Source organism: Aeromicrobium sp. PE09-221 (assembly GCF_002174305.1).
Taxonomy (GTDB): domain Bacteria; phylum Actinomycetota; class Actinomycetes; order Propionibacteriales; family Nocardioidaceae; genus Aeromicrobium.
This window is the reverse complement of sequence record NZ_MIJB01000024.1, coordinates 54,809-168,221: the sequence shown is the minus strand read 5'-3', so window position 1 is coordinate 168,221 and position 113,413 is coordinate 54,809. Positions and strand designations below refer to the sequence as shown.

At 67.7% G+C, this 113,413-nt stretch carries 110 protein-coding genes, 1 tRNA gene, 2 CRISPR repeat arrays and 1 riboswitch (2 of these 114 cut by a window edge); of the genes, 60 read left to right on the top strand and 51 right to left on the bottom strand.

Annotated features, from left to right (window positions below):
• Window positions 1–152: a CRISPR direct-repeat array (repeat unit 28 nt; unit sequence GTGCTCCCCGCACGAGCGGGGATGATCC); it reaches 791 nt to the left of the window's first position.
• Window positions 153–312: 160 nt separating this feature from the next.
• Together BHE97_RS13290 and BHE97_RS13285 are read right to left on the bottom strand one after the other, a co-directional pair.
• On the bottom strand, window positions 313–1,098 hold the full coding sequence (locus BHE97_RS13290) for a glycerophosphodiester phosphodiesterase family protein (RefSeq protein WP_087624522.1): 786 nt from the start codon (window positions 1,096–1,098) through the stop codon (window positions 313–315).
• A 79-nt stretch (window positions 1,099–1,177) separates the two neighbouring features.
• Window positions 1,178–1,903, bottom strand: coding sequence for a GAP family protein (locus tag BHE97_RS13285; protein ID WP_087624521.1), 726 nt, complete (start codon window positions 1,901–1,903; stop codon window positions 1,178–1,180).
• A 54-nt stretch (window positions 1,904–1,957) separates the two neighbouring features.
• Between BHE97_RS13285 and BHE97_RS13280 the strand changes: the two genes are divergently transcribed.
• Window positions 1,958–3,235: a histidine kinase gene (locus BHE97_RS13280; protein ID WP_170931418.1), complete on the top strand. Its 1,278-nt coding sequence runs from the start codon at window positions 1,958–1,960 to the stop codon at window positions 3,233–3,235.
• Complete coding sequence (locus BHE97_RS13275) at window positions 3,232–3,879, top strand: response regulator transcription factor (RefSeq protein ID WP_087624519.1); 648 nt, start codon at window positions 3,232–3,234, stop codon at window positions 3,877–3,879. Before BHE97_RS13280 ends, BHE97_RS13275 begins: the two co-directional genes overlap by 4 nt.
• A gap of 10 nt (window positions 3,880–3,889) precedes the next feature.
• Here BHE97_RS13275 and cas2e read toward each other — a convergent pair whose 3' ends face one another.
• Genes cas2e through cas3 form a run of 8 tightly spaced genes read right to left on the bottom strand, consistent with a single transcriptional unit; the run spans window position 3,890 to window position 12,605 of the window.
• Window positions 3,890–4,234, bottom strand: coding sequence for a type I-E CRISPR-associated endoribonuclease Cas2e (cas2e, locus tag BHE97_RS13270; protein ID WP_087624518.1), 345 nt, complete (start codon window positions 4,232–4,234; stop codon window positions 3,890–3,892).
• Window positions 4,231–5,187 carry a type I-E CRISPR-associated endonuclease Cas1e gene (gene cas1e, locus BHE97_RS13265; protein ID WP_087624517.1) on the bottom strand — a complete coding sequence of 319 codons (957 nt, stop codon included), beginning with the start codon at window positions 5,185–5,187 and terminating at the stop codon, window positions 4,231–4,233. Before cas1e ends, cas2e begins: the two co-directional genes overlap by 4 nt.
• 6 nt (window positions 5,188–5,193) lie before the next feature.
• Window positions 5,194–5,859 (bottom strand): type I-E CRISPR-associated protein Cas6/Cse3/CasE, encoded by a 666-nt coding sequence (gene cas6e / locus BHE97_RS13260; RefSeq protein WP_087624516.1) that lies wholly within the window; start codon window positions 5,857–5,859, stop codon window positions 5,194–5,196.
• On the bottom strand, window positions 5,860–6,552 hold the full coding sequence (gene cas5e, locus BHE97_RS13255; protein ID WP_087624515.1) for a type I-E CRISPR-associated protein Cas5/CasD: 693 nt from the start codon (window positions 6,550–6,552) through the stop codon (window positions 5,860–5,862).
• On the bottom strand, window positions 6,549–7,694 hold the full coding sequence (gene cas7e, locus BHE97_RS13250) for a type I-E CRISPR-associated protein Cas7/Cse4/CasC (RefSeq protein WP_087624514.1): 1,146 nt from the start codon (window positions 7,692–7,694) through the stop codon (window positions 6,549–6,551). Before cas7e ends, cas5e begins: the two co-directional genes overlap by 4 nt.
• Window positions 7,691–8,287: a type I-E CRISPR-associated protein Cse2/CasB gene (gene casB / locus BHE97_RS13245; RefSeq protein ID WP_087624513.1), complete on the bottom strand. Its 597-nt coding sequence runs from the start codon at window positions 8,285–8,287 to the stop codon at window positions 7,691–7,693. The genes cas7e and casB overlap by 4 nt, the downstream gene beginning before the upstream one ends.
• Window positions 8,284–9,849 carry a type I-E CRISPR-associated protein Cse1/CasA gene (gene casA, locus BHE97_RS13240; protein WP_087624512.1) on the bottom strand — a complete coding sequence of 522 codons (1,566 nt, stop codon included), beginning with the start codon at window positions 9,847–9,849 and terminating at the stop codon, window positions 8,284–8,286. Before casA ends, casB begins: the two co-directional genes overlap by 4 nt.
• Window positions 9,846–12,605 carry a CRISPR-associated helicase Cas3' gene (cas3, locus tag BHE97_RS13235; RefSeq protein ID WP_272896913.1) on the bottom strand — a complete coding sequence of 920 codons (2,760 nt, stop codon included), beginning with the start codon at window positions 12,603–12,605 and terminating at the stop codon, window positions 9,846–9,848. The genes casA and cas3 overlap by 4 nt, the downstream gene beginning before the upstream one ends.
• Before the next feature lie 480 nt (window positions 12,606–13,085).
• On the opposite strand from cas3, the gene lysS reads away from it, so the two are divergent.
• Window positions 13,086–14,543 carry a lysine--tRNA ligase gene (gene lysS / locus BHE97_RS13230; RefSeq protein ID WP_087624535.1) on the top strand — a complete coding sequence of 486 codons (1,458 nt, stop codon included), beginning with the start codon at window positions 13,086–13,088 and terminating at the stop codon, window positions 14,541–14,543.
• A gap of 78 nt (window positions 14,544–14,621) precedes the next feature.
• Window positions 14,622–17,158: a CRISPR direct-repeat array (repeat unit 28 nt; unit sequence GTGCTCCCCGCGCAAGCGGGGGTGATCC).
• Between the two features lie 65 nt (window positions 17,159–17,223).
• Here the strand turns inward: lysS and BHE97_RS13225 are convergent.
• From BHE97_RS13225 to BHE97_RS13205, 5 genes are all read right to left on the bottom strand, one after another.
• Window positions 17,224–17,529 (bottom strand): ribbon-helix-helix protein, CopG family, encoded by a 306-nt coding sequence (locus BHE97_RS13225; protein WP_170931416.1) that lies wholly within the window; start codon window positions 17,527–17,529, stop codon window positions 17,224–17,226.
• Window positions 17,530–17,875: 346 nt separating this feature from the next.
• A complete protein-coding gene (locus BHE97_RS13220) occupies window positions 17,876–18,118 on the bottom strand; it encodes a hypothetical protein (protein ID WP_170931415.1) in 243 nt (80 codons plus the stop codon).
• A gap of 359 nt (window positions 18,119–18,477) precedes the next feature.
• Window positions 18,478–19,983 (bottom strand): tripartite tricarboxylate transporter permease, encoded by a 1,506-nt coding sequence (locus tag BHE97_RS13215; protein WP_087624508.1) that lies wholly within the window; start codon window positions 19,981–19,983, stop codon window positions 18,478–18,480.
• A gap of 4 nt (window positions 19,984–19,987) precedes the next feature.
• Window positions 19,988–20,512 (bottom strand): tripartite tricarboxylate transporter TctB family protein, encoded by a 525-nt coding sequence (locus BHE97_RS13210; RefSeq protein ID WP_087624507.1) that lies wholly within the window; start codon window positions 20,510–20,512, stop codon window positions 19,988–19,990.
• The gene (locus tag BHE97_RS13205) at window positions 20,509–21,498 is read right to left on the bottom strand and encodes a tripartite tricarboxylate transporter substrate binding protein (protein WP_087624506.1); all 990 of its coding nucleotides are present in this window, start codon (window positions 21,496–21,498) and stop codon (window positions 20,509–20,511) included. Before BHE97_RS13205 ends, BHE97_RS13210 begins: the two co-directional genes overlap by 4 nt.
• Window positions 21,499–21,594: 96 nt before the next feature.
• Between BHE97_RS13205 and BHE97_RS13200 the strand changes: the two genes are divergently transcribed.
• The 3 genes from BHE97_RS13200 (at window position 21,595) to BHE97_RS13190 (ending at window position 25,623) form a co-directional block, all read left to right on the top strand.
• Complete coding sequence (locus BHE97_RS13200) at window positions 21,595–21,990, top strand: universal stress protein (protein ID WP_087624505.1); 396 nt, start codon at window positions 21,595–21,597, stop codon at window positions 21,988–21,990.
• The gene (locus BHE97_RS13195; RefSeq protein WP_087624504.1) at window positions 21,987–23,021 is read left to right on the top strand and encodes a hypothetical protein; all 1,035 of its coding nucleotides are present in this window, start codon (window positions 21,987–21,989) and stop codon (window positions 23,019–23,021) included. Before BHE97_RS13200 ends, BHE97_RS13195 begins: the two co-directional genes overlap by 4 nt.
• An 85-nt stretch (window positions 23,022–23,106) precedes the next feature.
• A complete protein-coding gene (locus BHE97_RS13190; protein WP_087624503.1) occupies window positions 23,107–25,623 on the top strand; it encodes an ATP-dependent Clp protease ATP-binding subunit in 2,517 nt (838 codons plus the stop codon).
• Window positions 25,624–25,681: 58 nt separating this feature from the next.
• Here BHE97_RS13190 and BHE97_RS13185 read toward each other — a convergent pair whose 3' ends face one another.
• Entirely contained in the window at window positions 25,682–26,566 is an 885-nt protein-coding gene (locus tag BHE97_RS13185; RefSeq protein ID WP_087624502.1) for an A/G-specific adenine glycosylase, read from the bottom strand.
• A gap of 46 nt (window positions 26,567–26,612) precedes the next feature.
• Between BHE97_RS13185 and BHE97_RS13180 the strand changes: the two genes are divergently transcribed.
• Window positions 26,613–27,353 carry a hypothetical protein gene (locus tag BHE97_RS13180; RefSeq protein ID WP_140400157.1) on the top strand — a complete coding sequence of 247 codons (741 nt, stop codon included), beginning with the start codon at window positions 26,613–26,615 and terminating at the stop codon, window positions 27,351–27,353.
• 18 nt (window positions 27,354–27,371) lie between these two features.
• Here the strand turns inward: BHE97_RS13180 and disA are convergent, their stop codons facing one another.
• From disA to BHE97_RS13160, 5 genes are all read right to left on the bottom strand, one after another.
• Complete coding sequence (gene disA / locus BHE97_RS13175) at window positions 27,372–28,439, bottom strand: DNA integrity scanning diadenylate cyclase DisA (protein WP_236757684.1); 1,068 nt, start codon at window positions 28,437–28,439, stop codon at window positions 27,372–27,374.
• An 81-nt stretch (window positions 28,440–28,520) separates the two neighbouring features.
• On the bottom strand, window positions 28,521–29,885 hold the full coding sequence (gene radA, locus BHE97_RS13170) for a DNA repair protein RadA (RefSeq protein WP_087624499.1): 1,365 nt from the start codon (window positions 29,883–29,885) through the stop codon (window positions 28,521–28,523).
• Between the two features lie 125 nt (window positions 29,886–30,010).
• A complete protein-coding gene (locus tag BHE97_RS20155) occupies window positions 30,011–30,157 on the bottom strand; it encodes a hypothetical protein (RefSeq protein ID WP_170931414.1) in 147 nt (48 codons plus the stop codon).
• 28 nt (window positions 30,158–30,185) lie between these two features.
• On the bottom strand, window positions 30,186–30,824 hold the full coding sequence (locus tag BHE97_RS13165; RefSeq protein WP_087624498.1) for a VOC family protein: 639 nt from the start codon (window positions 30,822–30,824) through the stop codon (window positions 30,186–30,188).
• A 195-nt stretch (window positions 30,825–31,019) separates the two neighbouring features.
• Complete coding sequence (locus BHE97_RS13160) at window positions 31,020–31,757, bottom strand: hypothetical protein (protein WP_087624497.1); 738 nt, start codon at window positions 31,755–31,757, stop codon at window positions 31,020–31,022.
• 91 nt (window positions 31,758–31,848) lie between these two features.
• Between BHE97_RS13160 and BHE97_RS13155 the strand changes: the two genes are divergently transcribed.
• From BHE97_RS13155 to BHE97_RS13145, 3 genes are all read left to right on the top strand, one after another.
• Window positions 31,849–32,760, top strand: coding sequence for a Ppx/GppA phosphatase family protein (locus BHE97_RS13155; RefSeq protein WP_087624496.1), 912 nt, complete (start codon window positions 31,849–31,851; stop codon window positions 32,758–32,760).
• Window positions 32,761–32,928: 168 nt separating this feature from the next.
• Window positions 32,929–36,222 (top strand): RHS repeat-associated core domain-containing protein, encoded by a 3,294-nt coding sequence (locus BHE97_RS13150; protein ID WP_087624495.1) that lies wholly within the window; start codon window positions 32,929–32,931, stop codon window positions 36,220–36,222.
• A gap of 265 nt (window positions 36,223–36,487) precedes the next feature.
• Window positions 36,488–37,618, top strand: a complete 1,131-nt coding sequence (locus BHE97_RS13145; RefSeq protein WP_087624494.1) for an HNH endonuclease signature motif containing protein — start codon at window positions 36,488–36,490, stop codon at window positions 37,616–37,618.
• A 1-nt stretch (window position 37,619) separates the two neighbouring features.
• On the opposite strand, the gene BHE97_RS13140 is transcribed toward BHE97_RS13145, so the two are convergent.
• Window positions 37,620–37,994 (bottom strand): META domain-containing protein, encoded by a 375-nt coding sequence (locus BHE97_RS13140; protein ID WP_201791438.1) that lies wholly within the window; start codon window positions 37,992–37,994, stop codon window positions 37,620–37,622.
• A 144-nt stretch (window positions 37,995–38,138) separates the two neighbouring features.
• Here BHE97_RS13140 and BHE97_RS13135 point away from each other — a divergent pair, with 144 nt between their 5' ends.
• From BHE97_RS13135 to BHE97_RS13100, 8 genes are all read left to right on the top strand, one after another.
• Entirely contained in the window at window positions 38,139–40,097 is a 1,959-nt protein-coding gene (locus BHE97_RS13135) for a S1 family peptidase (RefSeq protein WP_087624493.1), read from the top strand.
• 111 nt (window positions 40,098–40,208) lie between these two features.
• Window positions 40,209–41,009 (top strand): sugar phosphate isomerase/epimerase, encoded by an 801-nt coding sequence (locus BHE97_RS13130; RefSeq protein ID WP_087624492.1) that lies wholly within the window; start codon window positions 40,209–40,211, stop codon window positions 41,007–41,009.
• A gap of 117 nt (window positions 41,010–41,126) precedes the next feature.
• Window positions 41,127–41,945 carry a pyrroline-5-carboxylate reductase gene (proC, locus tag BHE97_RS13125; RefSeq protein WP_087624491.1) on the top strand — a complete coding sequence of 273 codons (819 nt, stop codon included), beginning with the start codon at window positions 41,127–41,129 and terminating at the stop codon, window positions 41,943–41,945.
• Complete coding sequence (locus tag BHE97_RS13120) at window positions 41,942–43,129, top strand: acetoin utilization protein AcuC (RefSeq protein WP_087624490.1); 1,188 nt, start codon at window positions 41,942–41,944, stop codon at window positions 43,127–43,129. Before proC ends, BHE97_RS13120 begins: the two co-directional genes overlap by 4 nt.
• A gap of 89 nt (window positions 43,130–43,218) precedes the next feature.
• Window positions 43,219–43,404 carry a helix-turn-helix domain-containing protein gene (locus BHE97_RS13115; protein WP_087624489.1) on the top strand — a complete coding sequence of 62 codons (186 nt, stop codon included), beginning with the start codon at window positions 43,219–43,221 and terminating at the stop codon, window positions 43,402–43,404.
• A 66-nt stretch (window positions 43,405–43,470) separates the two neighbouring features.
• Entirely contained in the window at window positions 43,471–43,572 is a 102-nt protein-coding gene (locus BHE97_RS13110; RefSeq protein WP_012359487.1) for an AURKAIP1/COX24 domain-containing protein, read from the top strand.
• A 12-nt stretch (window positions 43,573–43,584) separates the two neighbouring features.
• A complete protein-coding gene (locus BHE97_RS13105; protein ID WP_087624488.1) occupies window positions 43,585–44,559 on the top strand; it encodes an NAD-dependent epimerase/dehydratase family protein in 975 nt (324 codons plus the stop codon).
• Window positions 44,556–45,686 (top strand): lysophospholipid acyltransferase family protein, encoded by a 1,131-nt coding sequence (locus BHE97_RS13100; RefSeq protein WP_087624487.1) that lies wholly within the window; start codon window positions 44,556–44,558, stop codon window positions 45,684–45,686. Before BHE97_RS13105 ends, BHE97_RS13100 begins: the two co-directional genes overlap by 4 nt.
• Before the next feature lie 20 nt (window positions 45,687–45,706).
• On the opposite strand, the gene BHE97_RS13095 is transcribed toward BHE97_RS13100, so the two are convergent.
• The 3 genes from BHE97_RS13095 to BHE97_RS13085 are packed head-to-tail and all read right to left on the bottom strand — an operon-like array spanning window position 45,707 to window position 48,507.
• Window positions 45,707–46,822 (bottom strand): DUF5667 domain-containing protein, encoded by a 1,116-nt coding sequence (locus tag BHE97_RS13095; protein WP_087624486.1) that lies wholly within the window; start codon window positions 46,820–46,822, stop codon window positions 45,707–45,709.
• A 56-nt stretch (window positions 46,823–46,878) separates the two neighbouring features.
• Window positions 46,879–47,574, bottom strand: coding sequence for a sigma-70 family RNA polymerase sigma factor (locus tag BHE97_RS13090; RefSeq protein ID WP_087624485.1), 696 nt, complete (start codon window positions 47,572–47,574; stop codon window positions 46,879–46,881).
• 48 nt (window positions 47,575–47,622) lie between these two features.
• Entirely contained in the window at window positions 47,623–48,507 is an 885-nt protein-coding gene (locus tag BHE97_RS13085; RefSeq protein WP_087624484.1) for an HAD-IB family hydrolase, read from the bottom strand.
• A 52-nt stretch (window positions 48,508–48,559) separates the two neighbouring features.
• Between BHE97_RS13085 and BHE97_RS13080 the strand changes: the two genes are divergently transcribed.
• Both BHE97_RS13080 and BHE97_RS13075 read left to right on the top strand, forming a co-directional pair.
• Entirely contained in the window at window positions 48,560–50,095 is a 1,536-nt protein-coding gene (locus BHE97_RS13080; RefSeq protein WP_087624483.1) for an AMP-binding protein, read from the top strand.
• Window positions 50,096–50,115: 20 nt separating this feature from the next.
• Window positions 50,116–50,343 (top strand): glutaredoxin family protein, encoded by a 228-nt coding sequence (locus BHE97_RS13075; protein ID WP_087624482.1) that lies wholly within the window; start codon window positions 50,116–50,118, stop codon window positions 50,341–50,343.
• Between the two features lie 4 nt (window positions 50,344–50,347).
• On the opposite strand, the gene BHE97_RS13070 is transcribed toward BHE97_RS13075, so the two are convergent.
• Both BHE97_RS13070 and BHE97_RS13065 read right to left on the bottom strand, forming a co-directional pair.
• Complete coding sequence (locus BHE97_RS13070) at window positions 50,348–51,046, bottom strand: hypothetical protein (RefSeq protein WP_087624481.1); 699 nt, start codon at window positions 51,044–51,046, stop codon at window positions 50,348–50,350.
• Between the two features lie 26 nt (window positions 51,047–51,072).
• Window positions 51,073–52,413: a deoxyribodipyrimidine photo-lyase gene (locus BHE97_RS13065; RefSeq protein ID WP_087624480.1), complete on the bottom strand. Its 1,341-nt coding sequence runs from the start codon at window positions 52,411–52,413 to the stop codon at window positions 51,073–51,075.
• 75 nt (window positions 52,414–52,488) lie between these two features.
• On the opposite strand from BHE97_RS13065, the gene BHE97_RS13060 reads away from it, so the two are divergent.
• Window positions 52,489–53,178 carry a metal-dependent transcriptional regulator gene (locus BHE97_RS13060; protein WP_087624479.1) on the top strand — a complete coding sequence of 230 codons (690 nt, stop codon included), beginning with the start codon at window positions 52,489–52,491 and terminating at the stop codon, window positions 53,176–53,178.
• 13 nt (window positions 53,179–53,191) lie between these two features.
• Here BHE97_RS13060 and BHE97_RS13055 read toward each other — a convergent pair whose 3' ends face one another.
• The gene (locus BHE97_RS13055) at window positions 53,192–54,481 is read right to left on the bottom strand and encodes a cyclopropane-fatty-acyl-phospholipid synthase family protein (protein ID WP_201791437.1); all 1,290 of its coding nucleotides are present in this window, start codon (window positions 54,479–54,481) and stop codon (window positions 53,192–53,194) included.
• A gap of 65 nt (window positions 54,482–54,546) precedes the next feature.
• Between BHE97_RS13055 and BHE97_RS13050 the strand changes: the two genes are divergently transcribed.
• Window positions 54,547–55,044 (top strand): PGPGW domain-containing protein, encoded by a 498-nt coding sequence (locus BHE97_RS13050; protein WP_087624477.1) that lies wholly within the window; start codon window positions 54,547–54,549, stop codon window positions 55,042–55,044.
• On the opposite strand, the gene BHE97_RS13045 is transcribed toward BHE97_RS13050, so the two are convergent.
• Complete coding sequence (locus tag BHE97_RS13045) at window positions 54,987–55,979, bottom strand: DNA topoisomerase IB (protein WP_087624476.1); 993 nt, start codon at window positions 55,977–55,979, stop codon at window positions 54,987–54,989. The two genes, BHE97_RS13050 and BHE97_RS13045, sit on opposite strands and share 58 nt — an antisense overlap.
• 1 nt (window position 55,980) lies before the next feature.
• Window positions 55,981–57,069 carry an acyltransferase gene (locus tag BHE97_RS13040; protein ID WP_087624475.1) on the bottom strand — a complete coding sequence of 363 codons (1,089 nt, stop codon included), beginning with the start codon at window positions 57,067–57,069 and terminating at the stop codon, window positions 55,981–55,983.
• Window positions 57,070–57,132: 63 nt separating this feature from the next.
• A riboswitch (guanidine-III (ykkC-III) riboswitch) is annotated at window positions 57,133–57,195 on the top strand.
• A gap of 9 nt (window positions 57,196–57,204) precedes the next feature.
• Between BHE97_RS13040 and BHE97_RS13035 the strand changes: the two genes are divergently transcribed.
• The 3 genes from BHE97_RS13035 (at window position 57,205) to BHE97_RS13025 (ending at window position 59,790) form a co-directional block, all read left to right on the top strand.
• Window positions 57,205–57,525, top strand: coding sequence for an SMR family transporter (locus BHE97_RS13035; protein ID WP_087624474.1), 321 nt, complete (start codon window positions 57,205–57,207; stop codon window positions 57,523–57,525).
• Between the two features lie 142 nt (window positions 57,526–57,667).
• A complete protein-coding gene (locus BHE97_RS13030) occupies window positions 57,668–59,290 on the top strand; it encodes an MDR family MFS transporter (RefSeq protein ID WP_087624473.1) in 1,623 nt (540 codons plus the stop codon).
• A 2-nt stretch (window positions 59,291–59,292) separates the two neighbouring features.
• Entirely contained in the window at window positions 59,293–59,790 is a 498-nt protein-coding gene (locus tag BHE97_RS13025) for a MarR family transcriptional regulator (RefSeq protein ID WP_087624472.1), read from the top strand.
• Here the strand turns inward: BHE97_RS13025 and BHE97_RS13020 are convergent.
• The gene (locus tag BHE97_RS13020; protein ID WP_087624471.1) at window positions 59,741–60,676 is read right to left on the bottom strand and encodes a LysR family transcriptional regulator; all 936 of its coding nucleotides are present in this window, start codon (window positions 60,674–60,676) and stop codon (window positions 59,741–59,743) included. The genes BHE97_RS13025 and BHE97_RS13020 overlap by 50 nt on opposite strands.
• A gap of 146 nt (window positions 60,677–60,822) precedes the next feature.
• On the opposite strand from BHE97_RS13020, the gene BHE97_RS13015 reads away from it, so the two are divergent.
• The 6 genes from BHE97_RS13015 to BHE97_RS12990 are packed head-to-tail and all read left to right on the top strand — an operon-like array spanning window position 60,823 to window position 67,506.
• Window positions 60,823–62,046, top strand: coding sequence for a CoA transferase (locus BHE97_RS13015; RefSeq protein ID WP_087624470.1), 1,224 nt, complete (start codon window positions 60,823–60,825; stop codon window positions 62,044–62,046).
• Window positions 62,043–63,146: a zinc-binding dehydrogenase gene (locus tag BHE97_RS13010; RefSeq protein ID WP_087624469.1), complete on the top strand. Its 1,104-nt coding sequence runs from the start codon at window positions 62,043–62,045 to the stop codon at window positions 63,144–63,146. Before BHE97_RS13015 ends, BHE97_RS13010 begins: the two co-directional genes overlap by 4 nt.
• Before the next feature lie 17 nt (window positions 63,147–63,163).
• Window positions 63,164–64,666 (top strand): aldehyde dehydrogenase family protein, encoded by a 1,503-nt coding sequence (locus BHE97_RS13005; protein WP_087624468.1) that lies wholly within the window; start codon window positions 63,164–63,166, stop codon window positions 64,664–64,666.
• Between the two features lie 28 nt (window positions 64,667–64,694).
• Window positions 64,695–65,201, top strand: coding sequence for a hypothetical protein (locus BHE97_RS13000; protein WP_087624467.1), 507 nt, complete (start codon window positions 64,695–64,697; stop codon window positions 65,199–65,201).
• A complete protein-coding gene (locus BHE97_RS12995) occupies window positions 65,198–66,583 on the top strand; it encodes a tripartite tricarboxylate transporter permease (RefSeq protein ID WP_087624466.1) in 1,386 nt (461 codons plus the stop codon). Before BHE97_RS13000 ends, BHE97_RS12995 begins: the two co-directional genes overlap by 4 nt.
• The gene (locus tag BHE97_RS12990) at window positions 66,580–67,506 is read left to right on the top strand and encodes a hydroxymethylglutaryl-CoA lyase (RefSeq protein ID WP_087624465.1); all 927 of its coding nucleotides are present in this window, start codon (window positions 66,580–66,582) and stop codon (window positions 67,504–67,506) included. The genes BHE97_RS12995 and BHE97_RS12990 overlap by 4 nt, the downstream gene beginning before the upstream one ends.
• 13 nt (window positions 67,507–67,519) lie before the next feature.
• Here BHE97_RS12990 and BHE97_RS12985 read toward each other — a convergent pair whose 3' ends face one another.
• Window positions 67,520–67,981: a hypothetical protein gene (locus BHE97_RS12985; RefSeq protein ID WP_087624464.1), complete on the bottom strand. Its 462-nt coding sequence runs from the start codon at window positions 67,979–67,981 to the stop codon at window positions 67,520–67,522.
• Entirely contained in the window at window positions 67,978–68,514 is a 537-nt protein-coding gene (locus BHE97_RS12980) for a sigma-70 family RNA polymerase sigma factor (protein ID WP_236757683.1), read from the bottom strand. Before BHE97_RS12980 ends, BHE97_RS12985 begins: the two co-directional genes overlap by 4 nt.
• Before the next feature lie 142 nt (window positions 68,515–68,656).
• Between BHE97_RS12980 and BHE97_RS12975 the strand changes: the two genes are divergently transcribed.
• Genes BHE97_RS12975 through BHE97_RS12950 form a run of 6 tightly spaced genes read left to right on the top strand, consistent with a single transcriptional unit; the run spans window position 68,657 to window position 71,075 of the window.
• Window positions 68,657–69,097 (top strand): Asp23/Gls24 family envelope stress response protein, encoded by a 441-nt coding sequence (locus BHE97_RS12975; protein ID WP_087624462.1) that lies wholly within the window; start codon window positions 68,657–68,659, stop codon window positions 69,095–69,097.
• Window positions 69,078–69,371: an Asp23/Gls24 family envelope stress response protein gene (locus tag BHE97_RS12970; protein ID WP_087624461.1), complete on the top strand. Its 294-nt coding sequence runs from the start codon at window positions 69,078–69,080 to the stop codon at window positions 69,369–69,371. The genes BHE97_RS12975 and BHE97_RS12970 overlap by 20 nt, the downstream gene beginning before the upstream one ends.
• Before the next feature lie 31 nt (window positions 69,372–69,402).
• Window positions 69,403–69,582 carry a DUF2273 domain-containing protein gene (locus BHE97_RS12965; RefSeq protein ID WP_170931412.1) on the top strand — a complete coding sequence of 60 codons (180 nt, stop codon included), beginning with the start codon at window positions 69,403–69,405 and terminating at the stop codon, window positions 69,580–69,582.
• A complete protein-coding gene (locus BHE97_RS12960) occupies window positions 69,554–69,967 on the top strand; it encodes an Asp23/Gls24 family envelope stress response protein (protein WP_087624460.1) in 414 nt (137 codons plus the stop codon). The genes BHE97_RS12965 and BHE97_RS12960 overlap by 29 nt, the downstream gene beginning before the upstream one ends.
• Complete coding sequence (locus tag BHE97_RS12955; protein ID WP_140400156.1) at window positions 69,964–70,485, top strand: DUF6286 domain-containing protein; 522 nt, start codon at window positions 69,964–69,966, stop codon at window positions 70,483–70,485. The genes BHE97_RS12960 and BHE97_RS12955 overlap by 4 nt, the downstream gene beginning before the upstream one ends.
• Window positions 70,482–71,075, top strand: coding sequence for a hypothetical protein (locus BHE97_RS12950; protein WP_140400154.1), 594 nt, complete (start codon window positions 70,482–70,484; stop codon window positions 71,073–71,075). Before BHE97_RS12955 ends, BHE97_RS12950 begins: the two co-directional genes overlap by 4 nt.
• A 42-nt stretch (window positions 71,076–71,117) precedes the next feature.
• Here BHE97_RS12950 and BHE97_RS12945 read toward each other — a convergent pair whose 3' ends face one another.
• Window positions 71,118–71,519: a cyclic nucleotide-binding domain-containing protein gene (locus tag BHE97_RS12945; protein WP_087624457.1), complete on the bottom strand. Its 402-nt coding sequence runs from the start codon at window positions 71,517–71,519 to the stop codon at window positions 71,118–71,120.
• Window positions 71,520–71,631: 112 nt separating this feature from the next.
• Here BHE97_RS12945 and BHE97_RS12940 point away from each other — a divergent pair, with 112 nt between their 5' ends.
• Complete coding sequence (locus tag BHE97_RS12940; protein ID WP_087624456.1) at window positions 71,632–73,176, top strand: adenylate/guanylate cyclase domain-containing protein; 1,545 nt, start codon at window positions 71,632–71,634, stop codon at window positions 73,174–73,176.
• Window positions 73,177–73,246: 70 nt separating this feature from the next.
• Window positions 73,247–80,407, top strand: a complete 7,161-nt coding sequence (locus tag BHE97_RS12935) for a leucine-rich repeat protein (protein WP_087624455.1) — start codon at window positions 73,247–73,249, stop codon at window positions 80,405–80,407.
• Window positions 80,408–80,535: 128 nt separating this feature from the next.
• On the opposite strand, the gene BHE97_RS20720 is transcribed toward BHE97_RS12935, so the two are convergent.
• Complete coding sequence (locus BHE97_RS20720) at window positions 80,536–81,153, bottom strand: hypothetical protein (protein ID WP_236757682.1); 618 nt, start codon at window positions 81,151–81,153, stop codon at window positions 80,536–80,538.
• Window positions 81,154–81,186: 33 nt separating this feature from the next.
• Window positions 81,187–81,309, bottom strand: coding sequence for a hypothetical protein (locus tag BHE97_RS20990; RefSeq protein ID WP_272896912.1), 123 nt, complete (start codon window positions 81,307–81,309; stop codon window positions 81,187–81,189).
• Window positions 81,310–81,589: 280 nt separating this feature from the next.
• Between BHE97_RS20990 and BHE97_RS20715 the strand changes: the two genes are divergently transcribed.
• The 3 genes from BHE97_RS20715 to BHE97_RS12915 all read left to right on the top strand — a co-directional run bounded on the left by BHE97_RS20715 (window position 81,590) and on the right by BHE97_RS12915 (window position 83,073).
• The gene (locus BHE97_RS20715) at window positions 81,590–82,090 is read left to right on the top strand and encodes a hypothetical protein (RefSeq protein ID WP_236757681.1); all 501 of its coding nucleotides are present in this window, start codon (window positions 81,590–81,592) and stop codon (window positions 82,088–82,090) included.
• A 324-nt stretch (window positions 82,091–82,414) separates the two neighbouring features.
• Entirely contained in the window at window positions 82,415–82,675 is a 261-nt protein-coding gene (locus BHE97_RS12920; protein ID WP_087624452.1) for an AbrB/MazE/SpoVT family DNA-binding domain-containing protein, read from the top strand.
• Window positions 82,672–83,073, top strand: a complete 402-nt coding sequence (locus BHE97_RS12915; protein ID WP_170931409.1) for a putative toxin-antitoxin system toxin component, PIN family — start codon at window positions 82,672–82,674, stop codon at window positions 83,071–83,073. The genes BHE97_RS12920 and BHE97_RS12915 overlap by 4 nt, the downstream gene beginning before the upstream one ends.
• Before the next feature lie 42 nt (window positions 83,074–83,115).
• Here BHE97_RS12915 and BHE97_RS12910 read toward each other — a convergent pair whose 3' ends face one another.
• Entirely contained in the window at window positions 83,116–83,478 is a 363-nt protein-coding gene (locus tag BHE97_RS12910) for a hypothetical protein (RefSeq protein WP_087624450.1), read from the bottom strand.
• A gap of 150 nt (window positions 83,479–83,628) precedes the next feature.
• Here BHE97_RS12910 and BHE97_RS12905 point away from each other — a divergent pair, with 150 nt between their 5' ends.
• Entirely contained in the window at window positions 83,629–84,789 is a 1,161-nt protein-coding gene (locus BHE97_RS12905; RefSeq protein ID WP_087624449.1) for an IS481 family transposase, read from the top strand.
• 60 nt (window positions 84,790–84,849) lie between these two features.
• Here BHE97_RS12905 and BHE97_RS12900 read toward each other — a convergent pair.
• Window positions 84,850–84,922 (bottom strand) — tRNA-Arg (locus tag BHE97_RS12900).
• 68 nt (window positions 84,923–84,990) lie between these two features.
• Between BHE97_RS12900 and BHE97_RS12895 the strand changes: the two genes are divergently transcribed.
• The 4 genes from BHE97_RS12895 to BHE97_RS20150 are packed head-to-tail and all read left to right on the top strand — an operon-like array spanning window position 84,991 to window position 87,783.
• Complete coding sequence (locus BHE97_RS12895) at window positions 84,991–85,920, top strand: PHB depolymerase family esterase (RefSeq protein WP_140400152.1); 930 nt, start codon at window positions 84,991–84,993, stop codon at window positions 85,918–85,920.
• Window positions 85,921–85,934: 14 nt separating this feature from the next.
• Entirely contained in the window at window positions 85,935–86,720 is a 786-nt protein-coding gene (locus BHE97_RS12890) for an HAD-IIA family hydrolase (protein WP_087624447.1), read from the top strand.
• Between the two features lie 3 nt (window positions 86,721–86,723).
• Window positions 86,724–87,620 (top strand): NAD(P)-dependent oxidoreductase, encoded by an 897-nt coding sequence (locus BHE97_RS12885; RefSeq protein WP_087624446.1) that lies wholly within the window; start codon window positions 86,724–86,726, stop codon window positions 87,618–87,620.
• The gene (locus BHE97_RS20150) at window positions 87,613–87,783 is read left to right on the top strand and encodes a hypothetical protein (RefSeq protein ID WP_170931408.1); all 171 of its coding nucleotides are present in this window, start codon (window positions 87,613–87,615) and stop codon (window positions 87,781–87,783) included. Before BHE97_RS12885 ends, BHE97_RS20150 begins: the two co-directional genes overlap by 8 nt.
• 3 nt (window positions 87,784–87,786) lie before the next feature.
• On the opposite strand, the gene mscL is transcribed toward BHE97_RS20150, so the two are convergent.
• The 3 genes from mscL to BHE97_RS12870 form a co-directional block, all read right to left on the bottom strand.
• Complete coding sequence (gene mscL, locus BHE97_RS12880) at window positions 87,787–88,218, bottom strand: large conductance mechanosensitive channel protein MscL (protein WP_087624445.1); 432 nt, start codon at window positions 88,216–88,218, stop codon at window positions 87,787–87,789.
• A 69-nt stretch (window positions 88,219–88,287) separates the two neighbouring features.
• A complete protein-coding gene (locus BHE97_RS12875; RefSeq protein WP_087624444.1) occupies window positions 88,288–88,857 on the bottom strand; it encodes an SAF domain-containing protein in 570 nt (189 codons plus the stop codon).
• A gap of 70 nt (window positions 88,858–88,927) precedes the next feature.
• Window positions 88,928–89,245: an FmdB family zinc ribbon protein gene (locus BHE97_RS12870; RefSeq protein ID WP_087624443.1), complete on the bottom strand. Its 318-nt coding sequence runs from the start codon at window positions 89,243–89,245 to the stop codon at window positions 88,928–88,930.
• 70 nt (window positions 89,246–89,315) lie between these two features.
• On the opposite strand from BHE97_RS12870, the gene BHE97_RS12865 reads away from it, so the two are divergent.
• The 5 genes from BHE97_RS12865 (at window position 89,316) to BHE97_RS12845 (ending at window position 95,325) form a co-directional block, all read left to right on the top strand.
• Window positions 89,316–90,713, top strand: a complete 1,398-nt coding sequence (locus BHE97_RS12865; protein WP_236757680.1) for a hemolysin family protein — start codon at window positions 89,316–89,318, stop codon at window positions 90,711–90,713.
• A 106-nt stretch (window positions 90,714–90,819) separates the two neighbouring features.
• On the top strand, window positions 90,820–91,872 hold the full coding sequence (locus BHE97_RS12860; protein WP_087624442.1) for a hemolysin family protein: 1,053 nt from the start codon (window positions 90,820–90,822) through the stop codon (window positions 91,870–91,872).
• Window positions 91,869–92,351 carry a GNAT family N-acetyltransferase gene (locus BHE97_RS12855; protein ID WP_087624441.1) on the top strand — a complete coding sequence of 161 codons (483 nt, stop codon included), beginning with the start codon at window positions 91,869–91,871 and terminating at the stop codon, window positions 92,349–92,351. Before BHE97_RS12860 ends, BHE97_RS12855 begins: the two co-directional genes overlap by 4 nt.
• A 177-nt stretch (window positions 92,352–92,528) precedes the next feature.
• A complete protein-coding gene (guaA, locus tag BHE97_RS12850) occupies window positions 92,529–94,094 on the top strand; it encodes a glutamine-hydrolyzing GMP synthase (RefSeq protein ID WP_087624440.1) in 1,566 nt (521 codons plus the stop codon).
• A 178-nt stretch (window positions 94,095–94,272) separates the two neighbouring features.
• Complete coding sequence (locus BHE97_RS12845; protein ID WP_087624531.1) at window positions 94,273–95,325, top strand: glycerophosphodiester phosphodiesterase family protein; 1,053 nt, start codon at window positions 94,273–94,275, stop codon at window positions 95,323–95,325.
• Here BHE97_RS12845 and BHE97_RS12840 read toward each other — a convergent pair.
• The 3 genes from BHE97_RS12840 to BHE97_RS12830 are packed head-to-tail and all read right to left on the bottom strand — an operon-like array spanning window position 95,258 to window position 96,947.
• A complete protein-coding gene (locus tag BHE97_RS12840) occupies window positions 95,258–95,497 on the bottom strand; it encodes a PspC domain-containing protein (protein ID WP_087624439.1) in 240 nt (79 codons plus the stop codon). The two genes, BHE97_RS12845 and BHE97_RS12840, sit on opposite strands and share 68 nt — an antisense overlap.
• Window positions 95,494–95,679, bottom strand: a complete 186-nt coding sequence (locus BHE97_RS12835) for a hypothetical protein (protein ID WP_087624438.1) — start codon at window positions 95,677–95,679, stop codon at window positions 95,494–95,496. Before BHE97_RS12835 ends, BHE97_RS12840 begins: the two co-directional genes overlap by 4 nt.
• Window positions 95,676–96,947, bottom strand: a complete 1,272-nt coding sequence (locus BHE97_RS12830) for a PspC domain-containing protein (RefSeq protein ID WP_170931407.1) — start codon at window positions 96,945–96,947, stop codon at window positions 95,676–95,678. The genes BHE97_RS12835 and BHE97_RS12830 overlap by 4 nt, the downstream gene beginning before the upstream one ends.
• Before the next feature lie 132 nt (window positions 96,948–97,079).
• On the opposite strand from BHE97_RS12830, the gene BHE97_RS12825 reads away from it, so the two are divergent.
• Both BHE97_RS12825 and BHE97_RS12820 read left to right on the top strand, forming a co-directional pair.
• The gene (locus BHE97_RS12825; RefSeq protein ID WP_087624530.1) at window positions 97,080–98,324 is read left to right on the top strand and encodes an ATP-binding protein; all 1,245 of its coding nucleotides are present in this window, start codon (window positions 97,080–97,082) and stop codon (window positions 98,322–98,324) included.
• Window positions 98,317–98,958, top strand: coding sequence for a response regulator transcription factor (locus tag BHE97_RS12820; RefSeq protein WP_087624436.1), 642 nt, complete (start codon window positions 98,317–98,319; stop codon window positions 98,956–98,958). The genes BHE97_RS12825 and BHE97_RS12820 overlap by 8 nt, the downstream gene beginning before the upstream one ends.
• 78 nt (window positions 98,959–99,036) lie before the next feature.
• On the opposite strand, the gene BHE97_RS12815 is transcribed toward BHE97_RS12820, so the two are convergent.
• The gene (locus BHE97_RS12815; protein ID WP_087624435.1) at window positions 99,037–99,384 is read right to left on the bottom strand and encodes a GntR family transcriptional regulator; all 348 of its coding nucleotides are present in this window, start codon (window positions 99,382–99,384) and stop codon (window positions 99,037–99,039) included.
• 131 nt (window positions 99,385–99,515) lie between these two features.
• Here BHE97_RS12815 and pcrA point away from each other — a divergent pair, with 131 nt between their 5' ends.
• On the top strand, window positions 99,516–101,849 hold the full coding sequence (gene pcrA, locus BHE97_RS12810; RefSeq protein WP_087624434.1) for a DNA helicase PcrA: 2,334 nt from the start codon (window positions 99,516–99,518) through the stop codon (window positions 101,847–101,849).
• 87 nt (window positions 101,850–101,936) lie between these two features.
• The gene (locus BHE97_RS12805) at window positions 101,937–103,151 is read left to right on the top strand and encodes an MFS transporter (RefSeq protein WP_170931406.1); all 1,215 of its coding nucleotides are present in this window, start codon (window positions 101,937–101,939) and stop codon (window positions 103,149–103,151) included.
• Here BHE97_RS12805 and BHE97_RS12800 read toward each other — a convergent pair.
• Genes BHE97_RS12800 through BHE97_RS12785 form a run of 4 tightly spaced genes read right to left on the bottom strand, consistent with a single transcriptional unit; the run spans window position 103,130 to window position 106,812 of the window.
• A complete protein-coding gene (locus tag BHE97_RS12800; protein ID WP_087624432.1) occupies window positions 103,130–104,101 on the bottom strand; it encodes a sulfate ABC transporter ATP-binding protein in 972 nt (323 codons plus the stop codon). The genes BHE97_RS12805 and BHE97_RS12800 overlap by 22 nt on opposite strands.
• Before the next feature lie 2 nt (window positions 104,102–104,103).
• Entirely contained in the window at window positions 104,104–104,931 is an 828-nt protein-coding gene (locus tag BHE97_RS12795) for a sulfate ABC transporter permease subunit (protein WP_087624431.1), read from the bottom strand.
• A complete protein-coding gene (gene cysT, locus BHE97_RS12790) occupies window positions 104,924–105,772 on the bottom strand; it encodes a sulfate ABC transporter permease subunit CysT (RefSeq protein WP_236757679.1) in 849 nt (282 codons plus the stop codon). The genes BHE97_RS12795 and cysT overlap by 8 nt, the downstream gene beginning before the upstream one ends.
• Complete coding sequence (locus BHE97_RS12785; protein WP_087624430.1) at window positions 105,769–106,812, bottom strand: sulfate ABC transporter substrate-binding protein; 1,044 nt, start codon at window positions 106,810–106,812, stop codon at window positions 105,769–105,771. Before BHE97_RS12785 ends, cysT begins: the two co-directional genes overlap by 4 nt.
• A gap of 193 nt (window positions 106,813–107,005) precedes the next feature.
• Here BHE97_RS12785 and BHE97_RS12780 point away from each other — a divergent pair, with 193 nt between their 5' ends.
• Window positions 107,006–109,222, top strand: a complete 2,217-nt coding sequence (locus BHE97_RS12780; RefSeq protein ID WP_087624429.1) for an NADP-dependent isocitrate dehydrogenase — start codon at window positions 107,006–107,008, stop codon at window positions 109,220–109,222.
• Between the two features lie 176 nt (window positions 109,223–109,398).
• Window positions 109,399–110,355: a DUF559 domain-containing protein gene (locus BHE97_RS12775; RefSeq protein WP_087624428.1), complete on the top strand. Its 957-nt coding sequence runs from the start codon at window positions 109,399–109,401 to the stop codon at window positions 110,353–110,355.
• 39 nt (window positions 110,356–110,394) lie between these two features.
• Here BHE97_RS12775 and BHE97_RS12770 read toward each other — a convergent pair whose 3' ends face one another.
• Together BHE97_RS12770 and lepB are read right to left on the bottom strand one after the other, a co-directional pair.
• Entirely contained in the window at window positions 110,395–111,861 is a 1,467-nt protein-coding gene (locus BHE97_RS12770; protein ID WP_343286118.1) for a DHA2 family efflux MFS transporter permease subunit, read from the bottom strand.
• 52 nt (window positions 111,862–111,913) lie between these two features.
• Window positions 111,914–112,522 carry a signal peptidase I gene (gene lepB, locus BHE97_RS12765; RefSeq protein WP_140400148.1) on the bottom strand — a complete coding sequence of 203 codons (609 nt, stop codon included), beginning with the start codon at window positions 112,520–112,522 and terminating at the stop codon, window positions 111,914–111,916.
• A 186-nt stretch (window positions 112,523–112,708) separates the two neighbouring features.
• Here lepB and BHE97_RS12760 point away from each other — a divergent pair, with 186 nt between their 5' ends.
• Together BHE97_RS12760 and BHE97_RS12755 are read left to right on the top strand one after the other, a co-directional pair.
• The gene (locus BHE97_RS12760) at window positions 112,709–113,308 is read left to right on the top strand and encodes a DUF6230 family protein (RefSeq protein ID WP_140400147.1); all 600 of its coding nucleotides are present in this window, start codon (window positions 112,709–112,711) and stop codon (window positions 113,306–113,308) included.
• 61 nt (window positions 113,309–113,369) lie between these two features.
• Window positions 113,370–113,413, top strand: partial view of a DUF6114 domain-containing protein gene (locus BHE97_RS12755; RefSeq protein WP_087624425.1) — the 5' portion only. 412 nt of this gene lie beyond the right edge of the window; the window shows 44 of its 456 coding nt (coding positions 1–44); its start codon is at window positions 113,370–113,372; the stop codon falls past the right edge of the window.

Genomic DNA, 113,413 nt, shown 5'->3' with positions numbered 1-113,413 from the left:
TCGTGCTCCCCGCACGAGCGGGGATGATCCCCCACGCCGAGGGGTCGACCACCAGGGCCCGAGGTGCTCCCCGCACGAGCGGGGATGATCCGAAGGATGACGCGATAGCCCGGATGACCCGCCAGTGCTCCCCGCACGAGCGGGGAAGGGACGTCACTCCTTGGCGGCGATGCAGGCGGCTACGCGTGACGTGTCCGGGCGGTGCGTTATCCCGCAGTTTGCCGGTTGAAATGCGTGATGGCTCACCGCCCGAGTCACGAGCCGGCGTGCTTTTTCTCGTGTGGGGCTGCCGCGAGCTCCGCTAGGACGAGTTCACTTGGTCGCGTCGAGCTCCCGGCGGATGATGTCGACCCGGTTGGTGGTGATGGCGTCGACGCCCATCCCGGCGAGGCGTCTTGCGATATGAGGGGAGTCGACGGTCCACGCGGTGACGGTCTTCCCGCGGTCGTGGATGCGGTCGATGACGCGGCTCGTGAGCAGGGTCGCGTCGAGATGGAACTCGTCGTAGCTCTCCAGATCGGCCGTGCTCGGACGGCGGACGGCGGCCAAAGCCGTCCTCGCACCCGGGATCGCGCGACGAACCGCATCGATCAGTGGTCGCTGGAAGCTCAGGAAGGTCACCTTCGGTCTTCGGCCGACGGTGGCAGCGAGTACGCCGGCGAGATGGACGGGATCGACGGGGGTGGCCTTCAACTCGATGCAGAGGGCCTGCGGCCGGTCGCGGAAGGCCTTGAGGATGTCGGCGATGAAGGGGAGTGGAGTGCCCGCCCAGAGGGGCCCTTTCCACGCTCCGGCATCGAGTCGGGCGATCTCGGACGCTGTGAAGCTCCAGACCGGATCCTCCACCCGATGGGGGAAGACACGTTCCACGTCGGTGGTGCGCCGCAGGGTCTGATCGTGGAGGCCCACCACGTGGCCGTCGGCGGTCATGTGCACGTCGAACTCGATGCCATCGGCTCCCAGCGTGGCGGCGTCGAGCATAGCGGGGAGGGTGTTCTCCGGTGCCGTGAAGCTCTGGCCCCGGTGGCCGTTGACGCGAACCCGGCGGGTCCCGTCGACGATCCCGGTGATGGTGCCTTCGGTCGGTTCAGTCGTCATGTTCCTCACGGTGCGCTTCTCAGGTGACGTCCTCGACGCAGGCAGGTGAACAGCGGGCGACGAAGCCGATGCGGAGGACTCAGAGGGAGGAGAGGAAGTCGAGTACCTCCGGCACGCGGTTGAGCGCGTCGCGTGCGATGAGGAACCCGACGATGCCCACGATCCAGGCCGTCGTCTCGCCGCCGTTCTTCTCCATCCATCGAGCGATGCGTTGCAGCAACGGCTCGATGATCCCGCGTGCTGTGAGTCGCAGGGCGGTCAGCACGAGTGCGGGCAGGATCATGATGAAGCAGTAGGCCGCGAGCAGCAGGAGCCGTTCCGCCCAGCTGAGGTCCGCTGTGCTGATGAGGCCGGTAGCTGCGAGATAGGGCAGCATCGTGGCTACCTCGACGAGCGCGGCCGCGAGGGCGATGCCGATGAGCGCCAGGATTCCGCCGCCATCGGCCATGACCCGTGACCGCCAGCGCATGAGCCGGCCGGGCCTTCCCTGCTCACCAGGCTCCTTCTTCTTGCCGATGAAGAAGCTCCACACCAGCAGGGTCGCGCCGATGGCGAGTTGGACGCGTGCGGCCGCCGGATGGTCGAGGAAGGCATCGAGGTCGCCGATGAAGGTGTCGAGGCCAGCGACGAGCAGAATGCCCACCGCGAGGTAGAAGCCGGCGACCGTCGTGAGGAATACCAGGACTCGTCCAGCACGCAGACGGCCGGGGGTCAGCAGGAACCAGATCGGGATCAGCAGTGTCCCGAAGCTCGTCGAGTCGATGAGAGCGAGTACCCCGAGCGGCGCGAGGAGTTCTGGCGTCATGGGGCCAGTCTCCGGCGCCTCGGCAGTGCTGACGTCGGACAAGAGATGGACGACATGCGCATCGGTCTACATCCTTCGACCGACCTCGTCATGACCCGGATGTGCTGGGATGGGGGCGTGGAGACCATCGGCGCGTTGTGGCGCGATCGGGTGCGCGCGACCGAACGTCGTCGCGACATCGGAGATGCCCTCCTCACGTTCGCTGCCGGCAGCGCCTTCGTGGCGGTCGGTCTCGTCAACACCGGTGGCCGGTCCCCGGGGCTTCCGGGCGACACCCGCTGGTTGTATCTGTTGCCACTGCTGGCGATCTGTCTGGTGATGGTGTTCAAGCGGCACCATCCGCTCGCGGCCCTGGCAGCCGGAGCGGTCATCTTCGGTGCCGATGTCGCGATGGGGGGCAGCATCGGGGTCCTTCTCGGCTTCTTCGATCTGGTCTACGCCGCCGCCCTCCGGGCCCCGGCGGGATGGGTGCGCCGACTCGAGCTGGGGGTGGGCGTGCTGGTGCCTGCCACGGCGATCACTACGTTCGTCGTCTCGGGTGATCCGCAGGTGAGCCTCCTCGTCGGCCTCGCCGTGTTCGCGGTGCTGGGAACACCGTTGTGGTGGGGGCGTTCGGTGCGTCATCAGACGGAACTGGCGGAGATGGCGGCGGAGCGTGCCCGCGATCTGGAGCGATTGGCAGAGTTGCGCAGCGAGGAGGTGGTGCGCGAGGAACGCACGCAGATGGCCCGCGACCTCCATGACGCGCTTGCGGGTCAGCTGTCGACGATCGCCATCCAGTCCGAGAGCATTCTCGCGACCCCGAATGCGAGCCCGGAGCGTCATGAGCAGGGGTTGCGAGCGATCCGTTCTGCGAGCGTGCTGGCCTTGCGCGAGATGCGATCGATGATCGGACTGTTGCGCACGGGCGCGGACCCCTCGACCTCGCCGGCTCGGCTGAACGAGCTTGACGAGCTCGTCGAGGGATTCGCCGGACAGGGCTTGCGGGTCGAGGTGGCGGCGAGACCGCAGATGTCGTCGTTGCCCGCTGCCGTCGATCAGGCCGCGTATCGGATCGTGCAGGAGTCGTTGACCAATGAGTTGAAGCACGGCGGCGGCGAGGTGAGGGCGACCGTCACGAGGAACCGTGGTGCGTTGAACGTCGAGGTCCTCGGGGGAGCGTGGGAGGGATCGTCGCCACCTGAGGTGTCCGAGTCGGGCGGCATCGGTCTGTTGACGATGCGTGAGCGCGCCGAAGCCCTGGGCGGCACCTTCGAGGCCGGATGGTGCGAGGGTGTCGATGGTCGGCGCTGGCGGGTCAGTGCCGTCATCCCGCTGGAGGAGATGAGATGACGACGCGAGTGCTCGTCGCGGACGACCACGCCGCCATCCGTTCGGGTTTGCGCCTCATCTTGGACGATGCCGACGGGATCGAGGTGGTGGGAGAGGCCGGGGACGGGGCGGCTGCGCTCGTCAACGCCCGGGCCCTGCGCCCCGATGTCGTCTTGATGGATATCCGCATGCCTGGGATCGACGGGATCGAGGCCACGGCCTCCATCGTCGGCGAGTCCTTGGCGGATGTCCTCGTGCTCACCACCTTCGATGTGGACGAGTACGTGTTCGGTGCCCTGCGTGCGGGCGCCGCGGGGTTCCTGCTCAAGACGGCGGATGCGCCCACGCTGGTCGACGCGGTCCGGCGGGTCGCGGCGGGCGAGGGAGTGTTGGCGCCGGAGGTGACCCGCAGGACACTCCGCGCCTTCGCCGAACAGGCTCCCGCGCGACCGGCGATGCCCTCGGCCCTGATCGACGGGCTTACAGACCGGGAGCGCGAGGTGCTGGTGGCTCTCGGACAGGGACTCTCGAACGCCGACCTCGCCTCGGCTCTCGCGATCACCGAGGCCACGGCCAAGACGCATGTCTCACGGGTCCTCGCGAAGCTCGGCTGCTCCTCGCGCGTCCAGGCGGCGATCGTCGCCCGCGAGGCGGGCCTGGTGTGAAGGGGTGCGATCAGCGCGCGAAACGGCGTCTCTTCGAGGCGGAGCTCCAGCCGCGAGGCGCCTCCGTCGTGCGCTCGCCGTCATCGGCGGGGCGTCTCATAAGCGTGACGCCGTCGAGGTCCACTGGTTCCCAGTGGTGCCGCAGAACTTTGAACTTCAAACGCTGCTCGTTGCGGGCCGAGTAGACCATGATGGCCCGTCCGGTGGCGCTGAGTTCGATGATGCGTCCCCACAGGCGTTCCCGCACGCGAGCGGAGGCGACACCAACGTAGACGCCTGGGCTGATCTCGAGGAGCCATCTCGTGAGGTCGCCGCGCAGTCGCTCCGGCACGACGGTGAGGACGACGACGATCACCAGTCCGCCTCATAGTTCTGTCCTCCGGCGACGGAGCGGTCCGCGCCATCCCAGATGCTCACGACATTGCTCGACCAGAGTGCGTCATCGTCGGCGTCCTCATCCGGTAGGAGTAACTGACGGATGTCTCGGACGCATCGGATCAGCAGACGTCCGTCGCGGAGGCGATCGCGGACCGCGTGGCGCGAGGCCGCAGGGATGTCGTCGTGAAGATCGGGATCCGCGGCGACATCGAAGGCCGCGGGCACGGTGATCTCCGCCTTATAGAGATCGGCGATGTCGTAGACGAAGGACCGTTCGTGGCCGGTGTGAACGAAGCCTAGGCCCGGGGAGCATCCCAGAGCCACGATGACCGCGTGCACCACTCCGTAGAGCGACGTGTTGGCGGCAGAGAGCGCCTGATTGACCACGGAGCCACCCTCGAAATCGGCGAGATCGTATTCGCGGCGATCCCAGGTGACTCCGGTCCGCTCGGAGTGTGCCTTGTACAGGCGCTTGACTCGTGCGCCCTCGCGTCCACGGAGCTGTTGCATCGTCAGCTGGTCGAGACCTTCGTCCTCCGGGAAGCGCATGGCGTACATATCGCGGGCGACGCGGAGCCGTGATGATTGGTTGGTCACGAGCTTGGCCTGCGCGTCGAGCAGTCGCGAGGACTGGGTGAGGGTGCGTCCGTGCGCGTAGTAACGGACTCCTTGCTCGCCCACCCAGACGGCGGTGGAGCCGGACTCCGCCAGAAGCATCATCGCCTGGTGGCTGACATTGGTGCCCGGTCCGAGCAGGAGGGCGCCTAAGGAGGCAGCAGGAATGTGGATGGTGCCCCGCTCATCGGTGGCGGTGATGGCGTTGCTGTCCCGGTGGACGACACACCGTTCGAGGTAGATGAAGCTGATGCGGTCCTGGGCTCGCGTCAGGTCACCGAGGTTCGGGGGTGGTGCTCCGGGAATCTCGCGCATGTCGGGTCACCGTGGTGTGATGAGGGTGAGCAGACCGCACCCGTAGGCCTTGGCGCGGCCGATACCGGCACTCAAGGCCGTGCGCAGCGCCTCAGGGTCGGTGACCTCCAGCAGGCCGTCGAATCGGGCAGTGGCGAGGGTGACGTGGCGACCCTTCGCGCTGGCGTAGCGGGTGAACGATTCGGTACGGCGCTCGCTGACGATGACCTGGGGCTCGTCATTCTCATCGGGAACGAACCGCACCCCGACCCGCTCAGCCCGCGCCACCAGCCAGTCCCGCTGCTGACGTGCGGTCAGGTGGGGGATGGTGTGAATACGCCCGGTGTCGTCACGTCGACGGATCACCGGATTGCCGCGCAGGCGGAACTGCCAGGTCTGGCCGGATGCGAGCCGATTCAGCAGCTGGTCGTAATCTCGAGTGGTCCAGGTGATGTCCGGTCGTGCCGGCCATCCTGCCTGCTCGATCAGACCGGTGAAATCGGGCTGCCGCTCGCTGGTGACCAGGAGATTCACATCGTGGTTCGCGGGTTGATCGATGCGCCAGAGGACGCGTTCGTCATCGCGATGATCGGGGATGCCTGCCAGGACCGCCGCGTGGATGCGCTGTGGGGAGGCGAGGAGTCGGCGGGTTCCGCCACGGGACGGATTCAGCCGCATATGTGTCAGGAACACTCAGCCTCCCAGCTCGGCCATGGGGTCGTGGTAGTCGTCGCGACCGTGCCTGTTGATCACGGTCACCGGCTCCGCATCGGTGACCGTGCGCCAGGCGTACTGGCGGTGTTCGGGGTCGAAGCTCACCGGCACATCACGCTGGGTGATGCCATCGAATCCGGGCTCGGCGTCGAGCACCATCCGGAGTTTGACTTCCCGGGCACGGGTCCGTTTCTGTTGCACCTCGGAAGCCCGCCAGCGCTCGGCGCGGAGCGCCTCTTCCAGTGACATATCGCTGACACCCAGCGCCACCGGTCGTGACGGAGGGCACGAACGCCGACCGAGGTAAAGCGGGAACTCCGGCGACCGCAGATGACCGTCGAGGGCGGTGAGCAACTCCTCGGGCCCCTCGAGCCCTGCCACGAAGGTGGCGTCTGAGAGGTAGTACCGGTAGGTCAGCGGCAGCGACTTGCCGTCGACTTGGCGGGCGGTCTGGAAGTCACGCATGATCTCTCCGGGCGCATCGACCCGGACGCCGAAGCGCAGCATCAGCAGGTCTTCGAGCGAGTCGGTGCGCCGACGTCCTTGTGCTGCGGCCACCAGACCGATCACGCCGCTCTTGGTGGGCTCGCGGTTGGTGGTGCGCTGGGCGAATCTGCTGCTGTCTCCCCAGGCCTGCAGCGGGCCGGTGAGCAGCAGGAGCAGAGTGCTCACGATGACGACACGGCGTTGGCCACCGCCTCGCGTACGCCGCTGAGTAGCTCGGTCATCGGCACGTGCTCACCGAGGGCCGCCAACGGCTCGGCGTCGGCATGTGCGGTGACCACCCATTGCTTCGGGGCCTCGGCGCCCGGAGCCAGATAGGTCTCGTCGAGACGCTGGGCATGTTCGGCGAGCTGGGAGGCTGCCGCTCTCAGCACGGTCACCCCTCCGTGAGCGCGAGCGGGAGACTCGAAGGCACCTACCAGATTGATCGGCTGGTCGGTGCGCAGCGTCGCCACCACCGCATGCGGAAGGGTCCGATGGGCGAAGGTGTTCTGCTTCCCGGTCGGCATGCTGCGCACGAAGGAGATGATGAACGCCTCGATGGCCTCAGTCAGCGCGGTCTCGTCGCCGAGCGTCTCCAACAACGCCGGGATGTTGACGGTGGCGTAGCGGTAGAGAGTCGAGGAGTTGAACTCGATGGTGCCGATCATGCCGGCACCGGCATGGGCGTCGTTCTCAATGTCGTCGACGGCGGTGAAGTAGTCGAATTCCGTCTCAACGGGATGCACGCTGATCGCATGTGCGACTTGCGCGGCGGCATCGACTTTGAGATCGGTGAGGTCGGCCACCATGCGGCCGAACAGCGCAACATCGATCGAATGGTCGACCTTGGCGATGGCGAGTGCCGCTTTCTTGGTCGGCTCTTCGCCGGCTTGCGCGGTGGTGGCCGCGTACTCGGCGAGGTTGCGGATCTGCTGATTGCTGAGGAAGACCAGGTACTGAAGCTCGGCCGAGGGATCCTCCTCGTCGTCCTCGCCCTTCGCGTTCCGTTTGGGCTTCTCGGCCTTCAGGCCAAGCTTGTCGAGCAGCTTCTGGGCGAGCTCTTCGGACTGCTCTTCCAACTCCGGGGCGTGTGCGGCGATGCCCTCGCCGATGCGCTCGATCAGCCGCTTGCTGCGCACGCCGAGCTTTTCCGGGCTGAGGTACTCCTGGAAGTCCAGACGTACCGCCCGCTTCCAGGCCTGGCTGGAGACGCGAGCACGGCGGCTGCCCCCGAACATCGCGGACTTGGGACTGCCGGTGTCGTCCCTGTTGACATTGCTCGGGGGCACGGTCTGCAGGACGTGAAGGTCCAGGAAGAGCTTGGTCATGCGGAGGTTCCTTCGTCGATGGGGTCGTCGTTCGAGGGGAGTCGGTAGAAGTCCCGTCCCCAGCGCAGCCGGACGTTGGCCGCGGCGTCGGGGTACTGCCAGCTGATGAGGTCCCGGGTGAAGCGGGCGTAATCCATCGCGATGTCCTCGGCGCGAAGCAGACCGACGATGGATCGGGCGTGGTGGGAGAGTTCGGCGATGGACGTGGAGGTGCCCAGTGCGTGGAAGCGGCGACGGATGGGCTCTTCCGAGGACTCGCCCGATGCCTTGATGAGCGCACGGCACGCGGAGCCGATCGAGACGCTCTCACGGTGCATGGGGCGGCTGCGCTCCGACTGCTGGTGATAGGCGAAGAGGGTCAATGCCGTGTGCGCGGCCCACTCGCGGCGCGTGGGGGACTCTGTGTGCTCATTGAGTGTGTGGCCCGCAGCTCGCAGGATGATTCCCCATGAGGCGAGATCGTCACCGGGTCGCTTACCGAGACCCCGGCGCAAGATGGCGAGATCGGCCACCGCGCGGGCGGTGTTCTTCTGGTAGTCCTGAGCGAGCACCCGGCAGTAGGCGCCGATACGGGCGGGTAGTTCGTCGGTCATCCTCTGTCCTCCAACGAGTCAGAATCCACGATCTTGCGGATGGCGGAACGGAACCAGACCTCGGCGAGGCCCGAGTCGAGGTGCTGGCCGTTGACGGACCGTCCGACCCACGCCTTCTCCCCGGCGGCGCGCACGGCTTCGCTGCCCGCCTTTAGGGAGATGTCCAGGAGCTTTCGAGACCACGCCACCTCGGCACTGATGGGGGTGACGTCCGGACGGCCGAGTCCCTCCAGCCACACGCGGAAGGGTTCATCGAGCACGCCGTAGAGACGTTCGCGCGCACCTTCGCGGGAGGTGCCGTCCCCACCGGCTGCACGTTGCAGGTTGGCGACGAGATTGGCATAGGCCTGTGCACAGGTGTCTGCGTCTTTCACAGCCTTGAGGACCACCTGGGTCAGCTCGGGCCGCACCTCACGGAGGACACGGACCGGGAGCGCCAGCTCGTCGTCGATGACCTCGCCGGTGATGGAGGCATTGTTGATGTAGTCCATGCCGATGGTTCGGACCCGCGGCACGAAGTGCTCCGAGACGACCTCCTCGCCGACTCGGGACTCGACCCATTCCAGGTTTCCGGGTTTGCTGCCCGAGGAGAGGAGCGCTTCGAGTCCGCGCCAGATCTCACGTCCAGGGACGTGACCGCGCGGCATGAGCGCCAGGGGAATCTTGAGTTTCTGTGCTTGCGGCTTGCTCTCCCGCCACGACGTCATGACCTCGTGGCGTTCGAGGTTGACCGGGCTGAAACGGTCGCCATTGGCGATCAGCACGCCGGTCGCCCGATCTTCCTCGACTTGGAGGCGGATACGGCGGGTCTGCCAGGTGAGGATCTGGGCCCGGCCGCGCGGACGGTAAGGAGCCGTCTCGCTGTCGGGGAACCGCGGTGCGGCCTCCCAGCCGTCGAGCTCCCAGGCCGCGTAGTCGTCGGAGTCGTCTTCTTGGGGAACCAGATTGAGCAGCAGCGTCTCGAGGAGAGTCACCCCTTCCACCAGGATGCCGCCGATCTGCCCGGTCGCACCGACGCCGATCGGGTAGCCCTTCCCGCCCTTGACTCGTGGATCGCCGACTGCTCCGCTCTTGATGCCGGAGACATCGAAGGCCTGGCAGTGCACCACCCAGCGGGCCGCCTCGGCGAGGGGGATGGAAGTCGTGGCCTCGCCCGACTTGGTGCTGAGGTAGTCCGACCCCGCATCGCCGATCAATCGGGTCAGCTCGGTGAACTCGTTCTTGGACGTGTGGAGTCCCGCCACCTGGTAGAACGGATGCTCCGGGTGGAGCAGGTCGAATCGGTCGTGGTGCTGATCCAGGTAGCGGAGCACCTCGTCAACAGGTAGTTCTTTGTTCCGCCACCAGGAGTTCCAACGACCCGCGTCCGGGCGCGCGGCACGGTGGAGTATTGCGAGCAGCAGTCGATACACGGCGAAGGTCTGCGTCGGCAGGTCCCCCAGCAGCTGCCGGTACTCGCCAGCATCAGAGAACAGCTCGCGCAGAGATACCAGGTGCTCGACATCGTCGAGGTCTTGCGCGAGGAGCCAAGGCTCGTCCACGAGATTGAACGAGGTCGTCATTCGCGGTCCTTCCGAGCCCTCACGGTGAGTCCTATCTCGTCGTCGTAGTGAGCTACGAAGTCTCCCAGAAGGCACTGACCTTTTTCGTCGATTTCCAGAATTAACTGGCCGTTCAACCAGCCGGAGGCCTGCCAGCCGGGGTAGAAGGTCTTCTCCAGTGCCTCGATGGTGTCGAGATCGCGGCCCGGGAAGGTGAGCATCGGCGGGAGCTGGACGGTATCGGCGCTGACAGCCCGCGCGATGTCCGGACCGGGTGCGGATTGCGTGGGGATCGGTGGATCGTCCGGTCCGGCGTTCCACCGGGCGACTAATTCGTCGGACAGTCGCCGCACGACGATCACCTCGATGGAGTCCTGGCCATCGCGCACGGCAGCCTTCCCACGTGTCTCGTTGGCGGGGTCGTCCCGCAGCATCTGTGCCTGCCTCGTCCAGCCCATGAGCGTGGGCTGGGAAGGATCGGCGATACGGAACTGCCGTGCGTTCCGCTGCCGGTGATCGTCGCACTTGCGGGCGTCGTTGGAGGCGCGTTCGACGATTTCGTCCCAGGCGCGGGGAAAGACGATGTCATCCCCATAGGCATGGTGGACGAGCCGTGGGATATCCCCGGGTAGCGAGAAGGTGGCGGTGCCGGGGAGCCCGAGCGTGACGAGGGCGCGCAACAGCGCGTCCTGCCCGTAGATCGCCGCCGCGCCCCGTTCGAGAATCGGCAGGCCGTCAGCACCCCAGGAGACGCCGGTGACCCAGAGTGCAGGGCTCTTCAGAGCATCGGGGCGCTCGCGATCGTGGCGATGGAGTCGGCCTGCCCGTTGGAGTACCAGGTCGACGGGGGCCAGATCGGTCACCATCAGGTCGAAGTCCACATCGAGGGACTGCTCCACCACCTGCGTCGCGACGACGATGTGGCGGCGTGGCCGTTCTGCCTGGGGTCCGGGCGCGCCGAACCTGCGGAGGAGTTCGCCTTCCTTGTCGCGGCGAGCGGTGGCGATGAAGCGTGAGTGGATGAGGGTGACCTCGTCGCCGTAACGCTCGCGGAGACGCGTGAAGGTCTCCTGCGCGCGGCCGACGGTGTTGCGGATGATCACGGCGCATCCGCCCTCGGAGAGGCGCTCGTCGAGCAAGGCGTCGAGAGAGGCGTCATCCTCCGCGAGGCCGTGGACGGTGAGTGGAGAGGACACCCCCGTCTCTGCCGTGCGAGCCGTTACGTTGTTGCCCGTGGTGGCGGTGATCAACGGGTAGTCGCGACGACGCAGGAGCGCGGTGTCGACCTCGGGCGTGTCCTGGCCGTGGCGGCCGCGGAGGTACGCCTGCAGGAGTGTGGCGCGTTTGCGTGGCGGCAGGGTCGCGGAGAGCAGGATCACCGGGACCCGGTAGGCGCCGAGCCATTCGATGGCGCGTTCCAGAAACTCGCTCATGTAGACATCGGTGGCGTGGACCTCGTCGATGACGACGACCTTGCTGGTGAGTCCGAGGTGACGCAGCACCAGGTGCCGGCTCTGCAGCGCCATCATCAGTACCTGGTCGATGGTGCCGACGGCGAAGGTGGCGAGCAGTCCCTTCTTGCGGCCGGACAGCCATTCGTGGACGGTGGCGGTGCTGGTGCCGCATTCCTCGTCATGGTCGAGATCGCGGAAGGTGCCGTTCGGGGCGATGCCCCGGTACTCGTCGTTCAGCGCGGCGCGGCTGTGGGCGAGGAAGAGGGGCGCGCGGTACCCCTCGGGCACGTCTAGACGCTCGACCCAGCTGTGGAGGCGGGAGAAGATCGCGTCGCTGGTCGCCATCGACGGGAGGGCGAAGTAGACGCCATTGAGCCCGAAGCGCTCGGCGAGACGTTCGGCCGCCAGGAGCGCGGCCTCGGTCTTGCCGGTGCCCATCGCCGCCTCGACGATGACGAGACCCGGCTCGTCGAGGTCGTCGACGACCTCGAGGGTCGCTTGTTGGACGGGTCGTGCGGCCGCATCCTCAGGGAGGTCGAAGCGGGCTTGCAGAGCCTCGTTGGCATCGCGGGGGAGTGAGGCGAGCCAGGGTTCGGGGAGGTCGAGGGCGCGCCAGGCGTCGGCGGCGCGTTGTTCCGTCGCCTGTTGGTAGGGGAAGAGGCTCTCGTCGCTGGCGATCCAGTCGGCGACGATGACGATCGCGGTGAGCAGGGACTGCGCGGGCCCTGGGATCGGATGCTCTCGCCCGATGTCGAGGTGAGGATCGATCCCGGCGCGGAGACTCATCTCGTCGAAGATCTCCAAGCGTGCTTCCGCCCACGGCCCGTCGCCCATGAGATCGGTGATACTGACGGGTCGGGCGAGCGCGGGGTGGCTCGACTCGGGGAACACTCCGTGGTGCCCACCGATGACACAGGCGAGCGTGTTCGCCTCGGAACGTTCCCACTCGTGGCGATCCGCGAGCCAGACCCGGAGAGCTTGGTGACCGGCGATGCCATGGGGCAGTTGGCTCGCACGGCGAACGATGAGGGGGTGAAAATCGAATCCGGCCGCAAGGGTCTGTTCTTGAAGGTGCCCGGGGCCCTTCGCCTGGAAAGCCGGCGTTGTCTTGCCGCAGTCGTGGCTAGCTGCCAGGAATATCGCGAGAGCCCTAGCCGCGTCGGGGCTGCCACACCATTCAGCGAGACGCTGCTTGATCGAGGCCGCGAGCCAGTGGTCCCACAGCCGCTCAGCGACATCGGCGGAGTCGTGAAGGTGCTGCATCAGCGGCAACCACGAGTCCCCCTCACCCGTCTTCCCCCAAAGACTCCACTTGCCCGTCACGAGTCCGTGCTGCCGGTGTGCGGAGCGGTGATTCTGAAGCCCTCGGTGCTGCGTCGATGTGTCCTGGGCTTCTCCTGGGTGGCTTCAAGGGTCTCCTCGCCTTGGCGCCAATACTCAATGACTATCACGTTGTTTCTGTTCATGCGGAGACTCCCGTCGATATATGTGCGAGAAGGTAGTCCGCTAAAGAGGTCCAAGTCAAGGGAAAAAGGAGGGAGTGACATACTCCCTCAAGTTCTTTGAAAAGACACTTGTCGCTACTGCGGTCTCATCCCCGCTTATGCGGGGAACATTCTGGTGACTTACTCACTGCACGGATCATCCCCGCGTGCGCGGGGAGCATTGCTGAGTCTAGAGATTCTGCTTCGGCACAGAAGCGCAAGGCAGCGCCAGTCATCGCGACTAACCGCTTCCGTACGATGGGGGACTGTGACTGACGTACCCCAGACCCCCGAGACCGAGGACGACCTTCCCGAGCAGATGCGGGTGCGTCGCGAGAAGCGTCAGCGGCTCCTCGACGAGGGCGTCGACCCCTATCCCGTCACCGTCGAGCGCACGCACGAGATCCACGAGATCGTCGAGACCTACGACCCTGAGCAGTTGGGCTCCGATCATCGGACCGGTGTGACGGTCTCGATCGCCGGCCGCGTCATCTTCCTGCGCAATACCGGCAAGCTCTGCTTCGTGCGGCTGCGTGAGGGCGATGGCACGGAGATCCAGGCGATGTTGTCGCTGGCCGAGGTGGGGGAGGAGCGGCTCGCCGCCTTCAAGCAGATCGTTGACATCGGCGATCACCTCCAGGTCACCGGCGAGGTCATTACGAGCCGGCGCGGTGAGCTGTCGGTGATGGCGACCTCGTGGCAGCTCGCTGCCAAGACGATGCGCCCTCTGCCGGTGGAGCACAAGCCCCTGTCGGAGGAGTCCCGGGCGCGGCTGCGCTATGTCGATCTCATCGTGCGCCCCGAGGCCCGAGAGAACGTGCGGGTCAAGGCCAAGGTGCTCGGCTCGATCCGGCGCACGCTCGACGATCTCGGGTATATCGAGATCGAGACGCCGGTCTTGCAGCACACCAACGGCGGTGCTGCGGCTCGTCCGTTCCATACCCATGTCAACGCCTATGACGAGGACGCCCTGCTGCGGATCGCGCTGGAGTTGCACTTGAAGCGCGCTCTCGTCGGCGGCATCGACAAGGTCTACGAGATCGGCAAGACGTTCCGCAATGAGGGCGTCGACAACACACACAACCCCGAGTTCATGATGCTCGAGGTCTACGAGGCGTACGGGTCATACGACACGATGGCCGAGCTGATCCGCTCGCTCGTCATCAACGCGGCCCGTGCGGTCGGCAAGACGGTCGTCCCTGCTCGCGACGGCAGCACTATCGACCTCGAAGCTCCGTGGCGGCGCGCCACCATCCACGAGCTGGTCGGTGAGGCGACCGGTGCGGAGGTCACCGCTGAGACTTCGTTCGAAGAGCTCGTGACGGTCGCGAACCGCCATGATGTGGCATTGCAGGATCACTGGGGTGCCGGCGAGGTGCTGCTGGAGCTCTTCGAGAAGCTTGTGGAGCACACTCTCATCCAGCCGACCTTCGTGTGCGACTATCCCGAGGCCGTCCGGCCCCTGGCCAAGAAGCACCGTACGACACCGGGTCTGGTCGAGGCCTGGGACCTCATCATCAACGGAGTCGAGTTGGCGCCCGCGTACTCCGAGCTCAACGACCCGGTGATCCAGCGCGAGCGGCTGGAGCAGCAGGCGCGGCTTGCAGCTGCAGGTGACCCGGAGGCGATGGACGTCGACGAGGACTTCCTGCGCGCACTGGAGTTCGGCATGCCCCCCGCGGGCGGTATGGGCGTGGGAATCGACCGCCTCGTCATGCTGCTGCAGGGCATCGGCATCCGCGAGGCGATCCTCTTCCCGATCTCCCGCAGGGAGTGAAGCGGGAGTCGAGGTGCGCCTCGACTGAAAGTGATGCTAAAACGGGTTACAGCTTTGTATTTCTGCAGGTCAGCAAGTGTGCTCCCCGCGCAAGCGGGGGTGATCCGACCGGGGCGACATGGGTGATCTGGTCGCCGGCGTGCTCCCCGCGCAAGCGGGGGTGATCCCCGTTCAGCCTGGGCCGGGTCGGTCTCCATCAGCGTGCTCCCCGCGCAAGCGGGGGTGATCCGCAGGTTCCACGCGTCGATCGGAAGCCATGTCTGTGCTCCCCGCGCAAGCGGGGGTGATCCCGCCGAGGCCATGGCCGCACTGGACTGGAACCTGTGCTCCCCGCGCAAGCGGGGGTGATCCCGGCGGCTCGTCGGTCGCTGGCTGGGTTGCTGGGTGCTCCCCGCGCAAGCGGGGGTGATCCGGCGAACGCTGACAGTGCCGTCGAGGATGCACGGTGCTCCCCGCGCAAGCGGGGGTGATCCCGTACTGCGTGAGGGCGTGCGCTTTGATACGGGGTGCTCCCCGCGCAAGCGGGGGTGATCCGTATCCGCTCGGGTAGTGCGTCGCCTGAGTGAAGTGCTCCCCGCGCAAGCGGGGGTGATCCCGCCAGGCCCACACGCGCGTCGGTCGGGATCTTGTGCTCCCCGCGCAAGCGGGGGTGATCCGGGCCCACCGGCCCGGGTCGCCTACTTGGCCTCGTGCTCCCCGCGCAAGCGGGGGTGATCCGATGACTGAGGGATTCAGCGCGTTGATCTGGGCGTGCTCCCCGCGCAAGCGGGGGTGATCCCCGTGTACCCGCTGACGCCGACCTCGCGGGCGAGTGCTCCCCGCGCAAGCGGGGGTGATCCGGTGCCCTTGATCCGGTCCCAGTGCTTGATGATCAGTGCTCCCCGCGCAAGCGGGGGTGATCCGGTGCCCTTGATCCGGTCCCAGTGCTTGATGATCAGTGCTCCCCGCGCAAGCGGGGGTGATCCGCTCGCGCATCCACTGCACGACCGAAGAGACTCGTGCTCCCCGCGCAAGCGGGGGTGATCCGGCGTCGAAGGCGTCGTGGTGCTGGGCGGCCCAGTGCTCCCCGCGCAAGCGGGGTGATCCGTGCAGGTGGGGGCCCGTGGATCGTCCGGTGGAGTGCTCCCCGCGCAAGCGGGGGTGATCCCAACGTCCCGAACATCTGGGCACTCGTCCAGGCGTGCTCCCCGCGCAAGCGGGGGTGATCCGACCAGCGTCGCCGACCTGTCCCGTCAGCGACGGTGCTCCCCGCGCAAGCGGGGGTGATCCGAACTCCTCGGTCAGGGTGGTGACTTCGTCGACGGTGCTCCCCGCGCAAGCGGGGGTGATCCCAACGCCGGGCCGGCGAAGGACATCGGCGACAAGTGCTCCCCGCGCAAGCGGGGGTGATCCCGCGGAGCCAGAGCGTTCGAAGATTCATCATCGGTGCTCCCCGCGCAAGCGGGGGTGATCCGGAACTGCAGGACGCACGGTGGCAGACCACCAAGTGCTCCCCGCGCAAGCGGGGGTGATCCGGCGAACGACGCGCGGCTCGCACTGGCGGGCCTGGTGCTCCCCGCGCAAGCGGGGGTGATCCCGGCCCGGTCTGCGGATGGTGTGCTGACGGGCTCGTGCTCCCCGCGCAAGCGGGGGTGATCCCTGGGCCGCCGCGAACTTCCGCAACCCCCAACCGTGCTCCCCGCGCAAGCGGGGGTGATCCCTGGGCCGCCGCGAACTTCCGCAACCCCCAACCGTGCTCCCCGCGCAAGCGGGGGTGATCCTGAGCCCTCGCGCGCGGGACGCACATAGACGTCGTGCTCCCCGCGCAAGCGGGGGTGATCCGACATCGTCGGTCTCGTCGTCCCACATGATCTGGTGCTCCCCGCGCAAGCGGGGGTGATCCGGCGGAGATCCGCGACGTGCGACCGTCGTGGGAGTGCTCCCCGCGCAAGCGGGGATGATCCGGCCAGGTCCGAGGGGCGAGACCTCACGGACGAGTGCTCCCCGCGCAAGCGGGGATGATCCTGTCACGGACGGAACGTTCGGGGCGGTCCGTGCGTGCTCCCCGCGCAAGCGGGGATGATCCTGTCACGGACGGAACGTTCGGGGCGGTCCGTGCGTGCTCCCCGCGCAAGCGGGGATGATCCGTGACAGAGGACCAAGGCGCGCAGATTGTCGAAGTGCTCCCCGCGCAAGCGGGGATGATCCGGTCCTCGACGCGATGGCCAAGCCTGCACTCATGTGCTCCCCGCGCAAGCGGGGATGATCCGGATTGCGCGCCGGTGGTGCTGCGCTGCCCGGCCGTGCTCCCCGCGCAAGCGGGGATGATCCCCACGCCGGTCGTGGCGGCTGGCGTGGCCTGTCGTGCTCCCCGCGCAAGCGGGGATGATCCGCCAACGGCATCGAGGTCAAGAAGACCGCGAAGGTGCTCCCCGCGCGAGCGGGGATGATCCTCGGAGAGGGAGGCGGCGTGAATGCCGAAGATCGTGCTCCCCGCGCAAGCGGGGATGATCCGACGTCGAGCCAGGCGTTCGACTCGACGACCTCGTGCTCCCCGCGCGAGCGGGGATGATCCCGACCCGCCTCGCGATTTCGCGTGTAGGAACTTGCGCTCCCCACGCGAGCGGGGATGATCCCGACCTCGTTTGCTGCGAGCAGCGGATGGGCGTGGTGGGAGCACCGGCCGGAACTCGGGACGACTTTACGAGGCGTAGGACTCCAGTGCCTCCCGCGCGAGCTGCGACAGCGTCTTGCCCTCGCGCTCCGCCCGTTCCTTCAGTCTGTCCCGGATGTCGGCGGGCACGCGAACGGCGATCTGCGGTGAGCGCGCGCCGACGCCGGTCAGCGATGGCCGACCCCGTTTGCGGTTGACCCTCTCGATGATCTCTTCGGCACTGTCCTCGTCAAGGGGCCGACCGTCGTGCAGCCGAATATCCTCGTGGGGACCGGCGTTCCGGATCTCTGCCTCCGGTCCGACGATGTAGTCCTTCGGATCGATCTTGCTCATGTCTTGCTCCTGTTGCGCCACTCGTTCGGTGTGCAGTGGATGACCGCCAGGCCGCCAGGGCGGCGGTTGTCGGGGCCGCGATGATGTACAAGTCGATCCCCCGGTCATCGGTGCCGATGTAGACCAACGCATCCCCGCCATCTTCGACCTCGAGTTCGCCAGCGTCCATCATGGCCGCGAGGATGTGGGCGTTGCCGATTCGGTGCTTCCGTCCGTTCTGAGTCACTCTAATTATGACAGACATAAATACTTTGTCCAACAGAATGAGATGGTCCCAGCTGCGTTCCGTGAGTGGTGTGGTCCGACTGGACGAGCTGCGTGGAGGCCCCGTTGAGGGCGGCCAGGATCAAGAGCCGAAGACCTTGGTGGGAAGGTCGTCGAGGGGCAACGGCGTGATATCGCCGCCCGCACAGAGGTGGATGACCTCGCATCCCGCACCCGCCTTCAGGGTCGCGCCCCTCACAGTGGCTGCCCACTCCAGGTCGGCCTCACTGACCGGACTGGCGTCAGGACGACACAGCAGGAAGCCGATCCGCCACCACGTGGGCTCATGATCGACCAGATCGATGAGCCAGTCCGCGAACGTCATCGAGCGCTCCGGGGTCAGCGGACCCGTGACATCCATGAGGCTTACCAGTGTGCGTACCGTCCGGCCGTCACGGGCGATAAACAGGCATTTCACACAAGCCGATGGCTCACGCCCGCCCCTCAGCAGCCGACGCCAGAGGCGCAATAACTCGGCTTGTGAGTGAACGGTTGAAGGTAGGGCACGAAGAAGTGGCATGGGCTCAGCTTCGACGCGGAACACAGAACACGCGAACGATTGTCCACAGGCCCCGTATGGCGTGCGGGCCGAACATGAGGAGGAATCATGGATGAGCCCGCACAGAGGTGCGTCATCAACCTGTCCGTCCCGATGAGGTTGACGGCCTACCGCTCCCGCCGGAGTCAGAAGTCCTGGGCGCGCGACTCCCGCGTCCGACGCCAGAACGCCCACACGACACCGAGCACCAGCAAGGTGTAGAGACCGATCGTGATCGGACTGCTCACCAGTGTGAGGGGATCGTTGTTCGAGTTCGCCATCGCGTCGCGCAGCGAGTACTCGGCGAGCGGACCGAGGATGACCGCGATGAGGATCGGCGCGAGGGGCACGTCATTACGGCGCATGACGAATCCCAGCAGGCCCAGTGCACACATGATCGCCAGGTCGACGGTGCTCGCACTGGTCGCGTACACGCCGAGGCTCGCGAACACGGTGATGCCCGCGTAGAGATGCGCCTGCGGGATCTTCAGCAGCTTGGCCCATAGCGGCGCGAAGGGCAGGTTGAGGATCAGCAGTGCGATCATGGCGATGAACAGGCTCGCGAGCAGCGCCCAGACGATCTCGCCATTGCGCTCGAACAGCAGGGGACCGGGCTGCATGCCGTACTGCTGGAAGGTCGCGAGCAGTAGCGCTGCCGTCGCTGAAGTGGGCAGGCCCAGGGCCAGCAGAGCGCCCATGGCGCTGCCCGCGGTCGCATTGCCGGCCGCCTCGGGGGCGGCCACGCCGCGGATCGATCCGGTGCCGAAGGTCGGCTTGGCGCGCCGCCGGTCCAACCGCCGCTCGGTGCCGTAGGCAAGAAAGGTAGGCACCTCGGCCCCGCCAGCGGGGATGATGCCGAAGGGGATGCCGAAGGCGCTGCCCCGCAACCAGGCCGGCAGGGCCTCGAAGAACTCTGGCCGGGTGAGCCATGGGCGTCCCTGCGAGGGCACGAGTTCGGCGGCATTCGACCGGCCGAGACGGCTTGCGACGTGCAGGACCTCGCCGATCGCCAGCATCGCGACCGTGATGACGACGATGCTGATGCCGTCGAACAGCGCCGGCACCTCGAAGGTGTACCTCGCCGACCCGGTGGACTGGTCGATACCGACGAGTGCGAGAGCGAGGCCGAAGCCGAGCGCGGCGAGTCCCCGTGCGGCCGACTCCGACACGATCGTCGAGATCGCCACGAAGGCGAACAGTGCGAGCGCGAAGTACTCACCGGGGCCGAACTTGGTCGCCAGCTCGGCGAGCGTCGGAGCGAAGAACACCACGAGCACCGTCGCCAGCATGCCGCCCGTGAACGCGCCGATCGCCGACGTGGCGAGGGCCTGTGGCGCCCGTCCGGCGAGGGCCATGCGATGCCCCTCGAAGGTCGTCGCGATCGCGGTGGAGTTGCCGGGGGTGTTCATCAGGATGCCCGCGGTGGAGTCGCCGAAGAGCCCGCCGAAGTAGATGCCGCTGAACATGATGAGCGAGGCCAGCGGGTCGAGCGTGAAGGTCATCGGCAGCAGCAGCGCGACGGCCATGGCCGACCCGAGGCCGGGCATCACGCCCACCGCCGTGCCGAGGAAGGCGCCCACCACCACCCAGATCATGTTCTGCCAGGTGAAGACCTCGCCGAACCCTCCGGCGAGGTTGATCAGCTGATCCATGCCGTCACCACCGATCCAACAGCCCGGCCGGCAGCGCCAGTCCGAGAACACCACCGAAGACGATCTGGATCACGCCCGCGAGGATGAAGCCCACGAGGAGGTTCCACAGCACACGGCGGTTGCCGAGTGCGGTCGCGACCATCCCGAAGAGGAGCGTGGCGGCGACGAGCCAGCCGAGGAACTCCAGGAGCGCGGTGAAGGCGAGCAGCCCGGCGAAGGCGGAGAGCATGGCGCCCCAGTTGGTGTCCTTCGCCTCGGCCGCCGCGACCCGCCGCTCGTCCTCGGGTTTGCGGAACGCGCTGATGGTCAGCGATGCGGCGACGGCGACGCAGACGGCGGCCACCAGCCAGCCGAAGCCCTGGGGGCCCAGCAGGCCACCCTCGCCGACCACGTCCATCGTCAGATTGCCGTAGGCGAGGACGAGGGCCAGCACGATCAGCAGCGCCGCGACGACCAGCTCGCCACGTCCAGCCCACCAACCGCGCGGCGCCTGCTCGGCGCCCGTCGCCTGCTCGCTCCGCTCGTTCATGACAGCCCCAATTCCTCGAGGATCGCGTCGATCCTCTCTTGTTCGCCGACCAGGAACTCGCGGAAGTCGTCCGGGCCCTGCCAGCTCTCCTCCCAACGGTTGCGCTCGATGGCCTCGTCCCAGGAGGTGGTCTGCGTCATCTCCTCGACGATGTCGAGCAGCTCGTCGCGCTCCTCGTCGGTAATGCCCGGGGCCGCCACGATGCCGCGCCAGTTGACCATGTCGACCTCCGGGTAGCCGAGGTCGATCATCGTCGGGGCGTCGACTCCCTCAAGGGGCTCGGGCGCGACGACCGCGACGGCGCGCAGACGACCGCCGTCTATCAGATCGCGGAAGTCGTTGTAGCCGCTGATGCCGACGTCGACGGTCCCGCTCGCGTCCGACAGCAGCGAGAGCGTCAGCTCGCCACCGCCCGCATGCGGTGTGTAGTGGAGCTCGGCGGCGCCCACGCCGGTTGCCTCGGCGAGCTGGGCCGCGATCATGTGGTCGATACCGCCGGCCGAGCCGCCACCGATCGGCATCGTGGGATTCTCCTGCCACGCGGTGACGACGTCCTCGAAGGTCTCCAGGTCGGAGTCGGCCGGCACCGCGACGACCTCGAAGTCCTCCGCGAGCCGCGAGACCGGGGTGACCTCGGTCAGCGTCGTCGAGGAGTCGCTCATACCGATACCCCCGACCATGACGGTTCCCGTGACCATGATGGTGGTCGGGTCGCCGTCCATCCGCGCCAGCTGGGACAGGCCGATGGTGCCCGCGGCTCCCGGGACGTTGACGACCTGCACATTGCCGACGATGCCGTCGGTGCGCAGGGCCTGCTGCATCTCGCGCGCGACGAGATCCCATCCGCCGCCGGCAGCCGCCGGGGCGATGATGGTGAGTGAGGAACGGGCTTGGGCCCCGTCGCCCGTGCCGCGTGCCTCGTCGACGGCGAACCAACCGACGAGCCCTGCGAGCACCAGCCCGATGGCCCAACGCAATGCGGACACAAGCCCCCCTGGAGTGTGGCGTGGGACACTATCCTGACATGACCCGGCCTACTGGCTCGTACGCTGGGGGCACGTACTTCGCTCGGGAGGAAACTCATGACCGTCGCCGTCGCTCACCACGACTCACCAGAAGGTCACGCGGCACTGCGTGCCGGTGCCGAACTGGCTCGCCGGCTCGGCGGCGATCTGGCGATACTGCACGTCCTCGACGACGACCTCACCGGCGATGTCGAGGCGGCGAGGCTCGACGCGGGAGGGCGCGTCGCTCGGGCCATCGAGGGTCTCGGAGAGGAGATCCGGCACTCGGTGCACGTCGTGGCCGCCGGAGGCGATGTCGCGCAGGCATTGATCGATCTGTCGACCGAGTCCGATGCCGAGATGCTCGTCATCGGTTCGCGCCGGCGCTCGCCGGTCGGCAAGCTCCTGATGGGCAGCGTTGTCCAGCGGGTCGTCCTCGACAGTCCGGTGCCGGTTCTCGTCGTCAAGCCGTGAGGCGCGTCCCCACCGTCGTCTGGTGCATCACCGCGATCGTCGCGCTGCTCGTCGGTTGGGGCCCGGTCGCCGTCGCCTCGGCGAGCGCCGAGCGCGCCCGGGGAGAGCTCGAGCTGTATGAACACTGGGCCGACGAGACCGTGGTGGTGAGCGGCAGGCTCGTCGAGGTCGGACGCAGCCAGGAGGTGCTGACGGATATCTGGGACACCCCGGTGACCTATCTGGCCGATCTGCGAGGCGAGCCGGTGCTCGTCGCCACGTCTCTGCAACGGAAGACCGGTCCGAGCGATGTTCCCGAGCGGCTCCAGCTGCGGGTGGCCCCCGGACGGGTGCACGCGGACGAGGTGGCCGCGGTGCAGAGCGGTCGCGAACTGGAGAGCGCGGAGGATCTGGCGCAGCGTCAGGTGCAGCGCGTCGAGGACAGCCGTACGACCGCCACGCTGATCGCCGGCATGTGGTGGGTCGCCGCTGCCGCCGCGGTCGTCGGGCTGCTGCTGATCGGGCGGGTGCGAGGCGCCGCGGGTTTCGCGGGTGAGCGCGACATGTCGGCGCCACTGGGACGCTACGACGCCGTGGACCGTGCAGCGCGGTCGACTGAGTTCCCGCTCGTCCTGGGCAGTTGGGCCCTGTTGACCTGTCTGGCGGGCTGGAGCTTCACGAACCTCCCCGCCGTGATCGCCTGGGTGGCGCTGACGGGCTGCGTCCTGGCCGGGACGACGGTGCGCGAGGTTCGGGCGCTCCGGACCTTGGTCTTGGCGCCGCCGGGGATCGTCCGCAGACGACGGCGCGGCCGGGCGATCGGACTGCGCGCACTCGGGATGGTGCCGCTCCTCATGGGTGCGCTGCTGCTCGCGACCGTGGCGGTGATGGCGAGCACGATCGGCCCCGAGGTGCGCCGGGAGCTGACCCTCGGTGTCATGCTGGCCGTCGTCGGCATGGCTCTGTGTGCCGCGGCGGTGGCCCAGAGCCGCGTTCCACAGGCGCCCGTGATTCCGCCCAGGGCGAACAGCGGAACACTGCGCGCTGGATGACAGTTGAGTTAAGCATCTGGACACGCCGGTTCGGGCTCATCGCCTGGCCACTAGACTGAATGAACAGTCCAGCAGAGGGGACGACATGTTCGAGAGATTCACCGACCGGGCCCGTCGGGTTGTGGTGCTCGCGCAGGAAGAGGCGCGGATGCTCAGCCATAACTACATCGGGACCGAGCACATCCTTCTCGGCCTCATCCACGAGGGCGAAGGCGTTGCCGCCAAGGCCCTCGAGAGCCTGGACATCTCCCTCGACGCCGTCCGCGGCCAGGTCGAGGACATGATCGGCCAGGGTCAGCAGGCACCGAGCGGGCACATCCCGTTCACGCCGCGGGCCAAGAAGGTGCTCGAGCTCAGCCTCCGTGAGGCGCTGCAGCTCGGCCACACCTATATCGGCACCGAGCACATCCTTCTCGGCCTCATCCGCGAGGGCGAGGGCGTGGCTGCGCAGGTGCTCGTCAAGCTCGGCGCGGACCTCAACCGCGTCCGCCAGCAGGTCATCCAGCTGGTGAGCGGCTTCCAAGGCAAGGAGGCTGAGACCGCGGGTACCGCCCCGGAACCGGCTGCCGCCTCGTCGGCCGTGCTGGACCAGTTCGGTCGCAATCTGACGCAGGCCGCGCGCGAGGGCAAGCTCGATCCGGTTATCGGCCGCGATGATGAGGCCGAGCGCGTCATGCAGACGCTCAGCCGTCGCACCAAGAACAATCCGGTGCTCGTGGGTGAGCCCGGCGTCGGCAAGACCGCCGTCGTCGAGTCGCTCGCTCAGGACATCGTGCGCGGGGACGTGCCCGAGACGCTCAAGGACAAGCAGATCTACACGCTTGACCTCGGTGCCCTCGTGGCCGGTTCGCGCTACCGCGGTGACTTCGAGGAGCGCCTCAAGAAGGTGCTCAAGGAGATCCGCACCCGCGGTGACATCATCCTGTTCATCGACGAGATCCACACCCTCGTGGGCGCGGGTGCCGCCGAGGGCGCGATCGATGCCGCGAGCATCCTCAAGCCGATGCTTGCGCGCGGTGAGCTGCAGACCATCGGTGCCACCACGCTCGACGAGTACCGCAAGCACTTCGAGAAGGACGCGGCTCTCAACCGTCGCTTCCAGCCGGTGATCGTCAACGAGCCGACCGTGGCCGACAGCGTCGAGATCCTCAAGGGCCTGCGCGATCGGTACGAGGCGCACCACCGTGTCTCGATCACCGACGACGCACTGTCCGCCGCCGCGACGATGGCCGATCGCTATATCTCCGACCGGTTCCTGCCGGACAAGGCGATCGATCTTATCGACGAGGCCGGCGCGCGCCTGCGCATCCGTCGTTCGGCGACGCCGCCGGAGTTCAAGGAGTTCGACGAGAAGATCGCCGACGTCCGCCGGCGCAAGGAGGGCGCGATCGACGCCCAGGACTTCGAGCTCGCGGCCAGCCTGCGCGATGAGGAGAAGAAGCTCATCACGGCCAAGAACGAGCGCGAGCGTGCCTGGAAGGCCGGCGACCTCGACTCGGTCGCGATCGTCGACGAGCACCTCATCGCCGAGGTTCTCGCCAAGGCCACCGGCATCCCGGTCGGACAGCTCAGCGAGGAGGAGTCCACGCGTCTGCTCCACATGGAGGAGGAGCTGCACAAGCGGGTCATCGGCCAGGACGAGGCCATCAAGGCCCTCTCGCGGGCGATCCGTCGTACGCGCGCCGGGCTGAAGGATCCCAAGCGTCCGGGCGGCTCGTTCATCTTCGCCGGTCCGTCCGGTGTCGGTAAGACATGGCTGTCCAAAGCGCTGGCCAACTTCCTCTTCGGTGACGACGACGCGCTGATCCAGCTCGATATGAGCGAGTTCAGCGAGAAGCACACCGTCTCGCGGCTGTTCGGCTCGCCCCCCGGCTATGTCGGCTACGACGAGGGCGGTCAGCTCACCGAGAAGGTGCGTCGCAAGCCGTTCAGCGTCGTCCTCTTCGACGAGATCGAGAAGGCTCACCCGGATATCTTCAACTCGCTGTTGCAGATCCTGGAGGAGGGCCACCTCACCGACGGTCAGGGCCGTGTCGTCAACTTCAAGAACGCCGTGATCATCATGACCACCAACCTCGGTGCTCGTGAGATCGCCAAGGGCGTCAACCTGGGCTTCGCTCAGGCCGGTGACGCCGTGGGCACCTACGAGCGGATGAAGGAGCGTGTGGCCACGGAGCTCAAGCAGCACTTCCGGCCTGAGTTCCTCAACCGTGTCGACGAGGTCGTGGTGTTCCCGCCGCTGACGCAGGAAGAGATCCTGCAGATGGTCGACATGATGATCGGTCTGCTGGAGGCTCGCCTGCTCGAGAAGGACATGAGCGTCGAGCTCACCACCGCGGCCAAGGAGAGGCTGGCCGAGCGCGGCTTCGACCCCGTGCTGGGTGCCCGGCCGCTGCGCCGCACGGTGCAGCGCGAGATCGAGGACACTCTGGCCGAGAAGCTGCTCTACGGTGAACTGCGTGCCGGGCAGATCGTCCTGGTCGATGTCGAGGGCGAGGGTGCTGACGCGCACTTCACCTTCACCGGCACCGACAAGGCCGACCTCGAGCTCGAGGGTGTCCGTCCGGCCGTCGAGGCCGGTACCGGTGGCACCGAGGAGTAACGCTCAGCAGAGCTGAACGAGGCGGGTCCGGGATTCCGGGCCCGCCTCGTCGTCTCCGTCAGTGCCCCGGGAGGGCGAAGAGATCGTCGTCGACGAGGACGGCGAGTCCGTCGTCCAGGAGCGAGGCGAGACATCGGTCGCGTTGCCCGGAGTCCTCCCAGACGAGGTCGAGGGTCGCCTTGTGGACCGGGCCGGGAGCATCGCGCAGCACAGCCATGAGGCGGCCCCGCACCTGACGATCGGTGCCCGCCCAGGCCTGGCCCGTCGGCCGCTGCTCTCCCTCGGGGTAACCCGCCACCCGCCAGGCGCACAGATCAGTGACAGGGCAGGCCTCGCAGCGCGGTGCCCGGGCCGTGCAGACGAGAGCGCCCAGCTCCATCGTCGCGGCGGCCCAGAGGTCGGCATCGTCCTCGGGGAGGAGGTCGGCCGCCAGCGTGCGTTCCGCCGCGGTCACGGCCTTGGCCGGATACTGCTCGCCTGCGATGACGCGGGTGAACACACGGCGCACATTGGTGTCCAAGACGACGTGGCGGCGTCCGTAGGCGAAGGAGGCGATGGCGGCCGCCGTGTAGTCGCCCACGCCGGGAAGCTCCCTCAACGTGGTGTAGTCATCGGGCACGCGGCCGCCGTGCTCCGTCGCGATCGCGATGGCGGCCGAGTGCAGACGCTGTGCCCGTCGGGGATAGCCGAGTCGTCCCCAGGCGCGGATGGCGTCCCCCGAGCTGGCGGCCGCGAGATCGGCGGGCGTCGGCCAGCGTTCCATCCAGGCCTCGAAGACAGGCAGGACACGGCTCACCGGGGTCTGCTGCAACATGAACTCGGAGACCATGACGGCCCACGGGTCGGGGCGCCGGCCGTCCCGACCACGCCAGGGCAGATCACGTCGATGGGCGGCGAACCAGGTGATGACTCGGTCGTGAAGCATCGGGAGGGAGGTCGTCATGGCGCGTCGATCCTTTCATGGCAGGTCGGATCGGTAGCGTTGGACCGTGCCACGAGGACCCTTGCCCGCCGCGATCTACTGGCGCCGTCGGTTGTTGTTCGTGACGGTCCTCATCGCCGTGACCTGGGTCTCCATCCAGGTCTGGAACTGGTCCCAGGAGCGGGGTGACGATTCCCCGGCCGCGTCGCCGAGTCCCTCGGCCACACCGACCGAAGCCGACCCCAGTCCGGAACCGGAACCGGAACCGGAACCGACTGATCTCGTGCCGGTCTCGATGCAGGCGCCCCAGGACGCGTGCACGCCCGAGAACGTTCGTATCGTGCCGTCGGTCGCCGATGGCCAGCCCGGGGGTGCGGATGTCGAGATGAAGCTGCTGGTCTCGACCGTGGACGGGGAGGGATGCGTGCTCAACCCGACCGATGCCGAGCTCCTGGTCATCATCGCGGCGGACGGCTCACCGGTCTTCGACTCGACCGTCTGCCGTGAACCGCTGTTGAGCGAGCCCATCGCCGTTCCCGCCGGGTGGGCCGTGCAGGCCTCCATGCCGTGGAACGGCCGGAACTCCGGAAGCGCCTGCGGCGACGGCGAGCCCCCTGTGGGACAGGGTGACTACACGGTGCAGATCGGCACCCTCGGTGGCGAACCGGGGGAGACCTCGTTCCGCCTCGCCGAACCTGAACCCGAGCCGGAGCCTGAGCCGAGCGAAGAAGCGGAGGAGGAGACCCCGGACGACGAGGACCCGCCCGCGGAGGAGTCTCCGGTCGAGGAGACTCCCGCCGAAGGGTGACGTCGCGCGGCTGAGACGTCAGACGTAGCGTTCGAGGATGCTGGACTCGGCGAGGCGTGACAGACCCTCACGCACCCCGCGGGCCCGCAGATCGCCGACACCCTCGACGGCCTGGAGATCGTCCAGACTCGCGGCCAGCAGCCGCTGCAGCGATCCGAAGTGCACGATGAGCCGCTCCACCACGGTGCCGGGCAGGCGAGGAACACGCGCGAGCAGCCGGTAGCCGCGCGGTGAGAGCGCGGCATCGAGGTTGTCCCCGTGCCCGATGCGCAGGGACTCGGCCACCCTTCCGAGGTCGACGAGGTCGCTTGCGGAGAGACCGCGCAGGTCGGCGAGCACGTCGGGGACGGCGACCTTGCGACGCCCCTGCGGCAGGTAGTCGCGCACCACGAGCTCGCGCTCAGCCTCGACGCCACCCACGAGTTCGTCCAGCTGCAGGGCGAGGAGTCGGCCGTCGGTACCCAGCTCGAGGACGAATCCGTCGATCTCCGCAGCGATGCGCGACACCATCTCCATGCGCTGTGCGACGGCCGCGACATCGCGCACGGTCACGAGATCCTCGATCTCGAGTGCGGACAGCGCATCGGCGACCTCGTCGAGCCGGGTGCGGTAGCGCTCGAGGGTCTGCAGAGCCTGATTGGCCCGGCCGATCACGGCGGCGGTGTCCTCCAGGACATAGCGGCTGTCGTCGAGATAGAGGGCGATGATGTGCATCGACGCCGAGACCGAGATGACGGGCAGACCGGTCTGGCGCGCGACGCGATCGGCGGTGCGATGCCGCGTACCGGTCTCCTCGGTGGCGATGGCGGCATCGGGCATGAGGTGCACGCCCGCACGCAGGATGCGCGTGGCGCTGCCGTCCAGAATGATCGCGCCGTCCATCTTGGCCAGTTCGCGTAGAGCGGTGGCGGTGAAGGCGACATCGAGCACGAAGCCGCCGGTCGAGATCGACTCGACCTGCCGGTCCATGCCGACGACGATGAGGGCACCGGTGCGGCCGCGCAGGATGCGTTCGAGTCCTTCCCTCAGCTCGGTGCCGGGGGCAACTGAGCCGAGGGCGCTGCGCAGTTCATTCGACAGGGCCACAGGCGACAGCCTAGGCTGCGACATCCCTGCGACGCGAGTGGACTCGGCCGAACGGCGCGCCCCCGACGGAGGGGGCGGGGTTCACGAGCCGCTGCGGGCGGCGGCGATGGCTGCCGAGATATGGGAGACCCGGGCGATGGCGAGCTGCCCGCCGACGGCGTCGAGGTCCTCGGTGTTGTCCGGGACGATCGCATGAGTGAAGCCGATGCGGGCGGCCTCGCGCAGGCGCGCGAGGGTGTTGTTGACGGCGCGCACCTCGCCGGCCAGTCCGACCTCGCCGATCGCGACGAGCTGCGGGGGGAGGGGAGTGTCGGCGATCGCCGAATAGGTGGCGAGTGCGGCGGCGAGGTCGACCGCCGGCTCGTGGAGGCGCGCGCCGCCGACTGAGGCGGTGTAGACATCGACATCGCCGAGTCTGAGATTCGCATGCTTGGTGAGCACGGCCAGCACCATCGCGATCCGTGACGAGTCGAGACCGCTGGAGGTGCGGCGCGGCGACGGGGTGGTGGCCCCGACGGTGAGCGCTTGGACCTCGGCGAGCAGGGGCCGGCGGCCCTCCATGGTGACGGTGACACAGGTCCCGGGCACCGGCCGCTCATGGCGGGACACGAACAGACCGGTGGGATCGGGCACCTCGATGATGCCGTGGTCGACGAGGTCGAAGCAACCGATCTCGTCGACCGGCCCGAAACGGTTCTTCACGGCGCGCAGCAACCGCAGGCGCGAGGTGCGGTCACCCTCGAACTGGAGGACGACATCGACCAGATGCTCCAAGACGCGTGGGCCGGCGACGGAGCCGTCCTTGGTCACGTGGCCGACGAGCAGCGTGGCGATGCTCTCGGCCTTGGCCCGGCCGATGACGGTCGAGGCGACCTCGCGGACTTGGGTCACACCGCCGGGGACGCCCTCCACATCGGAGGAGCCGATGGTCTGCACCGAGTCGACGATCAACAGACTCGGCTTGACGTGGTCGATGTGGGTGAGCAGAGCACCGAGATCCGTCTCGGCGGCGAGGAAGAGCTCGTCATGGACGGCTCCGGTGCGTTCGGCCCGCAGGCGGACCTGGGCGGCCGACTCCTCTCCCGACACGTAGAGCGTGCGCCGGCCGGCACGCGCCCACCGCGCCGCGACCTCCAGGAGCAGGGTGGACTTGCCGACGCCGGGCTCTCCGGCCAGCAGCATCACCGCTCCGGGGACCACACCGCCGCCGAGGACGCGGTCGAGCTCGGGGATGCCGGAGCCCGCGGCCGAGGCGGTCTCGACGCCGACCTCGGAGATCGGCACCGCCGGGGACGACACCGGGGCCGCGTTGGTGCGTGCGCCGCGTGTCGCCGTTCCCGCGACATCGACCGTTCCCCACGCCTGACACTCACCGCAACGGCCGACCCACTTGGTGGTGGTCCACCCGCACTCGGCGCACACATACGGGGTCTTGGTCTTGGCCATGGCTCTCAGCGTAGATGCCGCCGCCGACAGTCGAGCATCTCGTTCCTGCGGCGCTACCCGGTCAACCTCATCGGCGACCGACAGGGGTGATGACGTACCCGGGCCGGGTGGGAAGGGTTGCTGAGCTACCGCTCCGCCGGCCGCCCGAGCACGAAGTCCGCGACCGTGGCGGCGCGCGTGTTCAGGGCGCCGCCGATGATGATCAGCGCGGGATCCTCGCCGAGGTCGTCGTAGACGACGCGAGTGCCGTCGAGGGAGGCGATCTGCGCCATGCTCCCACGGTACGCCGGTCGCCGGACCTCAGATGCGGATCGTGTCCCCGGGAGTCGCGAACTCCGCGACCGTGATGCCCGGCAGGGCATTCGGCGCGACCCAGCGGACCTCGATCTGCTCGAGGGCGCTGATCGCGCCCTCGTCCAGCCAGTCGGAGACACGCTGCGGGCTTCCGGCGATCTCGAGCGCCACCAGCTCGATATCGGCCGGTGCCATCTGCGAGGGGTGCTCAGCCGGCTCGATCAGCCACTGCATGACCTGCGGCAGCTGCGGGTCGGCGGCCATCGAGCTGGTGCCGATCTGACGCCATTCCAGGTTGAACCCGTCGGGACGGCGGCGGTTGCCGGGGACCGAGTGGCGACCGATGAGCCGCTCGACCGGGGTGATGTCGTCGACCGCGATGCTCCAGCACAGCCAGCCCCCGCCCAACTCGGAGCGGGCGCGCACGGCCTTGCCGAAGGCGGCCTTCTCGGCGGCCGGATGTTCCAGCACCTCGACGATCTCCATGTACTGGCGGTTGGCCAGCGGCAGGATCATGTTGCGGGTCCCGAAACGGGGATGGATCCCGCCGTCGAGGAAGGGCGTTCCGAGACGTTCGCTCAGCTCGGCGGTGGTCTCGGCGAGGCCCTGTGGCCCGGCGGCGAAGGTCACATGGTCCAGATGCATACGGCATTGTTACGGGCGTCCATCGAGTCCTTCACACTTAGGGTCGGCTCAGTCTCGAACGGTCCCGGGACTAGTGCGAGTCCGAGCGGATGGCGGTAGGCCAGCGACCCTTCTCCCGCTCGGGAGGTGTGTCAGCAACCTCATCGGCGGGCGGTGAGGTTGACCGGATACCGCTGGCAAGTGGGCGGGTGGGTGTCAGTCGGGGTCGGCGGGGTGGGGTTCGGGTCGCCCGTCGGCGAGAAAGCGCTCGCACCGGGCGGCGAGCTGGTCGTAGGCCTTCTGTCCCATCAGCGCGACGAGCTCGGGGCCGTAGGACACGAAGACCGGGTCCGCGCCCACGTGGGCGTCGGTGTTCGACGAGCAGTACCAGTCGAAGTCCTGGCCTCCCGGGCCCCAGCCGGCTCGCACGTACTCGCCGATGGTCACCTCGGTGTAGGTGTCCCCGTCACCGGGGTCGACCTCGCGGAACTGGCGTCGCAACGGCAGCTGCCAGCACACATCGGGCTTCGTCTCCAGCGGCTCGAGTCCTTCGGCGAGGGCATGCGCGTGCAGGGCGCATCCGTAGCCTCCGGGAAAGTCCCGCGAGTTGTGGAAGATGCAGGCGCCGTCGACGACGCGCGTCTTCAGCTCACCATCCTCGAGCTCAGTCCAACCGCGCTCGTGGCCTTCGTCGTGGAGTTCCCATTCGGTGGGGTCGAGCACCTCGACATAGTCGGAGACGCGAGTGACATCGTCGTCGTCGCTGAAGTGGGCGCCGTGGGCGCAGCAGCCGACATCGGGGAGCGAGGCGTAGACGCCCGGACAGCCCTGACCGAAGATGCAGGCCCAACGGGAGGTGAGCCAGGTCAGGTCGACCCGGAAGCGTTCGGTCGAGTCGTCGGGATTCGCGAACTCCACGAAAGCGCGGGGGAAGCCCAGGTCGATCTCCGGCATCACTCCACTGTAGGAGGTTCGAAGGCGTGGCGCGGTGGAACGGCGACCGCGGTGCCCGTGGCCGGGAGCGCCGGCTGTCACACTGGAGGTCATGCGCATGGGTGTGCTCGACATCGGTTCCAACACCGGCCATCTGCTCATCGTGGACGCCTATCGGGGCGGTCCGCCGATTCCCGCGCATTCCTTCAAGGAGCCCTTGCGGCTCGCTGAGCACCTCGACGAGGAGCAGCGGGTGACGGATGAGGGTGTCGCGCGGCTCGTGAAATACGCGGTCGAGGCGACCCATGAGGCTGCCGAGAAGGGCTGCGACACGGTGCTGGCCTTCGCCACGTCCGCGGTCCGCGATGCGGTGAATGCCGATGAGGTCATCCAGGCGGTCAACGAGGCGACCGGACTGGATCTGCAGGTGCTTCCGGGCGAGGACGAGGCCCGGCTGACCTTCCTCGCGGTCCGCCGCTGGTTCGGCTGGTCGTCGGGACGGCTGGGAGTGTTCGATATCGGCGGCGGGTCGCTGGAGCTGGCGGTCGGTGCCGACGAGGAGCCCGATGTCGTGTCCTCGCTGCCGCTCGGTGCGGGCCGGCTCACCCGCGAACGGCTTGAGCGAGGGGTGTCGCTGCCCGAGCTGAAGCTCCAGGTGCGCAGGGAGATCGGCCAGCCGGCCGGACCGCTGCTGCGTGGTGGAGGATTCGACCGGGCGGTCGCGACCAGTAAGACCTTCCGTTCCCTCGCACGGATGTGCGGGGCCGCGCCGTCGGCGGAAGGGCCGTACGTCCGACGGGTTCTGTCCCTGCAGCGGCTGGGCCCGCTGGTCGATCAGCTGGCCACGATGACCCCCGATGAGGTCGCTGCCCTCCCCGGCGTGACGGCGGATCGTGCCCATCAGATGCGAGCGGGAGCGGTCGTGGCGGAGGCGGCGATGGATCTGTTCGGTGTCGAGGAGCTGGAGATCTGCCCGTGGGCCCTGCGTGAGGGAGTCTTGATCGAGCACCTCGACCACCTCTGATCCGGGCGGACGAGATCTTCTGGCTTCTTTCGTCCATTTTCCTGCGGAGGACGATCCCAGTGTGATCCGATCGAGCTAGTGGCGTTGTTCAGCCCAGTAGCAGCGTCGTTCGGCACCAGGTCGCTCGCGAGGCGCGAGGCACCTGGTGGGGGATCGGCAGGTGCCGCTGTGCGCGCACGTCTCATCGGTGTTGTTGCCGGATCGACCGTGGCGATCGGTGGGATGCTGGTCTTTGTGCCGGCGGTCGCCGAGCCGGGAGGCGGTGAGCGTCCCTCCTCGGTATGGGAAGCGCCTTCTGAGGTGAACCGCGAGCCGGTCGGCGACGTCCCGGAGGGTGAGTGGTCAGCGGATCTGATCGTCGAGGAGGTCGTGGAGGACGAGCCCGAGCTCCAGTCCCTCCTGTCGGCGGGTGATGACGAGGTGGCGGCTCCCGGCCTGGGGGTGCAGGAGCACTACGGGTTCGAGGAGTTCGGCCTCGACGACATCCATACCGCGGCGGTGAACCTCGGGAACGGGAACCTGGTGGTCCGTGCGGAGGATCTGGCGATCAACGGTCCTGGCATCGGGCTCTCCCTGGATCGGTTCTACAACGGTCTGTCGGACCGATTCGGCGGATACGGGCCGAAGTGGTCGATCTCGGCGGCACATGACATCGGTCTCGAGGTCGGTCCGACGGCGGTGGTCTTCCGGGCTCCGTCGGGTTTCCGGGCTCACTTCACCGAGGCCGACGGCGGCTGGCAGACGCCCCCGGGGCTACAGGCCGATCTCGCCCAGCAGGACAACGGCGAATGGGTGATGACCTATCGCCAGAACGGCGAGCGGCTGGTGTTCACCGCGGGCGGATTCCTGCTGCGCAACGAGGACCGCAACGGCAATGCGCTGACGTATGCATACGGTGCGAACAACCGCGTCGCCTCGGTGACGGACGCGGCCGGACGTGTGTCGAGCTATGAGTACACCGGCATGCGGGTCTCGAAGATCACCGATCCGGCAGGCCGGGTGTTCGAATTCGGGTATGACGACGACCAGCGGCTCACGAGCGTGAAGGGCGCGGATGGCGGGACTCGCCACTACGGGTACGACGATGCCGGACGTCTCACCAGCATCACGACGGCAGAAGGCTCGGTGACTTCGTTCGGGTACGACGATCGGAATCGTGTCAGCGCGGTCCACCGTCATCTCACGTCCGGCGACCCGGACAGCACGGCCGCTACGACGAGCTTCGTGTATGCCGCGGGGCAGACGACGTTGACCGACCCGGATGGCAACGACTCGACCATCGAGCTCGATGACGACGGCCGGGTGACCTCGGTGACAGATCCGTTGGGACGCACACGTTCGCAGGAGTGGACACCCAACTCGCAGGTCGCGACGCAGACCGATGCGTTGGGTGGTGGTACGGGCGAGGGCAATGTCACCAGCTACAGCTACGACGATGCCAACAACCCGACACAGGTTCAGCTGCCGACCGGCGCTGCGGCCAATGCGACGTATGGCATCGAGGACGGTTGTGCCTCTCCGACCTCAGGTCATCCGCATCTGGTCACGTGCTCGACCGACCCTGAGGGGAATCAGAAGACCTTCGCCTATGACGGGCCCGGCAACCTCACGAATCAGACCGACACGACGAACGGGTCCGGCGGCCAGGAGCTGTCCTACACGCACCACGGCATCGACGGTGCGAGCTGCGGCGGCAAGCAGGGCCAGCAGTGCTCCTCGACCAATGGCAACGGCCACACCACGCAGTACACCTATGACGGCGACGGCAATCTCGCCACCGTCACACCCCCGGGGCCTGTCGCGCCGACAACGTACGGCTACGACTCCGTCGGGCGGGTCACCAAGACGGAGCAGGGCGATCAGGTCATCGGCTACGTCTACGACGCAGCGGACCGCCTGGTTCAGCAGACCGAGGAGGTTGCCGGTGAGGGGACCTGGGAGTCCGACACGGTCTATGACTTCGATGACGACGGTCAGCTGACCGCTGAGGTGCGGTCGGGGGAGCCGATCGGTGGTGGAGCGTATGGGGTCCAGTCGCGACGTGACCACAGCTACGACACCCGCGGCAACACGACGTCGGTGCAGACGCGCGTTCCTTCGGACGGGTCCGAGTTCGATGTGACCATCGCGATGGAGTACGACTCGCGAGGGAACATGACGAGCCATGATGACGGAGTCACGGGCGCTCGTACATACGCCTACGACGCGGCGAGCCAGCTTACCCAGCTGACGGATCCTGGTGGATCGGTGACCTTCACCTATGACGACAACGGCAACGAGACGGGCCGGTCCCTGCCGGGTGGCGCGAGCATCAGCAAGGAGTATGACGATTCCTCCCGTCCGATCCGCATCAGTTCAGTCGACGGCGATGGGGAGGCGGTGTCGGACTACTCGTATTCCTTCGATGACGACGGGGTGGACCGCAGCAAGATCCAGGCCCGCACCGATCACGTCGGCATCCACGCCCCGACCGGCTCGACGATCAGCTACGCCTATGACAGCCTGGGTCGACTCATCGACGCTGATGAGAGTGGTGGTGAGCATTGGACCTACGAATACGACCTCAACGGCAATAGAACGAAGTCCGGAGGTGCGACGACCACGTACAACGAGGCGGATCAGGTCGTCGATCCGGGCGGCAACCCGTCGGTCGTCCGGCAATATGACGATAGGGGAAACATGGAGGGTTCGACGGCCTCCGGGGACATGATCTACAACGCTGCCAATCAGCTCTCGGCCACGCGTGTGTTCGGGACCGGCGGAGCAGTCCCGACAGCGGCCGCTTATATCGACAGCAGCAACACATCACTCGTCAAAGACTGGACTCGATACTCGAACCTGGGGCGGACGGTCGAGAGGACCAGGTTCGAGGCTGAATCTTTCGGTGGTCTAGCGTTGCGCCTGACTGAATCAAATCCTGTTTCAGAGGAGCTTCACGAGTCAATTACGCGTTTGCCTGATGGGCGCGCGGTGTCGATCTCTCGTGATTCGGGGACTGAATATCTGGTGGGAGATCATCAGGACTCCACCACCGCGAAACTGAACGCGGACGGAAGTGCGGCGGCTATTTACGCATATGAACCCTATGGCAGCCGACGCGCCACCCCGGCTCCGGACTCGCTTTCCGGCTTCGTCGGGGCTCAGGCTGGTCTCGGAGGAAACCTCAAGCTCGGGGCAAGGTACTACCAGCCCGGCTATGGAACCTTCACCCAAATGGACCCTGCCGGAGAGGAGCAGAACCCGTACCTCTACGCCGCGGGCGACCCCATCAACAACGTTGACCCCACGGGTCTGTCTTGTTTCGATGCGTCTCTCCGAGGTGTAGCTAACGGTATTGGCTTCGCTGGTAGCTTCGCCTCCATGATTTCAGGTGTGGGCGCGGGCTGGGGCGCAGCTGGATTTCTCGCATCTTCTTACGTGCTGCCGGGGACCATCGATTTCATCGGAGAGGAGTGTTTCTAATGGAGTCGAGACGTCGCATCTCCGGCGCGGCGTTAGCGCTGTGTAGTCTGGGTTTGATCGTTGTCGCAGGTGTTGGCATTATATCTGGCGGGGGCTCGGAGCCTCCCTGGGTGATGTGGGGTCTGGCAATAGTAGGAGTGTTTATCGGAGTTGCTGGAATACGGCTCTGCTTCACTAGGTCGTAACCTACCTGCCCGATGAGGCATTGGGCGCATGGGACGCTCGTTGTGCCAAAAGTGTCGGTGGTGGCGGATAGATTGTGAGCATGTCGGTCGTTGCTACCTCGGATGTCGGGCTCGTTGAGCTCCTTGGTGTGCGTCGGGAGAGTGCGGTCGCTGACTTTCGCCGGGTCGACGGCATCTTGGAGTATGTCGGTGGTTTGGAGGCGTCGGGGTATGAGTTCGCGGCTCGGGTGTCGACGGTGGCGCAGGCGTTGAATTGGTCGGAACATCAGGTGCAGAACCGGGTCTGTGAGGCCGAGACCGTCCGGGACAACCTGCCGCACACCTGGGCTGCGTTCGGTGAGGGCCGGGTCGATGGTCAGCAGGTCGCTGAGATTGGTCGCCAGGCGGGCAAGCTCGACCACGCTGAATCCTTCGAGCGGCTGGATGAGCGGATCGCAGCGTATGCCGAGTTGCACACGGTGGGTGAGTTGCGGTCGTGGTTGAAGCGTCGGGTGGCGATGGCAGAACCCGAGCACGCCGCGGAACGCTACGAGGCCATCTACGCCGAACGGTCCATCCGCGTCACCCACCACGAAGACGGCACAGGTGACTTGTACGCGAATCACCTGCCCTCGATCATCCTTGCGGATATCGAAGCGCGGCTGGATCGTGCCGCGAAAGCCATCTGTGATCCTCAGGATGATCGGACGCTGGATCAGCGGCGTGCCGATCTGTTCGTGGGAGCGTTGACCGAGATCGACCCGGCCCACGACGGCGCAAAGACGCCGGCGGTGACGATCGGGGTCATGGTTCCCGCCTCCACGTTGGCGGGTGTGGATGATCAGCCGGGTGTGAGCGCGGATCGTGAGTGGACCATCCCCGCCAGCCTCGTCCGCGAACTCGCCATCAGCGCGAATCCGTTCTGGTACCGGCTCCTGGTCGACGACACCGGGGAGAACATCCTCCAGACCGTCTACACCGGCAGATACCCACCCGACCACCTGCGTAATGCGATCAGATTCCGAGACGGCACCTGCCGATATCCGGGCTGCCAGGTACGCGGGTCACGATGCGAGATCGATCACCGCATCCCGGTACCTGACGGACCCACCGCCGGAGACAACACTTGGTGCCTGTGCAAGAAACACCACCAACGCAAGACCTTCCGAGCAGCCCTGCCCACCCGCGACGGCGAACACTGGCTCATCACCGACACCATCCTCACCGAATAACTCAGGCGGTGCGGTCCAGCGTTCCGATCTCCTCGCCTTCACGGTTGAAAACCACCAGGACGTCGCCGTCGACGCGTGCGGACTTGAGCTTCGCCAGCCACGGATCGACACCGGGGCAGGCCATCATGGTCGACATCTTCATCGAGAACGTGAGCTCATCGCCTTCCAGTTCGTAGGTTCCGCTAAGGCTGTTACAACCGTCGCTGCCTGTGACCTCGCCATCCGCGATCTCAAGATATGGAGAACGCTCAGCCTTCACTCCCCACGTCGCCTGTGGATCGGCTGAACCCCCGCTGGTCTCGCTGTTACCGCAGGCCGACACGACCATGAGAGCAACCATAACGATTGCGACACGGCCCATCGTGAGCATTGACATCAGGGCTCCTCCCGATCGTTCCACCCGGGCGGGTGTGACTTTTTCTCAGGTTACAGATAGGTTGAGTGCGTTTGTGACAGAGAAGCTTGCACTCGGGGACCGGACGACGGGGACGCTGCGGGGTGCCAGCAGGAGAGGAAATGCATGTCGATCCACATGAAGCGAGGTGTCGCGGCCCTCGGAGTGGCGGCCCTGACCCTCACTACGGGGGTGCTGTCCGCGACGGCGGCCTCCGGCGAGGAAGGCGCACCGACCGTCACCGGTCTGATGAGTGCCCTCTCGGGTGACGACTCCATCCAGGCGATCGGGCAGGGCGAAGCCGGCAAGGTCGTGCTGGTCACCGACAAGGCGGAGGAAGAGCTCGACGGCGCCGCTGCTGAGGCGGCCGCGCACGAGAATGTCGACGTCTTCGTGGTGCCCGACCGTTTCACCGCTTTCGCTGATACCGATGTCGTTGGCGGGGCTGGTTACTTCGCAGCTGCACCGGGATCCGACTCGGGCGGTCTCTGCTCCGTCGGTTTCACTGGTTGGAGCGCTGAGGGCGACCCGGCCATCATCTCCGCAGGCCACTGCACCGACGATGACAATGCGACTGACGCTGCGCTCACGGTCCCCTCGGGCGATCCGGCGGGTGGCGGAGAGGCTGATAACTCGGAGGTCGGCATCCTCCATCCCCTCGGAGTCCTCGGCGGTTCGCAGTACGGCGGCCCGGGCAATACGGCCGGCGCCGAGAACGATCCCTCCAGCGTCGACATCGCCGCTTACGACGTCACCAACGACGAGCTGAACCTCCTTCCCGAGGTGACCGACTGGTCCAACACGTCGGACCTCGCTGCGTCGACCACGCCCGTCAAGGCCGTCGGCACCGCCAGCATCGGTGACACGATCAACCGCTCGGGCCGCTCCACGCAGCCCTCCAGTGGCCAGGTCGTCATCGAGGACGGCTGGGCGCAGATCTCCAAGCCCGGTGATCCCTCGGATGTTCGCTGGGTCCACGGTTTCGGCGTGCTCGGCATGGCTGCCACGTCCGGCGACTCCGGCGGCTCAATGGTCCGCGGTGAGACCGCGGTCGGCGTTCTCTCCGGCGGCGGCGAGACCGACACCGGAGAGCTGATGGTCTGGGGCGCTGACCTGCAGGGCGGCCTCGCGCAGCTCGACGGCTACACCGTCGCTCTCGATCTCGACGAGCCCGCGCTGACGTCCCCCGAGGACGGCGGCACGGTCGGCCGCGGCGATGCCATCACCGGCACCGGCCCCGCGAACGGCGAGCTCACCATCACCTCCGAGGGCCGCCAGGATCAGACCGTCGACATCGACGGCGAGGGCAACTGGACCTTCAACGCTCCCGAGGAGCTCGGTACCTACGAGTTCAGCCTGACCGCCACCCGCGGTTTCGACACCTCCGACACGGTCGACTTCAGCGTCGAGGTTGCCGCGACCGGACCCGCGATCACCGCTCCTGAGAACGGCTCGACCGTCGTCGGCAGCGTGAGCGCGATCTCCGGCACCGGCGAGCCGGGCGCCGAGGTCACGGTCGCCGGCGACGCCGAAGGCACCACCACCGTCAATGATGAGGGCAACTGGTCGGTCGAGGTCGACCTCGGCCCCGGTGAATACCGCGTCAGCGCCACCCAGGTCGTCGACGGCGATGAGTCCGCTGTCACCTCCAGCAGCTTCACGGTGATCCCGGACGCCCCGGTCATCACCACGCCGGAGGACGGCGTCAGCTACCGCGCCGCCACCGCCCCCACGGGCGCTGAGGGCACCGGTATCGACGACGCGACCATCACGGTCTTCCTGAACGACGAGGAGATCGGTGAGACCACCGTCGACAACGGTGAGTGGAGTGTCGCCTTCGAGGACGGACTGGCGGCGGGCGACTACACGCTGCGCGCCGTGCAGACCGTCAACGAGCAGTCCAATGACGCCGGTGTGAGCTTCGCCCTCCTCGAGGACGCGGCCGCCCCCGGCCCGGGTGACGACCTGCCGCGCACCGGTATCGCAGCGATGCTGCCGTACATCCTCGGTGGCGCAGCGCTGCTCGCCGCCGGTGGAGCCGCGATGGAGATCCGTCGCCGCCGCGGTCTGGGCGATATCGCCTGATCCGGTAGCTGATTGAGCACGAAGGCCGTGCGTCCTCCGGGGCGCACGGCCTTCGCGTTGTCCAGGCGAGTACCGCCTGTGCCGTGACCGATGAAGGACTAGCCTGGTGGAGTGAATGACCACGAGCCGATCACGGTGTCGCTATCGACATCGTCGGTCTATCCCGACTCCACGGCGGCAGGCTTCGACGCCGCCAAGCGACTGGGATACGACGCCGTCGAGGTCATGGTCGGTATCGACGAGATCAGCACCGAGATCGATACCGTGCAGGCGCTCAGCGACGAGCACGACATCCCCATCACCTCGATCCACGCCCCCTGTCTGCTCTTGACACAGCGAGTGTGGGGCTTGGACCCATGGGGCAAGCTGCACCGCAGCGCCGAGATGGCTCTGGAGGTCGGCGCCGAGGTCGTCGTGGTGCACCCGCCGTTCCGCTGGCAGCGTGACTACGCTCGCGGCTTCGTCGACGGCATCCGCGATCTGGAGGAGAAGTACGATCTCGTCTTCGCCGTCGAGAACATGTACCCCTGGCGCAGTGGCAAGCGCGAGTTCCAGGCCTACGCCCCCGGCTGGGACCCGCGCCTCCACGACTACGCCCACGTGACCCTCGACCTCTCGCACAGCGCCACCGCCCACGCCGACCCCCTCGCGATGGCCCGCGAGCTCGGCCCGCGCCTACGCCACATCCACCTCGCCGACGGCAGCGGCTCGGGCAAGGACGAGCACCTCGTCCCGGGTCGCGGCACCCAGCCCTGCGCGCAGCTTCTCGAGGAACTGGCGACCAACGGATTCGACGGACAGGTCGTCGTCGAGATCAACACCCGCAAGTCCACGGGTCCCGAGGGACGGGAGAACGACCTCCTCGAAGCCCTCGCATTCGCCCGCCTCCACGCCGCAGCCTTGCCCTGCTGACCGGCTCAGCGGGACGTGATACTAGTCTCATGGCATGAGCGAGCGCAGCGAGCGACCGTTGGAGTCCACCTCATGCCGTCACCGGCCTATCGTGGGTTTTCTTCAGGCGGTGGCGGCATGAGCGAGCGCAGCTCTGGACTGCGCATCTCCGTGATCGGCGGAGGGGTGATGGGCGAGACGCTCATCGCCGCCTGGCACGCCGCCGGCATCGACCGGATCACTGTCAGCGAGCCGCGCCCCGAACGCGCCGCTGAACTCGCTGACCGCTACGATATCGCCAGTGCCGATGCCGAGACCGCCGTGACGGGCGCCAATGTCGTCGTCCTCGCCGTCAAGCCACACCAGGTCGCCGAGGTGGCCGAGCAGATCGCCGGAGCCGTGCGCTCCGATGCTGTGGTGGTCTCTGTCGCGGCAGGGGTCACCACCGCCACCATGGAGAGCCGCCTCCCCGATGGCATCGCCGTCGTCCGGGCCATGCCCAACACCCCCGCCGTCATCGGCCAGGGCATGTTCGGTGTCTCACCCGGCTCCAGCGTGAGCTCGGAGCAGCTCGACCTCGTCGTCGAACTGCTCGAAGGCGCAGGCAAGGTCGCCGTCGTCGACGAGAGCCGACAAGATGCCGTGACGGCCGTCTCCGGCTCCGGACCGGCCTATGTCTTCTACCTCGCCGAGGCGATGATCGACGGAGGCGTCGCGGCCGGGCTCGACGAGGCGACCGCCCGGCAGCTCGCCCAGCAGACCCTCATCGGTGCCGCGGCGTTGCTCGCGGACAGCGAGGAGTCGCCCGCCGAGCTCCGTCGCCGCGTGACCTCGCCGAACGGCACCACCCACGCCGCGATCACGACCTTCGACGAGCAAGGCGCGGGAGAGGCGCTCCGCGCGGGCGTCGCCGCGTGCGCCGCCCGCGCACACGAGTTGTCCCAGGGCGGGTCATGACGCTCTCGGAGTCCGATCGCGCCGCCGTCGTCTTCGACGAGCGGCTGACCGACTACGACTTCGGCCCCTCGCACCCGATGGCCCCCGTGCGGGTCAAGCTGACGATGCAGCTGGCCGAGGAGCTCGGGGTGCTCGACCACCTCGACATCGTCGGGGCCAGCGCCTGCACCGAGGACCAGCTCGCCGAGGTGCACACCCCGCAATACATCGAGAAGGTTCTCAAGCTCAGCAAGCACCCGACGCACGCCGACCCGTCGATCGGACTCGGTACCGAGGACAATCCGCTGTTCGCCGGCATGCACGAGGCCAGCTCGCTCATCGCCGGGGCCAGCGCGGAGGCCGCACGCCTCGTCTGGACCGGTGAGCGTCAGCGCGCCATCAATGTGAGCGGCGGTCTGCACCACGCGATGCCGGGTCGTGCGAGCGGCTTCTGCATCTACAACGACGTCGCCGTCGGCATCCGCTGGCTGCTCGACCACGGAGCATCGAAGATCGTCTACATCGATGTCGACGCGCATCACGGTGACGGCGTGCAGGCGATGTTCTACCACGATCCCCGCGTGCTCACCATCTCCCTGCACGAGTCGCCCCAGACGCTCTTCCCGGGTACCGGCTACTCGACCGAGATCGGGGCCACGGGAGCCGAAGGCTCGGCCGTCAACGTCCCGCTGCCGCCCGGCACCTCCGATGCCGGGTGGTTGCGTGCCTTCCACGCGGTCGTCCCGGCCATCGTGCGAGAGTTCGGCCCCGAGATCATCGTCAGTCAGCACGGTTGCGATTCGCACATGGACGATCCGCTCACCAATCTCATGCTCAGCGTCGACGGTCAGCGCGCCTCCTATCTCGCCGTGCGCGACCTCGCCGATGAGATCACCGGCGGCAAGTGGATCGCCATGGGAGGCGGCGGCTACGCGGTCATCGACGTCGTCCCGCGCGCCTGGGCGCACCTGCTCTCCATCGTCGCGGGCAGGGAACTGGACCCCGCGACCGAGACGCCGGAGCACTGGCGTGCCGAGGTCGAGCGCCTGCGCGGACAGCCCGCCCCGTCTCGGATGACCGACGGGCGCCGGGCGGCGTTCCGGCCCTGGGAGGAGGGCTACGACCCAGCCAGCTGGCTCGATCGCTCGGTCAACGCCACCCGCACCGAGATCTTCCCGCTGCTCGGACTCGACCCGCTGTACTGATCCCCGGGGACTCAGATGAGACCTTCTTCTTTAATTGCTCCCCGGTTCTCCACTAGGCTCGACCCACCCCCTCATGAGGATGGTGTCCGATGGCACAAGAACCGAAGTTCCTGACGGTCGCAGAGGTCGCCGAGCAGATGCGTGTGTCCAAGATGACGGTCTACCGCCTCGTCCACTCCGGTGAGCTCGCCGCCGTGCGGGTCGGACACTCCTTCCGGGTGACCGAGAAGGCACTGCGCGAGTATCTGGAGAAGTCCTTCTATCAGGCCGGATGAGGGGAGCTTGCCGGTGCGTCGTATCCTGAAGCGATCGTTCTTTTCCCAACCGACCAAAGGTGAATCGTGGGTTCTGTCATCAAGAAGCGCCGCAAGCGCATGTCGAAGAAGAAGCACCGCAAGATGCTCAAGCGCACGCGCGTCCAGCGCCGCAAGCTCGGCAAGTAAGAGCACGACCCGATGAGCAGGGTCGTCCTCGTCACGGGTGTCGCCGATGGTGCGGTGGCCCGGACGGCCCGGCTGATCGCCGAACGGGGTGCGGAGTCCGGCATCGAGAAGGTGGTCGGCGTCGACACGACCCTCCCCTCACATGAGCTGGGCAGCGTCAAGTTCATCCGCGCGGACATCCGCACACCCGTCATCGGCAAGGTGCTCGCCGTGGAGGACGTCGACACCGTCGTCCACCTCGGGGTAGCACCGTCCTCCAGTCGGCTCAGGTCGACCAAGGAGCTCAATGTCATCGGCACGATGCAGGTCCTCGCGGCCTGCCAGCGCAGCGAGACGCTGCGCAAGTTCGTGCTCGGATCATCCACGGCGGTCTACGGCACCTCACCGCGCGACCCTGCCGTCTGGTCCGAATCGGGCACCGCACGGGGCGGGATCCGCTCCGGTTACCCCAAGGACACCGTCGAGGTCGAGGGGTACACCCGCGGTTTCGCTCGTCGCCGCCCCGATGTGCTGGTGACCATCCTGCGGATGTCCCAGATCCTCTCACCGCGATCGAGTGCGCCGCTGGCCGCCTATTTCCGAGGGCCAGTGCTGCCCTCGGTGCTCGGCTTCGACCCGCGACTGCAGTTCCTGCACCTCGCCGATGCGATGGAGGTCGTCCGGCAGGCCGCGAGCCATGACCGTCCCGGCACGTTCAATGTCGCCGGTGACGGCATCATGCTGCTGTCACAGTGCGCCCGTCTGCTTGGCAAGCCCACTGTGCCGCTGCCGCCGGTCGGTCTTGGGAGCGCCTTCACGCGCGTCGCCCGGCTCGTCGGGACCGAGACCAGCCCCGATCTTCATCGACTGCTGACCTACGGGCGCGTCGTCGACACCACCGCGCTGCGGGACATCTTCGGCTACGAGATCCGTCACTCCACGCGACAGACCTTCGCCTCCTTCGCCGGCGCTCTGCGTCCTGGTCTTCTGCACGTGGGGGTGCGATGAACGACGACTTACGCACGATCGGCTCCGCGGGACGACCGGGGCGCGGCAATCGACGCACCTCGCCCTCCGCTGCGGCGCGCGACCTCGCAGGCGGCGCTCCCGCTGGTCCCGCGCGCAAGAAGAACGGGGGTGAGCGTCCTCGGCTGCGATCGGTGACCGATGACGACGCGGCCGCCGCCGCGGCTGCTGCCGAGGAGACCGCATCGGGCGCGAGCGGACACGACCACGAGCAACACGAGCCACGCCTGGAGGAGCTGCTGAGCGCCCTGCTGAGCGGTGCTCAACGGCTGCTGGGAGAAGACTGGGAGGAACGCCTCCAGGGGCTGACCGCAGGGCTCGCGCACCGTCTCTCGGGCGACTACGCGGTCGACGATTTCGGATACGACCCCGAGGTCGTCGCCCTGCTCGACCATCTCATCGAGCCGATCGCCGAGAAATGGTTCCGGCTCGAGGTCCGCGGCATCGAGAACATCCCGTCCGAGGGTGGAGCGCTGCTCGTGGGCAATCACTCGGGCACGGTGCCCGTGGACGGTGTGATCACCGGTTTCGCGGTCCGCAAGCACGCTCAGCGGTCACTGCGGCCCCTGGGTGCCGATCTGGTCTTCGCGCTGCCCTTCGTGAGTCAGCTCGCCCGCAAACTCGGCGCGACCCTGGCGTGTGCCGATGATGCCGAACGACTGCTCACCTGCGGGGAGCTGGCAGCTGTGTGGCCGGAGGGCTTCAAGGGGGTCGGCAAGCCGTACAGCGAGCGCTACAAGCTGCAGCGTTTCGGCCGGGGCGGCTTCGTCTCCGCGGCGATGCGCGCTCAGGTGCCGATCATCCCGGTGTCGCTCGTGGGGGCTGAGGAGATCTACCCGCTCGTGGGCAATATCCCGTCCCTCGCACGGCTGCTCGGGGTCCCGTACCTCCCGATCACGCCGTTCTTCCCCTGGCTGGGCCCGCTGGGGATGATCCCGCTGCCGAGCAAGTGGATCATCGAGTTCGGTGAGCCGATCCGTACGGATGCCTATCCGGCCGAGGCGGCCGATGACCCGATGCTGCTGTTCAATGTGACCGATCAGGTGCGCGAGACCATCCAGCAGAACCTCTACGCGCTTCTCAGCGACCGCGGCAACCCCTTCATCTAGGGCGTATCCGGCGGGTTGGCTCAGCGGCGCAGTCCCAAGACGCCCAGGACACTCGGTACGAGGCCTTCCTGGCGATCATCGCCCAAGACCGCGCCGACGACCGGCGACAGAACGTCACCGACGCTCGAAGGCGGCTTGGCCTCGGGGAGCGCGATGATCGGGAGGCTCTCGATGGGCGGAGCCGTGGTCCGCGGCCGCGGCTGCTCCGAGGACCCGGAGTCCCCACCGCTGGGGGAGCCGTCGCGTCCGATGGTGCCGGACTGCCCGGCCCCCTCGGACGGCTGTCCGGTGCGGCCGGCGTCCTCCGTGGTCGCGCCAGGCCCACCCTCGGCGAGGGTGCGCTGAACATCGGAGAGCAGGTTGTCGACCGACTCGGCGACGCGCTCGGTGTCTCCGGTGCACTCCGGACAGACGGTCCCGATGTCGACACCCAGATCGGCGAGGGTGCGGACCGCGCGTTCGGCGCTGGCACGATCGGCCAGTGACAGGCGCTCCAGGAGCGCATTCAGTCGCAGGGTGGAGTCCTCGGCGAAAGCAGCGACGTACTCGGCATCGGTCGGATCGATCTGGCGGCTCGTGCCGCCCAGCAAGAGCGCCGAGCCGCGCTCGGCGCTGTCGGAGAAGGCTTCCAATGCCGAGCTGACCCGCGTCCGCGCATTCGTATTGCTCTGCTGACCGAGGACCTCGGCCTCGCCCAGCCGGGTGCCGGCCTGCGTGAGATAGAGCCGGCCGAGGCTCTTATCGTCGCCGGCGAATGTGCGCTCGACGTGCTCGGTGCCCATCTTGACCGGATACAGGATGTCGCCGGGAACGGCGCTCGCACTGGCGCTCACCGAGCCGACCAGCGCCAGCGTGGCAGCCACGACGGCCCCCGCCCAGCGAGCCCTGCGGCGTCCGGGGCTGACGGGCTGTCCTTCGACCACGCGGCGAGGGGGCCCGGCGACCATCGTCTGCCCGGCCGCGGCTATCAGCTGCTCACGCAGACCCTCCCGGAAGGCCGGATCGGGGTGTGCCGTCGCGCTGACCTCTAATCGCCGCGCCAGCGCCACGAGCGCGCCGATCTCCGCGTCGTCGGGGCGACGACGCGATCCCCAGGCATCGGCGAAGGCCTGGGCGGCGCGGCGGCGGATGAACACGGGGCGGGGGCCTTTCGGATCGTCTGAAGTGATCTAACGACGGAGTTCGGCGAAGGTTACGGCTGAGGGCGCAGCTCCGGGGGCACGTTCTTGGCGAGATTGCGCAGCGCTCGCAGCTGCAACTGTTTGACGGCGCCCTCGCTCCGATCGAGGGCCGCGGCGGTCTGAGCGATCGTCATACCGGACAGGAATCTCATGACGATGCAGTCCCGTTGCTCGGAGGACAGCTCGCTGATCGCGTGATGGAGAGCATGATCGCTGAGGTGCTCGAGGGCCTCGTCCTCGGAACTTTCGGCGGCCGGCCCACGTTCGGGCACGATATCGGAGGTCAGCTCCATCCGGACCCGGGCCGACTTGTAGTGGTCGGCGATCAGATTGCGCGCGATCGTAGTGAGCCAGGCGCCGAAATCCTTGCCCTGCCAGGTGAAACGGCCGACCGCCTTCATCGCGCGGACGAAGGTGTCGCTGGTGAGGTCCTCAGCCAGCTGCCGAGAGCCCACGCGGTAGTAGAGATAGCGGTACACGGTGGTGACATAGATGTCGTAGAGCTGTCCGAAGGCCTCGGCATCTCCGGTTCGGGCGAGCTCGACCAGGGCATGGACCCGCTCGGCGTGGGTATCGTCCGAGCCCGGGGGCGTGCGGGAGGAGTGTCCCGTTCCCGTGCGTATCTGGGCGAGAGCGATCCAGAGGGCGGACACGTCGAAGGGCGGCGCCAGGACGGCGACGCCGATCGGATGCCTCGCTTCGGTCACGTTTCCCTCCCGCAACTGCCCTGACTCTACGGTGTGACACCGCAGATGTCACGAAAAAGACCGGCGATACAGACGGCGGCCGAGGGCGACCGTCGCCCATAGCGCGAGGACCGCCAGCGCAGTCCTGACGCCGGTGAGCGCGAAGCGGCGTCCCACCCGATAGTCGCGGATGAGCCACCCCTGTCCCCGAGCATGGGCCCGGAGCCGCGCGTCGGGGTTCACGGCGCACGGGTGGCCGACGAGCTCGAGCATCGGCAGATCGTTGCTGGAGTCGGAGTAGGCATAGCAGCGATCGAGGTCGAGGCCTTCCGCCGCGGCGAGCCCTCGCACGGCGACGGCCTTGCCCTCGCCGTGCAGCATCTCGCCGACGAGCCGCCCGGTATAGACGCCGTCGACCGATTCGGCCACCGTGCCGAGCGCGCCTGTGAGCCCGAGCCGTCGGGCGATCACCTCGGCGACCTCCACCGGGGCCGCCGTGACCAGCCAGACCCGGTGCCCCCGGTCGAGATGCCACTGCGCGATGGCCCGGGTGCCGGGCCAGATCCGCATCGCCATGAACTCGTCGAAGACCTCCTCGCCGATCTCGCGGAGCTCGTCGACCCGATGGCCGGCGACGAAGGAGAGGGCGGACGACCGGGCGTCGTCGATGTGATCGCTGCGCTCGCCGCCGACATACTGGAACCACACCTGTTTCCAGACCGCGGCGGCGATATCGCGGGTGGTGAAGAACTCGCGCCGGTGCAGACCTCGTGCGAGGTGGAAGATCGAGGCGCCCTGCATGATCGTGTTGTCGACATCGAAGAAGGCCGCGGTGTGCGGGTCGAGCACCGGGGCCAGGGCACGCTCCACCTCCGGCGAGGCGGCGGCCGCCTGACCTGCCAGCACGGAGCGAGCCTGGAGATTGCGCGGGATCTCGCGGCGGCCCGGTGACATGCAGCACAGCGTATCGGGCCGGCGAAGACCACGGATGTGGTTGACTCGACATGTGCCCGTGAACTTGAGCGACTATCTGCGTGATGCCGCCCGTCGGTCGCCCGACGAGAGCGCCCTCAGCGAGCCCCGGAGCCGCCGCGAACTCACCTGGGCCGAGCTCGATGCCTGGGTTGATCGAGTCGCCCAGACCCTCCTTGGACAGGGCCTGGTCGCGGGACACCGCGTGGCCCTGGTGATGAGCAACGGCATCGACCTGTGTGTGGCCTATCTGGCGGTATTGCGGGGTGGACTCGTGGCCGTCCCGATCAATCCGCAGGCACCCGCACGGGAGATCAGCCGCATCGTCGCGGACTGCCAGCCCAAGGTCGTCGTCGCCGACGCGGCGGCCGCCGCACAGGTCCGGCAGGCCGAGACCGCCGGTGCCGTCATCGCCGTGCACCGGGTCGCGGCCGAGACCGGTGAATTGACCTTCGACGCGCTGCAGGAGCAGCGCTCCGGGCAGGTGCCGGTGGCGCCGCAGGATGCCGAGTCACTGGCCGTCGTGCTTTACACGTCCGGTGCCTCGGCACTGCCTCGCGGCGTCCAGCTGACCCACCGGGCCCTCATCGCCAACATCGAGCAGGTGGGTCGGATCGAGCCCCCGGTGATCGGTCCGGGGGACGCGGTGCTCGGTCTGCTGCCGCTCTTCCACGTCTACGGTCTCAACGCGGTGCTCGGCCAGGCGCTCCGGGAGCGGGCCCGGGTGGTGCTGGTCGAGAGCTTCGACCCCGATGCCGTGCTCCGCCTCATCGCCGACGAGGGGATCACGGTCGTGCCGGTGGCTCCGCCGGTGATCGCGGCCTGGGCGCGCCGCGAGAACGTGCGCGAGGCGCTCACCGGGGTACGCGTGGTGTTGTCCGGTGCGGCCGCCCTCGACCCGGATCTCGCGCGGCGTTTCGAGGAGGTCTCCGGCCACCGAGTGGAACAGGGTTACGGACTGACCGAAGCGAGCCCCGTCGTCACCACGACCCTCGTCGATCGCGAGGCTCCACGCGAGCCGTACACGGTGGGCTGGCCGGTGCCCGGCGTGGAGGTGGAGGTGCGCGACTCGCTCGGACAGCAGGCCGACCCCGGGGACCCCGCGCAGGTATGGATCCGCGGCGACAATCTCTTCTCCGGCTACTGGCCCGACGGTGCCGGTGGACCGGGCGACGACGGCTGGTACGCCACCGGCGATATCGGCATCATCGACGCCTACGGCGCGCTGGCCCTCGTCGACCGCCTGCGCGAGCTGATCATCGTCTCGGGATTCAACGTCTACCCGACCGAGGTGGAGGAGATCGCGGCGCACACTCCGGGGGTCGCGCAAGTCGCTGTCGTCGGCATGCCCGACGAGCACACGGGTGAGGCCGTGGTGGCCTTCGTCGTGCCCGAGGACGAGGCTGCCGACGAGCATGCCCTCATCGAGGCCGTCGCGACCGTGTGCCGTGAGAACCTTGCCCGCTTCAAGCAGCCCTCGCGCATCGTCGTCGCCGCAGGTCTGCCCCATTCGCCGACCGGCAAGGTGGCCAAGGGGCGGTTGCGCGAGCTGGCCCGGGAGACCCAGTGACCGGCGCGGGAGGAACGCGCGTGGTGGTCTACAGCCGGGATGGATGCCACCTGTGCGAGGTCGCCGAGGCCCAGGTGGCGACCGTCGTGGCCGAGACGGGCGACGACTGGGAGCGCATCGACATCGACACCGATCCTGAGCTCGTCAGCCGCTTCGGCGAGCAGGTGCCGGTCACCTTCGTCGACGGACGCCAGCACGACTTCTGGCGGGTCGATCCCGCGCGGCTGCGGGCGGCCCTGGCCCGCTGATCCGTCAGCCGAGGTCGATCTCGATCCAGACCTGCTCGGCACGCCCGACGAGCTGAGCCTCGGGCGTGTAGAGCGCGGTCGAGGTGTAGAACTTGCGGCCCTCGCGCCGGTCGAGCTGTCCCACCGCATGGTACCGCTGACCGGCCGCCGGGGCCGCGTAGACCTCCGCCGTCATGGTGCCGAGGAGCATCGGCTGCTGGGAGAAGTCCGCGGCCCACCCGCCGGGACAGTCGAGGGACGCCCACGTCACCGGCTCGTCGATCGTGCCGTTCTCGCCGGCGAAGCTCTCGTGCGCGTCCCAGGGAGCCGCGGTGAGACCATCGTCGATGGGACCGGAGAAGATGCGCAGCCCGTCGCCGTCACCGCGCTGCGTCCCGCAGGTGAAGCACATATCGAAGGGATGGTGCACGAAGCCGGGATAGCTCGTGGCTCCCGCCTCGATCTCGTCCGCCGACGCGAAGCGCGGTGCCTCCCGCAGGAACCCACCGGGACGGGCGTGCCCGACGAGAGCGCCGCCGTGGGTGACGAGGCGGACCTCGTCGCGATCACGCTCGTAGGCAAGCGGCGTGTCCAAGGGCGGCGGTGTGGTCAGCCGCACCTCCACCGGGCCGTCGTGCTCCAGGCCCGCGGCGATCACGCCGCTGGCATAGCCGCCGTTACCTGAGCCGGGGGGACCGTTGAACTGCCGCGCGATCGTCACCATGCCCTCACCGTAACGGGATCCCGCGCCTATCGGGTGAGGGCCTCGAAACGGCGGAGGGCCTCGCGTCGTTCCTCCGCGTGATCGACCAGGGGAGCGGGGTAGCCCCGCGGCGGATCGGACATCGTCCACGGTTCGTGTATCGCCGGCGCGGGCACCTCGGCCAGTTCGGGCACCCACCGCCGGATGTAGACGCCGTCGGGGTCGAACTTCTTGCTCTGGGTGACGGGATTGAAGACCCGGAAGAAGGGCGATGCGTCTGTGCCGCACCCGGCGACCCACTGCCACCCGTGCTGATTGGATGCCAGGTCGGCATCGGCCAGGCGGTCGAGGAAGTGCGCCGCGCCGTGGGTCCATTCCAGATGGAGGTCTTTGACCAGGAAGCTCGCGACGATCATGCGGACCCGGTTGTGCATCCACCCCTCCGCCAGGAGCTGGCGCATCCCGGCATCGACGATGGGAAAGCCGGTCTCCCCACGTCTCCAGGCATCGAAGTCGTCCCCGGGCTCGTCGTACTGGAGGTGCTCGAAGCGCCGGTCGTAGTAGCCGAAGGCCGAGTCCGGACGTTGGTGGAGGATATCGGCGTAGAACTCGCGGAAGGCCAGCTCCCGCCGATATGCGGAGGCGCCGTCCGAGCGCAGCGGCCCGAGATCTGCCAGCAGGGTGCGAGGGTGGATGCTGCCCCATTTCAGGTGGACGGACATGCGCGAGGTCGTGTCGAGGCCCGGGTGGTCGCGCTCGTCGGCATAGTCGGTGACATGGTCCTCGAGCCAACGGCGCCAATGGTCGCGTGCGGCTCGCTCGCCGACGGGCGGCAAGGTCACGCCCTCCGGCGGCCCGGTCTCGGGGATCCGACGGGTCCGGCCGTCCGGCCTCAGCCAGGGCACGTCGTGTACCGCAGGCGCCGGCTCGCGCCAGCCGTGCGCGAGCCACTCCTTGTAGAAGGGGGTGAAGACGCGGTAGCCCTCGCCATCGCCCTTGAGTACCCGGCCGGGGGAGACGGCGTAGGCCGATCCCGTCCGCACGAGCGGGATGTCGAGGGCCTCCTCGACCCTGGCGTCCCGTCGCGCGCCGTAGGGCGTGAAGGATGCCGACACGTGCACGCTGCTCGCCCCGACCGCGTGCGCGACGCGCGGAACCTCACGCTCCGCAGGACCGTGTACGACGTGCAGTCCGCCGATGCGCTCGTCGAATTCCGACAACAGTCGCGAGAGATATGCCGTCCGCACGCCCGCTCCGGAGGTCCACAGCCGGTCGTCGAGCACGTAGAGCGGAACCACGCCGTCCGATCCGGCCTCGACGGCTTCTCGCAGCGCCGGCTGGTCCATCAGACGCAGATCACTGCGGAACCACATCACCGAGTTCGCCATCGCTCCATCGTGGCGGCGGGACGGTGTGTTCGCACATCGGAACACGCTGTCGGCGGGACGTGGAACAATGGAGGGGTGAGCGACCTGATCGATACCACTGAGATGTATCTGCGCACCATTTTCGAGCTCGAGGAAGAGGGCATCGTACCGCTGCGTGCCCGCATCGCCGAGCGTCTCCACCAGAGCGGGCCCACAGTGAGCCAGACCGTTGCCCGCATGGAACGCGACGGTCTGCTCACCGTCGAGGGGGACCGTCACCTGGAGCTGTCGGAGAAGGGCCGTGCGCTCGCCACCCGCGTGATGCGCAAGCACCGGCTCGCCGAGCGGCTGCTCACCGATGTGATCGGGCTAGAGATCGAATACGTCCACGATGAGGCGTGTCGATGGGAGCATGTGATCTCCGAGCAGGTGGAGCGCCGTCTCATCGACCTCCTCCAGCAGCCCACGGAGTCGCCCTACGGCAACCCCATCCCCGGTCTGGCCGAGCTCGGTCAGGAGGTGGGCGAGGCGGACTTCCTCGCCGGTGTGCAGACCCTCCCCAAGGCGATCGCCGGATCCTCCGAGCCCACCCGGTTGGTGGTACGGCGCATCGCCGAGGAGCTGCAGAAGGACACTGCCGTCATGTCGGTCCTGCGGCGTGTGGGCGCCCTGCCGGGCAACGACATCCTCGCCTCGGCCGGCCACGACGGCGTCATCGTCGCGCGCCAGGGTGAGACGGCCGAGATCGACACCGAGGCGGCCCAGCACCTGTTCGTCTCGAACTGATCGCGCGGATACCTCAGCCGAGCCAGGCCAGTGGGGTCGCGGGCATCGCGCTCGACCCATCGGTGGCTGGCTTGACCAGGAGCAGTTGATCCACGCCCATCCGGTTCTGCTCGAAGGCGAGCGCACCGCCCGCCAGATAGAGCCGCCACACGCGAGCCGTCTCCTCGCCCAGCAGGTCGACCGCTTCCTGCCAGTGCTGTTCCAGCTGGTCGGCCCAGAAGGCCACTGTCCGTGGATAGTGTTCGCGCAGCGCCTGAACATCGCGGACCTCCAGACCGGCTCCCGCGAAGAGCTCGAGTGTCCGGTGCAGCGGTTTCATGTGCATGTCCGGCGCGATGTACGTCTCGATGAAGGGGCCTCCGCCGGGGTGCTCGCCGCTGCGTGACATCTGCTGGATGAGGGCTCTGCCGTGCGGACGCAGGTAGTGGTGGATGGCGCCGGCGAAGTCGACATACTCCGCGTCACCGACGTGCTCGCCCATCTCGATCGAGGAGATCGCGTCGATGCTTCCGGGCTGCAGGGCGAGTTCGCGGTAGTGTCGCAGGCTGACCTCCACCCGGTCGCCCACACCCCTCGCGGCGGCGGCCGCCGCGACGTGATCGCGTTGTTCGCTGCTGAGCGTGACCCCGGTGACGGTGACGTCGTAGTGCTCGGCGGCGTGCAGGGTCAAAGACCCCCAGCCGCACCCGATGTCCAGCAGGTGCATGCCGGGCCGCAGGCCGAGCTTACGGCATACCAGATCGAGCTTCGCTCGCTGTGCCTCGCCCAGGGTCATTCCCGCTGCGGAGAAGTAGGCGCACGAGTAAGCCATGGTCTCGTCCATGAGCAGTCGATAGAACTCATTGGAGATGTCGTAGTGATGGGAGATCGCCGCGCGGTCGCGCTCGGTCGAATGCCTCTCGCCGGTCAGTGCCGATTCCGCCGCCGGAGGTGCCGGACGAGGACCTAAAGCCCCCAGCCGTAGGGCGAGTCCCGCCGCACGCGCGAGGGTGCCGGGACGGATGCGGAGCCGGGCCGCGCGAGGGTCCCGCGCGCGGGCCTCGTCGATGGCCGACCACACCTGGCGGAGGGCGTCGACCAACTCCATGCCCTCGACGTCCAGCTCGCCGGTGACGTAGGCGCGCGCCGCTCCCAGTTCGCCGGGACGGTACAGCAGATGGCGCACGGCCCGGCGGGAGCGGAGCACGACCCGCGGCGCGTTCGCGGGACCGTGCTCCTGTCCGTTCCAGAGACGGATCCGCAGCGGTACCTCGAAGCCGAGGACGTCACTGAGCAGTCGGTACGCATGAGAGGCAGAAGACACCCCTCCATCGTCGGGGCAGTGCGTTCTCTTCGCATCCATTCAGCTTCGGCTGGCATGCTGTCTTCATGGCTATGCGCTCTCGCCTGCTCGGATGGTTTCATCGCACCGGCAGCGAGGTGCTGGGTTGGACACTGGTCGTGCTGGGGCTCTTCATGCTCGTCCTTCCCGGCCCGGGGCTGCTCGGCCTCGTCGCGGGCGTGGCCCTGCTCGCGCGGCACTATCACTGGGCGCGTCGCTCGCTGGAGCCCCTGCACGCGAGGGCGATCGAGGCGGCCCGGTACGGGGTGGCCACGTGGCCACGGATCATCCTCAGCGCGCTCGGGGCGGCATGCGTGTTCGCGGTGGGCGTCGTGTGGTGGGTCGATGTCATCATCCCGGAGTTCTCGGTCTTCGGGTTCGAGTTCGGTCCGCGACTGCCCGCGGGCGGACCGGTGACCGCCCTCGGCATGTTCCTCTCGGCCGCGATCGCCTGGTTCCTGCTGGGCTACAGCGTGTGGAAGTACCGCTATGCGGTGGCGAGGATGGCCAACAGATCCCGCTCGGCCGAGGAGGTCACCGACTGACCCGGTGACGGGATCCGGTGGCGTGGATCGAGCGTGATGCCCTGCTCGAACAGATCGACGACCCGCGGGTCCACATAGGACGACTTGGCGATGGCCGGGGTATTGCCCAGATGCTCGGCTACCTCCCGCATGGCCGCCGGCGCCGCGCGTCGTCGTGACGTGGCCGTGGATCTGTCGGCATGGGCCAGCGAGAGCGCGGCGATGACCGTGCCCCGCCACGTCCGGAAGTCCTTGGCGGAGAACTCCCCGCGCAGGACCTGCTTGATGTACTCGTTGACCTGCTCGGCGTTGAGGTCGTGCCAGCCCGCGTCGTCTCGCCAGGCCAGCAGCTCCTCGCCGCCGCTGCGCCGTCGCAGCATCGGGAGGAGTGCGTCGACGATGAGCGGATCGCTCACGGTGACGTGGACCTCCTGGCCGGACTTCGCGGCGTAGTCGAAGACGAGGCCGTCGGGGGATGCGTGCACGTGCTCCTTGCGGACAGTGGTCAAGCCGTACGATCCGTTCTCGTCCGCGTAGCGATCCGAGCCGACGCGGAACATGCCGAGGTCGAGCAGGGCGAAGACCGCCGCCTGCGCTCGCGGCAGGCCCTCCGCCTCGCGGAGCTGACGACGGACCACCCGCCGCCTGCGCAGCAGCGCCTCGGCGAAGTCGAGCATCCCCGCGAACTTCTCGCGATCACGGTGCTCCCGCCACGCCGGGTGATAGAGGTACTGACGACGCCCGGCATCATCGGTGCCGGTCGCCTGGAGGTGTCCGTTCTCCACGGGGCAGATCCACACCTCGGTCCAGGCGGGTGGGATGACGAGCTTCTTGCATCGTTCGACATCGATTCTCGCGAGAGGCTGCCCGTTCTCATCGAGGTAGCGGAATCCACGGCCGTGGCGGACCCGCGCCCAGCCCGGCATGGACGCCGAGACCCGGCGCAGTCTGGCCATCTCAGCGATCCCTGGAGGCGGGAACAAGGGTCCGGAGCTGATGCTCGACGGCGCGGCGCAGCCGGCCGCTGAAGGGCACGTCGACGCAACGGTAGAGGACATAGGCCGCGGCGAAGACCGTGGCGACGGCGGCGAGCATGGCTGGCCACGCGGCCCAGTCGTGGCGCTGGAGCACTTCGATGACGTACCAGCCGAGCCGCTCGTGGACCAGATAGAGCGGATAGGTCAGGGCCCCGGCCGTCGTCAGCCAGCCCCAGCGGACATGCTGGAGCCGGGTGCAGGAGAAGGCCCAGATCGTGACCACACCGACCAGCAGGATCACGGCGATGATCCCGCCGTTGGCCGTGATCTCGTCCGTGCGTGTCATGAAGGCCGCATACGGTCCATTGCTCTGGTACGCCATGAAGGCGAGGTTGAATCCGAGCGCGAGCGTCGTGTCCGGCCGGAAGCGGCCGTCGAGGTGGACGAGGTAGAGCACCATGCCGATCGCGAAGAGCGGCGCGTAGTGCGGCATGAGGATCTCTGCGAGGACGTCCCCGCCGTTCTCCTGGGCGAGGGCGCCGAGGACGGGCCAGGCCAGGACGAAGGCGAGGATCCGGTGGCGGGTGATGCCGATCAGCATGAACAGGGCGATCAGGACATAGAACTTGAGCTCCATGTAGAGCGTCCAGTAGATGCCGTCGATATTCTCCGCGCCGAAGGCCGAGTGGACCATCGTGAAGTTGAGCGCCCAGTCATCCCATCCCAGCTCCTTCCAAGGATCGCCGGGGAAGGAGGGGCGCAGCGCGAAGACGATGAGTCCGGCGATCAGCACGGCGGCCCAATAGGTGGGGAACAGCCGTCCCACGCGGGAGCCGATGTAGTTCGGGAGGTCCCGTCCCCAGGCGGTCATGAGGATGACGAAGCCGCTGATCATGAAGAACAGGTAGACTCCGACCGCCGCATAGGTCGTGACATGGGCGAACCAGCCGAAGTCCTCGACCTGGCTCGGATAGCGCCCCGTGTAGTGATACAGAATGACCCCGATCGCGGCGCCGATCCTCAGGCCGTCGAGCAGTCTCAACCGTGGAGCAGGGGTCGTCGTACTCACGCTTCGACCCTACGGTGACGGTCGAGGGGAGGCTCGCCGAGTGGGCCGGTGTGCCATCCTGGAGTCAGGACCTTCCCGGTCCCCGGACGAGGAGAGCCGTACCCGGAGTGCGACAAGACGGCCATCGAAGGAGTAATGGTCGTGTCGTGGTTGATCCTCGTGGTGTCCGGTGTGTTCGAGGCCGTCTGGGCGACGGCGCTCGGCAGGTCCGAGGGCTTCACCCGGCTGGTCCCCACCGTCGTATTCGCGGTCTCGGTCGTGATCAGCATGGGGGGCCTGGCCTGGGCGATGCGCGATCTGCCGACCGGCACGGCCTATGCGGTCTGGGTGGGCATCGGCGCGAGCCTCACGGTGGTCTACGCGATGGCGACCGGTGTCGAGCCGGTGTCGCTGGCCAAGGTCCTGTTGCTGCTCGGTCTGGTCGGCTGCATCGTGGGGCTCAAGCTCGTGCAGTGAGCCCCTTCGCAGGCGTGGTCCACGTCATCCTCTCTTCCGCTTGGCGAGACAGGTGTCTCGACATATGGTTGACAAAGGTCAATTATTGACTTTGATCAACTACTGAGAAGAGTGTGCTTTGGCTGAGTCGACAGCGCCATCGATGACGCATCGTGAAATCCTGCGGGCCTTGTCCGGCCTGCTCATGGGGATGTTCGTGTCGATCCTCGCGGGAACCGTGGTCTCCACCTCGCTGCCGCTGATCATCGCGGACCTGGGGGGCTCTCAATCGTCGTACACCTGGGTGGTGACGGCGACGATGCTGGCGATGGCGGTCTCGACGCCGGTCTGGGGCAAGCTGGCCGATATCTTCAACCGCAAGCTGCTGATCCAGCTCGCCTTGTCGATCTTCGTGCTCGGCTCGGCCGCGGCCGGATTCTCGCACAGCACCGACTTCCTCATCGGAGCCCGCGTCGTGCAGGGTCTGGGCGCAGGCGGTCTGGCTGCTCTGAGCCAGATCATCCTGGCCGACATCATCTCCCCGCGAGAGCGTGGCCGCTACGCCGGCCTCTTCGGGGCGGTCATGGCGGTCGGATCGGTCGGCGGACCGTTGCTGGGCGGCGTCATCACCGATGCGATCGGCTGGCGGTGGAACTTCTTCGTGGCGATGCCCGTCGCGATCGCCGCGCTGATCATGCTGCAGCTGACCCTCCACCTGCCCAAGCATGGCCGCGCCAAGCCGAAGATCGACTATCTCGGCGCGGTGTTCATCACCGCCGGCATCTCGATGCTGCTCATCTGGGTGAGCCTCGTCGACCACAACTTCGCGTGGGCGTCGGTCGAGACCGCCTGGATGGTGGGCGGCTCGGTGCTGCTGCTCGTGCTGGCCGTGGTCACCGAGCTGCGCGTGGCCAACCCGCTCGTGCCGATGACGATGTTCCGCGATCGCACGTTCACCCTCACGGTGATCGCCAGCCTGGCGGTCGGCGTCCTGATGTTCGGCACGGCCGTCTTCCTCGCGCAGTACATGCAGCTCGCACGCGGTGCTACGCCGACCCAGTCCGGGCTCCTCACGATCCCGATGATGGCCGGCCTGTTCACCGCGTCGACCGTGTTCGGCCAGGTCATCACGCGCACCGGCCGCTGGAAGCCGGTCATGGTGACCGGCGCCGTCACCGCGATCGTCGGCTCGGTCATGCTGGGCCGCCTCGACGGGGACTCGCCGATGTGGTTCGTCTCGCTCGCGATGCTGGTGCTGGGCGCCGGATTGGGCATGCTGATGCAGAACCTGGTGCTCGTGGTCCAGAACTCGATCGCCGTGGAGAATCTCGGTGTCGCCACGAGTGCGATCACGTTCTTCCGCACGATCGGCGGCACGGCGGGCGTCTCGGTGCTCGGATCGGTCCTCGCGCTGCAGGTCAAGGATCGCATCACCGAAGGCCTGGCCTCGCTCGACCCCGAGCAGCAGGCGCAGGCCGCGCAGGCGCTCGCGGGCGGAACGGTGCCGAAGATCGCAGATCTCCCGCCGGCGGCGGCGAGCATCGTCGAGCATGCCTACGGCTCGGCCATCGGATACGTCTTCCTCCTCACCGTCCCCCTCGCGATCGTGGCCCTCTTGGCGATCGCGCTGCTCCCCAGGCAGGATCTGGGCACGATGACGGCGGTGCAGGCGCGCGCGAAGGCCGAGAAGGTCGCCGCGGACATGGCCGGGGTCGAGGGTCCGAGGAGCGCCGAGGAGCATCGGGTGGACGACGACGAGGCGACACCCGCGACAATGAGGTCGTGAACATGACGACGCCCGATCCGCTCGCCCACGCCGATCCGCGGGTCGCCGAAGCGGTCGTGGCGGTCGAGGACGCCATGAGTGCCCTGGGCAGCCGTGTCCGGGTGATCCTCCGTGACGCCGCGGGGCAGGTCGACGAGAACCTGCAGCCCTTCGGGCTGCGGATCCTGCGGATGCTCGAGCGCCATGGGGCGCAGTCGGCCGGGCAGCTGTCCGAGTGCCTCGAGGTGGACCCGAGTTCGACGAGCAGGCAGGTGCGTCAGCTCGCCGATCTCGGACTCGTCGAGGTCACCGCCTCCGCATCGGATCGGCGCTCGCGCATCATCGCGCTGACTGAGCACGGATCCGAACGGCTCGCGGCGATCGGCCCGTCCAGTCGGATCCTCATGCAGCGCGCACTGAGCTCCTGGGATCTGGACGATCTGCAGCGGTTCGCGGCCTATCTGGAGCATCTCACCGATGCGACCGTGCCCGTTCCGCCCGCTGACGCTGATCGGTCGTGAGCTCGGTCAGCATCCCGATCACCCGCTGTGCGGCGGGGGAGAGTGAGCGGTCCGCGGCGCGCGCGATCCCGAGTCGGCGATCGACCTGCGGATCGACCAATGGTGTCGTCGACAGGTCGGCGAAGGACATCAGGGGCAGCACGGTCGCCGGTGCCGCCGCCACCCCGAGCCCAGCGGCCACCAGGCCCGCGATGACCGCGAGGTTCTGAGCTTCCAGGACCTCCTCGGGTCGCGTGCCGAGGGTCTCGAAGGTGCGATCGGTGAGCGCGCGCAGGCTGGAAGCGGGGCCGAAGGCCACCATCGGCTCGGCGGCCAGCGCATGCCAGCTCACCGTCGGGTGGTCGCTGAAGTGGTGATCGCGGGGATGGACGGCGTGGAAGCTGTCGCTGTAGAGCGGGAGGAAGACGACCGACTCGGGAAGGTCGTCGTCGCTGGTGATGGCGAGATCGGCCCGACCGGCCAGCAGATCCTCCGTCGCGTCATGTGCGAGGGTGTCATGAATGTCGACGGTGACATCAGGAGCGCTGGTCCGCATCCGCGCGACGACGCCCGGCAGTATGGTGGCGGCCACCGATGGGAGCGATGAGATGCGCACGATCCCGCCCAGGCCATCGCGGTAGAGGGCGAGCTCGCGCATGTCGCGCTCGTGCTGGCTCACCATCCGGCGCGCGATCCGCACGAACTCTGCGCCGGCGGGTGTGGCGCGCACCGACCGGGTCGTGCGGTCGAAGAGACGCACGCCCAGGCGCCTCTCGACGTCGTTGACGGCGCGGCTCAAGGCGCTTTGTGAGAGGTGGACTGCTTCGGCGGCTGTGGTGAAGCTGCGGTGCTCGGCGACCTCCAGCACGAGTCGCGCGGAGCGGAGTTCTACGTCGGGGAGAGCCATGGGGTGATTATCCCACTGAGCGCATTAATCGATGCATATTGAGGCGTGCAGAGTGTCAGCGAGAGCGCGTAGCGTGACGGCGGTTACATCGCCGATGTGACAGGTGACACCCCGAACAGCGTCCTGCGGGACCAAGAGAGTGAGTGATGAGTTCAGCCCTCGCCCGCCCCGGTGCGGACCCCGATATCCACGCCATCAGCACCGCCTCCTCCCCTGACTTCCAACCCCTCGCGGGGGTGCGGGTCATCGACTTCACCCGAGTGCTGGCCGGCCCCTACGCCACGATGACCCTTGCCGAGCTGGGTGCCGATGTCATCAAAGTGGAGATGCCCGAGGTCGGCGATGAGACCCGAGCATGGGGTCCGCCCTTCATCGATCACTCCAGTGCCTACTTCCACGCGGTGAACCGTGGCAAACGCAGTATCGAGGTCGACCTCAGCGTCGAGGAGGGTCGCAGAACCGTCGATCGGCTGCTTGCCTCCGCGGATGTGGTGGTCGAGAACTTCCGGCCGGGTGTCCCCGAGCGTCTCGGGCTCGATGCCGAACAGGTCATGGCGCGCCACCCGCAGCTGATCTACGCGTCCATCACGGGATTCGGCCGCAGCGGGCCGATGGCTTCGGATGCGGGGACCGAGGTGATCGTCGAAGCCGAATCGGGATTGATGAGCGTCACGGGTGAGCCGGGAGCAGCACCCGTCCGCTTCGGTGTCGCCATGGTCGATATCGCGACAGGTCTCACGATGATCAACGGCATCCTCGCTGCCCTGGTCGAACGAGGCCGGACACACCGCGGCCGACGCATCGACGTGTCGCTGTACGCCACCGCCCTCAGTTCCCTCGGGACGGTCATCACGGCATCCTCCGCCGGAGGCGGGCCACCGCGATCGTGGGGGAGCGCCCACCCCTCGATCGTTCCGTATCGCGCCTTCGCCGCCGCCGACGGGTACGTGGTGCTGGGCGCGACGAATGACGCGATGTTCCGGCGCCTCGTGGTGGCACTCGACCTTGCCGAGGAGCTCGGTGGACCCGAGTGGGCCACCAATGCCGGACGGGTCGAAGGCCGCGACGAGCTCGAGGAGATCGTGCAGGGTGCCGTTGCCCCGGTGAGCGTCGACCAGGTGGTCGCCCGGTTGCGCGCGCAGCGTGTCTTGGTCGCGCCCGTGCTGCGGCCGGACGAGGCTGCGGCCAGCGAGCAGGCCCGCGCGCTGGGATTGCTCGTGGAAGAGGACGGCGTGCTCATGACCCGAGGTCCACTCGCCGCGGGCCAGGGAGTATCGATGAGCGCGGCACCAGCACTCGGCCAGCACACGCAGGAGATCCTCGCTGAGCTGTCCGCCTCGGATACGGAAGGTCGGGAGGCCACATCATGACAACCGGACGTGCAGCGGTACTGCATTCCTTCGGCGGGGACTTCTCGATCGAGGAGTTCGCCCGTCCCACGGCAGAACCAGGCGGGCTCGTCGTCGAGATCGATACGGCCACCATCTGCGGATCGGATGTTCACGCCTGGAAGGGCCACCTGTCCCTGGGCGTGCAGTTGCCGATGATCCTCGGCCACGAGATGACCGGACGGATCGCCGAGATCGGTGCGGGAGCCGATGTCGACAGCGTCGGCCAGCCCTTGCGGGTGGGTGATCGCGTGGTGTGGGCGCACATGTCCTGCGGTCGCTGCCATGAATGCACGGTCGAGCAGACCCCCGTGTTGTGCGCGCACCGGTACATCGGCTACCTCAATGACTGCTCGGTGCCTCCGCATTTCACCGGCGGTTTCGCCGAGTACGGCGTCATTCGTCCCGGTGCGGGGCGGGTCCGGGTTCCCGATGGAGTCGAGTCATCGTGGGCCTCGGCGGGGAGTTGCGCTCTGCGCACCGTCGTCAAGGCGCTCGACCTTGCCGGGCCGATCGACCGCGATGACACCGTCGTCGTGCAGGGGGCGGGTCCTCTTGGTCTGTTCGCCACGGCGCTGCTGTCACTCCACGACCCCCGTCGCCTCGTAGTGGTCGGGGGTCCACAGGAACGTCTCGACCTCGCCGAGGAATGGGGGGCGACGCATACGGTGCTGGTCGATCCCTCGGCGGACCCCTCCGAACGCGTGGAGCAGGTCATGTCGATCACCGGGCGCGGCGCGTCGGTCGCCTTCGAGCTGGCCGGTGCCCCGGGGGTCGTGGGCGAGGGGGTGCAGCTGATGGCTCGCCATGGGCGCTATGTCCTGATGGGCACGCTGGGCGGTCAGCCCCAACCCGTCGATGTGGCCACTGTGGTGACCCGTGGTGTCACCATGATCGGTTCGATGAGCGGCGCCATCGGGGACTATCACCGCGCGATGACCGCCCTGGACCGCTACCAGGATCGGTTCGCGTGGGATCGCATGCTCGGGAACACCTACGACCTTTCCACGCTCGCTGACGCGATGGACGCCATGGTCTCGATGCGCGAGGTCAAACCCGTCGTGCGGCCGGCTGCCAGCTGAATCCGAAGGAATCCACCATGAACACTCTGTCTTCATCCACCCCTGCGCCCGACGAGCTGCGCTCGGCGCTCGACGATCACCGCACGAGACTGCCGGGACGCTTCGGCTTGGCCGTCGGCGGAGGCATCCGCGACCCCCAGCGCTGGAAGGACACAGTCGACCCGGCTACGGGCGAGCCACTGGCCACGGTCGCGAGCGCCACCCCCGAGGAGGTCGATGCAGCGGTCGTCACCGCCCGCGCGGCAGCACCACAGTGGGCCGAGAGATCACCCGGTGAACGCGGTGCCGTGCTGCGCCGGTTGGGCGCATTGGTGCGTCGAGATGCCGACGTGCTCGCCCGCCTCGAGACACGTGACACCGGCAAGCCGCTGGCCCAGGGGCGAGCCGATATCGCGGCCGCAGCACGGTACTTCGAGTTCTATGGATCGGTCGTCGAGGGATTCCTCGGTGATTCGATCCCCCTCGGACCCGGCTCACTCGCCGTCGTGGAACGGGTGCCCCATGGCGTGACCGGTCATGTCGTGCCGTGGAACTATCCTGCCCAGATCACTGCGCGCTCGGTCGGAGCCGCCCTCGCGGTCGGCAACGCCGCCGTGGTCAAGCCCGCCGACGAGGCACCTCTGGTGGCATTGGCCTATGCCCGGCTCGCCCGCGAAGCGGGAATCCCCGACGGAGTGCTGAATGTGCTGCCCGGGGGCGCTGAGGCAGGGTCAGCGCTAGTTGCCCATCGCGATGTCGACCATGTCTCCTTCACCGGATCGGTGGCCACCGGCCGCGTGGTCGCGGCCGCCTGCGCCGACCGTGGTCGCCCGGCGCTCCTCGAGCTCGGCGGCAAGTCCGCTCATCTCGTCCTCGAGGGAGCCGACCTGGGCCGAGCCGTTCCCGTCATCGCCCGGGCTTTGCTGTTGCACGCGGGTCAAACCTGCACAGCGGGGACACGAGTCGTGGTGCACGAGTCGCTCCACGCCGACCTGGTGGCAGCCCTCGCGCCCTTCTTCACGGCCGCCACGGTCGGTCCCGGACTCGGAGACCCGACGGTCGGCCCGGTCGTCTCGGCGATGCAGGCCGAACGCGTCAGGGGCTTCATAGATCGGGCTGAACGCGAGGGCGCTGTGGTCGCCGCGCAGACGCCGATGACCGACACCGGCGGTGGCTACTTCGTTCCGCCGGTCCTGTTCGACCAGGTGGCGCAGACGGCCGAGCTCTTCTTGCAGGAGGTCTTCGGTCCCGTGCTCGCGGTGACATCCGTCTCTTCGGATACCGAGGCGATCGACGCCGCGCACAACAGTGATTACGGCTTGACGGCAGCGGTCTGGTGCACCGATGTCGACCGAGCGCTGCGTACAGCGCGCTCTTTGGACGTCGGACAGAGCTATGTCAACGGCTATGCGCCCGGGGGCGGAGTCGAGCTGCCGTTCGGGGGGACACGCGACAGCGGATACGGCCGGGAGAAGGGTGTCGAGGCGCTCCGTGAGTACAGCCGCACCCGCACCTTGTTCATCGATATCGCGAGCCACTGAGGGTCGCGTCATGGAGAGGAAACACATCATGTCCGAGGCAGAATCCTCGACGCACCTCCCTGAGGAGGGCCTGGTGGAAGTGTGGGGTGACGTCGTCAGCGAACGTCACGTGAAGGTCTCGGTCCTGCTCGGTGCCGGGCTCGCGGTCCCCACCTTCTTGCTGGCACACCGTGGATTCGGCGCGGCGATGGACAACCAGGACCTTGCCAAGACCTTCGCGATGCTCGCCGGTCTGGCCGCTTGCCTGGTCGCGGCGCTGATCAGCGCGCGACTCTTCGAACCGAAGCGGATCGTCAGTGAACGCACCCTCGATCGTGAGCAGCAGATCGAGGCGGCCTTGGACCTGGCGCGTCAGCCGCTCGGCATGGGCCGGCTGGCGGACCTGGACGACGAAGGACGCGAGGAGCTGCGACGCATCGGCCTGTATGAGGTCTTCGAGGAGGCCGAGCGTCGTCTCGCGATCGAAGAAGGTGCCCAGGCTGGCGAAACAGAAGCGGTCGACGGTTCGAGCACTGGTGCGGGAGGAGCGCGATGAACCCGGAGCTGGTCGACGGCATCCTCACCGCACTCGCGGCGGGACTCGCCGGCGCCGTCATCTTCTCCCTCCTCGGCCTGGTCTCGGGAACCGATGAGACGGCCACGCTCGCACCGTTGACCCTGGCGGTCGTCCTCCTCGGCGTGCCGCCCGCAGGGGTGTTGACCTTCTTCATCGCCGGGGCCGCGGCCAAGCACATGACCCATGCGGTGCCCACCACCCTGTTGGGAATCCCCGGCGACACCATGGCCATCGCTTTGATGGAGGAAGCGAACTCGCTGCGCCGGCTCGGCGTACCGCATATCGCCCTGCGCAAGATGATCTCCGCGGCGGTGCTCGCGGCCTTGATCGCTGTGCCGGTATCTGTGCTCGCCGCCAGCGCTCTCGCGACGATCTCCGAGGACATCAAGAAGGTCATCCCCTACCTCTTCCCGCTGATCGCCATCGTGATCGCCTATCTGTCGAAGGGGCGGTGGGCGTCGGTGATCGCACTGGTGCCGCTCACCGCGATGATCACCGGCCTCAACTCCTTCGTCTCGGCCGAGACCGGGAAGACGCTGGCGATCAGCTTCTTCGTCGGACTGGCCGTCGGCCCGATGATCGTCGACATGGTCGGACTGGCCTCACCCGGGCTGCGGGACTCTCTGCTGCGTGATCGGCGGCCCACTTTCTGGCTGGCACCCGAGACCGACGCCGGTGGTTCGTCGCGTCCGGCCCGGAACCCGCTCCGCGTGCTCAACCGCAAGGAGGCCTCCACGACGGCTGCTGCCGCCACCGTCACGAGTCTGACCTTCGTGGTCAGTCCGCTCGCGATGGCGATCCTCGTCGGCGATATCGTCGGCGCCCGGATCAAGCACGCTTACCAGCGCCTCACCCGGGTGATCTCGGTCCGCAACGGTGTCACCGACTCGACGTATCTGGCCGAGACCCTCATCCCGCTGGTCGCCGTCGGGTTGCCGCTGAGCCCGATCGCGGCCGGCGCGGCCGCACCCCTCTTCAACGCCCCGCCGATCTTCTCCGTCGGTGGGGACGGGAGCGAGCTGCACAATCTGCATACCCTCCTCAGCCCCTCTCAGTTCCTGGTATACAGCCTGATCGGCGTACTGGCCGCGGCGCTCGTGGCGTATCCGCTCACCATCAGATACGCCCGCCGCGCGGCCTTCTTCGTCGCCCAGCGGCTGAGCCACGAGGCGGTCGTCGGCGCCTTCGCCGGACTCGTCTTGGTGGTCGCTCTCTACGAAGGCGGATTCTGGGGAGTCGTGGTGATGTTGACCGTCGGCCTCGTCGGCGGCGTGCTCAACAAGGTCATCGGCATGCACGTCGGCGTGCAGTGCATGGCGTACTACGTGTCAGTGCTCTCGGTCCCGGTGTTGCTGGGATGAGCGGGCAGCATCCGGCCGTCCATCGCGATCCAGCCCTCCCACGGTCGGTGACGGTCTACGAGGTGGGGGCGCGAGACGGTCTGCAGGCCGAGTCTGCTCTCGTGCCCTCCGTCGCCAAGATCGACTTCATCAGGCAGTTGCGGGCGGCAGGTCTCCCCTGGGTCGAGGCCACCAGCTTCGTCTCGCCCCGACGGGTCCCGCAGCTCGCGGACGCTGCCGAGGTCATGGCCGGCCTCGGCGGTGAGCTGTCGGCCCATCCGGTGCTGGTGCCGAATCGGCGCGGACTGGAGCGGGCCCGCCTCTCAGGCGCGCGGGCAGTCGCCGTCTTCGTCAGCGCCACGGAGACCTTCGCGCGGCGCAATCTCAATGCGGGACGCGATGAGAGCCTCGAGATGGCGCGACGAGTGATAGAGGAGGCCTCCGGGGCGGGCATGCGGGTGCGCGGTTATGTCTCGATGTGCTTCGGCGACCCGTGGGAGGGGGAGGTAGCCATCGACGACGTCGTGTCGGTCTCGCGCTCCCTCGTGGACAGCGGATGCGCTGAGATCTCCCTCGGCGACACGATCGGCGTGGGAACCGCCGGGCACGTCACGGAACTGATCGCGGCACACGGTCGAGCCGGTATCGGCCCGGAGCTGCTGGCCTTGCACTTCCACGACACCTACGGCCAGGCGCTGGCCAATGCCGCAGCGGGCCTGAGGTCGGGGGTGACCTGTTTCGACGCCTCCGCAGGAGGCATCGGCGGATGTCCGTTCGCCGGGTCGGCCACGGGCAATCTGGCCACCGAGGACCTGCTCTGGATGCTGTCCGGCCTGGGGATCGAGACAGGGGTCGACCTGGACAAGGTCGTCGCGGCGGGAGCGATGATGACCGATCTACTGGGTCGCCCGCGCAGCCGCGTCGCCACCGCGATGCTCGGCTGAACAGCGGCCCAGGTCATGTGCCGTCGGTGGCGACATCGTCGACGACGATCTCGACCGATGAGGGACCGAACCCCGGATCCCGGCCGAGGAGGTCCTTGATACATGCGAGGGTCGCGGCGCGAGCTCGTTCGGCGCTGGCGAGCAGGTCGTCGCCATAGCGCCCGCTGATGGTGAGGATGACCGATGTCAGTCGTTCATCGACCACCTCCAAGTCGATCCCCTCGACCTGATAGGCCGGGTCGTCGATACGCCGTCGGATGGCCGCGACGACGACGCGGCCTGCGACGAGCACGCGGGAGAATCGCGCGCCGTGTGTGGGATCCCCGTCGGCGCTGAAGGCGATCATCGGCACCGAAGGACGGACGATGCGGCGGACCCGTCGCATGATGTCATCGGACAGCGTGAACCAGCCCTCCGGCGTGGGCTCCTCGCGGGCGGCGCGGATGGCGGCGCTGGTCTGGTCGCCGGGATTCATCGCCAGGCCTCCATCCTGTCGGTGACGTGACGCCGTGCACGGTACAGCTGGCCCCGTACGGCATCCGGGCTCATCGAGAGCGCCTCGGCGATCTCGTCGTAGCTGAGCTCCTCGATCTCACGCAGTACCCATACTGCCCGTTGCCGCCACGGTAGTGCGGTCAGCGTCGTCTGCAGTGCGGCGAGGAGATCGTGTTCGAGGACCACTCGAGAAGGGTCGGCCAGTGCGCCAACGGTACGCCCCGCCAGGATCTCGTCGTCGGTGGGCGTCGGACGACGGCGTCGCCGGATATCGACCGCGCGCCGGTGGGTCAGGCTGAACAACCAGGTGCGGAGCGTCGAACGCCCCTGGAACGACTCGATGTTCTTCCACGCGGAGATGAAGGCGTCCTGCACCGCCTCACCGGCGTCGTCGTCATCGGCCAGCATCCGCCGGGCGAAACGGAACATGCTCGGGCCATGCCGGTCCACGATCGCCGCGAAAGCCGCGTCATCGCCGAGGACGGCGGCACGTACCAGGTTGGCATCGTCCACATAGCGATCGTCTCTCCTTCGGACCCGGAGCGCTCGTCGAAGAATGTGACACACATCACGTTGGCTGGCGCGTGAGGAATACCGGGGGTACAGCGACTCACCTGATGTCAACCCATCGACCACTTGCACAGAAGGGCACATTATGGCTGAGAAGACCACCACGGATGTGGAGAAGCGCGGCAGTACCGGGGCTTTGGTGACGGAACAGGGACGGACGACGATCGCGGACTCGGTCGTCTCCAAGATCGCGGGAATCGCCGCGCGCGAGGTCGCCGGCGTACACGACCTGGGCGGCGGTGCGGCCCGCACGGTCAGCGCCATCCGCGAGCGCATTCCCGGAGCCTCGGTCGATCGCTCGCAGGGCGTGGCCGTCGAGGTCGGTGAGCGGCAGACCGCCATCGACATCGATCTGGTCGCCGACTACGGTGTCGCGATCGCCGATCTGTCGGCCGCGGTCCGCCGCAATGTCATCACGGCCGTCGAGCGGATGACCGGCCTGGAGGTCACGGAGGTCAATCTCACGGTCCACGATGTCTTCCTCGACGAGCCCGACGAGCGAGACGATGACCGACACGTCGAGTGACCCGAGCGCGGAGACGATCGCCGAGGCCGTACGGGCCATCGACGGCGTCCACGGCCTGCACGGGGGTGTCTTCGGGGAGGTCGCTACCTATCTCCCCGGGGGCCGCGTGCCGGGCGTACGGATCGGCGATGACGGCGTGGAGGTCCACATCGTCGTGAGGGCAGGGCGCCCGGTGCTGCCCGTCGCGAATGCGGTACGTACCGCCGTCGAGGCGATCACCGCCGGACCGACCCATGTGACGGTCGAGGACCTCGCCGACATCAATGGCGATTGACCTCGCGAACCATCGGAGTGAAGGACAGATCATGAACAGTTCGACTACCGGCCTCATCGCCGGACTCCTGATCGCGGTGGCGATCACCACCGGGGGTTTCCTCGGATTCCTGCTGGCGATCGTGCTCGGAGGCGGGGGGATGCTCATCGGGCGCCAGCTCGCTGGCGAGATCGACTTGGGCGATGTGTTCGCGGGTCGTCGCCGTGAGTGACGTGCTGTACGCGGCCGCCGACCTGCCCGGCACGGGCGCCGATCGCGCGCCGGAGGAGCGCGGCGACCTCCACGTGCACGACCGGGTCGTCGAGAGGATCGTCCGGCACAGCGCCCTCGAGGTCCGCGGTTCGGTCGTCGGGCACTCCGGCCTCGCCGTGGTCGGCACCGACTACCCGTCGGTTCGGGTCGACCTCCGGGCGGGTCACGCGTGGATCAGCATCGACATCGCCACGGGCTGGCCCGCGCCACTCGAACGGATCGCCGAGCAGGTGCGCGACCACGTACGCGAGCGCACTGAGGCGCTGACCGGCGTCACCGTCGAGCGCGTCGATGTCACGGTCCACGTGGTGGAGAACGCCTCATCCCCGAGGAGGGTGCAATGAGCAGATCCAGGGTGCCGACCGCTCGCCCGCTGGCTACCCGTGTGGTGGCGGTCTACGGACTGCTGGGGATCGCGCTGGGTGTGGTGACCGTGCGTGACCTGGCGGTCGCGCGGGGATGGTCGGCGGGGACCCCGTGGTACGAGAACGCGGTCAACGGACTCGACGGCCTCACGTCCGGCGGCGCGACGACTGCCGCGGGGACGGTCATCGGCGTGATCGGGCTGGTCGCGCTGATCTGCGCGCTGCTGCCGGCACGCCGTACACATGACCGTACCGATGCGACTCCCGGACTGTGGCTCAGCCGTCCGGCGATCGCGATGCTCGCCGAGCGTGCCGCCGAGCGCACGCCGGGTGTGTACGAGGCGTCGGCAACTGTGCATCGTCGCCGGGTCGTGGTGAAGGCCGCCGGTGCCGATGAGGAGGCGGCCACACGGGTCGAGGACGCCGTGAGGCGGGCGCTCGACGGGGTGACCGGCCGACGGATCGTCGTCAAGCGGACGGAGGTGGAGGTCCCATGAGAAGACACGGACGCGTCACGGACCGGATGCTGGCGGCGCTCTTGGGTCTGCTCACCGTGGCAGCGGGAGCGATAGTGGTGGCGTGGAGCCTCGGCCTGGTGCCCCAGTGGTCGTCCACGCTCGATCTCTCCCGGTTCTCCGGTTCAGTCGTGGACACCGAATGGTGGCCCTGGATGTCGGCGGGTGTCGGCGTGCTGCTCGCCCTGCTGGCACTGGTGTGGCTCCTGCGACGTGCTCAACCGGTGCCGCGTCCCCCGGCCCTGTCTCGGGCGAGTACCGATGCCGGGGCGGTGAGGGTCGATCTGGATGCGGTCGCTCAGGCGGTGGCACGCCGGCTGGAAGCGGGGGCACCGATCAGCTCGGCGCGCGGCAAGGGCGTCGACTCGCGTGGAGTATTCCTGGTCGATGTCCGCGCGTCGATCGACGAGATCTCCGATGGGCCGGCGATCATCCGTGCCGTGGAGCGTGCGCAGCAGGAGTTGGACGATTCCTTCGGCGAGGGCAGGGCGGTGTGCCAACTCGTGGTGTCCGCGCCGGGTCGCTGGCGATCCATCGTGCGTCGCGGCAGCGCGACGCCACGGGTGCACTGACCGCCGGTGGGGCGAGGCAGGGAACCCCGCCCCACCGGGACGTCAGCCCTCGAGGCGATGCCTCGCGGCGTCGCGCAGCGTCTCCGCGAAGGCGGGACTGTGCGTGGCCAGTTCCTCGAAGGCATCGGCCGTGAAGTGGAGTGCCTGGACATCGGTGGTGGTGACCACCGTGGCACTACGGAGGCGACCCGTCACCAGGGCGATCTCGCCGACGACATCGCCGGGCTGCAAGGTGGCGACGACCTCTCCGTCCTTGCGGATCTCCACGGAGCCGTCGAGCAGGATGTAGGCCTTGTCGGCGGGCTGATGTTCGACGACCATGGCCCAGTTCGCGGGGATGTGCACGGGCTGTCCCGTGCTCGCCAGTGCTTTGACGGTGGCGTCGTCGAAGTCGGTAAGACGCTGCAATGCCGAGATGACGTCGGCATCGGACTTTCGTGCCATGCTGGTTCCTTTCGGTGCGTTGAGCCCCACGGTAGGCCAGTTCCTGCTTTGATGTGGAGCGATGCGTCGAAGTTCAGACGTTCATCTGATGACCGCACAAGGAGCAACGGACATGGGACGCGCGGAGTCACGCATGTTCGGGTCACGTCTCCTCGGTCCCCCGGATCAGTCGACCCGCCGTCTGCGGGTCCGAGTCCAGCTGCTCTTGAGCGTTCTTCTGCTCGGGACCCATCTCATCGGAGTCGGCATCGTGGTGGTGCTGTCGACGGTCGTGATCCCCGCGCCGCCCCCGACCCGTGCGACGGTGATCGCGCTGGCGATCGCCGTGCCGGTCTATGTCGCCGTCGCGGTCTTGGTGGGCCTGGGCTGGGGCACGGCGCGGACATTGTCAGCCTTGCAGTGGGCCTTGCGTGGCGAAGTTCCCACACCTCGTGAGCTACGGCGGTCGCTGCGTGTCCCGGTCGCCCTGACCACCGCCCAGGCACTGCTGTGGCTCGGCGGTGTCGTGCTCTTCACGCTCCTAGCGGTGATCATCCAACCGGACCGGGCGATCACGACCGGGTTCACGGTGACGATCACGATGGTGATCGTCTCGGCCATCGCCTTCCTGCTGAGCGAGTTCGCGCTGCGCCCGGTCGCGGCCAGGGCGCTGGCGGCGGGCGCTGTGCCGCAGGCGCGTCTCGGCGTCGGGGCCCGGATGCTGGTCTTCTGGACACTGGGGACCGGGGTGCCGGTCGCGGGATTGCTCGCGGTGGCGCTGCTGTCGTTCATGCTCGATGACATCGACCTGCGGCTCATGGCGGTCACGACCCTCGTCATCGCCGCGGTGGTGCTGGTGTTCGGATTCTTCGTCACCTGGCTCAATGCCCGAGCGGTCACGGCTCCGGTGCGGACGGTCCGCGATGCCATGCGCGACGTACGGGCCGGACGCTTGGACACCGAGGTCCCGGTCTACGACGGCACCGAGTTGGGGGCGCTGCAGGTCGGCTTCAACGAGATGGTGATGGGGCTGCGTGAGCGCGAAAGGCTCCGGGATGTGTTCGGACGCCAGGTCGGCCAGGATGTCGCTGAGGCCGCGCTCGCTGATATCGAGCTCGGGGGTCAGGCGCGGGAGGCGACGGTGCTGTTCGTCGATCTGACCGGATCGACGGGATTCGCGACGGATCGCGATCCGGCCGAGGTGGTCGATGTCCTCAACCGGTTCTTCGGGGTCGTGGTGCAGGAGGTCGACGCCCACGAGGGCCTCGTCAACAAGTTCATGGGTGACGCGGTCCTGGCGGTCTTCGGGGCGCCCGCCGAGCGGGACGACCATGCGGCCCTGGCCCTCGCGGCGGCCCGGTCGATGGCGTTGCGGTTGCCGCGGGAGATGCCCGAGATCGACTTCGGCATCGGCGTCGCCACCGGTCGTGTTGTTGCCGGATATGTCGGGCACGAGTCACGTTTCGAATACACGGTCATCGGCGATGCGGTGAACGCGGCGTCCCGGATCACCGACCTGGCCAAGCGGGCCGAGGGGCGCGTACTGGCCGATCAGGCCAGTATCGAGGCAGCCGGAGCCGGCAGCGAGTGGGTCGAGCACGAGACCGTCACCCTCCGCGGCCGGACGACACCCTCACATCTGTTCGCGCTGGCGGAGCTGGGGAGATCCGCCCATTAGCACACGCGACATCGCAGCGAGCAAGACCACTTAGGTTAGCCTTGCTTCAGCTGGGCTATAGTCACTCGCTGTGTCCGACTCCCCTCGCTCAGTCTCCTCCCGTGCGCCCCTCTCACGGACGCGATTCCTGCGTCGCTTCATCGTCATCCTGACCACCGCCTCCCTCCTGGCGGGTGTGATAGGCGCCGCCCTCGTCTTGCATGGCACCGGATCGGCCCCGGTGGCCGCCGCGCCGCGCGAAGCCCCCGACGAGCGCCTCCTCGAACCGGCCGTCGAGGTCCAGGCGCCGGTCGAGGGCCCCGGAGCGGGCGACGACTCCCGCCAGCCGGGCTCGGATGCTTCGGGGGGCGACCCCGCCCAGCCGGGTCGCCTGCTTCCCGAGGGCGAGGACCCGGAAGAGGCCGTGACGATGATCGTCGTCTCCAAGCCCCGCGGATTGTTCGATTTCCGGAGCACCGAGAAGCGGGTATCGGATGCGGTGGTCGAGGCTGCGAGCACCGCGGGCTATGAACATGCCGAGACATCGGTGGTGCGTCGCTTCGAGAATGCCTTCACCGGATTCGCGATCGAGGCGCCACGGTGGGCGCTCGAAACCGTGCGGCAGTCCGCGGGGGTGGAATCGGCCTTCATCGAGACGGTCTACCCGGCCCCCGTCAAGACCCAGGATGCCGCCTTCGAGACGGGCCCCTATGAATATGTGAACGGTTCATCGCTCGCGATGACCGGGGCAGATCGCGTCGACGAGCAAGGCGAAGGCATGCTCATCAGTGTCATCGACACCGGGCTCGAGACCGGGCATGAGGCCTTTTCCGGCGATATCGACCCGGAGGAGGCGCGACTCGACGAGGACGGGCTGGAAGGCCTGCGAGACGACCTCGGGATCGGTAACCAGGCCGCATATGTCAGTCCGAAGGTGCCCTTCGCCTACGACTACGCCGATGATGATGCGGAGGTGAACCCGCCCGACGGCGACGGCATGTACCACGGCACACATGTCGCCGGAATCGCCGCGGCCAATGGGGGAGAGCAGATCCGCGGAACAGCACCAGACGCGCAGATCATGGTGCAGAAGGTGTTCCGGGATGGAGACGGAGCAGCGACTGATACGGCCCTCCTCGGAGCCCTCGACGATGCAGCCGTCGTCCTCCCCGATGTCGTCAACATGTCCCTGGGATCCACGGCGGGGTTCAGCACGGACAGTGAAGGACTCTACGGCTCCATCTACGCCGAGCTGCGCGCCGAAGGCGTGATCGTCAACGTATCGGCCGGGAACTCCGATACAGCCGCCGTCAACAACACCAGCGGCGCGTCACTGCCCTATGTCACGGACCCCGATTACGGCATCGTCGGCTCGCCCGCCAGCTTGAACGACACCCTCGCGGTGGCGAGCGTGGACAATGCCGAGGCCCGGCCATATGTCCGGGGCAGCGACGGCACCCGCGCGCACTACGTCAGTGCCCAGCCGACGGCCGGCGGTGTCGCGGTGGCCTTCTCCGAACTCGCTGACGGCACCTATCCCTATGTCGATGCAGGAGTTGGAACCTCCGCGGACATGCGGCGCGCCTCACAGGAGATCGCAGACTCCGGTACCGCATCGACCGAGACCATCCTGCTCGTGCGTCGAGGAGGCGAGGAAGCCGGCGAGCGCCTGTCCTTCGAGCACAAGCTCGTCAACGCTCAGGGCATCGTCGATCCCGCGGCGGTGATCTTCATCGACGACGAGGACAATAAGGTTCTCGCCACGCCTGCTGTCAGCTCCGGTACCATTCCCGCCGCCCTCATCTCCAAGGCCGCCGGCGAGGCACTCCTCGCGGCCGCCGATCGCACCCTGACAGTCGACAGCTCGCTGCTCGATGTCGCGGGGGACCACTTCACCATGTCGGACTTCACCAGCGCCGGTGTGACACCGGAACTGGAGTTGAAGCCCGATTTCACCGCACCGGGTGGTCGGATCTACTCTGCGGTTCCCGGCGGCTATGACTGGGAGTCGGGCACATCGATGTCGGCCCCCCAAACCGCCGGCATTCTCGCTCTCGTCAAACAGCATCTCGCGCAGAGCGATGAATTCCAGGACGTGAAGGAGTCCGAGTACTCGTCACTGGCATCGCAGATCCTGATGAATACCGCGGTTCCCATCGAGAACCCCCGCACCGACGGGATCCTCTACACGCCTCGTGTGCAAGGCGCCGGGTTGGTCAACGCCCCGGGTGCGATGACGACACCGGTCGTCCTCTCCGTGGAGGGCGCCCCCAATGACTCGCGCCCATCGGCCTCGCTCGGCGACAGCAGCGAGGGAACCTATGAGTTCACCTTCGAAGCGCGCAATTTCAGCGACGCCGCGCAGAAATACGAGCTCGATGCCACGGCCCTGTCGGACCGGATCGCGGATGGACTCTTCCAAAAGGACCAGGTCGACTGGACCGATCAGGGTGTGGACATCACCTTCGGCGGCGATGCCGAGGCGAACTCGCTGACGGTACCGGCGAATGGTTCAGCCCGGGTGAGCGTGACGATCACCGCGAATGATGCCTTCAAGGAGGGGGTCAAGGAAGCCGTCAACGGCACCTTCATCGATGGCTTCGTGCGGCTCAATTCCGACACCGTCCCTGACCTCACGGTGCCGTTCGTCGGATTCTACGGCGACTGGTCCGATGCTCCGGTCTTCGATGCTTCGATCGCGAGCGGGGAGGCGCACATCTACGGGTCGGCCCTCGCCAAGCTCGGCGACGGCATGCCCCTGGGTGTCAACCCCCTGGACCAGCAGGCGCAGGACATGGCGCTTCTCGAGCCCGAGAAGTACGTCGATGAGGACCGTTTCGTCATGTCGCCGACCCGCTACGGTCCGAGCCCGAACCAGGTGCAACCGGTCACGGGACTGTTGCGCAATGCCGAGAAGCTGACCTATGAGCTGATCCGCGACGAGGACGATGCGTCCATCCTCGACCGTTCCTATTCGAAGGTGGCGAAGTCCTATTACGAGCCGAGAATAGACAGCATCCTCTACGCCGAGAGCCGGCTCTCCCCCAAGCCCGTCCTCAGCGCCTTCGATGCCGAGGACACCGAACTCGAATCCGGCACCTACACACTGCGCCAGACCGCCACATCCAGTGGGCCCGGTAGCGCCACCCAGAGCGTCGAGTCGAACATCTATTACGACAACACGCCAGCCAAGGTGGAATCCGCTGAACTCGTCGGCAGCGGAGATGACGCGGCGCTCAGCGTGGTACTCAGCGACGACAGCTGGATCGCCGCGGTGGATCTGCAGGAGTACGCCGGTGCAGGGTACTTCCATCGCACCGTGCTCGACGATCCGACGTCGACTGACGACTCGGGCAAGAAGCGGTATGAACTCACCATCCCGCTGAGCGAGATCAGCGAGTCGTGGAAGTACTCGGAAAGTGAAATGAACCGTGACCGTGAACTTCCGTCGACCGCGGTCCTCTACGTCTGGGACTACGGACTGAATGCGAGCACGCCGCTGACGGTGACGCTCTTCGAGTCGCCGGTCTCGGGGATCGAGATCGACCAGACGGATGTGCAGTTGTTCGCGGGCCAGACCCAGCAGCTGACGGCATCGCTGCTGCCGGAGAATGCCGTCGCCACCGAGATCGACTGGGTCTCCGATCATCCCGATGTGGTGATGGTCGACGGTGGCGGCATGCTCACCGGCGTGGCCGAAGGCGAGGCGTTGGTCACCGCGACAGCTCGCGGCACCGATTTCGCTGCCACGACGACGGTGACAGTCGCCAATGTGAGCGAGGAGACGGGCGTCGTCATCAGTCCGGGGGCACTGACCCTGGGAGAAGGCGATGAGCAGACCCTGACGGCACTACTCGCGCCGAGCCTGCGCGACCGAACGCCGGTATGGAAGAGCTCGGATGAGGACATCGTCACCGTGGATGACGAGGGCACCGTCTCGGCGCGAGCCCTCGGCGAGGCCGAGATCACCGCGACGGTCACGAATGCCGATGGCCGGGACTTCGTGGCGGCCGTTCCGGTCTCCGTCCGGCAGGCCGACTATGCCGACTATGCCATCGAAGATGGAGTGCTCCTCGGCTACCGGGGGAGCCGCTCTGTCATCAGCATCCCTACGGGAGTCCGCGAGATCGCCGAGGGAGCATTCGCGCAAACCGCTCTGACATCGGTGCAGATCCCTCACACTGTGGAGCGCATCGGTGACGCGGCGTTCGCGGCGATGCCCGTGCTCCAGAAGGTCGTGATCGAGGACGCCCCGGAGGAGGGCCGGGCAAGTCGCCTCGAATCGATCGGTGCCGAGGCCTTTGTGTCCTCGCAGGCGTTGAAGTCCATCGAACTGCCCGATTCGGTGCGGAGCATGGGTCACCGTGTCTTCGCGGAGACGCTACTGCAGCAGATTCGGTTGCCCGAGAACCTGACGGAGGTCCCTTCCCAGGCATTCGAGGCCGTGAACACCCTCACCGAGGTGACCTTCGGCGATCAGGTCACGAAGATCGGCGAATCGGCATTCTCGCGTACCTCCAGTCTGGGCGAGGTGCATCTTCCTGAGTCACTCGTCAGCATCGAACCGTACGCTTTCACCGCTTCCGGGCTGCGTGCCGTGTCGATTCCCGAGAGCACCCGAACGATCGGCGACGGCGCTTTCGGAGGTGCACCGCTGCGGTCGGTCGACCTGGGGCAGGTGGAGTCGGTCGGCGCGCAGGCCTTCGTGCAGACCGCGCTGGTATCCGTGACACTGCCCGCTTCGCTGACGGATGTGGGACATGCCGCCTTCGCCTACAACCCGGCACTCGAAGAAGCAGTCATCGGCAAGAATGTCGGCAAGGATCAGCTGATCGGCGTGTTCACGGCTGAGGGTTCGGGTCCGGCGACCCCGAGCCTCGAGCGCTTCGTGGTCGCTCCCGGGACAGCCCACTACAGTGAGCGCGACGGCATCCTCTATGACCGGTCCGGTGAGCGGATGATCGCCTATCCGGCGGCGAAACTGACCGGGGACACCCTCACCGTGCCTGAGGGGACCACCGCGATCGAGTCGTGGGCGGTCCTCGGAACCCGGGCGAAGCGCCTGGTGCTTCCCGAAGGGCTCGAAACGATCGGTTCGAGTGCCTTCAGCGCCGCACAGCTGACGGAACTACAGGCCCCGCGATCGCTGCGGACCCTGCACGCGAGTGCCTTCGTCAACAATGGCCAGCTCGCGCGGATCTCCCTCCCTGGTGTGGAGAGCATCGGCGCCGATGCTTTCGCCTATGCTGACAAGCTGTCGCAGATCGAGTTCGGAGATCAGCTCCGAGAGATCGGCGCGAGCGCTTTCGCGTACAACAACTCACTGACCGAGTTCGTCGTGCCCGATTCGGTCACGAAGGTCGGCGATTCGGCTCTCATGAACTCGGTGAATCTCACGAGCATTCACTTCGGAGCTTCCGTGGCCGAGATCGGCACGAATGTGCTGACCGGGAATCCCAAGCTCAAGACGCTCACGGTCGACCCGGCGAATGAGACTTTCTTCGCCGATGACAATGTGTTCTATGGGCGGGAGCCCGACGGTCTGGTGCTGAAACTCTCGCTGCCCACGCGTGAGGGCACCGAGTACACCGTGGTGGACGGAACCGTCGAGATCGGCTCACAGGCGTTCCGGAACAACAATTCACTGGAGCGGGTGGTGATCCCTGAGGGGGTGCGCAAGCTCGGTACGGGAGCGTTCAACTCCGCATCGTCTCTTCGTGATGTCGTGTTGCCGGACAGCCTCGAGTCCGTCAACGGGTTCTATTTCAACAGCTCTCTACGAGAACTCGATTTCGGTACCCAGATCCGTGAATTCGATAGCTTCTGGATGATGGGCACGAGTCTTGAGCATCTCGTCGTCCGCGGGGCGAAGGGTGCAGTCTTCCACGATAGCTTCGGTTCGGGGAATGTCGTGAATAAGACGGCGTACTTCGGGCCGGGCATGAAGGAAGTGGATGTCACCCAGCAGACACCGCAGACCATCGTGGTGTCCGGGGATCTGGAGAAGCTGAGCATGAGCGCGTATGCGACCCCGTCCAGCCCGGTGGTGTACGCCCCCGAGGGCACGCCCGGCTGGGATGCGGCGGTAGCCGGACTCGCGAATGCGGGACTGGATCCGGCTACCCAGCTCAAGCCCTACTCGCCGCTCGGCGTGACGCTCACGGCAGCAGGCGAGGAGCAGGCACCGGAGTTCACCGCCGTGCCTCAGGGTGGTGTGACCGAGGCCGCCGGTGAGACGCGCGACTATGAGTACCGTTTTTTCACCGTCGATGGCAGCGGGACCTCCACGCTGGCGCGTGACTGGAGCACGGAAGCCACCTACTCCGGCGGCATAGCGGAAGGAGCCGTGCTCCGGGTCGAGGTCCGTGACATCACGCGCCTGACGGCGACTGCCGATTGGGCGGCCGAACAGACGGCTCCCGTGGTTGTCGAGCAGCCTGTCGATCAGACGGCACGCCCGGGTGAGACGGCACGGTTCATGGCCAAGGCGGTCGGATCCCCGGAGCCGACCGTGCAGTGGCAGACCCGCACTGCCGATACCGAATGGGCCGATCTCGACGGTGCCACGGGATCCACGCTCGCACTTGAGTCGGTCTCGCTATCGCAGAGTGGGACTCAGGTGCGCGCGGTCTTCGCCAATTCCGTCGGCACCGCTACCTCTGAGGCGGCGACGCTCACCGTGCAGGACAACGACGGTGGTGGCGAGGAGCCGGGCAATCCGGGTGAAGAGGAGGAGCCTCAGGGGACTCCCGATGCTCCCGTGCTGACCAGCGATAACCGCGGGCAGCTGCTCGTGACCCATGTCGAAGGCGACACCTATCAGGTCGTGCTCCCCCGGGAGTATGCCGACACGTGGGTCGGCACCTTCTTCCACGGGGCGCCGGAGTTCCTGGGATGGACGCGGGTGACCGGCACCGGGAGCTACACGGTGACGATCCCCGCGGGGACCACGGGTACTCATCGCATCTCCGCAGTCGATGCCGAGGGCGAGCTGATCGGCTGGGGCGACATCCGTATCGACGACCCCGGCGCTGGTGGTGGCGACGACGGTGGTTCCGGGAGCGACCCCGGAAACCAGAGTCCGCAGCCCGCGCCGTCTGATGCGGACGATCCCGGGAAGGTCGCGGTGCCCGGTGGCGGTCTCCCGAGGACGGGCGCCTCAATGGAAGATCTCGGCTGGACGCTGATCATGGCGGCCCTGCTCGGGCTCGGAGGCAGTGCCGTGTTGATACTCCGCCGTCGCGCGGTATAGCGCGCGACGGATGCGCCGCCCCCGGGGATCCCTCCCCGGGGGCGGCGCACACGTTCTAGGTCTAGAACTGACCGAAATCGTTGACAGGTCGGGTCTCTGTTCTATAGGAGCATCCACTCCCTGGGACGTCACCTGGGAGCGGATGCGGCGGTGAGGCGCTGTGCCCGGCGGAGGGCGGCGTCGGCGCGCTGCCGGTCCGCGCGTTGAAGTTGCGTCCCGGTGGCGGGTCCAAGCGCGGCTGACGGATCGGTGATGCCGTAGCGGTCGCGGTAGGCGATCACGGTGGCGAGTTCCCGTTCCCACGAAGCCCGGTTAGCCACACGAGTGGGCGCGGCTCCGAGGTCGCGTAGCCACGCCTGCCCGCCGCTGACCGCGGCGGCGGCGAGGGCGGTGGCGCGGTGCTCGATGAGTTCTCTCAGCTCACGAAGGGCTTGGGTCATGTCGGCGGGCATGGGACCGGTTGCTTCGGGGATGAGTCCGGCGATGTAACGGGGGCGGCGTGGGCGGCGGGTGCCGCCCGATGACGTGGTGGCGAGGCGTCTGACGCGGTTGCGCAAGGTCGCGGCGAGGTCGGCCTGGCCTTCCAGCCCTCCGGCGGCCACGGCTCGGGTGATGAGATTGGCGGGATCGGCGCCGCCTGCCTGCCCGCGCCGAAGTTCGGCGATCAGGGAGCCGAACGCCTCGGAGTCGATCAGGTCCTCCACCTGGGCGAGCGTGAGCCCGGAGCCGGCGAGAACGGTCTCCACCTTCTCGGCCTGGGCTTGCTGGGCGATGGTCTCTTACTGGTCGGCCAGATGCCCGATCGAGGACCATGCTTCGTGTTCGGCGGTGATGGTCTCGTGTGCGGACTTCTCGGCGCCCTCGTGTTGGACCACTGCACGCGCGACGGTGGCGGCGGTCACGGGCCCGTCGTGCTTCTGGTGTTCTTCGAGGTGGGCAGCGTCGGTGGCGACGTAGAACGCGGTCGGTGCCGGCGCGGGCGTTGAGGCTGGTGACGGTATCGAGGGTCTCGGCGATCAGCACGCTGGTCTTTCCGGCGGCGGTGTCGTGCTGCCAGGCGGCGTAGGCGTTCTCGAGGATGTCGTCATGGTCGCCGCCGAGTAGTCGGCCGTGCTGATCGTAGGGGTCGATGACGTCGGCGTGCCCGAGCCGCAGACGCAGCGAGGCGGTCTTCTCCCACTCATGGCTGAACCTGCGCACGTCGGTCAGCTCGGGAGCGGCGCCGCGGTCACGGACCAGCATCCCGAACGCGCCGCCGGCGTCGATGGCGGTCAGCTGACCCCAATCGCCGACGAGCACGATCTTCGCTCCGACCTCGGCCGCATGGGAGGCGATTTCCTCCAACGCGAGCGTGCCCGCCAGGGAGGCCTCGTCGACCAGCACGAGCTGACCGGCCGCAAGATCCCAGCGGCCCTCGCGATGCTCGTGACGCCACTTGGCGGTGTTCTCCGTGCCGATGCCCAGGTCCGCGGCCCACACGTCGGCAGCGGCAGCCGACGGTGCCAGCCCGACCACCGACCCGATTCCGTGCTCGCGTTCCCACGCACGGCGCAGCGCACCGAGTGTGGTGGTCTTCACGGTCCCGGCCGGTCCGGCCAGCAGATCCAGGGTTCGCCCCGGGCGTTGGCAGTGGTCTTGAACCGGGGATACGCCCGCCCCAACGCCTCACCCGTGACCGGGTAACGCCCCTGGCCGAGCAGACGGCGCAATTGCTTCTCGGTAACCTCCTCGCCCACGCCGATGTCGCCGCCGAAGCCCGGCAGACCCCGACCCGAGCCAGCGACCCGGCGGAGTTCCCTTCTCCGCGTAGTAGCGGGTCAACGGGAACGACATGTCCCGATCACCATCACCGGCCGCGACCGTCTTGAGCAGGTAGCGATAGCCCTCACCCGCGCTGAGCACCGTATCGACGCCGTCACACCAGTCAGGTACGAGCTCTGTGAGGAGACTCTGGTCGCTCCCGGCCCGGACGGGTAAACTCGGAGTTCTCAAGAATCGAGTGTCCTGATGAACCTGGCGAAGCTGTCGGCCAACGGGCAGATCACCGTGCCCGCCGAAGTACGACGTCGCCTGCGGCTGATGCCTGGCGACAAGGTGCTGTTCGTGGAGAAGCCCAACGGTGAGGTCGTCGTGGCGAACGCGGCCTTGGCGGCGCTGGCTGGCGCGCAGGAGACGTTCGCCGACGCGGCCGAGGACTTCGGCGTGCGTGACGACGGGGACGTGCAGGCGCTGGTCGATGAGGTCCGAGGTTGGGGCCGCGCTTCGTGATCCGAGTGCCGGTCGACACCAACGTCGTCATCTCGGCACTGCTGTTCCCGCGTTCGGCTCCCGGCGAGGTGCTGGCTCACGTGCTGGCCGGCGAGCGACTGGCGCTGACCCAATGGATCATCGACGAGCTGCACGAGGTCGTCTCCCGCAAGCGTCCCGATCTGCTGCCCGCGCTCGACACCCTCTTGGCGAGCATCGAGTACGAGCTGGCCGAGCCCGACCAACCTGATTCAGAGGGTCTGGCGATCGCCGACGTAGACGATCAGCCCATCCTGGACGCCGCGCTCGCCGCCGACGTCGATGTCATCGTGACCGGTGACAAGCATTTCCTGGTACTCGACGTGGATCGCCCGCAGATCATGACGCCCCGCGCGTTCCTCGACTCCCGCACACCCTGATCACATCTCCCGGTCATCGTGTCGCCCTCACGTCGCTGGTGATCAGGTCGTGACGTACTTCCGGGTGAGCTGGAGGCGGCGGTCACGTGTCCAGACCTGACGCGGCTGGTCCTCGTTGGCTGCAACGCGCTGTTCTTCACGGATGGCGCGGCGCACGGCGAGGTTCTCTTGTGCGCGGACGGTCGGCAGGATGACTGTGGCGTACAGGGCGTTGCCGATGAGCTTGAGCGTCGTCCACCAGCACACGGCCATCCGCAGGTACCACCAGCCGTCGCCGGTCTGTGCCATGCCCGCGCAGGCGACACCGGTGGCGAAGTAGGCGAGCCCGAGCGGCGCGACGGGGATGCCCCCGCGCAGGCCGGCCCGGGTGCATTGCAACCGCGCGAAGGATCCCAGCTCGTACACCGGGCTCGCTCAAACATGCGACACCGCTGATTGCGGTGTCGCATGTTCAAACTTCGACCATTGTGTGCCCCCGGCAGTGTGCTGGTTCAGGACATCGGCGACACATCTCTCAAGACATCGGAGACACCCGGGGTGGGTTGATGCTCGGGCATGTCGAAGGCTCGTCTGGTCATCACCGCGTTGTTCGTCGAGCACCAGTCACCTGCTGAGGTCGCCGTCCGCTACAACGTGCACCGCTCCTGGGTCTACAAGCTCAAAGCCCGCTACGAAGCCGAGGGCGACGCAGCCCTCGAGCCACGGTCCCGTCGTCCGAAGAGCTCACCGAGCGCGATCGCCCCAGCGGTGGTCGAGCTGATCGTGAGCCTGCGACACGAGCTGTCCGAGCAGGGCCTGGACGCCGGCCCCGACACCATTGCCTGGCACCTCGAACACCACCACGACACCACCGTCTCGCCAGCGACGATCAGCCGCTACCTGACCCGCGCCGGCCTGGTCGAACCCTCACCGAAGAAGCGCCCCAAGTCCTCCTACGTCCGATTCGAGGCCTCCCTACCCAACGAGTGCTGGCAATCCGACTTCACCCACTACCGCCTCACCGACGGCACGGGCGTCGAGATCCTGACCTGGCTCGACGACTGCACCCGCAAAGCCATCGGTGTCACCGCCCGCCGCGTCGTGACCGCGATCATCGTGCGCGACGCGTTCCGCGAAGCCGTCAGAGCTGCTGGAATCCCAGCGTCGACCCTGACCGACAACGGCATGGTCTTCACCACCCGATTCGCGAGCCGGCCCGGCCGCAACGCCCTGGAGAACGAACTCCGCCGCCTCCACGTCATCCAGAAGAACGGCCGAGCGAACCACCCCACCACCCAGGGCAAGGTCGAACGGTTCCAGCAGACCCTCAAGAAATGGCTCCGCGCCCAACCGCGGCAGCCGGCCACGCTCGCCGAGCTGCAGGAACTCCTGGACGAGTTCGTCGAGCACTACAACCACCATCGGCCGCACCGCTCACTCCCGCACCGAGCGACCCCCGCCAGCCGATATGACGCGCTCCCCAAAGCACTGCCCTCGAGCAGCCGCGACGCCGAAACCCACACCCGGATCCGACACGACCGCGTCGACGCCAGCGGCGTCGTCACCCTGCGCATCGCCGGACGACTCCACCACATCGGCATCGGCAGAACCCACGCCCGAACCCACGTCATCCTGCTCGTGGTCGACCTCCACGTCCGCGTCGTCGCAGCCGCCACCGGAGAACTCCTCCGCGACCTGGAAATCAACCCAGAACGCGACTACCAACCCCAGAAATGACGACACCCGGACCTGCATCCGCAGGTCCGGGTGTCTCCGATCTCTTGAGAGATCACAAAGCGCCCCCGGCAGGATTCGAACCTGCGACACCCGCTTTAGGAGAGCGGTGCTCTATCCCCTGAGCTACGGAGGCGACGCGAACATCATCCCACGGGGGATCGTCGCGTCGAATCTCGGCGTCGACAGTGGCACACTCGTGGCGTGCTTCGACGGATCATCGTGCTGCTCGTCCTGAGCGCATCGGTGGCGGCGTGCGCGAGGGAACCCGCTCCGGCCCCCTCGCCGCCGCCGGCTCCCAGCTGGAACGCCGGGCCAACGGGGGCGTGCGAGGTGCCCGAGCCCGGCACCTCCACCCACACGCTCGATGTCGACGGCGAGGAGCGGCGCTTCGTAGTCGACATTCCCGACGGGTTCAACGGCGAGCGTCTTCCCGTGGTCTTCGTCACGCACGGCCGCGGGGGAGAGGCGACCGCCGCGATGGCCTACACCGGCTTCCCCGAGTACGGGCAGCAGTACGGCTTCATCGTGATCGCCCCCCAGGCCGAGGGGACGCCCGCGCTCTGGGACTTCTCCACCGGACCGGAGGTCGACGGATCGGACTTCGCCTTCATCGCCGACCTGCGCGAGCACGTCGTCGACGCCTGGTGCGGTGACGACGAACGCGTCTTCATGACCGGCTTCTCCAACGGATCGGCCATGACCTTCGCGGCCGCCTGTCTCCCGAGCTTGCGATTCAAGGCCTTCGGAGCCGTCGCGGCTCCCGGTTACGTGCCAGAACGCTGCGGTGGCGCGCCGCCCGCGTCGATCATCTACGCCCACGGCACTGCCGATCCCGTGGTGCCCTTCGTCGGCGGTGAGACCGTCATCCAGTGGGTCGAACCGGCCACCGAGGTCATGAACGCGTGGGCCGTGCACGACGGTTGCGCGCACGTCGAACGCGAGCAGATCGCCGAGGACGTCCAGGTGACCCGATGGGATGTCTGTCGCGACGAGAGCCGCCTTGTGTTCTACGTGATCGACGGTGAAGGGCACCACTGGCCCGGAGGCCCCTCGCTGCCCGGCCTCGGCAGCAGCACCCGCTCGATCAACATCACAGCACTCATGACCGAGTTCTTCGGCCTGTCCGGCTGAGCCGGTAGGCGACAATGGGTGACATGGACAAATCGATCGAGAACTGGCTGACCGACATGGACGGCGTCCTCGTGCACGAGGAACGCGCCATCGACGGTGCGGCGGAGTTCATCCGCGCCCTCCGCGACAGTGGCCGCAAGTTCATCGTGCTGACCAATAACTCGATCTACACCCCGCGGGACCTGCGCGCCCGGCTCCGCACGAGCGGCATCGACGTACCCGAGGGTGCGATCTGGACGAGCGCCCTGGCCACGGCCAAGTTCCTCAGTGAGCAACGCGAGAACGGCACCGCCTATGTCATCGGCGAGTCCGGGCTGACTCAGGCGCTCTACGACGTCGGGTACACGATGACCTCCCGTGATCCCGAGTACGTCGTGCTCGGGGAGACCCGCACCTACTCCTTCGAGGCGATCACCCGCGCGATCCAGCTGATCGTCGGCGGTGCCCGCTTCATCGCCACCAATCCCGACACCACAGGGCCTTCGCCGACCGGACCGCTGCCGGCCACCGGCTCCGTCGCGGCGCTCATCACCCGGGCCACGGGGATCGAGCCCTACTTCGTCGGCAAGCCCAATCCGCTGATGATGCGCAGTGCCCTCAACCAGATCCAGGCCCACTCCGAGACCACGGTCATGATCGGCGACCGGATGGACACCGATGTGCTCTCCGGGCTGGAAGCCGGCCTGCGCACCATCTTGGTGATGACCGGCTCCACGCGCCGTGAGGAGATCGAAAGGTTCCCCTACCGGCCCAGCCGCGTCGTCGACTCGATCGCCGATATCGTCGACCTGGTGGGGTAGGCCGTGCGCGTCTTCTTGACCGGCGCCAACGGCGTCATGGGTCTGGCCACCGTCGACGCCCTGGTCGAGGCCGGGCACGATGTCGTCGGTCTGGTGCGCAGTCCCGGTGCTGCCGAGCTCGTGGAGCGTCATGGAGGACAGGCCTGGTACGGGGACGTGTTCGATCCGACCGCGCTGCGGGCGGGCATGGATGGCTGCGATGTCGTGGTCAACTTCGCCACCCGCATCCCGATCGGCGCGACCGCCTACCGTCCCGGTTCGCTGACCGCCGTCAATCGCCTGCGCCGAGAGGGCGCGGCGACCGTGGCCGAGATGGCGCGCGAGCTGAGGATCGCGCGGTTCGTGCAGCAGAGCCTCAGCTTCATCTACCAGGGGCGGGGGGACGAGTGGATCGATGAGTCCTCGCCGGTCGACGTCACCTGGGTCACCGAGGCTCTCGTCATCGCCGAGGACCATGCCCGGTCGATCGAACAGACCGGCGGTGTGTCGGTGCGGCTGCGCTACGGGCTCATCGTCGGCGATGACCGCAATACGCGCTATGTGCTGAGCCGCGCCCGGCGCGGCAAGCCCTTCGCCCTCGGCGACCCGGACGGATGGATGCACGTCATCCATCCCGACGACATCGGCACCTCCGTGGTGGCGGCACTCGGGGCCCCGCCCGGCGCCTACAATGTCGGAGCGGAGCCGTTGCGCCGACGGACCTATGCGGATCTGATCGCGGTGGCCGCCGGACGCGAGCACGGGGACTTCCTCGCTCCCTGGATCGTCGAACTCGGCGGTGACAAGATGGAGATGCTGACCCGTTCGCATCGCGTCAGCTCAGCACTCTTCACCGAACGCACCGGATGGCGACCGCGCCACCGTGAACTCACCGAGGACTGGTTCCCCGCCCGTGACTGACGAGACCGCATCGCAACGCCGGCAGCGGTTGCGCCGCGCCGCGGAACTGCTGGGCGATCTGATGCCCGAGACGACGAGCGACGAGCGCGATCCGGGAGGCGACGACACCGGATCGCGCGAACGCGAGATCCTACGCGATCGGCCCCCGCACCACGGGAGCTGACCGCTACGTGCGGTCGGCCGGGGGAGTATCGGACCCGCGCTCGAAATCCCCTCCGGCGAGCGCGTCGCGGATCTCGCGCAGCAGCAGGATGTCCTCGGTCGGGCCTTCCGGCTCGGGCTCCTCGCCGCGCTGCAGGCGCTCCAGCAGTCGCTTCGAGGGCACGACGAAGATGAAGTACACCACCGCGGCGGTGATGATGAAGGTGATGACCGCGTTGATGAAGCCGCCGATATCGATGAAGGTGTTCGGGTTGTCGCCGAGGACTCGGAAGCCGAATCCCTGAGCGTCGACCCCGCCGAGCGAGGCGATGAGCGGGTCGATGAACGACGAGGTGAAGGCCGCGACAAGCGCGGTGAAGGCCGTGCCGACGACCACCGCGACCGCGAGGTCGACGATATTGCCGCGGAACAGGAAGTCCTTGAAGCCCTTGAGCATGTCTGCGTTACCCCCTGGTGGAGAAAGCCATCAGGTGAACTGTAATGCCCCAGTGCCGTGATGGACCAGTCACCCGAGGGAGTGGACGAGCGTGAGCCTGCCCACGAGGGTGGCACGGGCGATCGCGGCGGCGGCCTCCGGGGCGGCCTCGACCCCCACGGCCGTCCCAGCATCCGCCTCCTCGATGAGGACGACGGAGGCCGCCGTGGCGAGGGTCAGCTCCTCCTCGTCGGTTCCGTCGGCGATCGCGAGGACATCGACGCGATCACCGGGCCTGACCAAGGCGGCCACCTCCGGCTCGACGACCACGCTCGCGAGCACCATGCCCTCGGGCAAGGACCGCGGGTCGATCACCCGATGGTCGGTGAAGGGCTCGCCCGCACGCATCCGGCCGGCGACCTGACGCCCGGCGATCTCCTCGGGCCGGTGCTCGACGGCGGCCTCCTCGGGTACCTCGATGACGCGGATGTCATCGGCGGTCAGCCGGTGACCGCTCGGCAGATCCCGCGCCGCGACCTCGACCTGGGTGGTCGCGGGGGATTCCGACAGGGTCGCAAGGGCGAAGAAGACCGCCAGTCCGGTGAGCACGGCGCACAGCGAGCGGCGGTGATCGGCGATCAGGCGTGACAGGCGCTCCATGCCGCGACCCTAGGGCGGAGGAGGCCGATCCGTCCTCGGTCGTCCACAGGGTCGGCGCAGCGGCCCCGGCTCAGCTGCCGGTCGAGGCGGCGCCGCTCGAGGGGGCGGAGGAGGATGTCGTCGAGGAGCTGCTCGACGAGGACGACGAACTCGAGGACTCACCGGAAGCGGACGTACTCGATGACGAGTCACTGGATGGGGATGACGAGCCCGAGCGGCTGTCGTTACGGTAGAAACCGGAGCCCTTGAAGACCACGCCGACGGCGCCGAACACCTTGCGCAGGCGGCCCTTGCACGCCGGGCACTCGGTGAGCGCGTCGTCGGAGAAGCTCTGGCGGACCTCCAGGCCTTCCCCGCAGTCGGTGCACTGGTACTGGTACATGGGCACGGTAGGTTCTCTCCCCACGGTAGAAATGCTGCCATCTGAGGGTACAGTGGCGACCTAGCGGACCACCGACGTGGGACGTGACGATCCGTCGAATGAGGACATCACCGCCGTGACCGAATGGCTGCTGCTGGCCGCCTCCCTGTTGCTCATGATCGGCTGCGGCGTGTTCGTCGCCGCGGAGTTCTCCTTCGTCACCGTCGACCGCGCGACCGTCGACCGACGCGCGGCCGCGGGGGAGCGCGGCGCCGCGGGCACCCGCAAGGCGCTGACGACGCTCTCCACTCAGCTCAGCGGCGCGCAGTTGGGCATCACGATCACCAATCTGGCCATCGGCTATCTGGCGGAGCCGGCGATCGGCCGGTTGCTGCACGACCCGCTCGCGGCCCTCGGTCTGTCCGGCGGGAGCCTGCGTGCCGCCGGCTACGGGATCGCCCTCGCGCTCAGCACCATCGTCACGATGCTCGTCGGTGAGCTCATCCCGAAGAACTTCGCCCTCTCCCTGCCCTATCGCACCGCGGTGGTGACCCAGCTGCCACAGCGCTGGTTCACCCGGGCGATGGGCTGGCCGATCCGCGGCCTCAATCAGATGGCGAACAACACCCTGCGGTGGCTCGGCGTGGAGCCGCAGGAGGAGCTGCGTTCGGCCCGTTCGCCGATCGAGCTGCGATCGCTCGTCCTGCGTTCGGCCGATCACGGTGCCATCGACGACCAGACGGCCGAGCTGGTCGCTCGCAGCATCGCCTTCGGCGACCGCACCGCCGCGGATGTCCGCACGCCTCGCGTGCGAGTGCGCTTCCTCGACGAGCACGACACCGCACTGGACCTCATCGAGGCGGCTCGTCAGACCGGGCACTCGCGGTTCCCGGTGATCGGCAGGTCGCCCGACGACATCGTGGGCATCGCGCACATCAAGCGGGCGGTCGCCGTGCCGGTCGACCGCCGTCGTTCGGTCCGGGTCGAGGAGATCGCCGACCCGCCCACCACCGTCCCGGACTCGATCGAGCTCGATCCGCTGCTCGCGCTGCTGCGTGAGGAGGGGCACCAGATGGCGATCGTGCTCGACGAGTACGGCGGTACTGACGGTGTGGTGACGCTGGAGGATCTCGTCGAGGAGATCGTCGGCGATATCGCCGACGAGCACGACCGGCTGTCGGCGCACAGTCGGCACCGTCGCGATGGCACCTGGTCGCTGTCGGGGCTGCTGAGACCCGATGAGGTCTTCGAGAGAACCGAGATCGCCCTCCCCGAGAGCGAGGACTACGAGACGATCGCGGGGTTGGTCCTCGAGCGCCTGGGACGCCTCGCCGACCGCGGGGATCAGGTCGTGCTGGAGCTCACGCAGACCCCGGACAGCGATGAGGAGTCGCTCGTGCCGCTGCTGGTCACGCTGACCGTCGAACGAGTCGACGGACGCCGCATCGACCGCGTGTCGATGACCGTCGAGGAGTCGATCGGCGGTGAGCAGTGAGCGAGCGTAACGAGCGAAGGTCCGAGATTCGCTCCGTTTTCGTCAACAGGAACGGGCTCCGATCGACGAATACCCAGCACATCTCGGTCCAGGTGAGGGGCGAGCAGTGAGCTATTGGTGGGCGATCGGACTGACCTTCGTGCTGCTCGGGCTCAACTCGCTGTTCGTGGCCTCGGAGTTCGCGCTGATCTCCGCGCGGCGCACACAGCTGGAGCCCCTCGCGCAGTCCGGACGGCGTTCCGCGCGGCTCGCGCTCAAGGCGATGGAGAATGTCACGCTGGCGATGGCCGCGGCACAGCTCGGCATCACGATGTGCTCACTGGGGCTCGGAGCGATCAGCGAACCGGCGATCGCCCATCTGCTGGAACCGGGCTTCGAGCTATTGGATGTGCCATCCACGCTCGTCCACCCGATCTCCTTCGTGATCGCGCTGACGCTGGTGGTGTTCCTCCACGTGGTTTACGGCGAGATGGTGCCCAAGAACCTCGCGCTCGCCGCCCCGGACCGGGCGTCGCTCGTGCTCGGTCCGTTCATGCTGGGCGTCATCGGGGTGCTCAAGCCGCTGGTCATCGCGCTCAATGCGATCGCCAACGGCGCGGTCCGGCTCATGGGCATCGAGCCCAAGGACGAGGTGGCATCGACCTTCACGCATGACGAGGTCGCCGGCCTGGTCGAGGAGTCGCGCCGCGAGGGACTCCTCGATGAGGACGAGTACGACCTCGTCACCGGAGCACTGGACTTCCACGACGCGACGATCGCCCGCGTCCTCATGCCCCGTGACACGATCGTGACCATCGATCGCGCTGCGACACCCGCCGATGTCGAGGTCGCCTGCGCGCGGACCGGATTCTCGCGCTTCCCGGTGGTCGACGCCGAGCAGGAGCTCGTCGGCTACCTGCACATCAAGGATGTCCTGGCGACCGATGACACCATCCGTACGTCCCCGATCGCCGACAAGTGGGTGCGGCCGCTGGCAACGGTGGGATCGACGGTCGGCCTGCTGGACGCCCTGCGCACGATGCAGGCGCGTGGATCGCACATGGCGCGGGTCGCGGAGGAGAGCTCGGGGACCGTACTGGGTGTGGTCATGCTCGAGGATGTGCTCGAGGAGCTCGTCGGAGAGATCCGCGATGCCGGGCGGTACGGGAGCCGTCCATGACCGAGGCCCACGCGATCACCCTGGCCACGGTCGCCGATGCCGAGGTCGCGGCCCGTCTGCAGGTCGACTTCGCCGTCGAGTTCGAGACGCCCACCCCGGCCTACGAGCAGCTGCTCCCGCGCTTCCGCGCCCTGTTGGCCCACTCCTCGGCCTTCGTCCTCCTCTCCGGGCCTCCTGCCGATCCGACGGGATACGCCGTGGTGACGCTGAGACCTACCGTGTACTGCGACGGACCGCTCGCCGTGCTCGACGAGCTCTACGTCGTGCCGTCCCTGCGTGGCGGTGGCATCGGCACGATGCTGCTGCGACGTGCCGTCGACGAGGTGATCGCCCGTGGCGGCGGCGAGATGCACATCAATGTCGACGAGATCGATGTCGACGCCCGGCGCTTCTATGAGCGGCACGGCTTCGTCAACATCGAGCCTGGCACCGACTATCGGATGCTCTGTTACCTGCGGGAGCTCGACGACCGCTGCTGACGGACGAGAACCCGACCCGAAGGGAGTGATCGGGTCGGGCTCTCTCGCGCCCCCCGGGCGCGGGGTCCGGCCGGGAGGGAGGGAAATCGGTGCCGAACCCACTGTGCCCAACGACACGTCCGTGGGGAGGTTACGGCCGCATTCCCCGCCGCAGCGGGGGCTCCCTAGAATCGAGGGGTGAGCCCAGAACATGACCTCGTCCTCGTCGTCGACTTCGGCGCTCAGTACGCCCAGCTCATCGCCCGGCGCGTGCGCGAGGCGAAGGTGTACTCCGAGGTCGTCCCGCACACGATGCCGGCCGAGGAGATGCTCGCCAAGCAACCGAAGGCCATCATCCTGTCCGGCGGACCCTCGTCGGTCTACGAGTCCGGGGCGCCGCGACTGGATCCGACGGTGGTCGAGTCCGGATTGCCGGTGTTCGGCATCTGCTACGGCTTCATGGCGATGGCTCAGGCCCTCGGCGGCGAGGTCGCCAAGACCGGTCAGCGCGAGTACGGCCGCACCCGGGTGTCCGTGAGGGAGCCCGGCACCCTCCTCGAAGGACTGCCCGATGAGCTCGTGTCGTGGATGTCCCACGGCGACGAGGTCGTCGCGGCACCTGATGGGTTCACCGTCAACGCCACCTCGCCGCGCGCCACCGTCGCGGCCTTCGAGGATGTCGGCCGCGGTCTCGCCGGGGTGCAGTGGCATCCCGAGGTCCTGCACTCCGAGCACGGACAGCGGATCATGGAACGCTTCCTCCTCGAGATCGCCGGCTGCCGGCAGACGTGGACAAGCGTCAATATCGTCGACGAGCAGGTCGAGCGGATCCGCGAGCAGGTCGGTGATGCTCGCGTCATCTGCGCCCTGTCCGGGGGAGTCGACTCCGCGGTCGCAGGCGCCCTGGTCCAGCGTGCGATCGGCGACCAGCTCACCTGCGTGTTCGTCGATCACGGGCTGTTGCGCGAGGGGGAGGCCGAACAGGTCGAACAGGACTTCGTCGCCTCGACCGGAGTCAAGCTCAAGGTCGTCGACGCCGTCGATCGTTTCCTCGGCCACCTCGCCGGTGTCTCCGACCCGGAGGAGAAGCGCAAGATCATCGGCCGCGAGTTCATCCGCGTCTTCGAGCAGGCCGAGCGCGAGGTCGTGGAGGCGGCCCCCGAGGGTCAGCCGGTGCGCTTCCTCGTGCAGGGCACGCTGTATCCCGATGTCGTCGAGTCCGGTGGCGGTGAGGGCGCGGCCAATATCAAGAGCCACCACAATGTCGGCGGGCTGCCCGAGGATCTCGAGTTCGGTCTGATCGAGCCCCTGCGGACGCTCTTCAAAGACGAGGTCCGCGAGGTCGGCCGTCAGCTCGGCCTCCCCGCCGGCATCGTCGAGCGGCACCCGTTCCCCGGGCCCGGTCTCGCGATCCGCGTCGTCGGTGCGGTCGACGCCGACCGTCTACGCATCCTGCGGGCTGCGGACAAGATCGTGCGCGAGGAGACCACCAAGGCCGGTCTCGATGCCGAGATCTGGCAGTTCCCGGTGGTCCTGCTGGCCGACGTGCACTCGGTGGGTGTCCAGGGCGACGGCCGCACCTACGGCCATCCGATCGTGCTGCGCCCGGTCACCAGCGAGGACGCCATGACCGCCGACTGGGGACGGCTCCCGTACGACGTGCTCGAACGGATGTCGACCCGCATCACCAATGAGGTCGACGAGGTCAACCGCGTCGTCCTCGATGTCACCAGCAAGCCCCCGGGCACGATCGAGTGGGAGTGACCCGCGCCTGACTAGCCGAGAGAGCCGAGACGGCGGAGTCGCTCGACGCGGGGATCGTCGGCACCGACGAACTCGGTGATCCACCCGGCGTGGTCCCCGTACGGGGAGGGCCAAGGCGATGGCCCCTCCCACAGCGTGATCGATCGAGTACACCTCGCCGGTGTGTAGCGTGAAGGTCGTGAGCGCACCGACCGTCATCGCGCACCGCGGAGTCCCCGGCTCCCGGCTTGAGCACACCGCGGACTCCTATCTGCTCGCGATCGAGCAGGGGGCCGACTACATCGAGCCTGATCTCGTGGTGAGCAGGGACGGAGTCCTGGTGGTGCGCCACGAGAACGAGCTCTCCGACACCACCGACGTGGCCAAGCGACCGGCCTTCGCCGACCGCAAGACCACCAAGCGGGTCGACGGGGCCTCGGTCACCGGCTGGTTCGCCGAGGACTTCACCGTCGCCGAGCTCAAGTCCCTCGGTCTGCGGGAGCGCTTCCCGGCACTACGACGGCACAACGAAGACGGTGCCGGGGAGATCCTCACCCTCGACGAGGTCCTCGACATCGCCGCGGCGGAGAACACCCGCCGCGGACGTGACGAGCCCCGCGTCGGCGTCTGCCCCGAGACCAAGCACCCGACCTACTTCGCGGAGAACGGCATCGACATCGACGGACTGCTGCTGGCTCGGCTGGAGGCCTGGGATCTGAACCACGAGGATGCGGACTTTCCCGTCATCCTGCAGTCGATGGAGCCGGGCAATCTGCGCCGGCTGCGAGCGCGGACGCCGCTGCCGCTGATCCAGCTGCTGGAGCATGCGGGGGCCCCTTATGATCTCATCGCCGCGGCAGACACCCGGGACTACGCCTTCCTCGCCTCCGCCCCCGGCCTGGCCTTCATCGCGGAATATGCCGACGGGGTCGGCGCGCACAAGAGCCTGGTGATCGGCCGCGATGGCAACGACCGTCTCAGCGGCCCGACCTCTCTCGTCCGGGACGCGCACGAGCTCGGCCTGGCCGTGCACGTGTGGACCCTGCGCGATGAGAACCGCTTCCTGCCCGCGGAAATGAGGATCGGCCAGGACGCCGCCGATCATGGCGACGCACTGGCCGAATACCTCGCGTTCTATGACGCAGGCGTGGACGGGGTCTTCAGCGATTTCACCGCCAGCGCGATCACGGCACGGGACCGCTGGGAGCGTCGGTCCCCGTCTGCCACGGGGTCGCCGGCTCCTGGGGCATGATCGCCCACGCCACGATGTAGGCCACGATGCTCACCGGCAGGGTCACGAGGACCGCGACGAGGGCGATCAACCGCACGAGCGTCGAGTCCCAGCCGAAGTAGGCGGCGACGCCACCGCAGACGCCACCGAGCATCTTGTCGCGGGTGGAGCGAGTCAGCTTCTTGGCGGTCATGTTCTCCTCCTGAAGGTCAGGGCCACGCCGATCAGGCCGATCACGATGAGGGCGATCGGTCCGGCGAGCCGTAGTTGAGCGCCGGTCATGATGTCGTACTCGAGTGCTGTCCATCCTGCCCCGACGAGCAAGAAGAGCACGCCGAAGACGACAGGCGTCACGCGGAAGGGATGGATGTTCATCGTCGGATCACCTCGATGGCTCCGGCCGAACTGCTGATGGACAGGCTGAATGCCTCGGATCCGGTGTCGCCGTAGTCGAGGCGTGGTTTCCACCCGTCGGCGGTGCGCTCGAAGACCTTGACCTGCCCCGCCCACCGGATGGTGGCGTCGACATGGACGTCGAGGTCCCGGGGCACGATGACCCTGACCAGGCCGAGCCCGTGATCGATCTCCACGGACTCCCCGCCCAGATCCTCCGGCTCGGGGACAGCGCTCAGGTCGTAGGTCACCTGGCCGGCACCGGTGTCGATCGCACGCGTGGCCTGATCGACCGAGGTCGGCGTGAAGGTGAAGTCGCCGGCGCGAGTATTCGGCAGCGCTGAGGTCGCTGCCAGAGCGACGCACAGCAGGAGGCCGACCGGGATGAGGAGACCCGGATTGCCGATCTTGCTGCCCACGAGCAGGCCCAGTGCGGTGATGCCCAGACCGGTCACCGCGTAGATCTCCGGAGCGATCTCCGAGACCTGCTCGGACCACAGCCACAGGCCGCCCCAGGCGAGCAGGATGAGCGAGACGGTACCGAGGAACAGGGCCGGTGACCAGGTGTACGGAGGCCCGGAGGGCGTGGGTGGGCCGTGGACGAGAGGAGGTCCGGAGGCCGGCGGCTGCACGCCATCGTCCTCGTCGTCCGGTCCGGAATCTCCCTCGAATGTCGTCGTGGCGGAGTCGTGACCAGCCGGAGCGGAGGTCGCGGCGAACGGTGGCGCCGCCGAGCTCGGCGGATCGTGGGGCGTCCCCGGGGTGACTGAGGCCGCGACCGTGCCACGACGGTGCCGCCCCGAGACGAACCAGTACACCAGGGCGATCGGGACGGCGATCCAGAACAGCACCCAGAGCGTCACCCAGGCCCAGCCTCCGAGTCCCCAGGCGCTGTCACCGAGAATCGCGGCGATGGCGATCGCTCCAGCGATCACCAGGCCCACGAGCCGGAACTGCTTCTCATTCTCTTCGAGGCCGAAGGCCTCTCCCAGCGCACTGCGGTCCTTGCCCTCCTCGGGCATGAGGAGCCAGCATGCGCCATAGAGCACGAGACCGGACAGCCCGACGAGGGTGAGCACGACGAAGCCGACGCGCACGATCACCGGATCGATGCCGAGCCAGCGGGCGATGCCGGTGGAGACGCCGGCGATCATCCGGTCCGAGTGCGGACGGCGTGCGTTCTCGAAGTCCTGCAGTCGGCGCGGCGACGAGGACGCGTCCCGGGGCGCCGATGTGTCCTGATCGTTCATGTCTCCATCGTGGCCGCCCAGCCTGCCGGGGACCATCGGGTGTTTCCCTGATTCCTCCCGGTGTCGTATCAGGGCCGCGCCGGGGTCGTCCCTGGTGGCGCGCTCGCGCGGCCGCGTGTGAGGCTTGGTGCCGTGACCAGCTCCGCCGCCCCGCCGCATCCCCGAGCGACGCGGCCCGCCGACCGGCGGATCGTCGGCGGCGTCGCGGCGGGGCTGTCCGACCATCTGGACGTGCCGGTGGTGTGGATCCGCATCGGCTTCGTGGTCGCGTCATGGTTCAATGCCGCCGGCATCATCGGTTATCTGCTGCTCTGGCGCTTCTTGCCGCTCGCCTCCCCCGATGACACACCGGGCATCGCCTCGGCCACGCGAGCCGGCATGCGCGGCGCGGAGCGGACATCGGCCCGCGAGATCGCCCAGACGGTCGCGATCGGGGCCGTCGGACTGGGTGTCTTCGCGCTGATCTCGGTCCTCGGCGGCGGAGTGTCCTCTCGTCTGCTGATCCCTGTGCTCGTCGGAGCCCTCGGTGTCGCCCTGATCTGGCGTCAGCTCGACGATGCCACCTGGAGTTCCTGGCTGCGGCAGACGCGCGGTGCTGGCTACTGGGCCCGGATCGCCGCCGGTCTCGGTCTCATGGGACTCGCGGCCGTCTATGTCATCTCGGAGGGCCGAGGCTGGAATGCCACCCTCGATCTGGTCGCCGCCGTAGTGGTGGCGGTCTTGGGCATCGGACTCATCCTCGGCCCTTGGATCGGGAGTCTCTGGCACGATCTGGAGAGTGAGCGACGTGAGCGGATACGCTCGCAGGAGCGGGCGGACATGGCCGCCCACCTGCACGACTCGGTGCTCCAGACCCTGGCGCTGCTGCAGAAGAACGCCTCCGACCCCCGCACCGTCGCCACCCTGGCGCGGCGCCAGGAACGTGAGCTGAGGTCCTGGCTGTACGGTGACGAGACACCCGGTGACGGCACGGCGGTGCGCTCGCTGCGCACTGATGCCGAGGATGTCGAGACCACGCACCGCGTCGCGGTCGAGCTGGTGGCGGTCGGCGACCATCCGCTGTCCCCGGATGCCGTGGCGCTCCTCCGGGCCGCCCGGGAGGCCATGGTCAACGCCGCCAAGCACGCCGGCGTCGAACGCGTCGACGTCTATGCCGAGTTCGCCGCGGACCGGGGAGAGGTCTTCGTCCGTGACCGCGGGGCGGGCTTCGATCCCGACACCGTCGCCGACGACCGGCAGGGCATCCGGGGCTCGATCATGGAACGGATGCGCCGCCACGGTGGCGAGGCGGCCGTCAAGAGCACGCCGGGGGAGGGCACGGAGATCGTGTTGACGATGCCGTGGGACGATCCGGCCGAGGAGGACGAGGATGGATGAATTGCGAGTCGTGGTCGTCGATGACCACGCGATGTTCCGGTCCGGGGTGCGTGCTGAGCTCGAACGCGTGGGAGCGGGGCGGGTGCGGGTGGTCGCGGAGGCCGAGGACGTCCCCTCGGCGGTGCGGGTCATCGCCGATCATCGTCCCGATGTCGTGCTGCTCGATGTCCACATGCCCGGCGGGGGAGGTCCGGAGGTCATCGCACGGGCCCCGGGTGCCACGTACCTCGCGTTGTCCGTGAGCGACGCCGCGGAGGACGTCATCGGCGTCATCCGGGCCGGTGCGCGCGGCTATGTGACCAAGAACATCGCGGCGGACGAGCTCGTCGACGGTATCGAGAGGGTCGCGGCGGGCGATGCGGTCTTCTCGCCGCGGCTGGCCGGATTCGTGTTGGACGCCTTTGCCGGCACGATCGCCGTGGCGCATGTCGACGAGGACCTGGACCGGCTCACCGAGCGTGAGCGCGAGGTTATGCGTCTCATCGCGCGGGGGTACGCCTACAAGGAGGTGGCCAAGGAGCTCTTCATCTCGATCAAGACCGTCGAGACCCACGTCTCCAATGTGCTGCGCAAGCTGCAGCTGTCCAGCCGCCATGAGCTCACCCGCTGGGCCAGCGACCGTCGCTTGATCTAACCGAACCCGTTGAGTGTGACGTTTGGACGGTGGAAAAGCCTTTTCCACCGTCCAAACGTCACACTCAACGGGTTCGGGTCACCAGACGCTCTCGAGGAGGGCGACGGCCTCGGCACGGCCCATGCCGCGGCTCTGTGCGGACTTGGCGAAGGCGATCGCCGCATTGCGTGTGTCGTCGTGGGTCAGGGTGGTGCTGGCGATGAAGGACCCCCGGCGCCCCTCGGTGCGGATCACGCCCATCGCCTCGAGCTCGCGATAAGCGCGAGCAACCGTGTTGACCGCGAGCCCCAGCGTCTCCGCCAATGCCCGGACCGTGGGGAGCCGTTCACCCTCCGGCAGCTCGCCGGAGGCGGCGGCCTCGGCGATCCGCTGACGCAGCTGCTCGAACGGCGGAGCCGCCGCGTCGGAGTCGATCGTCCATTCCATACCTCCATTGTGCTGCGGCGGTGGTAACGGTGCCGACCGCCTCCCGGAATGATCGCTCTGGCCCGAGAGGGCCACTCGCCGGCGCCGCTCGGGCGCGGAAGCGTCGGCGCGAGCCACTAGTCTGGAGGACGATGACTCTGCCGTTCCCCGTGCCCTCCTCGCCGGCCTCCGACCGCGCCCCACGTGTGGCCACATCGGACCGTCTCGTCGAGGGGCTCAACGATGCCCAACGCGAAGCCGTCACCCACACGGGCGGGCCCCTGCTGGTGGTGGCGGGCGCGGGCTCGGGCAAGACGCGGGTGCTGACCCGGCGCATCGCCTGGCTGATTTCCGCGCGGGGTGCGCATCCGGGATCGATCCTGGCCATCACGTTCACCAACAAGGCCGCCGCGGAGATGCGCGAGCGCGTGGCCGAGCTCGTCGGAGGCCGGGCCCGGATGATGTGGGTCTCGACCTTCCACTCCGCCTGTGTGCGGATCCTGCGCCGCGAGGCGGACAAGTTCGGATTCACCTCGTCCTTCACGATCTACGACGCCGCGGACGCGCGCCGGCTCATGACCCTCGTCTGCCGCGACCTCGACCTCGACCCGAAGAAGGTCAACCCGCGCGCGGTGCTTCACCACGTGTCGAATCTCAAGAACGAGCTCGTCGACCACGAGGCCGCGTCCAGCCGCGCGCAGACGCCCACCGAACAGCAGTACGCCGAGTGCTACGCGCTCTACCAGCAGCGTCTGCGCGCGGCCAATGCGATGGACTTCGACGATCTGATCATGAACACCGTCCACCTCTTCCAGGGCTGGCCGGACGTCCGTGAGACCTATCGGCGTCGATTCCGCCACGTCCTCGTCGACGAGTACCAGGACACCAACCACGCGCAGTATGCGCTCATCCGTGAGCTCTGCGACACCGAGTCCGATCTCATGGTGGTCGGCGACTCCGATCAGTCGATCTACGCCTTCCGCGGTGCCAATATCCGCAACATCCTGGAGTTCGAGTCCGACTTCCCCGATGCCCACACGGTGCTGCTGGAGCAGAACTACCGCTCCACGCAGACCATCCTGACCGCCGCCAATGCCGTCATCAGCCGCAATGACGACCGCAAGGACAAGAAGCTCTGGTCCGCCGAGGGGGACGGAGAGCAGATCGTCGGCTATGTCGCCGATGACGAGCGCGACGAAGCGCAGTTCATCGCCGACGAGATCGATCGGCTCACCGACGAGGGCGCCGCGGAGCCCAAGGATGTGGCGGTCTTCTACCGCACCAACGCCCAGTCCCGCGTCTTCGAGGAAGTGTTCATCCGGGTCGGCCTGCCCTATCGCGTGGTGGGCGGCGTGCGGTTCTACGAGCGCAAGGAGGTCAAGGACGCGCTGGCCTACGTGCGGGCCCTCGTCAACCCGCGCGATGACGTCTCGCTGCGCCGGATCCTCAACGAGCCCAAGCGCGGTATCGGCGATCGCGCCGAGAGCGCCCTCGACCGCTTCGCCCAGCGACGGCAGGTCAGCTTCTGGGAGGCGATGCACCGTGCCGACGAGGTCGAGGAGCTCGCCACCCGGTCGCGCACCGCGGTCCGGCAGTTCGCCGAGGTGATGGGCGGACTGAAAGAGCTCGCCGACACCGGCGCTCCCGCCGATGCCGTGATCGAGGCCGCCCTCACGCGGACGGGCTACCTCACGGTCCTGGAGGAGAGCCGCGATCCGCAGGACGAGACCCGCGTGGAGAACCTCGCCGAGCTCGTCGCGGTGGCCCGCGAGTTCGTCGCCGGCGCCGCCACCTTGGCCGACGAGGCCGAGACGGCCCGGGAGGATGTCGATGCCGGGGACCTGACGCCCGGGTCCCTCGCCGCCTTCCTTGAGCAGATCGCCCTCGTCGCCGATGCCGATGCGATCCCCGATGACGGCGAGGGCGTCGTGACCCTCATGACGCTGCACACGGCCAAGGGGCTCGAGTTCCCCGTGGTCTTCCTGACCGGTCTCGAGGACGGTGTCTTCCCGCATATGCGCTCCATGGGCGACGCTAAGGAGCTGCAGGAGGAGCGCCGGCTCGCCTATGTCGGCATCACCCGGGCTCAGAAGCGGCTCTACCTGACCCGCGCCTCGGTACGGTCCGCGTGGGGCGCGCCCGCGTACAACCCTCCCTCGCGGTTCCTCGAGGAGGTGCCCGATCACGTCATGGACTGGAGGCGTCTCGGATCGTCCGCCGCACAGTGGACCCCGAGCACGCCTTCGGCATCTGCCCGGCGCGAGAGCGGCTCGTTCCGCTCGGCGAATGTCGCGGCGCGCTCCAAGCGGGCCACCCGCGATATCATCCCGCTCGAACCCGGCGACCGGGTCACCCACGACACCTTCGGCCTAGGCACGGTCGTCGCACTCGACGGCTCAGGGCAGAACTCGGTCGCGAGCGTGGACTTCGGCTCCCAGGGCGTCAAACGGCTGCTGCTGCGGTACGCGCCGCTCGACAAGCTCTGACTATGACTGTGCCCACATGACGGTCCGATCGGGCCCTTCCGTGGAACAGACGACTTCGGTGCCGCGTTGGCATCTTCTGTGACCACGATGACTCAGACCCGGCGCCCTACCCATCTCGGTCTCGCGATCATCGCGCTCGCGCTCGGCGGGTTCGCCATCGGCACGACCGAGTTCGTGACGATGGGGTTGCTCGCCGACATCTCCGAGAGCATCGATCGGTCGATCCCGACGACGGGTCACATCATCACCGCCTATGCCTTCGGCGTCGTGGTCGGCGCGCCGCTGATCGTGTCGCTCGGGGCCAAACTGCCCAAGCGGGAGCTCGCGATCGGACTGGTCGTGGCATTGGCCTTCGGCAATGCGCTGACCGCACTGGCCTCGGGTTATCTTCCCGTCCTCGTCTCGCGATTCATCGCAGGACTCCCGCACGGCGCGTACTTCGGTGTGGCCTCGCTGCTGGCCGCGTCCATGGTGCCGGCATCGATGAAGGGGCGAGCGGTCAGCCGGGTCATGATGGGCCTCTCGGCGGGCACGGTCGCAGGAGTCCCGCTGAGCGCGTGGCTCGGTCTGCACTTCGGGTGGCGCTCGGCGTATGTGTTCGTGGTGGTCGTCTCCTTGCTGACCGCCGGGTTGATCTGGCTCTTCGTCGAGCGCGTGCCGGGCACGCCCGAGGCCACCATCCGCCGCGAGCTCGCGGCGCTCAAGCGACCGCAGGTCCTCCTCGCTGTCGCCGCCGGTATGGTCGGCTTCGGCGGCATCTTCGCGATGTACTCCTATATCGCTCCGATCGTCACCGATGTCGCCGACCTGCCGCGGACCACGATCCCGTGGTTCCTGTTCGCCTTCGGCATCGGCTCGGTCGTGGGCACCTGGCTGGCGGGAGTCCTCGCCGACTGGGACAACGTGCGGCAGATCGTCGGCGGTTTCGCCGTGAGCGTCGCCGTGCTGGTGGGCTTCTACGCCGTCATGGACCAGCCGGTCTTCACGATGGCGGGGGTATTCGCGATCGGCGCACTGGGCAGCATCGTCGCGGTGGGACTTCAGATCCGTCTCATGCACGCGGCCGGGGACGCGCAGATGCTGGGCGCGGCGCTGAACCACTCCTCGCTCAATGTCGCCAACGGTCTCGGTGCGTGGCTCGGCGGCATCGTCATCGCCGCGGGCCACGGTTACCGCGCGCCGAGCCTGGTGGGCGCCGGACTGGCCGCGGGCGGTCTCGTGATCGTCCTGGTCGCCGTCCTGGTCGAACGCCGCACCCCCGCTGACCATTTGGGCCGAGGTCAGGGCGTGGGAAGCGACTGAGCACCGACGGAGGGACGCAGCCAGACGTGGTCGCCCTGGTGGAGATCCAGGGCCGTCGCCTCACTGCGTGTCACCGTCACCTGAACCGGCTCGGTGTAGCGCGGATCGGTCGGGGTGACCTCCAACCGGATCTCGAAACCGATACGTGTCCACCGGGTGATCGGCCCGTCGACGACGGCAGCCTGCTCCAGCCGCGAGATCTCGATATCGTGCGGGCGGATCAGCTTGTCGCCGAGGGTCGTGACGGGCCCGAGGAAGCTCAGTACGAACTCGCTCGCCGGCTTGTCGTAGAGGTCATCGGGCGTGCCGATCTGTTCGATACGCCCGTCGTTGATGACCACGATGCTGTCGGCGACCTCGAGGGCCTCCTCCTGGTCGTGGGTCACGAACACGGTCGTCACGTGGACCTCGTCGTGCAGCCGCCGCAGCCAGTCGCGCAGTTCCTTGCGCACTTTGGCGTCCAGGGCACCGAAGGGCTCGTCGAGCAGCAGCACGCTCGGCTCGATCGCGAGCGCGCGGGCAAGGGCCATCCGCTGGCGCTGGCCGCCCGACAGCTGCGCCGGCAGACGGTGGGCGAACTGCTCGAGGTGCACGAGCTCCAGCAGCTCATCGACCCGGCGCTTGATCTCGGCCTTGGGGCGCTTGCGGATCTCCAGCCCGAAGGCGACATTCTTCGCCACCGACATGTGTTTGAAGGCGGCGTAATGTTGGAACACGAATCCCACATTGCGCCGTTGGGCGGGTACCCGGGTGGTGTCCTGGCCCTCGATCTCGATCGTCCCGCTATCGGAGGTCTCCAGGCCGGCGATGATGCGCAACAGCGTCGACTTGCCGCCGCCGCTGGGGCCGAGCAGCGCGGTCAGGCCACCGCTCGGGATCGTCAGGTCGATATCGCGCAGCGCGACGAAGTCGCCGAAGTTCTTGTTGACGCCGCTGATCTCGATGCCCATGCTTACTTCTTCTCCTTGGGTCGCAGGATCGTGACGATCACGAGGGCCGCCACAGCGATGAGGGTGAGCAGGAAGCTCGTCGCATAGGCCGCGCCGCGCTCGAACTCCAGGTACTTGTCCTCCACGACGAGGGTCGCGGTCTGGGTCTGCTGGGTGATATTGCCCGAGACGATCTTGACGGCGCCGAACTCGCCGAGCGAGCGGGCGAGACTCAGCACCACGCCGTACACGAGGGCCCACCGGATCGAGGGCAGGGTGATGCGACGGAAGGTCTGCCAGCCGCCGGCGCCGAGAGAACGCGCCGCCTGCTCCTGCTCGGTGCCCACCTCCTGGAGCACCGGCACGATCTCGCGGATCACCAAGGGCAGGCTGACGAAGGCGGTCGCCATGATGATGCCCGGCACCGAGAAGATCACCTGGAAGTCGATCGCGCCGAGCAGGGGAGCGAAGGTCCCATCGCGCGGGCCGTAGGCGAGCAGCAGCGCCAGGCCGATGACCACGGGGGAGACCGACAGCGGCAGGTCGAGCAGCGAGTTGAGCAGGCCCTTGCCGGGGAACTCGTAGCGGACCAGCAGCAGGGACATGCCGACCCCGAAGACCGTGTTGATGATCACGGCCCAGAAGGCGACGACCACGGTCATCTGCAGGGCGAATACCACTACCGGGTCCTGTAATGCGGCGACGAGGTGGTTGCCATCACTGAAGGTGTGGATCACCACGAGCGAGACCGGCCAGACCACAAGGAAGAACAGATAGGCCAGCACGATCGCCCGGCGCACATAGGTCGCCCGCGTACGGCGGGGGTGGCGGACGGTGGAGAGCTCAGTCACGACGGGCCACTCTCCGGGAGATCAGGTTCAGCGTGATGATCGCCGCCAGCGCCACCGCGAGCAGGATGACGGCGACCGCCGAGGCAGCGGCCGGGTTGTCATTCTCGATATAGGTGAAGATGCGCACCGACGCGACCTCGGACTCGAAGGGCAGGTTGCCCGAGAGCAGCACGAGCGAGCCGTACTCGCTGATCCCCCGCGCGAAGGACAACGTCGCGCCGGCTGCGATCGCGGGCGTCAGGCTTGGCAGGATGACGCGGCGCCAGGTCGTGAAGGTGCTGGCGCCGAGCGACGCGGCGGCCTCCTCCACCTCGGGCTCCAGCTCCATGAGCACCGGCTGCACCGCCCGCACCACGAAAGGCAGCGTCACGAACAACAGCGCGAGGAACACCGAGTGCGAGGTATTGGAGACATCGATCCCGAGCGGACTCGCGGGCCCGTAGAGGCTCAGCAACACCAGTCCGGCGACGATCGTCGGTAGTGCGAAGGGGATGTCGATGATGATCTCGAGCGCTCGCTTGCCGGGGAACTCATCGCGGACGAGAACCCATGCGATGAGCGTGCCCATGACGACATTGAGCGCGGTCACGAGCAGGGCCTGGCGAACGGTGAGCCAGATCGCCGCCGCCGTCTGGGAGCTGCCGAGGGTCTCGGCGAAGACGCCCCAGCCGCCGCCGGCCGCCTGGAAGACGATGAGGGCCAGCGGGATCAGGACGAGGATGCTGAACCACGTGACACCGATCCCCAGACCGATCGCGGCGGGGCGGTCGAGGGTGGACCGCGCCCGGCCGCGACGGCGCGTTCGCACCGTCGCGGCCGGATCGAGCTGCTCGATCGTCACGAGTTCAGTCCCGCGGCGGTCTGGAGCCGGGTGATGATGCCCTCGTTCTCATCGAAGAAGGTGTCGTTGACCTCGTCCCACCCACCGAGGTCGTCATCGATCGTGAACAGCGTGGTGATCTCCGGGAACGGCTCCTGCGGATCCATTGCTCCCTCGACCTCGCCGACCTCGATTCCCTCCACCGAGCGCAGCGGCCGGAAGCCCTTGCTCACGTACTCGGTCTGGCCCTCGGGCGTGAGCACGAAGTCCAGGAAGGCCTCCGCCTTGGGATCGGCATCGGTGAGGACCGCCGCGGGATTCTCGATCAGCAGGGTGTCCTCGGGCACCACGTACTCGATCGGCTCGCCGTTCTGCCGCGCGAGGATCGCCTCGTTCTCATAGGAGATGAGGACATCACCCGTGCCGCTCTGGAAGGCCTGCGTGGCGTCGCGGCCGCTGCCGGGGAAGGCCTGGACGTTGTCGAGCACATCGGCGAGGAAGGCCTCGGCCTCCTCCGGCGAACCGCCCTGGCCCACGATGTGCAGCCAGGCGCCGAGGATATTCCAGCGCGCCGCTCCGGACGATCCCGGATTGGGCGTCACGATGCCGATATCGTCGCGGGCCAGATCGTCCCAGCCCTGGATGTTCTTCGGATTGCCCTCGCGCACGGCGAGCACCACGACCGAGTCCGTGACGATGCCCTTGTTCGGTCCGTCGTCCCAGGACTCGTCCACCAGTCCGGCATCGACCAGGCGCGTGACATCGGGGGTCACGGAGAAGTGCACGTAGTCGGCATCCAGGCCGCTCGCGACCGCGCGGCTCTGGTCGCCGGAGGCGCCGTAGGACTCCTTCCAGCTGACCCCGGCACCCTCGTCGGTCTCGGCGAAGGCGGCCTGTGCGGCGTTGTTGCCGGCCTTCGGCACCGCGAACCCGACGAGGGAGAGCGACGTGGCATCCGCGTCGGTGCCGCCTCCGGCTCCCGAAGGCGCGCACGCGGCAGTCGCGATCAGCGAGGCGAGGGCCGCTGCAGCCGCCAACCGGCGACGGTACCGAGAAGTCATCGAGGTGCCTTTCTGGGCTTTCGGAGATCCTGACGAGCCCTCACGTTAGGCGCCGGATGCGCTTTTGAGACGCGCGTCCGCCTGGTGGACAGGCTTCCCGAGGTCGTCGAGTTCTGGTAGGAGCGGGGGCTCTCCGGGCGCTCAGGGCCACGCCAGCGACCGTCGTCGCCTCGATGGGCGGTAGGTTGGGGCCGTGAGCGAATCGACGATCATCTACACGCACACCGACGAGGCCCCCGCCCTCGCCACCCACAGCTTCCTGCCGGTGATCTCCGCGTACGCGGCCACCGCGGGTGTCGAGGTGGAGACCCGCGACATCTCCCTGGCCGGGCGCATCATCGCGGTGTTCTCGGACCGGCTGCCGGTCGAGCAGCGTACTGACGACGCCCTCGCCGAGCTCGGTGAGCTGGCCAAGCGTCCCGAGGCCAATATCATCAAGCTGCCGAATATCTCGGCCTCGATCCCGCAACTCAAGGCCGCGATCGCCGAGCTGCAGTCGCAGGGCTACGAACTGCCGGACTATCCCGACGAGCCGACCACCGACGAGGAGCGCGATATCCGCGCCCGATACGACAAGGTCAAGGGCAGCGCCGTCAACCCCGTGCTGCGCGAAGGCAACTCCGACCGCCGCGCGCCGGCCTCGGTCAAGAACTACGCGCGCAAGAACCCGCACCGTATGGGCGCGTGGAGCTCGGATTCGAAGACCAATGTCGCCACGATGGGCGAGCACGACTTCAAAGCCAACGAGCAGTCGGTGACGCTCGCCGCCGACGACACGCTGCGGATCGTGCACGAGGCCGCCGACGGCACCACCACCGTCCTCAAGGACGGTCTGAAGGTGCTGGAGGGTGAGGTCGTCGACGCCACCGTCATGCAGGCCGCGCCCCTGCGGGCCTTCCTCGCCGATGCCATCGCCCGGGCCAAGGCCGAGGGTGTGCTCTTCAGCGTGCACCTCAAGGCGACGATGATGAAGGTCTCCGATCCGATCATCTTCGGCCACGTCATCAAGACCTTCTTCGCTCCGGTCTTCGAGCAGTACGGCCCCGACCTCAAGGCCGCCGGCCTCTCGGCCAATGACGGCCTCGGCGGCATCTACGCCGGCCTGGAGAAGCTGCCGAACGGCGCCGAGATCAAGGCGGCCTTCGACGCCGCCCTCGCAGAGGGCCCGGAGCTCGCGATGGTCGACTCCGATCGCGGCATCACCAACCTGCACGTGCCGAGCGATGTCATCGTCGACGCCTCCATGCCGGCCATGATCCGCACCTCTGGCCACATGTGGGGCCCGGACGGCGACGAGCACGACACCCTCGCGGTCATCCCTGACAGCTCCTATGCCGGCGTGTACCAGGTCGTCATCGAGGACTGCCGGGCACATGGCGCCTTCGATCCCTCGACGATGGGGTCGGTCCCGAATGTGGGTCTGATGGCGCAGAAGGCCGAGGAATACGGCAGCCACGACAAGACCTTCGAGATCGAGTCGGCCGGCACCGTGCGGGTGCTGAACGCCGCCGGCGAGGTGTTGATGGAGCATGATGTCGAGGCCGGGGACATCTGGCGCGCCTGCCAGACCAAGGACGTCGCGATCCGCGACTGGGTCAAGCTGGCCGTCACGCGCGCCCGCGCCACCGGCGATCCGGCGGTCTTCTGGCTCGACGAGAGCCGTGCGCACGATGCCAGCCTCATCGCCAAGGTCAATGCCTACCTGCCCGAGCACGACACCGACGGTCTGGAGATCCAGATCCTCAGCCCGGAGCTCGCCACGGCGTACTCACTCGAGCGTATCCGCAAGGGGCAGGACACGATCTCGGTCACGGGCAATGTGCTGCGTGATTATCTGACCGACCTCTTCCCGATCCTCGAGCTCGGCACCAGCGCCAAGATGTTGTCGATCGTGCCGCTCATCGCGGGCGGTGGTCTGTTCGAGACCGGTGCGGGGGGTTCGGCTCCCAAGCACGTGCAGCAGCTCGTCAAGGAGAACCACCTGCGCTGGGACAGCCTGGGCGAGTTCCTCGCTCTCGCATCGAGCTTCGAGCACCTCGCCCAGACCACGGACAATGCTCGTGCGCAGATCCTCGCGGACACGCTGGACCGGGCGACCGGCACTTTCCTGGATGAGAACAAGTCGCCCAGCCGCAAGGTCGGCGAGATCGACAACCGGGGCAGCCACTTCTATCTGGCGCTCTACTGGGCCGAGGAGCTGGCCAAGCAGACCGAGGATGCTCCGCTCGCGGAGGCCTTCGCCGGGCTGGCCTCGACACTGCGGGAGAAGGAGGAGCAGATCAATGCCGAGCTGCTCGAGGTCCAGGGCTCGCCGGTCGATCTCGGTGGTTACTTCCGGCCCGATGTCGAGAAGGCGGCTCAGGTCATGCGCCCCAGCGCCACCCTGAACGAGGCCCTCGCCTCCCTCTGACCCCCGGTCCGACCCTCCGGGTCCAAGATTTGCCGGGTTCTGGCCCTTTCCGAGCATCGGAGAGGGCCAGAACCCGGCATTTATTTGTTGTCCACAGAGTTGAGACCACGATCCGGACATCCACAATCGTTCCGCGAGGTCTGGTCGATCCCTCGGCCCGGGATGACGCTCTGAGAATGAAGCTTCCTGCTGATGTGGCCGACCGTCCCTTCACCCGTGCGGAGGCACTTGCAGCCGGGCTCACGCCCAAGCAGTTGAGATCGGTTCGATGGCGCCGGCTGCTGCGAGGGGTCTATGTCAACGCTGATCTCGTCCTCACCGTCGTGGTCTGGGCACGTGCCGCCTTGTTGGCAGCGCCACGAGGTGCCGTGATCTCCCACTACACGGCGCTCGCTCTCTGGGGGCTCGATGTGCCCTCGGACGGCAGGATCCATGTCTCGACACGCACGAATTGGGACAGCGAGCAAGCTCGGATCGCCAGTCACCGCCGCCAAGGCTCGATCGCGAGCCGTGAGCGACACGGCCTGCCTGTGACGAGTCCGGAGCGCACCTTCGTCGACCTCGCCACCAAACTCAGTTGGCCCTGGCTCGTGGTCACGGGGGACTGGTTGATCACGCAGAGGTTCACCACGCTCCAGCGGCTGGTCGAGTACGCCGATGATCGGCATCTCAGCGGTGTGCGTCGAGCTCGCCGGGCCTTGAGGTGGGTCCGCGAGGGGGCGGAATCTCCACGAGAATCGTGGGTGCGGCTGCTCCTCGTGACGGCACGATTTCCGGAACCCGAGCTCCAGGTCCGGGTCCTCGATGGCGACGGGCATTTCATCGCACGGGTGGATATGGCCTATGTGCGCTGGCAGGTCGCGGTCGAGTACGACGGTTACTGGCACGAACGTTCGGCTCGACAACGTGAGCGGGATCGTGATCGACGCGAGTGCCTCGAACGTCTGGGCTGGACGGTTATCGTCATTTACGACACCGATCTGTCGGACCCCCGGAAGATCCCCTGGCGGATCTTCCACGCACTCCGCGAGCAGGGTTACCTTGGCCCCGCACCGGTGACGTCCGTGATGTGGGAACGCTGGTTCGCCGCGAGCAACTTTCGCCGGGCAATGGCCCCTCGAGCGGCCGCCTGAGGGCCACAACCCGGCAAAAGCTGGACCCGGAGGGTCGGGTCAGCGGGGGCGGGGGAAGAGCTGGACGATCAGGAGGCCGAGGAGGAAGGCGGCGGCGGGGACGAGGAGCGCCTGGCTCATGGCCGTCGAGAAGGGCTCGACCGCCTCGGGGGGCAGGACCGTGGGACCCGCGCCCTCGGCACCCGCTTCGGCCGCCTGCGGGAGGTGGGCCGCCAGCCGGCTGGAGATCGCCGCGGCGATCGCCGCGCTGCCGAGCACCGCGCCGATCTGCCGGGTCGCGTTGTAGACCCCCGAGCCAGCCCCCGCGGACGACATCGGCAGACGACGCGTGGCCGTCGCCGCGAGCGGCGACCACAGGAAGGCATTGCCGAAGCCCACGAGCGCGGTGGCGATGAGGATCAGCCAGATGGGACTCTCCTGGGCGACCGTCTGGCTCATGAACAGGATCGATCCTCCGGAGACGCCGAAACCGATCGAGGCCAGCAGCCGCGGTGCGACGCGATCGGTCCAGCGGCCGACGATCGGTGCCATCGCGGCCGTGACGACGGCCATCGGGATCAACAGCATCCCCGACTCGGTCGGAGACCAGCCACGAGCCGTCTGGGCCCACAGCATGAAGGGGAAGGACATCGCGGTGACCGAGAAGGAGACCATCGAGATCGCCGCCGTGGAGACCGAGAAGCTGCGCTCGCGGAACAGTCGGAGCGGGACGAGAGGCTCACGACGGACCCGGGACTGCCACCACAGGAAGACCGCCCCGACCACCAGGCCGAGACCGATGAGCGCGGGTACCGAGACGATGCCGGTGATCTGTCCCCAGTCATAGCGCTCACCCTCCTGGATGCCGAAGACGATGAGGAACATCGCGGCGGCGCTGAGTGCGACGCCCACCCAGTCGAAGGAGTGCGCATGGGTCTCCAGCCGCGGCACCAATCTCCAGGCCAGTACGAAGGCGATGATCCCCACGGGCACGTTGACGAAGAAGATCCACTCCCACCCCGCGGAGTCGACCAGGACACCGCCGAGCACGGGACCCACCAGCGTGGCGACGCCTGCCGTGGCACCCCACAGCGCCATCGCGCGCCCGCGACTCTCGGGAGGGAAGGTGCGGGTGATGACCGCCATGGTCTGCGGGGTCATCATCGAGGCGCCGAGTCCCTGGAAGACCCGCGCGATGATCAGCATCTCGACCGTCGTGGTGACCGCGCACCACAGTGATGCCAGCGTGAACAGCGTCAAGCCCACCAGATACACGTTCTTCGGTCCGATGCGATCGCCGAGCCGCCCGGTGATGAGCAGAGGCACGGCATAGGCCAGCAGATAGGCGCTCGTGACCCAGATGACGGTGTTGTAGTCGGTCTCCAGCGCCTCACGGATGGCGGGGGTCGCGACCGAGACGATCGTGGTGTCGACCAGGATCATGAAGAAGCCGATCACCATGGCCCACAGCGCCGGCCAGGGATTGGCGGGCAGGGTGGTGGTGTCGCGGTGCGGGGATGCGGTCACAGGCAGAGTCTGCCACCGACGCCCGACGTTCTGGTCGCTGCGAGGGTCGCGGTCAGGGGATTGCCACGAGAGAGGCCGGATTGGGGACGGTGCCGAACCTGTCCAGGGGCAGGATCCTGAAGTTCAACTTGGCCTTGATGGCATCGGCGGCGAAGAAGCCGTAGACGCGCGAGTCTTCCGACGCGCCCCAGTTGTCGCCCACCAGCCAGTACTCGCCCTCGGGCACGACGAACTCGCTCGTGCCGCCCTCTGTGCCGTCTACGGTGCAGCACGCGCCGCCGCCCGGTTGGTCGTCCCATCGTGGGTTCTCCACGCGGTAGACGGCTGTCTTCCCCTCGGGCCGCACGGTCACGACCGGCACCAGGCCGGTCGACTCGACGGTGAGCATGTCCCCCGGGAGCCCGATGACGCGTTTGACGATCGCGACCTCGTCGGGCGTGCGTGTCTCGACGAGGTCGAAGCGCTCGATACTGGAGCGGTTCCAGAACTGCGCTTGCAGGCGGTCACCGTGGACGAGAGTCGGATGCATGCTCGTGCCGTTCACCTGCACCGAGAAGGCGAGTGCGGCCACGGCTCCCACTGCCAGCACGAAGAATCCGATGAGGGCGGCGATGCCGAGGATGCGGACGGCGGCGGTGCCGCGTTCATAGGAAAAAAGCATGGGGTCCTCGGTGGTTCGTCCGGCGGCACCACTGTAGTCGGGGTGGAGAATCACGATCTTGGTGGACTGCAACTGCGAGTTATGCCTACACTCTGACCGTCGCCTCGTGATCTGGGTCACTGAGGGAGTTACCAGTAGGGCGACACCGCTGCTCGTTGAGGGACGAGCGGTCAGAGGGAGACATAGATGAAGACAGAGGGAATGGGTCGCGCACGCCTCGGGCGGTTCGCGGCCATCACGGTGCCTGCCACGCTGGCGAGCGTCGGACTGGGGATCGCGATCGTGCAGGGCATGGTCGCGGCCACCATCTCATCGGCCGGAGGCTTCGATCTGGACACCAGCCTGAGCGCCGATGCGCTCAAGGTCCGTCCGGGGCAGACGCAGGTCGGCGATGCCGACACCGGCAAGGAGACGATCTTCGCCGAGACCGAGAACGCGCGGGCCGACGGTCTGACGGTCAAGAGCCCCACGGTGAACCTGCCGCTGGTGCAAGGCGTCCATCTGGAGATCGCGTCGACGGACAGCGATATCGGCCTCGGTAATGTCGCGCTGAACGCGGCCACCTTGCGGACGCCGGATGGAGCGAGCCTGAACAACGTCACGCTGGGGCAGGCGCAGTCGCGCTCCGGCTTCTCGGACACGAGTCAGGCCTCGGGCTATGACGCGACCGGCTTCTCCCTGGTGAGCGGCGAGTCGACATTGAACAACATCTCGGCGAAAGCCTATGCGGTCACGCTCAGCGGCCTGTCGCTGAACAACCTGTCGCTGTCGGTCAAGCGCAGCTGATCATCGCTGGCGGCGTGGCGGGCTCCGGCCCGCCACGCCCTCGACGGCAAGGGAGACGACGATGTCCACATCGCAGAAGCCGAATCTGTTCGTCCGCGCCTGGCG

Coding starts and splice junctions, on each gene's coding strand:
- BHE97_RS13290 (WP_087624522.1), bottom strand. CDS start 1,098: ATGACGACTGAACCGACCGAAGGCACCATCACCGGGATCGTCGACGGG.
- BHE97_RS13285 (WP_087624521.1), bottom strand. CDS start 1,903: ATGACGCCAGAACTCCTCGCGCCGCTCGGGGTACTCGCTCTCATCGAC.
- BHE97_RS13280 (WP_170931418.1), top strand. CDS start 1,958: ATGCGCATCGGTCTACATCCTTCGACCGACCTCGTCATGACCCGGATG.
- BHE97_RS13275 (WP_087624519.1), top strand. CDS start 3,232: ATGACGACGCGAGTGCTCGTCGCGGACGACCACGCCGCCATCCGTTCG.
- cas1e (WP_087624517.1), bottom strand. CDS start 5,187: ATGCGCGAGATTCCCGGAGCACCACCCCCGAACCTCGGTGACCTGACG.
- cas7e (WP_087624514.1), bottom strand. CDS start 7,694: ATGACCAAGCTCTTCCTGGACCTTCACGTCCTGCAGACCGTGCCCCCG.
- casB (WP_087624513.1), bottom strand. CDS start 8,287: ATGACCGACGAACTACCCGCCCGTATCGGCGCCTACTGCCGGGTGCTC.
- casA (WP_087624512.1), bottom strand. CDS start 9,849: ATGACGACCTCGTTCAATCTCGTGGACGAGCCTTGGCTCCTCGCGCAA.
- lysS (WP_087624535.1), top strand. CDS start 13,086: ATGCGGGTGCGTCGCGAGAAGCGTCAGCGGCTCCTCGACGAGGGCGTC.
- BHE97_RS13225 (WP_170931416.1), bottom strand. CDS start 17,529: ATGAGCAAGATCGATCCGAAGGACTACATCGTCGGACCGGAGGCAGAG.
- BHE97_RS13220 (WP_170931415.1), bottom strand. CDS start 18,118: ATGACGTTCGCGGACTGGCTCATCGATCTGGTCGATCATGAGCCCACG.
- BHE97_RS13215 (WP_087624508.1), bottom strand. CDS start 19,983: ATGGATCAGCTGATCAACCTCGCCGGAGGGTTCGGCGAGGTCTTCACC.
- BHE97_RS13210 (WP_087624507.1), bottom strand. CDS start 20,512: ATGAACGAGCGGAGCGAGCAGGCGACGGGCGCCGAGCAGGCGCCGCGC.
- BHE97_RS13200 (WP_087624505.1), top strand. CDS start 21,595: ATGACCGTCGCCGTCGCTCACCACGACTCACCAGAAGGTCACGCGGCA.
- BHE97_RS13190 (WP_087624503.1), top strand. CDS start 23,107: ATGTTCGAGAGATTCACCGACCGGGCCCGTCGGGTTGTGGTGCTCGCG.
- BHE97_RS13185 (WP_087624502.1), bottom strand. CDS start 26,566: ATGACGACCTCCCTCCCGATGCTTCACGACCGAGTCATCACCTGGTTC.
- radA (WP_087624499.1), bottom strand. CDS start 29,885: ATGGCCAAGACCAAGACCCCGTATGTGTGCGCCGAGTGCGGGTGGACC.
- BHE97_RS20155 (WP_170931414.1), bottom strand. CDS start 30,157: ATGGCGCAGATCGCCTCCCTCGACGGCACTCGCGTCGTCTACGACGAC.
- BHE97_RS13165 (WP_087624498.1), bottom strand. CDS start 30,824: ATGCATCTGGACCATGTGACCTTCGCCGCCGGGCCACAGGGCCTCGCC.
- BHE97_RS13160 (WP_087624497.1), bottom strand. CDS start 31,757: ATGCCGGAGATCGACCTGGGCTTCCCCCGCGCTTTCGTGGAGTTCGCG.
- BHE97_RS13155 (WP_087624496.1), top strand. CDS start 31,849: ATGCGCATGGGTGTGCTCGACATCGGTTCCAACACCGGCCATCTGCTC.
- BHE97_RS13145 (WP_087624494.1), top strand. CDS start 36,488: ATGTCGGTCGTTGCTACCTCGGATGTCGGGCTCGTTGAGCTCCTTGGT.
- BHE97_RS13140 (WP_201791438.1), bottom strand. CDS start 37,994: ATGTCAATGCTCACGATGGGCCGTGTCGCAATCGTTATGGTTGCTCTC.
- BHE97_RS13135 (WP_087624493.1), top strand. CDS start 38,139: ATGTCGATCCACATGAAGCGAGGTGTCGCGGCCCTCGGAGTGGCGGCC.
- proC (WP_087624491.1), top strand. CDS start 41,127: ATGAGCGAGCGCAGCTCTGGACTGCGCATCTCCGTGATCGGCGGAGGG.
- BHE97_RS13120 (WP_087624490.1), top strand. CDS start 41,942: ATGACGCTCTCGGAGTCCGATCGCGCCGCCGTCGTCTTCGACGAGCGG.
- BHE97_RS13115 (WP_087624489.1), top strand. CDS start 43,219: ATGGCACAAGAACCGAAGTTCCTGACGGTCGCAGAGGTCGCCGAGCAG.
- BHE97_RS13105 (WP_087624488.1), top strand. CDS start 43,585: ATGAGCAGGGTCGTCCTCGTCACGGGTGTCGCCGATGGTGCGGTGGCC.
- BHE97_RS13100 (WP_087624487.1), top strand. CDS start 44,556: ATGAACGACGACTTACGCACGATCGGCTCCGCGGGACGACCGGGGCGC.
- BHE97_RS13085 (WP_087624484.1), bottom strand. CDS start 48,507: ATGTCACCGGGCCGCCGCGAGATCCCGCGCAATCTCCAGGCTCGCTCC.
- BHE97_RS13070 (WP_087624481.1), bottom strand. CDS start 51,046: ATGGTGACGATCGCGCGGCAGTTCAACGGTCCCCCCGGCTCAGGTAAC.
- BHE97_RS13065 (WP_087624480.1), bottom strand. CDS start 52,413: ATGGCGAACTCGGTGATGTGGTTCCGCAGTGATCTGCGTCTGATGGAC.
- BHE97_RS13050 (WP_087624477.1), top strand. CDS start 54,547: ATGGCTATGCGCTCTCGCCTGCTCGGATGGTTTCATCGCACCGGCAGC.
- BHE97_RS13045 (WP_087624476.1), bottom strand. CDS start 55,979: ATGGCCAGACTGCGCCGGGTCTCGGCGTCCATGCCGGGCTGGGCGCGG.
- BHE97_RS13035 (WP_087624474.1), top strand. CDS start 57,205: ATGGTCGTGTCGTGGTTGATCCTCGTGGTGTCCGGTGTGTTCGAGGCC.
- BHE97_RS13030 (WP_087624473.1), top strand. CDS start 57,668: ATGACGCATCGTGAAATCCTGCGGGCCTTGTCCGGCCTGCTCATGGGG.
- BHE97_RS13025 (WP_087624472.1), top strand. CDS start 59,293: ATGACGACGCCCGATCCGCTCGCCCACGCCGATCCGCGGGTCGCCGAA.
- BHE97_RS13020 (WP_087624471.1), bottom strand. CDS start 60,676: ATGGCTCTCCCCGACGTAGAACTCCGCTCCGCGCGACTCGTGCTGGAG.
- BHE97_RS13015 (WP_087624470.1), top strand. CDS start 60,823: ATGAGTTCAGCCCTCGCCCGCCCCGGTGCGGACCCCGATATCCACGCC.
- BHE97_RS13010 (WP_087624469.1), top strand. CDS start 62,043: ATGACAACCGGACGTGCAGCGGTACTGCATTCCTTCGGCGGGGACTTC.
- BHE97_RS13005 (WP_087624468.1), top strand. CDS start 63,164: ATGAACACTCTGTCTTCATCCACCCCTGCGCCCGACGAGCTGCGCTCG.
- BHE97_RS13000 (WP_087624467.1), top strand. CDS start 64,695: ATGTCCGAGGCAGAATCCTCGACGCACCTCCCTGAGGAGGGCCTGGTG.
- BHE97_RS12995 (WP_087624466.1), top strand. CDS start 65,198: ATGAACCCGGAGCTGGTCGACGGCATCCTCACCGCACTCGCGGCGGGA.
- BHE97_RS12990 (WP_087624465.1), top strand. CDS start 66,580: ATGAGCGGGCAGCATCCGGCCGTCCATCGCGATCCAGCCCTCCCACGG.
- BHE97_RS12985 (WP_087624464.1), bottom strand. CDS start 67,981: ATGAATCCCGGCGACCAGACCAGCGCCGCCATCCGCGCCGCCCGCGAG.
- BHE97_RS12975 (WP_087624462.1), top strand. CDS start 68,657: ATGGCTGAGAAGACCACCACGGATGTGGAGAAGCGCGGCAGTACCGGG.
- BHE97_RS12970 (WP_087624461.1), top strand. CDS start 69,078: ATGACCGACACGTCGAGTGACCCGAGCGCGGAGACGATCGCCGAGGCC.
- BHE97_RS12965 (WP_170931412.1), top strand. CDS start 69,403: ATGAACAGTTCGACTACCGGCCTCATCGCCGGACTCCTGATCGCGGTG.
- BHE97_RS12960 (WP_087624460.1), top strand. CDS start 69,554: ATGTGTTCGCGGGTCGTCGCCGTGAGTGACGTGCTGTACGCGGCCGCC.
- BHE97_RS12955 (WP_140400156.1), top strand. CDS start 69,964: ATGAGCAGATCCAGGGTGCCGACCGCTCGCCCGCTGGCTACCCGTGTG.
- BHE97_RS12950 (WP_140400154.1), top strand. CDS start 70,482: ATGAGAAGACACGGACGCGTCACGGACCGGATGCTGGCGGCGCTCTTG.
- BHE97_RS12945 (WP_087624457.1), bottom strand. CDS start 71,519: ATGGCACGAAAGTCCGATGCCGACGTCATCTCGGCATTGCAGCGTCTT.
- BHE97_RS12940 (WP_087624456.1), top strand. CDS start 71,632: ATGGGACGCGCGGAGTCACGCATGTTCGGGTCACGTCTCCTCGGTCCC.
- BHE97_RS20715 (WP_236757681.1), top strand. CDS start 81,590: ATGGCTGAACCTGCGCACGTCGGTCAGCTCGGGAGCGGCGCCGCGGTC.
- BHE97_RS12920 (WP_087624452.1), top strand. CDS start 82,415: ATGAACCTGGCGAAGCTGTCGGCCAACGGGCAGATCACCGTGCCCGCC.
- BHE97_RS12905 (WP_087624449.1), top strand. CDS start 83,629: ATGTCGAAGGCTCGTCTGGTCATCACCGCGTTGTTCGTCGAGCACCAG.
- BHE97_RS12890 (WP_087624447.1), top strand. CDS start 85,935: ATGGGTGACATGGACAAATCGATCGAGAACTGGCTGACCGACATGGAC.
- mscL (WP_087624445.1), bottom strand. CDS start 88,218: ATGCTCAAGGGCTTCAAGGACTTCCTGTTCCGCGGCAATATCGTCGAC.
- BHE97_RS12875 (WP_087624444.1), bottom strand. CDS start 88,857: ATGGAGCGCCTGTCACGCCTGATCGCCGATCACCGCCGCTCGCTGTGC.
- BHE97_RS12855 (WP_087624441.1), top strand. CDS start 91,869: ATGACCGAGGCCCACGCGATCACCCTGGCCACGGTCGCCGATGCCGAG.
- BHE97_RS12840 (WP_087624439.1), bottom strand. CDS start 95,497: ATGACCGCCAAGAAGCTGACTCGCTCCACCCGCGACAAGATGCTCGGT.
- BHE97_RS12835 (WP_087624438.1), bottom strand. CDS start 95,679: ATGAACATCCATCCCTTCCGCGTGACGCCTGTCGTCTTCGGCGTGCTC.
- BHE97_RS12830 (WP_170931407.1), bottom strand. CDS start 96,947: ATGAACGATCAGGACACATCGGCGCCCCGGGACGCGTCCTCGTCGCCG.
- BHE97_RS12820 (WP_087624436.1), top strand. CDS start 98,317: ATGGATGAATTGCGAGTCGTGGTCGTCGATGACCACGCGATGTTCCGG.
- BHE97_RS12815 (WP_087624435.1), bottom strand. CDS start 99,384: ATGGAATGGACGATCGACTCCGACGCGGCGGCTCCGCCGTTCGAGCAG.
- pcrA (WP_087624434.1), top strand. CDS start 99,516: ATGACTCTGCCGTTCCCCGTGCCCTCCTCGCCGGCCTCCGACCGCGCC.
- BHE97_RS12805 (WP_170931406.1), top strand. CDS start 101,937: ATGACTCAGACCCGGCGCCCTACCCATCTCGGTCTCGCGATCATCGCG.
- BHE97_RS12800 (WP_087624432.1), bottom strand. CDS start 104,101: ATGGGCATCGAGATCAGCGGCGTCAACAAGAACTTCGGCGACTTCGTC.
- BHE97_RS12785 (WP_087624430.1), bottom strand. CDS start 106,812: ATGACTTCTCGGTACCGTCGCCGGTTGGCGGCTGCAGCGGCCCTCGCC.
- BHE97_RS12775 (WP_087624428.1), top strand. CDS start 109,399: ATGAAGCTTCCTGCTGATGTGGCCGACCGTCCCTTCACCCGTGCGGAG.
- lepB (WP_140400148.1), bottom strand. CDS start 112,522: ATGCTTTTTTCCTATGAACGCGGCACCGCCGCCGTCCGCATCCTCGGC.
- BHE97_RS12760 (WP_140400147.1), top strand. CDS start 112,709: ATGAAGACAGAGGGAATGGGTCGCGCACGCCTCGGGCGGTTCGCGGCC.